The following is a 109,601-nucleotide window of genomic DNA, read 5'->3' on the forward strand; positions in this document are numbered from 1 at the left end:
CGCAGGACGAGCGCGCAACCACCCTGCACAACCGAGAAGAGCCCGCACGCGCCGAGCCGAGGAGACACCCCGCCCCGTCCCCACGCACCGACCCCTGCCGACAAGCCCGCACCACCCAAGCCCCGCCGGCGATTGAGGCGCGAGGTCCGGGCAGCACCCGGCACACCGGGATCGGCCGAGCAGCCCGCAGGGCAACCGCCGAGGAGACACCCCGCCCCGTCCCCACGCACCGACCCCCACCGACGCACCCGCACCACCCCAGCCCCGCCGGCGATTGAGGCGCGGGATCCGGGCAGCGCCCGGCACACCGGCCCCGGCCAAGCAGCCCGCAGGGCGCCCGCACCGGGTCAGTACGACTTGGGGAGGCCGAGGGTTTGGTGGGAGATGAAGTTGAGGATCATCTCGCGGCTGACCGGGGCGATGCGGGCCACGCGAGAGGCGGTGATCAGGGAGGCGAGGCCGTACTCGCGGGTGAGGCCGTTGCCGCCGAGGGTGTGGACGGCCTGGTCCACCGCCCGCACGCACGCCTCGCCCGCCGCGTACTTCGCCATGTTCGCCGCCTCGCCCGCCCCCATGTCGTCGCCCGCGTCGTACAGGCGGGCAGCCTTCTGCATCATCAGGCGGGCGAGCTCCAGCTCGATGTGCGCCTGGGCCAGCGGGTGGGCCACCGCCTGGTGCGCGCCGATGGGCTGCTTCCACACCTGGCGGGTCTTCGCATAGTCCACGGCCTTGGCCAGGGCGTGACGGCCCATTCCGATGGCGAAGGCGGCCGTCATGATCCGCTCGGGGTTGAGTCCGGCGAACAGCTGGAGCAGGCCCGCGTCCTCGTCGCCGACCAGGGAGGAGGACGGCAGCCGTACGTCGTCCAGGACGAGCTCGAACTGCTTCTCCGCCGCCTGGAGTTCCATGTCTATGACGGTGCGGCCGAAGCCGGGGGCGTCCCGCGGCACGATGAACAGGCAGGGCTTGAGGCTGCCGGTACGGGCGTCCTCGGTGCGGCCGACGATGAGGGTGGCGTCGGCGATGTCGACGCCGGAGATGAAGACCTTGCGGCCGGTGAGGATCCAGTCGTCGCCGTCGCGGCGGGCCGTGGTGGTGATCCGGTGGGAGTTGGATCCGGCGTCGGGTTCGGTGATGCCGAAGGCCATGGTGCGGCTGCCGTCGGCGAGGCCGGGGAGCCAGGCCTGCTTCTGGTCTTCGGTGCCGAAGCGGGCGATGACCGTGCCGCAGATGGCGGGCGAGACGACCATCATGAGGAGGGGGCAGCCCGCGGCGCCGAGTTCCTCCAGGACGATGGAGAGTTCGGCGATGCCGCCGCCTCCGCCGCCGTACTCCTCGGGGAGGTTGACCCCGAGGTAGCCGAGCTTCGCAGCGTCGGCCCACAGCTCGTCGGGGTGGCCGCCCTCGCGGGCGACGCGGGCGAGGTACGCGCGGCCGTAGCGCTGTCCGAGGGCGGTGACGGCGGCGCGCAGGGCCTGGTGTTCTTCGGTTTCGATGACGGGGCTCATGCTGGCGTTTCCTCCTGGACTACGGCGAGCAGGGCGCCGAACTCGACCTGTTGGCCGGTGGCGACGTGGAGCGCGGTGAGCGTGCCGGAGGCGGGAGCGAGGATGCGGTGCTCCATCTTCATGGCCTCCAGCCAGAGCAGGGGCTGGCCGGCGGTGACGGGGCTGCCGGGGGCCAGGCCCTCGGCGATGCGGACGACGGTGCCGGGCATGGGGGCGAGCAGCGAGCCCGGTTCGGTGCGGTCCTGGGGTTCGGGGAATCGGGGGACGGGGGTGAAGGTGTGGGCGCCGAGCGCGGAGTCCACGTAGATCTCGGTCTTGTTCGAATTGTGTTTCACGTGGAACATCCGCCGGATTCCCTCGACTTCGAGGGTGACGAGGTCGGGAGTGGCGGCCAGGACCCGGATGCCGGGGTGGTCGACCGGGTGGTACTGGACCTCGTACTCGGTGCCGGCGCACTGGTACCGGCGGATCTGGGGCTGCGAGCGGACGTTGCGCCAGCCGCCCAGGCGGGCGGCGAGCGGAGCGTCCGGGCGGGGGGCCGCTTCGGCGAGGGCGGCGGCGAGGGCGGCCGCGGTGGCGTCCGGGGCGCCGCCGGTGAGGGTGCCGAGGTGGCGTTCGTAGAAGCCGGTGTCGAGCTGCCCGGCGGCGAACTCCGGGTGCCGCAGGGACCGTACGAGGAGCTCGCGGTTCGTGGTGAGCCCGTGGATGCGGGCCCCGACGAGGGCGTGGGCGAGGGCCCGCACGGCCTCGGCGCGGGTGGGGGCGTGGGCGACGACCTTGGCGAGCATGGGGTCGTAGTGGATGCCGACGGTGTCGCCGTCGGTGAAGCCGGTGTCGACGCGGACCTCGCCGGGGATGGCGAGGGTGTGCAGGGCGCCGGCCTGCGGGCGCCAGTCCCGGGCGGGGTCCTCGGCGTAGAGGCGGGCCTCGACGGCGTGGCCGGTGGGCTGCGGAGGCGCCGGGGGCAGGGCCGCGCCCTCGGCGACGCGCAGCTGGAGGGCGACGAGGTCGAGGCCGAAGACGGCTTCGGTGACGGGGTGTTCGACCTGGAGGCGGGTGTTCATTTCCAGGAAGTACGGGCGTCCGTCGGCGGTGACGAGGAACTCGACCGTGCCCGCGCCCCGGTAGGAGACGGCGCGGGCGGCAGCGACGGCGGCCTCATGGAGGGTCGTGCGCAGTGCCTCGGGCAGGCCCGGTGCGGGGGCTTCCTCGATGACCTTCTGGTGGCGCCGCTGGAGGGAGCAGTCGCGGGTGCCCAGCGCCCACACGGTGCCGTGGGCGTCGGCGAGGACCTGCACCTCGACGTGGCGGCCGCGCTCCACGAAGGGCTCGCCGAAGACCTCTCCGTCGCCGAAGGCCGAGCGGGCCTCGGCGACGGCCGCGTCGAGGGCCTCCTTGAGCTGGTCGAGGTAACGGACCACGCGCATTCCGCGGCCGCCGCCGCCGGCCGCGGCCTTGAGGAGCAGGGGCAGGTCGGCGGGGGTGGCGGCGGCCAGGTCGACGGGGTCGAGGAGCGGCACCCCGGCGGCGCGCATCAGTTCCTTGGCCCGGGTCTTGGAGGCCATGGCCTCGATGGCCTCGGGGGGCGGGCCGATCCAGGTCAGTCCGGCGGCCAGGACCTCGCGGGCGAACTCGGCGTTCTCGGAGAGGAAGCCGTAGCCGGGGTGGACGGCGTCGGCGCCGGCGGCGAGGGCGGCCTTGATGATCAGGTCGCCGCGCAGGTAGGTGTCGGCCGGGGCCGCGCCGGGCAGGCGTACGGCGGCGTCGGCGGCGCGGACGTGCAGGGCGTCGGCGTCCGGGTCGGAGTGGACGGCCACGGTGGCCAGGCCCAGGGCGCGGGCGGTGCGGAAGATCCGGACGGCGATCTCGCCGCGGTTGGCGACCAGGAGGGAGGTCAGGTTCGTCATGTGCGGGCTCACATCCGGAAGACGCCGAAGCCGCCACGGGCGCCCTCGACGGGTGCGTTGTGGACGGCCGACAGGCACAGGCCGAGGACGGTACGGGTGTCGCGCGGGTCGATGACCCCGTCGTCGTACAGCCGCCCGGACAGGAACGTCGGCAGGGACTCGGACTCGATCTGCGCCTCCACGAAGGCGCGCATTCCGGCGTCCTGCTCCTCGTCGTACGGGAGCCCCTTCGCGGCGGCGGACTGGCGGGACACGATGGAGAGCACGCCGGCGAGCTGCTGGGGTCCCATGACGGCGGACTTGGCGCTGGGCCAGGCGAAGAGGAAGCGGGGCTCGTAGGCGCGGCCGCACATGCCGTAGTGGCCGGCGCCGTAGCTCGCGCCGATGAGTACGGAGAGGTGGGGGACGCGGGAGTTGGAGACCGCGTTGATCATCATCGAGCCGTGCTTGATGATGCCGCCCTGCTCGTACTCCTTGCCGACCATGTAGCCGGTGGTGTTGTGGAGGAAGAGGAGGGGGATGTCGCGCTGGTTGGCGAGCTGGATGAACTGGGCGGCCTTCTGGGACTCGGCGCTGAAGAGCACCCCCTGCGCGTTGGCGAGGATGCCGACCGGGTAGCCGTGCAGGGTGGCCCAGCCGGTGACGAGGCTCGGGCCGTAGAGGGGCTTGAACTCGTCGAAGTCGGAGGCGTCGACGATCCGGGCGATGACCTCGCGCGGGTCGAAGGGGGTCTTGAGGTCGGGCGGGACGATGCCGAGGAGTTCCTCGGGGTCGTGGAGGGGTTCCTCCGCCCGGGGCGGGTCGGCGTACGGCTTGCGGTGGTTCAGCCGGGCGACGACGCGGCGGGCCCGGCGGATCGCGTCGTACTCGTCGAGGGCGTAGTGGTCGGCGAGTCCGGAGGTGCGGGCGTGCATGTCGGCTCCGCCGAGGGACTCGTCGTCGCTCTCCTCGCCGGTGGCCATCTTGACCAGGGGCGGGCCGCCGAGGAACACCTTGGAACGGTCCTTGATCATGATGGTGTGGTCGGACATGCCGGGGATGTACGCGCCTCCGGCGGTGGAGTTGCCGAAGACGACGGCGACGGTGGGGATGCCGTCGGCCGAGAGCCGGGTGAGGTCGCGGAAGATCGCGCCGCCCGGAATGAAGATCTCCTTCTGGGAGGGCAGATCGGCGCCGCCGGACTCCACGAGGCTGATGCAGGGGAGGCGGTTCTGCCGGGCGATCTCGTTGGCCCGCAGCGCCTTCTTCAGCGTCCACGGGTTGGAGGCGCCGCCGCGGACGGTGGGGTCGTTGGCGGTGACCAGGCACTCGACGCCCTCGACGGTGCCGATGCCGGTGACCATGGAGGCGCCGACGGGGTAGTCGCTGCCCCAGGCGGCGAGCGGGGACAGCTCCAGGAAGGGGGTGTCCGGGTCGAGGAGCAGCTCGACGCGCTCGCGCGCGAGCAGCTTGCCGCGGGACTGGTGGCGGGCCGTGTACTTCTCGCCGCCGCCCTCCAGGGCCTTGGCGTGCTCGGCGTCGAGGGCGGCGAGGCGTTCCAGGGCGGCGGTACGGGCCTGCGCGTGCTCGGGGGCGTGGCGGTCGACGGTGGTGCCGAGGCGGGTCATGGGGTGGCCTCCGGGGCCGGGAGGAGAGCGACGGGGATGTCGAGGTGTCGGGCGCGGAGCCATTCGCCGAGGGCCTTGGCCTGGGGGTCGAAGCGGTGGCCGGAGGCGACGCCGTCGCCGAGGATGCCGGTGACGGTGAAGTTCAGGGCGCGGAGGTGGGGCAGGACGTGGCGGGCCACTGCGTGGTGCGCAGTCTCGGGGAGCAGGGCCTGGAAGGCCTCCACCGTGAGGGTGCGGTGCAGCCACTCCCAGGCGGGGCCGGTCTCGACCCAGACTCCGACGTTGGCGTCGCCGCCCTTGTCCCCGCTGCGGGCGCCGGCGACGGCTCCGAGGGGGGCGCGGGTGGTCGGCCCTGTGGGGCTCTCCCCCGCTCCGCCGCCTACCGGCACGGTGGGCTCGGCCCCCGTGCCCCGGTCCCGGGGTTCCGCCCCCGGCCCCCGTGCCTCGATCGGCGGCGAGGCCGAAGTCCGGGTGCCGTCCGGGAGGACGGCCACGTGGGGGACCTCGGCCGTCGGGATCAGGGTGGAGGTGAAGACGCCGTAGGGCTGGGCCGGGCCGGGTGGGGAGGTGACGTGGAAGCCCGGGTAGCTGCCGAGGGCCAGTTCGACCGCCGTCGAGGTCAGGGCGCGGCCCACCCGGTCCGGGGACGGGTCGCGGACCACCAGTCGCAGCAGGGCGGAGGCCGTCTCCTGCGTGTCGGCGTCCTCGTGGTCGGTGCGGGCCAGGGTCCAGGTGGCGTCGGCCACCCCGTCCAACACGTCGGCGAGTTGGGTGCGGACGAGGTTCGCCTTCGCCTCGATGTCCAGGCCGGTCAGGACGAAGACGACCTCGTTGCGCCAGCCGCCGATCCGGGTGACGCCCACCTTGAGGGTGGGTGGCGGGGCCTCCCCGCGCACTCCCGAGATGCGTACGCGGTCGGCGCCCTCGTCGGTCAGCCGGACGGTGTCCAGGCGGGTGGTCACGTCCGGGCCGAGATACCGCACGCCCTGGGTCTCGTAGAGGAGTTGGGCGGTGACGGTGCCGGTGGTGACGGCTCCGCCCGTGCCGGGGTGTTTGGTGATGACCGCCGAGCCGTCCTCGGAGATCTCCGCGAGCGGGAAGCCGGGGCGGCGGACGTCGTGGCGGGCGAAGAAGGAGTAGTTGCCGCCGGTGGCCTGCGTGCCGCACTCCAGGACGTGACCTGCGGCCACCGCCCCCGCCAGCCGGTCGTGGTCGTCCGGGGCCCAGTCGAACCACCAGGCCGCCGGGCCGCTGACCAGGGCCGCGTCCGTGACGCGGCCGGTCACCACCACGTCCGCCCCGGCCCGCAGGCAGGCGGCGATCCCGCCGCCCCCGAGGTAGGCGTTGGCCGCCAGCGCCCCGTCGACCTGCGCGCAGAGATCGTCGCCCTCGACGTGGGCCACCCGCACCGGGACGCCGGCCTTCGCCGCCAAAGCCCGTACCGCGTCGGCGAGTCCGGCCGGGTTGAGGCCACCGGCGTTCGCGACGATCCGTACGCCGCGCTCGTGCGCGAGCCCGAGCCCCTCCTCCAGCTGGCGCAGGAAGGTCCTGGCGTAGCCGAGTTCGGGGTTCTTCAGGCGGTCGCGGCCCAGGATCAGCATGGTCAGCTCGGCCAGGTAGTCCCCGGTGACCACGTCCAGCGGGCCGCCGGTCAGCATCTCGCGCAGGGCGTCGAAGCGGTCCCCGTAGAAGCCCGAGGCGTTGCCGATGACGAGCGGGCGCCGGGTCACCGTGCGGCCCCCGGCTCCCGGCCCGGTCCGGCCGGGCCCGCGAAGGCCTGGGCGATGTCCAGCCAGCGGTCCGCGTCGGGTCCGTTCGCGGTCAGGCCGAGGTCGGCGCGGTGGGCCCGCTGGGTCACCAGCAGGCAGAAGTCGAGCGCCGGGCCGGTGATCCGCTGCGGGGCGTCCGGCGGGCCGTAGGTCCACAGCTGCCCGCCGTCGCCGGGGGCCGTCAGCTCCACCCGGAACTCCCCGGCGGGCGCGGGCAGTCCGCGTACGGCGTAGGCGTAGTCGCGGGCCCGTACGCCGATCCGCGCCACGTGCCGCAGCCGTGCGGTCGGGGTGCGGCGCACGCCGAGCGCGTCGGCGATGTCCTGGCCGTGCGCCCAGGTCTCCATCAGCCGGGCGCTGGCCATCGAGGCGGCCTTCATCGGCGGCCCGTACCAGGGGAAGCGGGTGTCGGGCGAGGCCTCGGCCAGTGCCGCGTCGAGGGCTGCGCGCGTGGCCCGCCAGCGGGCGAGCAGCTCGGCGGGCGCCAGCTCCGCGCCCTCCCGCGCACCTTCGTCGACGAAGGTGCCGGGGGCCTTCAGGGCCTCCTCGACCATGTGGCCGAAGGCGGTGGCGTCGGTGAGGGAGAGCAGTGAGGCCCGGTCGGTCCAGTGCAGGTGGGCGATCTGGTGGGCGACGGTCCAGCCCGGCGCCGGGGTGGGCCGGGCCCAGTCGGGTACGGGCAACTCCCCTACCAGGCCGTCCAGTTCACGGCCCTCCTCGCGCAGGTCTGCGAAGACGGCGGCGGCTGCGTCGGCGGCTGCCTCGACGGCGGACGGATCGGGCACGGTAGCGCTCCCCTCTCGGCGTGAGGGAAAGGCTGGCAGCACCCGGCAAAACAATCAAGCATGCTTGCATTATTTTCTCGCAGGTCGGCACCTTCCCGCCACCCCCGCCAAACCACTTCACGGACACGGCAGTTGTCGCGCGGCACGGTCGGCCGCAGGTCGCGGCCGCGCGGTGGGCCGCGGGACGGAGGGGGCGATTCAGGCCGTAACCCGGAAACTCGCGATACGTCACCGGATGTCCCGTCGATACTGAACGTTCCGCTCCGGGCCCGGGCGAACGCACACCACGCACCACACCCACGTTCGTGTCACTCGACGAAGACGACGCAGAGGATGGACTGACGTGATGACCCCAGTCGCCCGAACCCCCTTCTCCCTCTATCCCGAACTCGACGCGACCGCCCTCACCGCCTTCGTCGCCGCCCTGGAGAGCGGAGACGTCACCGGCCTCGCCCCCGCCCGCGCCGCCGAGGTCGCCGAGGTCCGCTCCGTCGCCGTCTTCACCCGCGGCAAGGTGACCGGCGCCGACGGGGACCTCCTCGACGCCGCGCTCTGGCGGCACACCGGAGCCCAGCCCCGCCCCGCGATCGTCATGCCCTCGCCCTGGACCAGCCTGGGCTGGCTGCCGTACGCCGTCCAGGCCTCCCTCTTCGCGGCCCGCGGCTACAACGTCATCGCCTACTCCACCCGCGGCTTCGCCGGCTCCGAGGGCCAGGTCGACGTGGCGGGCCCGCTCGACGTCACCGACGGCAGCCGCGCCCTGGACCACCTCATCGAACGCAGCACCGGCCCGGTGACGAAGATCGGCTTCCTCGGGGACTCGTACGGCTCCGGCATCAGCCAGCTCGTCGCCGCGCACGACACCCGCGTCGACGCCGTGGTCGCGCTCAGCACCTGGGGCGACCTCGGGGAGGCCTTCTACGAGAACTCCACCCGCCACATCGCGGCCGTACGGGCCCTGCTCGACGCGGCCGCGAAGGCCCGGCTGAGCCCGCAGACGCAGAGCGTCTTCGACAACGTCCTCGCCAACCGCGACGTCCAGGGCACCCTGCGCTGGGCGGAGACGCGCTCGCCCTTCACGCACATCAAGGAGCTCAACCGGCGCCAGGTGCCGGTCTTCTTCTCGCACGCCTGGCACGAGACGCTCTTCGCGCCCAACCAGACCCTGAAGATGTTCAACGAACTGACCGGCCCCAAGCGCCTCGCCGTCTCCATCGGCGACCACTCCGGGCCCGAGATGACCGGCATGCTTGGCCTGCCCAACCGGATCTGGACGGACGCCCACCGCTGGCTCGACCACCACCTCAAGGGCGCCGGCAACGGCATCGACGCCGAGGACCAGGTCCTCGGCGAGATCATGTGGAGCAAAACCCTCGAACCCCGCCCCACCTGGCCCTCCCTCACCGAACGCGTGGAACGGCTGCACCTCGCGGCCGACGGCGAACTCGGAGAGGAACCGCAGGCCGGCTGGACGTCGACCGTGCTGTGCGGGGTGGACACCCCGGCGACCGTCGCCGACAAGGTCGTCGCGTCCGGCTACGCGGAGATCGCCGGCCGCCCGAAGACCTACCGGACCCAGGACATCGACCGCACCGTCGCCGCCGTGTGGACCGCGGACCCGACCGGCGAGACCGTCCGGCTGCGCGGCATACCGAGGCTGCGCGTGACGTACCGCGCGGCGAACCCCGGATCCACCTTCGTCGCGTACCTCCTCGACACCGCACCCGACGGCACGGCCCACATCATCACGCACGCCCCGTACACCGACCTGGACTCCCCGCCCGACAGCCTGATCAGCGCGGACATCGAACTCCAGGCCACGGCCTACGACGTCCCGCGCGAGCACCGGCTGATGCTGGTGATCGACGCCCGCGACCCGTTCTACGGCGACGCCAACCTGCCCCGCGCGACCCTGGCGTTCACCTCCCCGGACGCCACCCCCTCCTACCTGGACCTCCCGCTCGGCTGACCCCCGTACGCCCGCCCGGCCGGTCCCCCGTGCCGGCCGGACGGGCCCGCTTCGGGAGGGCAGCGATCCCCGCGGCCGAACGTCTCGTCCCCGGCGGGCCGAAGCACCGGAACATCGGCATCTTCTACCGGGTACGCATCACCGGCGGCCGACTCCGGCCGGAACCGAACGGCGAGATCGCCGAGTCGGTCTGGACGCCGCTGGCCGACGTCGCCGGACTCCGCCGGTCATCGTTGGTGGACATCGGCCTCGCCCTGGCCCACGCCCTCCCGGCAACCGGCCACATCGCCACCGTCCCGGTCGGCGGCCTGATCCAGCACTGAAAGGGCCGGGCCGTCCCTTCCGGATCGTGCCGGGCCCCGGCTCCGGGGGCGCGGGGGCGCGGGGGCCGGGTCCCTCAGCAGACCTGACCCGGCCCCGCCTGGGCCGTGGCCCGGAGGAGGTCGCGGAGGAGGTCGAAGTCGACCTTGGCGGGGTTGCGGAAGCGCAGGCAGGCCTTGCCCATGTCGTGGGGGGCCAGGCGGTCCGCGAAGGCGTCCCGGATGTCCGTGCGCAGCAGGTAGAAGGAGATGTACTGCTTCTGGTTCGCCCAGGCGATCTCGCCGACCGTCTCCCCCGCCCGCATATACGCCGGCATCCCGTACGCGATGCACTCCTCGAACCCGGTCAGTTCCTCCAGGCACAGCTCCCGCAGGCGGACCAGGGCCTCCCGTCGGGCCTCCGGGACCGCGGCGAGGTAGGTGGCGACATCCATCAGGCGACGGCCTTCTTCCCGATCTGCGAGCGGACCGCGCCCATGCTGGCCGCGATCACGAGGGCGATGGCCAGGGCGTCCAGTGCGGACATGGCCTGGTTCAGGACGAGGAAGCCCGCGGTGGCGGCGATGGCCGGCTCCAGGCTCATCAGGATCGCGAAGGTGGGAGCGGGCATCCGCCGCAGGGCGAGCAGTTCCAGGGTGTAGGGGAGGACCGAGGAGAGGAGCGCCACGCCCAGGCCGAGGGCCAGGGTGCTCGGGACGAGGAGGTCGGAACCCGCCTCGACGATCCCCAGCGGCAGCGAGATGACCGCGGCCACCGCCATCGCCAGGGCCAGGCCGTCCGCCTGCGGGAAGCGGCGGCCGGTACGCGCGCTGAACACGATGTACGCCGCCCACATCGCGCCCGCTCCGAGCGCGTAGGCCGCGCCCAGCGGGTCGAGGGAGCCGAACCCGAGGCCGCCTCCGCCGTGCCCGGACAGCAGGACCACGCCACCGAGCGCGAGGCCGGCCCACAGGACGTTGACCAGGCGCCGGGAGACGACGACGGAGAGCGCGAGCGGCCCGAGGACCTCCAGGGTGACGGCCGGACCGAGCGGGATCCGGTCGATGGCCTGGTAGAAGAGGCCGTTCATACCGGCCATGGCGACGCCGAAGGCGAGCACCGTGCGCCAGTCGGAACGGGAGTGGCCGCGCACCGTGGGGCGGCACAGGATCAGCAGCACGATCGCGGCGGCCGCGAGGCGCAGGGTGACCACGCCCGCCGCGCCCGCCCTCGGCATGATCATGACCGCGAGGGCCGCGCCGAACTGCACCGAGACCCCCGCCGAGATCACCAGCGCGACCGGCCCCAGGCCGGAACGCGAACCGGAACCGGAGCCCTTGGCGGGCGACGGAGCCGGCGTGGCGTCCGTGATGGCCGTGGGCGAGGTCGCCGGGGACGAAGCCGGGGACGAAGAGGAAGGGGCGGGCATCTCTCCAGACTAAGGCTCCGTAAGGAGTGATGCCGTATGTCCTGCCTTACAGCTCCTCCGTCAGCCCTCCTCCGGCCCCTCCCCCAGCCCCTCCGCCAGGAGCTCCGCCAGGTGCCGCGCCCGGACCCCGCCCGACTCCCCGCCCGACTCCCCGCCCAGCTGCGCGATCTGCGTACGGCACGAGAATCCGTCCGCCTGGATCACCGCCCCCGCGGGGGCCGCCCGCAGGGACGGCAGCAGCTGCTCCTGCGCGCAGGCCACCGACACCTCGTGGTGCCCTGGCTCGAAGCCGAAGTTCCCCGCCAGACCGCAGCAGCCGCCGCTGAGCTCGCCCACCAGCCCCGCCCGCGCACGCAGCCGCCGGTCCGGGCCGTCCCCGAGCACCGCGTGCTGGTGGCAGTGGGTCTGGCCGGCCACCACCCGGTCCAGCCGCGGCGGCTGCCAGCGCGGGGCGTACTCCTCCAGGGTCTCGGCGAAGGTCCGCACCGCCGCCGCGAGGCGGGCCGCGCGCGGGTCGTCGGGGAGCAGGGCGGGCAGGTCGGCGCGCAGGGCCGCGGCGCAGCTCGGTTCCAGGACCACGAGCGGCGCGGGTACGTCTCCGAGCGTGTCCAGCGTCCGGCGCAGCACCCTGCGGGCGCGGTCGAGTCGGCCGGTGGAGACGTAGGTCAGGCCGCAGCACACCGGGGCGGCCGGCACCTCGACGCCCAGCCCGGCCGCCCGGAGCACCTGCACGGCCGCCCGGCCCGCCGCGGGGCTCAGGTACTCGGTGAACGTGTCCGGCCAGAGAATGACCGACGCCCCGGACTCCCCCGCCGGGCCCGGCCCCGGCCGCCCCTGCCACCCCCGCCCCTGCCGCCCCCACCACCGCGTGAACGGCTCGCGCGCCAGTTCCGGCAGGCGCCGGCCCCGCTCCCGGTCCAGCCCCGGGACGGGGACGCGCCCGGCCAGGGCGTTGACGGCGCCCGCCGCCCGCAGGCGGGCGATCAGGCGGAGCCAGCCCGGCAGGCCGCCCAGCGTGTAGTGGGACAGCGGGCGGATCCGGCCCGCCCAGTGGTGGTGCAGGAACTCCGCCTTGTACGCGGCCATGTCCACGCCGACCGGGCAGTCGCTGCGGCAGCCCTTGCACCCCAGGCACAGGTCCAGCGCCTCGGCGACCTCCACCGAACGCCAGCCGTCCCGCACGATCTCCCCGGCCAGCATCTCGTGCAGCAGCCGGGCCCGGCCGCGCGTGGAGTGCCGCTCCTCGCCCGTAACCCGGTAGGAGGGGCACATCACCGACGCGCCGCCCGGGTCCGTGGACCGGCACTTCGCGACGCCCACGCACCGGGCGACCTCGCCCGCGAACGGGGTGGGCGGCAGGACCGCGAAGCGCAGGTTCTCGTCCAGTCGCGCCGGCCTGACCAGCATCCCCGGGTTCATTCCGCCCGCCGGGTCCCAGACGTCCTTGTACGCGCCGAAGAGCCGGACCACCTCGGCCCCGTACATCCTGGGCAGCAGCTCCGCCCGCGCCTGGCCGTCCCCGTGCTCGCCCGACAGGGAGCCGCCGTGCGCGACGACCAGGTCGGCCATGTCGCCGGAGAAGTCCCGGAAGCGGGCCACGCCCGCCGACGACACCAGGTCGAAGTCGATCCGTACGTGCACGCAGCCCTCGCCGAAGTGCCCGTACGGGGATCCGCGCAGTCCGTGGGCCGCCAGCAGTGCCCGGAACTCCCGCAGGTACGCCCCCAGCCGGGCCGGCGGCACCGCGCAGTCCTCCCACCCCGGCCAGGCCATGCCGCCGTCGGGCATCCGGGTCGCCGTCCCCGCCGCGTCCTCGCGGATCCGCCACAGGGCCCGCTGCCCCGCCGGGTCGGTGACGACCATCGCGTCGAGCGGGTCGGCGGCCCGGACGAGGGAGCGGGCCGCGCCCTCGTCCGGCATCTCCACGAACAGCCAGGCCCCGCCCCGGGGCAGTCCGGCGGCCCCGCGCACCAGGTCCTGCGCCATCCCCTCGACGGTCAGGGGCCCGTACGGCAGCAGCCCCGCCGCCGCGTCCGCCGCCGCGCTCTCGTCCGCGTACCCGAGTACGGCGAGCACCGGCGTGCGCGGCGCCTCCACCAGGCGCACCACCGCCTCCGTCACCACCCCGAGCGTGCCTTCGCTCCCGCAGAACGCCCGCGCGAGCTGCACCCCGCGCTCGGGCAGCAGCGCGTCGAGGCCCCCGTAGCCGGAGATCCGCCGGGAGAAGCCGGGCGGCATCCCCGTGCGCAGCAGCCCGAGGTGTCCGGTGACCAGGTCCCGCAGGCCCTCGGGGGCTCCCGCCCAGCCCGTTGCGATCCGGTGCGCGGTGCCGCCGTACGCCGTCACCGCGAGCTCGGTCACGTTGTCCGCGGTGGTGCCCCAGGCCACCGAGTGGGCTCCGCACGCGTTGTTGCCGATCATGCCGCCGAGGGTGCAGCGGGAGTGCGTGGACGGGTCGGGCCCGAAGGTCAGCCCGTACGGGCGCACCGCGTCGCGCAGCCGGTCGAGGACCAGCCCGGGCTGGACCACGGCCGTGCGCGCCGCCGGGTCCACCGACACGAGGGCGTTCATGTGCCGGGTGAGGTCGAGCACCACGCCGGCCCCGGTGGCCTGGCCCGCGATGGAGGTCCCGCCGCCGCGCGGGACGACGGGGATCCCGGCCTCGGCGCACACCGCGAGTGCGGCGGCCACGTCCTCGGCGTCGCGCGGGCTGACGACTCCCACCGGGACGCGGCGGTAGTTCGAGGCGTCCATGGTGGTCAGGGCCCGTGCGGCGGCGCCGAAGTCGACCTCGCCGCGCAGCTTCTCCCGCAATGTCCGTTCGAGTTCACCGGGTGACGTCACGACTCCACCCTGCCACCGGCCGGACCCGTCTCATCCGGTGGACGCGCTTCCGAAGGGCGGACCAGGACCCGATACGCTCCGCTCGTGGCTGAGATCCAGATTCCCGCTGACATCAAGCCCGCCGACGGACGCTTCGGCGCGGGCCCCTCCAAGGTGCGGACCGAGGCGCTGGACGCCCTCGCCGCCACCGGTACCTCCCTGCTCGGAACCTCGCACCGCCAGGCCCCGGTCAAGAACCTGGTCGGCTCGGTGCGCCAGGGCCTCCGGGACCTCTTCTCCCTCCCCGAGGGGTACGAGGTGATCCTGGGCAACGGCGGCTCCACCGCCTTCTGGGACATCGCGACCGCCGGTCTGATCGAGCAGAAGTCCCAGCACCTCACCTTCGGCGAGTTCTCCTCGAAGTTCGCCACGGCCGCGAAGCTCGCGCCGTGGCTGGACGCGCCGACCGTGATCTCCTCGGAGCCGGGTACGCACCCGGAGCCGGTGGCCGAGGCGGGCGTGGACGTGTACGCGTACACGCACAACGAGACCTCGACGGGTGTGGCGGCGCCGATCAAGCGCGTCGCGGGCGCCGACGCCGGGTCCCTCGTTCTGGTGGACGCGACCTCGGGCGCCGGCGGTCTGCCGGTGGACATCACCGAGACGGACGTCTACTACTTCGCCCCGCAGAAGTCGTTCGCCTCGGACGGCGGCCTGTGGCTGGCCGCGTTCTCCCCGGCCGCCCTGGAGCGCGCGGCCCGCGTGCACGCCTCCGGCAGCCGGCACATCCCGGAGTTCTTCTCGCTGCCGACGGCGATCGACAACTCGCTGAAGAACCAGACGTACAACACCCCTGCCCTGTCCACCCTGTTCCTGCTGGACCAGCAGCTGGAGTGGATGAACAGCCAGGGCGGCCTGGAGTTCACCACGGGCCGTACGGCGGCCAGTGCGCGCAACCTGTACGGCTGGGCGGAGGCGTCGAAGTACGCGACCCCGTTCGTCGTGGACGCCGACAAGCGCTCCGCCGTCATCGGCACGATCGACTTCTCGGACGACATCGACGCGGCGGCGGTCGCCAAGGTGCTGCGCGCCAACGGGATCGTGGACACCGAGCCGTACCGCAAGCTCGGCCGCAACCAGCTCCGCATCGCGATGTTCCCGGCGATCGACCCGGCGGACGTGCAGGCGCTGACGGCCTGCATCGACTACGTGATCGAGAAGCTCTGACCCCCATCCGTCCGGTACGACCCGAGCCCCCGGTGACCTGATGTCGCCGGGGGCTTCGGCGTTCCCCGGGGCTTTCGGGGGCGGGGCGCACCGGGGCGGCGGCGCCGTGTTCGCCCACCTCACGGCCACGGCGTGGGGGCTCTCCCGCACGCGGTACCTTCAGGGGTCCGGCGGCAATTCTTGGAGGCAGCGGCGTGAGCGTGCGAGTGACGGCGGCCCAGAGCGGCGTGGACCCCTTCGGCACGGCCCGGCTGCGGCGCGGGGTGCTCGACGCGTGGGGTGCGGGCCCGGCCCGGTTCCGCGAGGACGCCAACGCCGAGGAGGACCTCGCGCTCGGCGGCTACCGGGACCGGCTGGTCGTGGAGCTGGCGCAGAACGCGGCCGACGCCGCGGCCCGGGCCAAGGTTCCCGGCCGGCTGCGGCTCACCCTGCACGGGAGCGAGGGCGGGCACGCGCTGCTGGCCGTCGCCAACACCGGTGCCCCGCTGGACGCGACGGGCGTGGAGTCGCTGAGCACCCTGCGCGCCTCCGCCAAGCGGGAGTCCTCCGGGGACAGCGTCGGCCGGTTCGGCGTCGGCTTCGCGGCCGTGCTGGCCGTCTCCGACGAGCCCGCGGTCCTCGGCCGCCACGGCGGCGTCCGCTGGTCCCTGGCCGAGGCCCGCGAACTGGCCCGAGGCGCCGCCGTCGGCAGCCCCGGCCTCGGCGACGAACTGCGCCGCCGCGACGGGCACGTCCCGCTGCTGCGCCTCCCGCTGCCCGCCGAGGGCACCGCCCCCGAGGGCTACGACACCGTCGTGGTGCTCGCGCTGCGCGACGCCGCCGCCGAGGGTCTGGTGGAGCGGCTGCTGGCGGGCGTCGACGACGCCCTGCTGCTCACCCTGCCCGGGCTCTGCGAGATCGTCGTGGAGACCCCGGCGGACGGCTCGCGCACCCTGCGGCGCAGCGACGAGGGCCCGTACACCGTCATCGAGGACACCACCGCCTCCGGTACGGTCACCAACCGCTGGCGCACCGTCCGCCACGGCGGCCCCATCGAGCGCGCGCTGCTCGCCGACCGGCCCGTCGAGGAACGGCTGCGGCCCGCCTGGGCGGTGTCCTGGGCCGTGCCCGTCGACTCCGACGGCGCCCCGCTGCGCCCGGCCACGGCCCCCGTCGTGCACGCGCCGACCCCCACCGACGAGCCGCTGGGCATTCCGGCGCTGCTGATCGCGACCCTGCCGCTGGACACCACGCGCCGGCACCCCGCGCCCGGGCCGCTGACCGACTTCCTCGTGGAGCGTGCGGCCGACGCGTACGCCGAACTCCTCGGCGCATGGGACCCGGTGACCACCGCCCTCGTGGACCTGGTGCCCGGCCCCCTCGGCAAGGGCGAGCTGGACGGGGCCCTGCGCGCCGCCGTGCTCCAGCGCCTGCCGCGCACCGCCTTCCTCGCGCCGGCCGCGCCTCCCGAGCACGCGGAGGAGCGCGCCGCCCTGCGCCCCTTCGAGGCCGAGGTGGTGGAGGGCGCGGGCGCCGATACCGTGCGCGTCCTCGCCGAGGTCCTGCCGACCCTGCTGCCGGCGGGCCTGGAGCGCCGCGCCGAGCTGCGCACCCTGGGCGTCGGCCGGCTCCCGCTGGGCGATGCCATCGAACGGATCGCGGGCATCGAGCGGACGCCCGACTGGTGGCACCGGCTCTACGACAGCCTCGCCGGGGTGGACCCCGACCGGCTGTCCGGGCTGCCCGTGCCGCTCGCCGACGGCCGTACCGCGATCGGCCCCCGGCACATCCTGCTGCCCGGCGCGGACACGCCCGCGAGCCTGGCCCGCCTGGGGCTGAAGGTGGCCCACCCGGACGCCGCGCACCCGCTGCTGGAGAAGCTCGGGGCGCTCCCGGCCACGGCGCGGGCGGTCCTGACGACCCCGCAGGTGCGGGCGGCCGTCGCCGCCTCCCTCGACGCCGGGGAGATCTGGGACGAGGACGCGGACACCCTGGACGCCGACGAGCTGGCCGAGGTGGTCCTCGGCCTGGTCCGCGACGCCGATCTGGCGCCGGGCGACGAGCCCTGGCTCGGCGCGCTGGCCCTGCCCGACGAGGACGGGGAACTGGTACCGGCGGGCGAACTGCTGCTGCCCGGCAGCCCGCTGGCCTCGGTGATCCGCGAGGACGAGGTCCCGTACGTGGACGCGGACCTGGCGGAGCGGTGGGGCGGGGGCCCGCTCACCGCGTGCGGGGTCCTGGCCGCCTTCCAGCTGGTCCGCGCCACCGACGTGGTCCTCGACCCGGACGAACTGGAGCCGCGCGAGGGGGACTTCGCGGAGCCCGACGACGCGGGTCTGCTGGACGCGGTCGACGTGTGGTGCGAGGACGTCCTGGACCAGCTGCCGGACACCCCGGTCCCGCCGGTGGCGACCGAGCTGATCGCCGTACGGGACCTCGACCTGGTCGACGACGACTGCTGGCCGCAGGCCCTCGCCATGCTCGCCCAGCCGCCGCTGCGCGACGCACTGACCCAGCCCGTACGGATCCTGCTGCCGGACGGCACCACGCAGTCGGTGCGCCCGTACACCGCCTGGTGGCTGCGCGACCACCCGGTGCTCGACGGCCGCCGCCCGGCGGGCCTGCGCGCGGCGGGCGGCGACCCGCTGCTGGAGGGCCTGTACACCTCGGCGGACGCCACGGGCTTCGAGGACGAGCAGGTCCTGCGCGCTCTCGGCGTACGGACCACCGCGGCGGCCCTGCTGGACGAGCCGGGCGGTGCGGCCGAGCTGCTGGCCCGCCTCGCCGAGCCGGAGCGCGAGGTGACGGGCCGCCAGCTGTACGGCCTGTACGGCGCGCTGGCCGATCTGGACCCCGAGCAGGTCACCCTGCCGGACGAGCTGCGCGCGGTGGTGGACGGCGAGGTCCTCGTGGTGGACGCGGCCGACGCGGTGATCGCCGACGCCCCGGACCTGCTTCCCCTCACGGCGGGGCTGCCGCTGCTGCCGGTCACCCCGTCGCGCGCGGCGGACCTCGCGGAACTGCTCCAGGTCCGGCGGCTCTCGGAGACGGTCCCGGCGGAGGTGACCACGCCCGGCGAGGAGCACGAGGTGCCGGAGTCGGTGCTCCTGCTGCTCGGCCCGGCGACCCCGGCGACGTACATCGAGCACGAGGAGCTGGTCGCGGGCGGCACGGAGCTCGATTGGCGCCGCACCCCCGACGGCACGCTCCACGCGTCCACGCTGGAGGGCGTGGCCGCGGGCCTGGCCTGGTCGGCGGGCCAGTGGCCGCGCCGCTTCGAGGTGGCGGCCCTCCTGGAGGACCCCTCCCGCACGGCGGAACTGGCCCGCGACCGCTGGTTCGACTAGAAACTCCGGACGGTCCGGCCTAGACGGCCGGGCCGAAGCCGGTGACCGTGGGGTGCGGCGTCGCCGTACCCGTACCCGGGAGGACGGTGACCCTGCCGGTGGCGTCCGCGGACCACAGGTCCGGCAGGCCGTCACCCGTGAGGTCGCCGTCGGAGCCGAGGCGCGGATGCGCCGCCGGCGTCAGGGCCGACAGGACCGGCCCGGCGGCCGGATTCGCGAAGGCGGAGAAGTCCGGTGCGTCCGCAGTGCCCTGGATGGAGAAGGCACGGATCGCGCCGTCGGCCCGGGAGCGGGCCCACAGAGTCGGGAAGTCCGTACCCTGCGCCCGGCCCGGCGTGAGCAGGTCATAGCCCGCCCAGTGGGTGTTGTTGCCGGAGAGGAGCGTGGCCGACCGCAGTCGGATGCCGCCCAGCTTCGCGAGCCACAGCCGCCCGTTCTCGACGAACAGCAGGGAGCTGCGGGGCAGGAGTCCGTCGACCGCGCTGTCGCCGGTGGGCGATCCGTACGCGGCGATCTGCGTGACCTTCGACCAGTCCCGACCGAACCCGTGCTGGGCGCAGTCGATGGCCGACCCGGCCGTGTCCAGGCACGTGGTGGGCTTGTCCACGGCGCTCGGGGCCTGGTCCGTGAAGCGGCCCGCCCCGTCGTTGTCGAACCGGTGGACGTAGCTCCCCCCGGGGGCATGGGCCAGCAGGTCGTCGACCATCTGCTGACCGAGGGATCCTCGGTGGGTGTACTGGACGCCGGCCCAGCTCTCGCCGTCTCCCGGAGCGGCCAGGTGGTGGGCGTTCGCGGGGTCCAGCGGGTTCGCGCCCCACCGGCGGAGGTTGCCCTCGGCGTCCGGGACGAGGACGTCCGGCTTTCCGTCGGCGTCGATGTCACCGAAGGCGGCGGGCTTGGTGGTGGGCTGCGCGTAGTAGTGCGCCTGTGCCTGGCCGAGGTTGCCCGCGTTGTCCATCGTCTGGAGGTACACCGCCTGGCTGCCCCAGGTGGCGGGCTTGACCTTGATGTCGGCCGAGCCGTCCGTCAGCCGCACCACGCGGGAGTCGGTCGCCTCGTCCGCGCAGCTCCAGCCGACGCTGAAGACCGGCGTCGACTGCCAGCGGGCGCAGGCGATTCCCGAGCCGCTGTCGGTGCCCTTCAGGGTGAAGGTGGCCTCCTCGCCGACCTTCTTGGGGGTCTCGTCCGTGGTGATTTCGGCGGTGGGCCGGGTGTGGTCCACGCGGAAGTAGCACCATGCCGTGTACGGGCCGGTCAGCTTCCCGTCGGTGGCCCGGGCCCGCCAGGCGTACTGGCCGCCGTCCTTCAGCAGGTCGCGGGATACGGTCGTGGCGACCTCGGAAGAGGTGGACCACGCGGTCGGAGTGTCGGTGCGCCTGCCCCCGTACGAGGTGTCCCAGAGCTGGAACGTCGTCTGCAGCTGGGCACCGGACGCCGAGGTGGCGGTGACCTTGGTGGTGATGGCATCGCTCAGGCCGATCCAGCCGGCTCCGGATCCGGAGTGGGGGTCGGTGTAGCAGTCGGAGTACTGGTCCTCGCCGGCGAAGCCGGGGACCGGGCTGGTGCGGGGCGCGGTGACCTTGGGTGCCGCCGGGTCGGCGGCGGCCGCGGCCGGCGTCGCGGCGGCCAGGCCGAGCGCCAGCGACAGGGCCGCCGCGGGCAGGGCGCGCAAGGGTGCCTTGGGTGTCATGTGTGCGAAATCCCCCCTGGGACTACTGCTGTTGACCGATTCGGTCAGTCGCAGTGTTCCCGAAAGGGATAGCAGATCGCACGGACATTTGATTGAGCGAGTGCTCAGGCCGGGCCGAAGGGCAGGAGAGCGGGGCGCTTGGCGGTGCGGCCGTCGCCCGAGGAGCGGCCGCGCAGGCGCCGGCCCAGCCAGGGGCCGAGGAACGCGGCCGCCCAGCGCAGTTCGGCCGCCAGGCCCGATCCGCCCGCGCCGGGCACCTGCTGCGGCAGCGGGTGTGTCCAGGTGTCGTCGCTGCCCGGCAGGCCCACGGCGTGCGCGAGGGCGGCGGCGATCCGTTCGTGCCCGACGGAGCTGGCGTGCAGCCGGTCCGTGGTCCACATCCGCGGGTCGGTCACGGCGACCGGGCGGGCTGTCTCGGCGACGCTGACCCCGTGCCGGGCCGCCGCAGCCCGGATCCGGTCGTTGAGGTCGGCTATGCGGGGCGCGACGGGCCGGGCGAGAGGCACGAGTCTGCCGAGGTCGGGGAAGGTCACGGTCGCGACGTGCGCACCGGAGGCCGTGAGCGCGGCGAACATCTCCTCCAGCTGCCCGGCGACCTCCGCGGCGTCGAACCGGGGCCGCAGGATGTCGTTGACCCCGGCGACGACGGTGGCCAGGTCGGGGCGCAGGGCCAGGGCCGGGCCCAGCTGTTCGGCGCGGACCTGCCCGGCGAGACGCCCCCGGACGGCCAGGTTGGCGTACCGGAGGCTGGGGTTGACGGCGGCGAGGTGTTCGGCGAACCGGTCGGCGAAGCCGCGCAGGCCCACGGTGTCGTCCCCGTCGCCGAGGCCTTCGGTCTGGCTGTCGCCCAGGGCGACGTAACGCAGGTACTCACCGTTCGGCACGGCTCGCCCTCCCCCTCAGGATCGCCGCGCTGCGGCGGCACCAGTCGCGGTGTCCCTGCTCGAAGGCGAGGCCGCGCAGGCCGGTCAGGTACCCGCCGATCCGCTCGCCGTGGAGCAGGAACTCCTCCTCGTCCATGTCCCCGCGCATCTTGCGCAGCACCTTGCCGAGCAGCTCGATCTTGGCGTCGGCGGCGACCGCGCGCGCCTCGAGCTGTTCGATCACCGGCCCGATGCCGATCCGGTCGGCGGTCTGGACCTTGACGAGGAGGTCGTCGCGGATGACCGAGGACTTCAGCGGGGCCGCGGCGAACTCCTCCAGTTCGGTGCGGCCGGCCTCGGTGACCTGGAAGAGGCGCTTGTTGGGCCGGGTCTCCTGGACCACCTCGCGGCCCTCGACCAGCCCTTCCTTCTCCAGCTTGGCCAGTTCGGCGTACAGCTGCTGGGGCAGGGCGTGCCAGAAGTTCGCCACGCCGATGTCGAAGGACTTCGCCAGCTCGTAGCCGCTGTACTCGCCGTCCAGCAGCGCCGCCAGTACGGCGTGTCTCAAAGCCATCGCAGCCGCCCCTTCCGCTTCCTCGCCGACGCCTGCATCATACTCATGAAAGTGACTAGTCAGATTCATGAGTATGAGCATGAGGAGGGGTCATGGAGACTGCCGAACGCTTCCGCGCCGCCGTGGAGAAGCGGGATCTCACCGCGCTGGAGGACCTGTTCACCGAGGAGGTCCAGCTCTACAGCCCGGTCAAGTTCGCCCCCTTCGAGGGGCGGCCCATGGTGCTGGGGCTCTTCGGGGTCCTGCTGCGCGTCTTCGAGGACTTCCGCTACGTGGGCCGCTTCGAGGGCGCCGCCGAGACCGGCGCCGACGGCACGCAGGCCCCGGCGGAGATCCTGCTCTTCCGCGCCACCGTGGACGGCAAGGAGATCCACGGCATCGACCTGCTCCACTTCGACGAAGCGGGCCGGATCAAGGAGTTCACCGTGATGGTCCGCCCGCACTCCGCCGTGCAGGCCCTCGGCCAGGCGGTCCTCGCCGGCCTGGTCGCCGACGGCCTCGCGTAGGACCGCCGGCCCACCCCCTACGCCGGGAACCTGCGGTCGACCCACCTGAAGGTGAACTCGATCAGGACCGCGGCTGCGGCCGCGACGCCCACCGCGATCCACGGCACGGTGCCGCCGACCAGCTTGAGCTGGAAGAAGTCCTGCAGCCACGGCACGGCGAGGACGATCAGGAAGGCCCCGCCCATGGCCCCGACCAGGGCCACCCGCCACCACGTGTACGGCCGGGCGATGATCGCCAGTACCCACATGGAGGTCAGGAACAGCGTCAGCGTGGCCGCGCTGGACTCGGCGTCGAGGGCGCCCTGGCCGGTGTAGTGGTGGCGGGCGATCAGGTACGACACGAAGGTGGCCACGGCGGCGATGACACCGCCGGGGATCGCGTACCGCATGACCCGCTTCACGAAGTGCGGTTTCGCGCGCTCCTTGTTGGGGGCCAGGGCCAGGAAGAACGCCGGGATGCCGATGGTGAGGGTGGACAGCAGGGTCAGGTGGCGCGGCAGGAAGGGGTACTCGACCTGCGAGCAGACCACCAGGATGGCCAGCAGCACCGAGTAGACGGTCTTGGTGAGGAAGAGCGTGGCCACGCGGGTGATGTTGCCGATGACCCGGCGGCCCTCGGCGACCACCGAGGGCAGGGTCGAGAAGCTGTTGTTGAGGAGGACGATCTGGGCCACCGCCCGCGTCGCCTCCGAGCCGGAGCCCATGCTCACACCGATGTCCGCGTCCTTGAGGGCGAGGACGTCGTTGACGCCGTCGCCCGTCATGGCCACGGTGTGGCCCTTGGACTGGAGGGCCCCGACCATGTCCCTCTTCTGCTGCGGGCTCACCCGCCCGAAGACGGAGTTGCCGTCGAGGACCTCCGCCAGGTCGTCCCGGTCGGTGGGCAGCTTGCGGGCGTCCACGGTGTTCTCCGCGCCCGGCAGCCCCAGCTTGCCGGCGACCGCGCCGACGGAGACCGCGTTGTCGCCGGAGATGACCTTCGCCTTGACGTCCTGGTCCTCGAAGTAGCGCAGCGTGTCGGCGGCGTCGGGGCGCAGCCGCTGCTCCAGGACGACCAGGGCGGTCGGCCGGACGCCGGTGGCGACGGCCGCGTCGTCGAGTTCGCGGGCGGAGCGGGCCAGCAGCAGGACGCGCAGTCCCCGCTCGTTGAGGTCGCTGATCTCGTCGAGGGCCGGGTCCCCGGCGGGGAGCAGCACGTCGGGGGCGCCGAGCAGCCAGGTGTTGTTCTCGCCGTCACCCTCGCTGAAGCTGGCGCCGCTGTACTTGCGGGCGGAGGAGAAGGGCAGGGACTCGGTGCAGCGCCACTCCGCGCTGGCGGGGTAGGCGTCGATGATCGCCTGGAGGCTGGCGTTGGGGCGCGGGTCGGACTCGCCGAGGGCGCCGAGCACCTTCTTGACGTACGTGGGCTCCGCGCCGCCGAGCGGGCGGAGCTCGGTGACGTCCATGCCGCCCTCGGTGAGGGTGCCGGTCTTGTCGAGGCAGACCACGTCGACACGGGCGAGGCCCTCGATGGCGGGCAGCTCCTGGACCAGGCACTGCTTGCGGCCGAGCCGGATGACGCCGATCGCGAAGGCCACGGAGGTGAGCAGGACGAGCCCTTCGGGGATCATCGGGACGATGCCGCCGACGGTCCGGGCGATGGAGTCCTTGAGGTTGTTGTCCTTGACCAGGAGCTGGCTGATGATCAGGCCGATCGAGGTCGGGATCATCATCCAGGTGACGTACTTGAGGATGGTGGAGATGCCGGAGCGCAGCTCGGAGTGGACGAGCGTGAAGCGGGAGGCCTCTTCGGCCAACTGGGCGGCGTAGGCCTCGCGGCCGACCTTGCTGGCGGTGAAGGCGCCGCCGCCGGCGACCACGAAGGAGCCGGACATGACCGGGTCCCCGGGCTTCTTCAGGACGGGGTCGGCCTCGCCGGTGAGCAGGGACTCGTCGATCTCCAGGCCGTCGGCCTCGCCGACGGAGCCGTCGACGACGACCTTGTCGCCGGGGCCGAGTTCGATGACGTCGCCGAGGACGATCTCGGAGGTGGAGATCTCGGCGGTGCGGCCGTCGCGGCGGACGCTCGGTTTGGCCTCGCCGATGACGGCGAGGCTATCGAGGGTCTTCTTGGCGCGCAGTTCCTGGATGATGCCGATGCCGGTGTTGGCGACGATCACGAAGCCGAAGAGGCTGTCCTGGATCGGCGCGACGAAGAGCATGATCACCCAGAGCACGCCGATGATCGCGTTGAACCGGGTGAAGACGTTGGCGCGGACGATGTCGGCGGTGGAGCGGCTGCTCCGGACGGGCACGTCGTTGACCTCGCCCCGCGCGACGCGTTCGGCGACCTCGGCGGTGGTCAGCCCGCCGGGCTTGAAGCGGGGCGCGGGCGGTTGCACCGGGTGTACGGGGTCCAGCTCCGCTCCCGCGTCGATGGCGGGGGCGGCCGTCCCGCCACCCGGCTCCGGTCCGTCGGATTCGGTTCCAGCCCGCTGCGTCATGCCTTCGACGTTAAGCGGGCTCCTTGCGCTTCACCCGCCGAGAAGCCCGAAGATCCGACTTCGGGATGACCCGAATCGTCCCTGGGTACCGCGTGGGGCGGGGACGCTCCGGGATGTCCCCGCAGGTCGAGCGAACCACCGCCGGGCAACGGGTCGATCGGGCCGAGGGTTCGCGAGCCGAGGAGACGTCCCGGAGGGGCACCGCCCCACCCCGAAGCCGAGCCGCCGCTAGGGGGCCGGGGCCGGGCCCGGCTCCCCGTCCTGCGTGGACTGCGTGGACTGCCCGTCCTGCCCGGCCTGCCCGTCCTGCCCGGCCTGCCCGGCCTGCTCGGACTGCCCGGCCTGCTCGGCCTGCTCGGCCTGCGCAGCAGCTTCGGCATGGCGCTTGAGGGCCGCGTCGCGGCCGCGGACGTACCAGATGCCGATCAGGCCGAGGAATCCGCCGGCCGCGCAGGTCCAGACCCACCACAGCCGGCCCCGGTCGGCGAACCACCCGTAGAAGGGCAGCTGGACGAGGAAGAGGGCGAACCACAGGATCGTGCCACCTGTGACGGTGGCGACGACGGGGCCCTCGAGGGGTTCGGGCGCCTCGTGCTTCGCAGTCCATTTGGCCATGCGGCAAGTCTAGGCGGCGCGAAACGCCATCTACGCGCGGAGATGGACGCCCTTTCGTTCATGTGTTCATACTGAAACGGTTTGGGCGCGGCCCATTTTCTTCGTATGAACCACCCAATGAGGACCGTATGAGCACCCCGGCCCCCGCCCCCGCAGCCGCCTCCCCGGAGCCTTCCCCCCGGGAACCCTCCGGCGGCCTGGACCGATACTTCAAGATCTCCGAGCGCGGCTCCACCGTCGCCCGCGAGGTCCGCGGCGGCTTGGCGACGTTCTTCGCGATGGCCTACATCATCGTGCTCAACCCGATCATCCTGGGCAGCGCGAAGGACATGTACGGGCACCAGCTCGACTCGGGTCAGCTGGTGACGGCCACCGTCCTGACGGCCGCCTTCACCACCCTCCTCATGGGTGTCATCGGCAACGTCCCGATCGCGCTCGCCGCCGGCCTCGGCGTGAACACGGTCGTCGCGCTCCAGCTCGCCCCGCGCATGAGCTGGCCCGACGCCATGGGCATGGTGGTCCTGGCCGGCTTCGTGGTGATGCTGCTGGTCGCGACCGGCCTGCGCGAGCGGGTCATGAACGCCGTCCCGCTGGGCCTGCGCAAGGGCATCGCCATCGGCATCGGCCTGTTCATCATGCTGATCGGCCTGGTCGACGCGGGCTTCGTCTCCCGCATCCCGGACGCCGCGCACACCACGGTCCCGCTCCAGCTCGGCGGCACCGGTCACCTGGACGGCTGGCCCGTCCTGATCTTCGCGATCGGCGTGCTGCTCACCCTCGCCCTGCTGATCCGCAAGACCCCGGGCGCGATCCTGATCTCCATCGTGGCCATGACCCTGGTCGCCGTCGTCGTCCAGCTGATCGCGGAGGTGCCCGACTCGGGCTGGGGCCTCACCGTCCCCGAGTGGCCCGGCAGCCCGGTGGCCGCGCCCGACTTCGGGCTCGTCGGCGAGGTCAGCCTGTTCGGCGGCTTCGGCAAGGTCGGGATGCTGACCGGCATCCTCTTCGTCTTCACCGTGCTGCTGTCCTGCTTCTTCGACGCCATGGGCACGATCCTCGGCGTCGGCGACGAGGCGAAGCTGATCGACAAGAAGACCGGCGAGTTCCCCGGGATCAACCGGGTCCTGCTGGTCGACGGTCTGGCCGTCGCCTCTGGCGGCGCCACCTCCTCCTCCGCGACCACCTGCTTCGTGGAGTCCACGGCCGGGGTCGGCGAGGGCGCCCGTACGGGTCTGGCGAACATCGTCACGGGCAGCCTCTTCGCCGTGGCGCTGTTCCTCACCCCGCTCGCCACCATGGTCCCGTCGCAGGCGGCCACCCCGGCGCTCGTGGCGGTCGGCTTCCTGATCCTGGCGGGCTCGGTCAGGGACATCGACTGGAGCGACTTCACCATCGCCGTACCGGCCTTCCTGGCCATGGTGATGATGCCCTTCACCTACTCGATCACCAACGGCATCGGCATCGGCTTCGTGAGCTTCTGCGCACTGCGCCTGGCGACCGGCCGGGGCCGCGGGGTCCCGGTGGCCATGTACGTGGTGGCGGCGGTGTTCGTCTTCTACTACGCCATGCCCGCCCTCGGCCTCGCGCAGTAGCTCACGTCAGCCCGTAGAACTTCTCTGTCTCGTCGACGGCCGCCTTGAAGCGCTCGTCGAAGTCATCGCGAATGAGCGTCCGGACCACATAGTCCTGGACGCTCATTCCGCGTTTGGCCGCATGGATCCGGAGCCTGTCGAGGAGCTCCCCGTCTATGCGCATGCTCAGCACATGTGTCCCCATGCCGAAAGAGTCGGGGCACAGGGTGCGTACGCGTGTCACTTTCAGCCGCCGACTCACCCGTATGAGTGACCCCGGCCGTGAAGCGGAAAGCGGTGTTCCTTAGGGAGGGTAATGAGTTATTCTAAGGACATGCATGACCTTTCCCATGGTGACGATGCTGCCGCCGTGAACGACCTCCGCTCCGCCGTCATGCGGCTGGGGCGACGCCTGAAGCACCAGCGCGTCGACGAGTCGCTGAGCCCGACCGAGATGTCGGTCCTCGGCACCCTCGCCCGCTGCGGCCAGGCCACACCCGGCGAGCTCGCCCGGCGGGAGCACGTCCAGCCGCCGTCGATGACACGCATCGTCGCGTTGCTGGAAGCCAAGGGACTGGTCACGCTGGAACCGCACCCCGACGACCGCCGCCAGAAGGTGGTCCGCCAGACGGAGGAGGCCGAAGCGATGCTCGAAGAGAGCCGCCGCAAGCGCAACGCCTTCCTGGCCGGGCTCGCGGCCGAGCTGACCGAGGACGAATGGGCCAAGCTCCGCGCGGCCGCCCCCGTCCTGGAGAAGCTCGCGCACCTGTAGGAACGACGCCAGGAGGCGAACGCTTTTGAGTACGGGAACCGGAGCAGACTCCGCACCCGGCCACATATCCACCCCCACTACCGCCGCGACCGCCCAGGCCGTCGCAGCACCCGCGGGCAAGGGCTCCATGTTCAGCTCGCTGAAGATCCGGAACTACCGGCTCTTCGCCACCGGCCAGGTCGTCTCCAACACGGGCACCTGGATGCAGCGCATCGCCCAGGACTGGCTGGTCCTCTCGCTGACCGGTTCCGCCTCCGCCGTCGGCATCACCATCGCCCTGCAATTCCTGCCGATGCTGATGTTCGGCCTCTACGGCGGCGTACTCGCCGACCGGCTGCCCAAGCGGCCGCTGCTCCTCGCCACCCAGAGCGCGATGGGCCTGACCGGCATCGCCCTCGCCGCCCTCACCCTGGCGGGACACGTCCAGGTCTGGCACGTCTACCTCGCCGCCTTCGCGATCGGCCTGGTCACCGTCGTCGACAACCCGGCCCGCCAGACCTTCGTCCCCGAGATGGTCGGCAAGGACCAGGTCGCGAACGCCGTCAGCCTGAACTCCGCCAACTTCCAGTCCGCGCGGCTGGTCGGCCCGGCGATCGCCGGTGTGCTGATCACCGCCGTCGGCTCCGGCTGGGCCTTCCTGCTCAACGGGCTGTCCTTCGCCGCGCCCCTCGCCGGCCTGCTGATGATGCGGACGCACGAACTGCACCCGTCCCCGCCCCGGCCCCGCGCCAAGGGCCAGCTGCGCGAAGGCCTGCGGTACGTCGCCGGCCGCCCCGAGCTGATCTGGCCGATCGTCCTCGTCGGCTTCATCGGCACCTTCGGCTTCAACTTCCCGATCTGGCTGTCGGCCTACGTGAGCGACGTCTTCCACGGGGACGCGGGCACCTACGGGCTCTTCAACACCCTGATCGCGGCCGGCTCCCTGGCGGGCGCCCTGCTCGCCGCCCGGCGCGGACAGTCCCGCCTGCGGGTGCTGGTGGCCGCCGCCGTGCTGTTCTCGGTCCTGCTCCTGGTGACCGCCTTCGCACCCGGCTTCTGGCTGTTCGCCGCCCTGCTCGTCCCCATCGGGATCTTCGGCCTGACGGTCAACGTCACCGCCAACTCCAGCGTGCAGATGGCGACCGACCCCGAGATGCGCGGCCGGGTCATGGCCCTGTTCATGATGGTGTTCACCGGCGGCACCCCGCTGGGCGCCCCGCTGCTGGGCTGGATCACGGACACCTACGGCGCGCGGATCGGCATGGCCGCGGGCGCAGTGATCTCCCTGGCCGCCTCCGTTGCGATCGCCGTGGTCCTGGCCCGGGTGGGCAACCTCCGGCTGTGCGTGAACCGCCACGGCGTGACCTTCGTCCCCGCCGTTCCGCGCCGCCGCGAACTGGTGACGGTGGCCTGACCCTGCGGCCCGGCTTCCCGGGGCGCTGCCCCCGGACCCCGCGCCTCGAACGCCGGCCCAATCCAGCCCCGCCGGCGTTTGAGGCGCGGGGGTTCGGGGGCAGCGCCCCCGACAACGGAGCCCCGCACGGCTACGCTCGCCGCATGAGACTGTTCGCAGCCGTCCTCCCGCCCGAAGCGGCCCTGGCCGAGCTGACCCGGGCCGTCGACGAGGTGCACGACGACCGGCTGACGTGGACCGCGCGGGCGGGCTGGCACTTCACCCTCGCCTTCATGGGCGAGGTACGGGACGAGGTGCTCCCCGAGCTGCACACCCGCCTGGAGCGGGCCGCCCACCGCACGGCCCCCTTCGCCCTGCGCCTGCACGGCAGCGGCCACTTCGGGGAGCGCGCCCTGTGGGCCGGGGCCGCCGGGGAGCTGCCCGCCCTGCGGATGCTCGCCGAACGCGCCGACGCCGCCGCCCGGCGGGCCGGCGTGCCGATGGACCAGCACCGCCGGTACACCCCGCACCTCACCCTGGCCCGCAGCCACAGCGCCACCACGCCGCTGCGCCCGTACCTGGAGGCCCTCGCGGACTTCGAGGGCACGCCCTGGCGGGTCGACACCCTCAGCCTGGTCCGCAGCAACCTCCCCGTCAGCGGGGTGCGCGGCGAACAACCCCGCTACGAGACGGTCGGGGCCTGGCCGCTCGGCGGCTGAGCCGGCGGCAGAGCCCCTGCGTCCATGCTGCAGGGGCTGCCGCGTTAGGCTCGACGGGTGGATCCCAAGACCAGAAACCGTGTGATGGCCGGTGTGCTCGTACTGATGTTCCTCGTCGTGGCCGTGGCGGCTGCCGTCGGCCAGTAGCCCCCGCCGCCTACCAGGCGAAGGCCTCCGGCGACGCCCCGGGACCGGGGAAGATCTCGTCCAGGCCCGCCAGGACCTCCTCCGAGAGCTCCAGCTCCACCGCGCGCAGCGCCGAGTCGAGCTGCTCCTGCGTGCGCGGCCCGACGATCGGCCCGGTGACCCCGGGACGCGTCAGCAGCCAGGCCAGCCCGACCTCGCCCGGTTCCAGGCCGTGCTTGTCCAGCAGGTCCTCGTACGCCTGCACCTGCGCCCGTACGGTGGTGCTCGCGAGCGCGTCCGCCGACCGGCCGGAGGCGCGGCGGCCGCCCTCGACCTCCTTCTTGAGGACCCCGCCCAGCAGGCCCCCGTGGAGCGGGGACCACGGGATGACGCCGAGCCCGTACGCCTCGGCGGCCGGGATGACCTCCATCTCGGCGCGGCGCTCGGCCAGGTTGTAGAGGCACTGCTCGCTGACCAGGCCGAGCCGGCCGTGGCGGGCCGCGGCCTCGTTGGCCTGGGCGATCTTCCAGCCGGGGAAGTTGGAGGAGCCCGCGTAGAGGATCTTGCCCTGCTGGACCAGGACCTCGACGGCCTGCCAGATCTCCTCGAAGGGGGTCAGCCGGTCCACGTGGTGGAACTGGTAGACGTCGATGTAGTCGGTCTGGAGCCGCTTGAGGCTGGCGTCGACGGCCCGCCGGATGTTCAGCGCCGACAGGCGGTCGTAGTTGGGCCACGTGTCGCCCTCGCGGGACATCGAACCGTAGACCTTGGTGGCGAGGACCGTCTTCTCCCGGCGGTCACCGCCCTGGGCGAACCAGGTGCCGATGATCTCCTCGGTGCGGCCCTTGTTCTCGCCCCACCCGTACACGTTGGCTGTGTCGAAGTAGTTGATGCCCGCGTCGAGGGCGGAGTCCATGATCGAGTGACTTTCGGGTTCCCCGGTCTGGGGGCCGAAGTTCATGGTGCCGAGTACAAGTCGGCTGACCTTGAGGCCGGTGCGTCCGAGCTGCGTGTACTTCATGGGGCACTAGCCAACTGCTTCGAGTGCGCTCGAAGCAAGACCCCTTCATGACGGGCGTGTTACAGCCCCCGCGCGGGCCGGTAGGGGCCGCCGATCCCCCACGCCTGGTGCAGGACGGCCGCGAACTCCCCCGCCAGCCGGTGCTCGCCGGAGGCGTTCGGGTGGGTGCCGTCGTAGGTGTCGCGGTGGATGTCGTACGCCTCCGGGCGCGCGGCCAGCAGGATGGGCGAGGCGTCGGTCGTCAGGTCGGCGACCGCCTTCGCGAGCAGCTCGTTGAAGCGGGCGACCTCGGCCGCGAAGGGCGCGTCCTCCTCGGCCCGGCTGTTCGGGATGACCGGCAGCAGGACCATGCGGACGGCAGGGCGGGCGGCGCGGGCCCCGGCGACGAACCGGCGGGCGTTGGCGGCGGTCTGCTCGGCGTCGGTGTAGAAGCCGAGGTCGATCAGCCCGAGGGAGACCAGCAGCACGTCGGCGCCGGTGTCGGCGACCGCGGGTCCGATGAGGGGGGCCATGTGCTGCCAGCCCTCGCCCCAGCCGGCCAGATGGCGGCGGGCGGGCTCGGGAAAGTCCGGGTCGGCGTACGCGTGGCTGGTGGCCGTGTCGGCGGCGGTGTCGTACAACTCGCAGCGCGGACCGACGATCCGGTGGGGGCCGCCGAAGGTCGAGCCGAGGTGCTGCCACATCCGGTAGCGCCAGGTGTAGTCGCCGGCGCGTCCGATGGTCATGGAGTCGCCGACGAACATGAAACGCATCCGGTCATCATCGCGGATCGCGCGACAGAAACCCCTGTGACGCCGGACACGCCGAACGTACTGGCAGGCTGGGGGAATGCGCCTGCCCCTCCCGTCCGCCGCCGTGTCCGCCGCCGTCGCCGTGTCGGCCGCCGTCGCCGCCGCCCTCGCCGTGCTGCCGGGCCCGGCCCTGGCGGCGGAGACCCCCGCCGCGTCCTCCTTCACCATCTCCGATCCGCGGATCAAGGAGTCGAGCGGCCTGGCCGCCAGCCGGATCCACCCCGGCGTGTACTGGACGCACAACGACAGCGACGACGGCCCGTACATCTACGCCGTGGACGCGGCCACGGGCCGGACGGTGGCCCGCGTGACGCTGACGGGCATCGGCACGCCGCGCGACGTCGAGGCGATCTCGCTGGGCCCGGACGGGCAGCTCTACGTCGGGGACATCGGCGACAACCGCAACGGCACCTGGGAACACGTGTGGATCTACCGATTCCCGGAGCCGAAGCAACTGGGTGATGTCACGGTCAAGGCCACCCAGTTCACGGTGAAGTACGCGGACGGGGCGCGCAACGCTGAGGCGCTGATGGTGCATCCGGTGACGGGACGCGTCTACATCGCGAGCAAGGACGAGAACAAGGGCGGCCTGTACGAGGGCCCCGCGGAGCTGTCGGCGGGCGGCACGAACGTGTTCCGGCGGGTGGCCGACGTGCCGTGGGTGACGGACGGGGCGTTCTCCCCGGACGGCACGCGGCTGACGCTGCGCGGCTACTTCACGGCCCGTACGTACCCGTGGAAGGACGGCCTTCCGGTGGGCGAGGGCGAGCGGGTGGACGCGCCCTGGCAGGGCCAGGCGGAGTCGGTGACGTACACGGCGGACGGCTCCACGCTGATGTTCGGCGCGGAGGGCGAGGGCAGCCGGGTCATCGCGATCCCGGTCGCCCCCGCCGCCTCTGCCTCGCCGCAGCCCGGCGCCCCTCCGGAGGCCTCCCTCTCGCCGAAGCCGACGGGCACCTTCGGCAAGGGAGCCCTCGTCCTGGCGGGAGGCCTGGTGCTGGTCTTCGGGACGAAGCGGGTGCTCCGCCGCCGTTCGCGGGACTGACCCCTCGCCTTGCCTGCCGCCGGGCCCAACCCAGCCCCGCCGGCGTGTGAGGCGCCTCTTTCAGCCCCGCCGGCGTGTGAGGCGCGGGGGTCCGGTTACTCCTCGCGGATCGGGATGTGGCCGTTCACCGGCGGGGACGGCGGCGCCGGGGGCTGGCCCATCGAGGCCAGGAGCTGGCGGGCCACGCCCAGACCGGTGCCGCCCATCGTGAGGGCCTTGGCGAACATCTCCGACATGCCCTCGGCCCCGTTCAGCAGGACCATGTGCTCCACGTTCCCGAAGGCCCCCGCGCCCGCCTCCACGATCGCCGGCCAGTTCTCGGCCAGCTGCTGGGCGACCACCGCCTCCTGGTTCTCCGCCAGCGCGGCGGCCCGCGCCTTGATGGCCTCCGCCTCGGCGAGACCGCGGGCCTTCGCCGACTCCGCCTCCGCGAGGCCCCGCGCCTGCGTGGCCGCGGCCTCCGCCTCGCCCGTCGCCCGCGTGGCCTTCGCGGACGCGACACCCCGCGCCTCCACGGCCTGCGCGTCGGCGGTCGCCGCCGTCGTCACCCGCGTCGCCTCGGCGGCCGCCGCGAGCTCCGTCTCCCGCGCCTTCGCCTGCGCCGCCGAGATCCGGGCGTCGCGCTCGGCCTCCGCCCGGGTGCGGGTCTCGTACGCCGCCGCATCCGCGGGCTTGCGTACGTCCGCCTGCAGCTGCTGCTCGCGCCGGTGGGCCTCCAGCTCCGCGACCCGGGTCTCCTGGACGACGACCTCCTGGCGGGCGGCCGCCTCCGACAGCGGGCCCGCCTGACGGGCCGTCGCCGCTGCCTTGTCCCGCTCGGCCTGGTAGCCGGCCTGCAGGATCTCGCTGTCCCGGGTCGCCTCGGCCATCCGGGCGAAGGCGGCCTGTTCGGCCTCCGTGGCCAGCCGGTTCGCCTCGGCCTGCGCGATGCGCGCGTCCCGCTGCACGGCCGCCGCGTGCGGCATCGCCAGGTTCTTGATGTAGCCGGTCGGGTCCTCGATCTCGTGGATCTGCAGCGAGTCGACGATCAGGCCGAGCTTCTCCATCTCGGTACCGCAGGCCATCCGGGTCTGCCCCGTCAGCTTCTCCCGGTCACGGATCATGTCCTCGACGGTCAACCCGCCGACGATGGACCGCAGATGACCCGCGAAGACGATGTGCACGCGCTCGGGCATCATCTTCTGCTGGTCCAGGAAGCGGCGGGCCGCGTTGGCGATCGACACGAGGTCGTCGCCGACCTTGAAGATGACGACGCCCTTCACCCGCAGCGGGATGCCCTGGTGGGTGACGCAGTCCACCGACAGCTGCGTCTCGTTGAGGTCCAGGGACAGCTTCCGTACGGCTTGCACACCCGGAAGCACGAGCGTCCCCCGCCCGGTGACGATCCGGAACCCCATGCCCTGACCGAGGCCCTCGGTCTTGTGCGTGGAACCGGAGATGACGAGTGCCTCGTTCGGTTCGGCCACCCGCCACATGAGCTTGAACAGGCCGATCAGAGCCACGATTGCGGCGGATGCGATTCCCGCCACGACGCCGATAGCCATCGGCAACGCCCCCTTAGCGCGGTGCCGTTCGGCACCGACGAGGGCGAGTCTGCGCCCGCCGCGGCCCGGCCGGAAGATGCGGGCCGCGTCTTGTCGCCATCCTGATACGTACAGGTGGGACGGGGCGTCAGTTGTCGTAGGCGGCCATCACGTACACCGTGCGCGGCGGCAGGTACTCGAGCACCGTCACCACCGTCCCGACGGCCAGGCGGCCGGTCCCCGCGACCGGGTGGGCGAGGAAGTGCTCCGCCCCGCCCCGGATCCGTACGATGACCTCGCCCACCAGCCCGGGTCCGACCGTCCCGGTCACCCGGCCGGTCAGTCCCACCATGTCCGCGTCCGTGTCCCCCATGGGGCGAGGGTACGCCGCACGGCGCCGGAGGCAGGGCCGAACGGGCGGTCTACGAGTGGCCGAGGTCGGCGGCCGGGAGGTCGGCGGCCGAGACCGGGACCGAGCCCGTGCCGGGGGCCGTGCGCAGGGTGAACTCGTCCGAGGCCATCGAGTCGAGCACCGGCGGGGCCGGCCGCAGCGGCGCCGGCATGACCGCGGCCTCCGAGTGGCCGCCGCAGCCGTAGGACAGCGACACCAGGCGGCCGTCGGCCGGGCTGAACTCGTTCGCGCACACGCCGAAGGCCTGGCCGAGCGAGCCGCCGATGGCGACCAGGAAGCCGCAGGAGACGCAGGACGCGGGCGCGGCCTGCGCCATCGGGGTCTTGGCGCCGAAGGACTCGTCCCAGCGGTCGGCGGCGCTGTGCAGCCCGTACCGGGACAGCACGCGCGCCCGGCGCATGCCCAGTTCCTCGGCGACCGAGGTGATGGAGCCCCGTACGGGGACCACGGCGCGGTCGGTGACGTCGGCGTCCTCGGCCTCGACCAGTTCGGCCATTTCGGTGGAGACGACGGAGTTCGGCGGCGGGGTGTCCTCGCCCGACCAGCCCGGCTCCAGCCGCAGGTCCTCGGCGTCGGTGGGCAGCAGGTCGCCCGGGCCCATGTCGCCGGGGCGCAGCCGCTCGCTCCACGGCACCCACTCGGGGGCCAGCAGCGCGTCGTCGCCGGGCAGGAGCACCGTTTCGTCGAGGGTGACGTTCTTGGCGCGGGAGGCACGGGTGACGGTGACGGCCCAGCGCCAGCCGCGGTAGCCCGGTTCCTTGGACTCGAAGAAGTGGGTGACGACGCGGTCGCCCTCCGCCACGGCGGAGACGTGCGCGCCCACCACTCCGGGGAAGGCGGCCTCCTCGGCCGCCGCGCGGGCGAGTTCTACCGCCTCGACGCACAGGCGGTCGGGGGTACGCGGGGTACGGCTTCGCGTCGTCGCAGCACTCACTGGTCTCGTTCTCTCCTACGCCGTCTCACGTGTGCGCCGTCCGTACTGTCGTCCACAACGACCCGTCGGTGCTGTCCGTCCGTGGCGCGGGCGGAGCGGACCAGAGGGCCGCGTCGACGTCCGCACCCGATCGGACTCCGGGCGCACCTCACTGCGACCCATTCTGCGGGATCACGAAGAGGCGCGCGGCCAGGAGCAACCGCCGGTGGCGCGCTACGCACGCTACCTCCTCTTAAGCCTCGGGCACACATGCAAGGTCCGATTCGCGGACAAGCCACCGCCTCCGCGACGCGCCGAGGGGCGTCCGTGAGGGCCGGGTGGGGCACTATGTCGAGTGTGGCACCCGTACGGTCGTCCGACGACGGCTCGGGACCGGCCAGGCGGGCCGGCCGGGCTGTCGGGCGTGCGCTGCACCTTCCGGCGCGCGGGATCCGGCGGGCCACGCACGCGCACGGGGCCGGCGAATCGGGTCTCGGCAAGCTGATCGAACTGCACGCCATCAACGGCGCCGGCGACATGATGATCACGGTGGCGCTGGCCACGACGGTGTTCTTCTCCGTGCCCACGGACGAGGCGCGCGGCCGGGTGGCCCTGTACCTGGCGATCACGATGGCCCCCTTCATCCTGCTGGCCCCCGTGATCGGGCCGCTCCTGGACCGGCTGCCGCACGGCCGCCGGGCGTCGATGGCGACCGCGATGCTGGCCCGGGCGCTGCTGGCGCTGATCATGTCGGGCGCGGTGGCCACCGGCGGGATCCAGCTGTATCCCGCCGCGCTGGGCGTGCTGGTCGCGTCCAAGTCGTACGGGGTGGTGCGCAGTGCGGTGGTGCCGAGACTGCTGCCGCCGAAATTCTCACTCGTCAAGGCGAACTCGCGGGTCACCCTGGCCGGCCTGCTGGCCACGGGCGTGGCGGCGCCGGTGGGCGCGGCACTGAACGCGATCGGGCCGCAGTGGCCGCTGTACGGGGCCTGCGTCATCTTCGTGTGGGGGGCCTTCGCGGCGTTCACGCTGCCGCACCGGGTGGACGAGGCGAAGGGCGAGCGACGTGCGCGGTTGTCCACGCACGAGGCGCACTCGAAGCGGCCGGGTCTGCGGACCATCAGCCGTTCGGTGCTGTGCGGGCTGCTGGCGAACGCCTCGATGCGCGCGCTGTCCGGGTTCCTGATCTTCTTCCTGGCGTTCCTGCTGCGCGAGCATCCGCTGGCGGGGCAGAGCGCGGCGGTGTCGCTGGGGATCGTGGGCGTTTCGGCGGGCGTGGGCAACGCCTGCGGCACGGCGGTGGGCGCGTGGCTGCGGGCGCGGGCGCCGGAGGCCATCATCGCGGCGGTGCTGTGTCTGACCCTTGGCGTGGCGGTGCTGGCGGCGGTGTTCTTCAGCGGGCTGTTCATGGCCGTGCTGGGCGCGACGGCGGGCTTCTGCCAGGCGCTGGCGAAGTTGTCGCTGGACGCGATGATCCAGCGGGACGTGCCGGAGGCGGTGCGGACCTCGGCCTTCGCCCGTTCGGAGACGTTGCTCCAAGTGGCGTGGGTACTGGGCGGCGCGATCGGCATCGCCCTGCCGCTGAACGGCGTACTGGGCATGTCGGTGGCCGCGGCGATCGTCGCCCTGGGCACGACGATGGCCCTGCGCGGCGTCGCCTCCGCCCCCCGCCACCCAAGCGCCTCCCGCCCCCGTGTCGCCTGACCGCCCACCCCGCCGCACGTGTCCCACCCAGCCCCGCCGGCGTGTGAGGCGCACCCATCCAGCCCCGCCGGCGTGTGAGGCGCGGGGGTCCGGGGGCGGCGCCCCAGGCAGCGGCGCCGCGGCCGGACATGCGCCGCGCCGCAGGCCAGTGGTACCCCATGCAGCGGCGCAGCCCAGGGGCCCGATAGCCTTCGGCTCATGACCGCACCGCTTTTCTCGGGTAGGGCCCGCCGCAGCGTCGCGGCCCTCGGAGCCGTGTCCGCCGGCCTCCTCCTCCTCTCCGCCTGCGGCGAGAAGCCGACACCGCTGGCGACCGTGACGGTCGGCACCTCGTCGGTGTCCGCCGAAGCCTCCTGCCAGAACGACGGCAAGGAGCTCTCCATGGACCAGGTCCAGGAGTGCCTCACCAACCTCAAGAACCCCAAGACCGTCGAGTACGCGCGGGGTGACACGCTGCGCCTCGGCGTCGAGCCCGAGGTCGTCGAGGACGGCAAGCGCTGGTCCGCGGTCCTGGACGGGCAGCCGATCACCGAGCCCTCCTCGAACACCTACCGCAGCTTCCCCGGCGCCGACGTCTTCGCCACCGGTGGCCAGGGCGAGGCCCCCACCTCCAAGAAGCTCGCGTTCATGCAGATCGGCGAGGACGGCAAGCCGCTCGCCGTCTGGTCCTTCAACCTCAAGCTCAAGTAACCGGGCGGCACCGGTGCGCGCGCTCGTCGTGACCGCGGTGGCGGCGGAGGCAGACTCCGTCACCACCGGGCTGACCCCTCATCCGTACACTCCCGGTCCTGAGCCGCGCACCCTTCCCGGTGGTTACCTCATCAACCGCCGGGACCTTCCGGGCATCGCCTTCGACGTGCTCGTCGGGGGCGTCGGGCCGGCGGCCGCCGCCGCCGCTGCCGCCACCGCCCTGGCCCTCGCCGACTACTCTCTCGTCGTCTCCGCCGGCATCGGCGGCGGGTTCGTGCCCGCCGCCCCGCTCGGTTCCCTCGTGGTCGCCGACGCGATCGTCGCCGCCGACCTGGGCGCGGAGACCCCCGACGGCTTCCTCGACGTGAGCGAGCTCGGGTTCGGGCACAGCGTGCACCTGCCGCCCGCCGAGCTCGCCGCCCGCGCCGCCGAGGCCACCGGGGCGCTCCTCGCGCCCGTGCTGACCGTCTCCACCGTCACCGGGACCGCCGCCCGGGCCGCCGTGCTCGCCGCCCGGCATCCGATGGCGGGGGCCGAGGCCATGGAGGGGTTCGGGGTCGCGGAGGCGGCCGCCGCGCACGGGCTGCCCGTACTGGAGATCCGCGCCGTGTCCAACGCCGTGGGCCCCCGCGACCGTGCCGCCTGGCGGATCGGGGACGCGCTCACCGCGCTCACCGGCGGCTTCCGCGTGCTGGGGCCCGTATTCGCGAACTGGGGAGAACGCCATGAGCACCGGTGAACCGCTGAAGATCGCCTATTCGCCCTGCCCGAACGACACCTTCGTCTTCGACGCGTGGGCGCACGGCCGGGTCCCGGGCGCGCCCGCCCTCGACGTCACCTTCGCGGACATCGACCTCACCAACGGCATGGCCGAGCGCGGCGAGCTGGACGTGCTGAAGGTGTCGTACGCCGTGCTGCCGTGGGTGCTGGAGGAGTACGCGCTGCTGCCCTGCGGCGGTGCGCTGGGGCGCGGCTGCGGCCCGCTGGTGCTGACCCGGGAGCCGGGGCTCGACCTGGCCGGGCGGACGGTCGCCGTGCCGAGCGAGCGCTCCACCGCCTACCTGCTGTTCCGGCTGTGGGCGGCGGACGTGCTGCCGGACGGCGTCGGCAAGGTCGTCGTCCTGCCGTTCCACGAGATCATGCCGGCGGTCCGCGACGGCCGGGTGGACGCCGGACTGGTGATCCACGAGGCCCGGTTCACCTATCAGGACTACGGACTGCACTGCCTGGCCGACATGGGTGAGCACTGGGAGTCCACGACCGGCCTGCCGATCCCGCTCGGTGCGATCATCGCCAAGCGTTCGCTGGGCGGCGAGCGGCTGCGCGCGCTGGCCGAGTCGGCCCGTACGTCGGTCCGGATGGCCTGGGACGACCCGGAGGCCTCGCGCCCGTACGTCCGGGCGCACGCCCAGGAGCTGGACCCGGCCGTCGCCGACCAGCACATCGGTCTCTACGTCAACGAGTTCACAGCCGACCTCGGCGAATCCGGCTACGCGGCGGTGCGCGGGCTGCTGACCCGGGCGGCGGCCGAGGGACTGGTACCGGCCATCGCGCCCGGCTCGCTGGACTTCCCGCAGGACTGACCCCGCGCACACGGCTGCGCCCCGCCGCTCTTCCGAGTGGCGGGGCGCGGCCGTGCGCAGGGCGGCGAGGGGGTCAGACGTCGAGCTGGTCGGCGACCGCGCGCAGCAGGCCGGCGATCTTCGCGCCGTGCACCTTGTCGGGGTAGCGGCCGCGCTCCAGCATCGGGGTGATGTTCTCCAGCAGGGTCGTGAGGTCCTGCACGATCGAGGCGAGTTCGTCGGGCTTGCGCCGCTGCGCCGCCGCGACGGAGGGCGCCGGGTCCAGTACCGTCACCGAAAGTGCCTGGTCACCGCGCTGACCCGCGACGACACCGAATTCGACGCGCTGGCCGGGCTTGAGAGCGTCCACCCCGGCGGGGAGCACCGACGAGTGGACGAAGACGTCGCCGCCGTCGTCACGGGAGAGAAAGCCGAAGCCCTTCTCACTGTTGAACCACTTGACCTTGCCGGTAGGCACGTCCGTCCTCTGTCCTTGTGCTCGTCGGGGTCCGAAGGGCCGTGAACGGCTCCGGACAACAGCGCAGCGGGCCATGTGTGACCCGCCACCTCAAGGCTAATGGTCAGGGGCCGGGTGACAAGACGTTCCCCGGTCCTTCGCCGTCGGCTGCCTTCGGCCAGGAACTACCCTGGTGAGGTGACTGTTACTCCTCATTCCGACGAAGCGCGGCCCGGCGACGGACTCGTCAAGGCCGGCGGCATCGTGTTCATCGCCGGGGCCGTGGCCACGCTGGCGACCATGGCTCCGCTCTTCCTCGACATCGACCCGTTCCCGTCGTACGCGTGGGCCGTGTGCATGCTCATGGGCGTCGGCTTCGCCATCTCGGCGGCGGGCGTGCTCCGTTCGGCCGCGGCGCAGCGCAGGGCGGCCCGGGCCTCGCAGGCCTGAGGCGGGACGCCGTCCCTTCCGGATCTTGCCGGACGCCCCCTACACGGGCTGCGCGGCGACGTACTGCGCGAGCCACTGCGGCAGCGCGGTGAGGTCGGGCAGCACCACGTCCGCGCCCGCCTCGCGCAGCTCGTCCTCCGGGCACGGGCCGGTCGGCACCACCACGGACAGCGCGCCGGCCGTTCGGGCCCCGCGTACGTCGCCGACGTGGTCGCCGACGTAGACCTGCGCCCCGTACTCGCGCAGCGCACCGGCCTTGGCCTCCGCCCAGAGCCAGCCGATGACCGCGTCCGCCTCGATGCCGAGGTGCGCCAGGTGCAGGCGGGCGTTGGGCTCGTGCTTGGCCGTGACGACGATCGCGCGGCCGCCGAGCGCCTGGACGGCCTCGATCGCCTCGCGGGCGCCCGGCATCGCCGGGGTCGGCGCGATGGCGTAGGTGGGGTAGATCTCCCGGTAGCGGTCGGCCATGGCCGGGATCTCGGCCTCCGGGAACCAGTACGCGAGCTCCTCGTCCAGCGGCGGGCCCAATCGGGTGACCGCCTCGTCGGCGTCGATGAACGTTCCCGTCTCGGCCGAGAGGGCCTGGTAGGCGGCCTTGATTCCCGGACGCGAGTCGATGAGGGTCATGTCGAGGTCAAAGCCGACGGTGAGGTTCATACCTCCATTGTGCCGAGGCCGCCCGTACGGGCGGCCGACCCCGGGGCCACCAGCAGGAGAACGCCCCCTGATGATCGCCCTAGGCGAACGGAGGCGGACGCCGGTCCCCAGCCGGCCCCGCACCCTCCGCGCCCGGCCCCGGCTACCGCCGCCGCGCCCGCCACACCAGGTACACCACGGAGGCCAGCGCCGCCCCCCTCAGCAGCCACGGCCACATCCCGTGCAGCGCGCCGCTCAGTTGCTCGTCGGGCAGGGTCTCGCCCCACTTGCCCTTCGTCCGGCCCCACAGCCACACCACCGCCCCCGCGAGCACCGCGCCCGGCGGGCCGAAGACGGCCCACTTGCGCTCGGCCGGCCCCAGTGCGCGCGAGGCGTACGGCAGGAGCCATCCGACGACGAGGAGCAGCCAGTACCCGGTGACCATGCCGACGACGAGGACGGCCGCGGCCAGCAACAGGAAGGCGTTCGGCCGCGGCCGGCCGGCGGGGGCCGCGGCGGCCTCCGCCCCGGGGGCGGCCGCCGCCTCCCTCTTCGCGCGCCGCCGCTCGCGCAGGAACCGTACGAGGCTCCGCGCGCGCCCCTCGTCCTCCCCCACCGCGGCCGGCGCCGCCTTCCGCGGTTCCTCCTCCGGACCCTCGTCGAACAGGTCCGGGATCTCGATGCCGCCCGCGAAGCCCTCGACCTGCGGGCCCTTCCCGTACGCCCCCGGGCTCACCCGCCACCAGTCGGGCTCGGCCCCGCCGGAGGGGCCGAGGTCGTCCAGCCCGGCCAGGTGCGGCGGCACGTTCTCCGGCTCCGCCGGGCGCGCCGCGGGCACGTTCCGGCGGCCCAGGCGGCCCGGTTCCCGCTGGACGGGAACCGACAGCCCCGCATCGGCAGGCTCGGCGGGCGCGGACGCGTACGCGGAGGTGGCGCCGGAAGCGGGGGCGGAACCGAGCGTGTCCAGCACCTCCTCGGGCGTGCCGATCCGCTCCAGGATGCGCCGTACGGCGGCCGGGGTGTCCGGGTCGTACTTGGCGCGCCGACGGTCGATCTCGTCCCGCAGCCCCGACACCAGCCGCATCCGGTCGCCGGAGGACAGCTGCCGTCGTTGCGCCAAGTCCCCGACGCGGCTCAGATATTCGTAGACCAGATGATCGCTTTCGATCCCCACGCCCAGGCTCCTCCCTTACCCCCTGACCCGAAGGTAGCGCGTGCGCCCGTGGAGCTGCCGCGGGCGCAGCGGATACCGTTGACCGGATGGGGACCGGCCGACTGACCGGCCGACGCGACCAGGAGGCGACTGTGCCCGAGGCAAGCACTGCGGCGGGATCCGCTGACGGGAGCCCGGCGGGGAGCACCCCGCGCTCTCTCGCCGAGGCGCTGCGCGGCCGTGACGACGCGGGCCTCGCCGCCCTGTTGCGCGCCCGCCCGGACCTGCTCGGCCCGGTGCCCGGCGATGTGACCCAGCTGGCCACCCGCGCCGGGACCCGGGCCTCGGTGGTGCGCGCCCTGGACCGGCTGGACCGGTTCGCCCTGCAGACCGCCGAGGCCCTCGCGGTGGCTCCGGACCCGTGCCCGTACCCGGTGCTGGAGGGGCTGCTGACCGGCGGCGAGGACGAGCGGGCCCGCGCCGCGCTCCCCGGCGCCCTGGCCACCCTGCGCGACCAGGCCCTGGTGTGGGGCGACGAGGACCGGCTGCGGCTGGTCCGCACCGCACGCGAGCTGCTCGCCCCGTCCCCCTCCCGCCCCTCTCCCACCGGTCTCGGCCCGACCGTCGCGGAGGCCACCGCCGGGATGTCGCCGACCCGGGTGCAGGAGATCGTGGCGTCCGTCGGGCTGCCCGCCACCCACGACCCGGTGTCCGCGGTGATCGCGCTGACCGGGCTGTTCACCGACCCGGAGCGGATGTCCGCGCTGCTGGACGAGGCTCCGGCGGAGGCACATCAGGTGCTGGGGCGGCTCGTGTGGGGGCCGCCGTACGGGGAGGTGACCCCGAATCCGACGCCGCCGGTGCGCTGGCTGCGCGACCGGGGGCTGCTGCTGCCCGCGACGGCGCGGACCGTCGTACTGCCCCGCGAGGTGGCGCTGCACCTGCGCGGCGGGCTCGCGCACCGGGACACGGCGCCGGTGGCTCCGCCGGTGCCCGCGCACCGCGAGCACCGTCCACAGCTTGTGGACGCGAACGCCGCCGGGCAGGCGCTGGCCGCACTGGGCACCGTCGAGGAGCTGGTCAAATCCTGGGAGCACGCCGGTCCGCCGGTGCTGCGGGCGGGCGGCCTCTCCGTACGGGACCTGAAGCGGACCGCGGCCTTGCTGGACACGACCGAGCCGCAGACGGCCTTCTGGATCGAACTCGCCTACGCGGCCGGGCTGCTGGCCAGCGACGGCGAGGCGGACGAGCGGTACGCGCCGACCCCGGCCTTCGACGACTGGGTCGAACTGCCGCCCGCCGAGCGCTGGTCGCACCTCGCGGCGGCCTGGCTGCCGGCCACCCGCACGGCCCCGCTGGTCGGCGAGCAGGACACCAAGGGGCGCACGCTCTCCGCGCTCGGCCCCGAGCTCGACCGCTCCGCCGCGCCCGAGGTGCGCCGGCGCGTGCTGGAGCTCCTCGGCGACCTGCCCGAGGGCGGGGCGCCCGACCCGGAGACCCTGTTGGCGCGGCTCGCCTGGGAGAGACCCGTACGCGGTGCGAGCGACCTGCGGGCCCGCCTCGCCCACTGGGCGCTGGCCGAGGCGGAGGTCCTCGGCGTGACCGGCCGGGGCGCCCTGTCCGGGCCGGGCCGGGCCCTGCTGGAACACCGCGACCCGGCACCGCTGCTGGCCCCGCTGCTGCCGGAGCCGGTGGACCACGTGCTGCTCCAGGCCGACCTGACGGCGGTGGCCCCCGGCCCGCTGCGCCGCCCGCTGGGCGACACCCTTGCCGTGCTCGCGGACGTCGAGTCCAAGGGCGGGGCGACGGTGTACCGGTTCACGCCCGGCTCGGTGCGCCGGGCGCTGGACGCCGGGCACGCCGCGGCCGACCTGCACGCCTTCCTCAAGGAGCACAGCCGGACCCCGGTCCCGCAGCCGCTGGCGTACCTGATCGACGACGTGGCCCGGCGGCACGGGCACCTGCGGGTCGGCGCTGCCTCCTCGTACGTGCGCTGCGACGACGACGCGATGCTGGGCGAGATCCTGGCCGACAAGCGCTCGGCCGGGCTGGGGCTGCGGCGCCTCGCGCCGACGGTGCTGGCCGCGCAGGCCGAACCGACCGCCCTGCTGGAGGGGTTGCGGGCCATGGGGTACGCGCCGGCCGCGGAGTCCCGTACCGGTGACGTGCTGGTGGCGCGGGCCGACGCCCACCGCACCCCGGCCCGGTCGGCGCCCGTACCGGTGCCGGAGGGCCCGCCGGTGCCGGACGCGACGCTGCTGGCGGCGGCCGTACGGGCGATCCGCGCGGGCGACGCAGCGGCGACGGCGGTGCGCAAGGAGCCCGCGACGGCCTCCGCCGGGGTGCCGGGCGAACTCCCGCGCACGAGCGCGGCGGAGACCCTGGCGACGGTGCAGGCGGCCGCGCTGACCGGGTCGGCGGTGTGGATCGGCTACGTGAACGCGGAGGGCGCGGCGAGCCAGCGGGTCATCGCGCCGGTCCGGGTGGAGGGCGGCTTCGTCACCGGGTACGACCACACGGCGGACGAGGTACGGACGTACGCGCTGCACCGGATCACCGGTGTCGCGGAGCTGGCGGACGACCAGGTGTAGACGACTGGGTGTGGACGATCGGGTGGGGAGGACCGGGTGGGGAGGACCGGGTGGGGAGGACCGGGTGGGGACGATCGGGCCGAAATCCGCTGGTCACCGGGGTGACGAGCCGTCATCCTGAGCCCATGTCCGAGGACGAACCGAACCGCCGGATCCGCGCGGCGCACACCGGCACCACGATCACCGTGTACCAGGCGTACGCTCCCTCGCTGGGGTTGCCGGCCGCCCGCGACGGCCGCTTCCCGCCCGCCTGGAAGCGGGAGCGGATGACGTGGATCAAGCCGTCGTTCCTGTGGATGATGTACCGCTGCGGCTGGGGCACCAAGGCCGACCAGGAGACGGTACTGGCGGTCGAGATCAGCCGCGAGGGCTTCGACCGGGCGCTGCGCGATGCCTGCCTGTCCCACTACGAGCCGGGCGTGCACGCGGACCGGGCGGCCTGGAAGCAGGCCCTGCGCGGGGCGCCCGCCCGGGTCCAGTGGGACCCGGAGCGGGATCTGCGCCTCAACCCGCTGCCGTACCGCTCGCTCCAGCTGGGCCTGTCCGGTCCGGCCTCACGGGCGTACGCCGACGAGTGGACGGTCGCCATCCGTGATGTGACGCCGCTGGCCCGGGAGATCCGCGGCCTGCTCGGGGCCGGGGACGAGGCGGCCGCGCGGGCCCTGCTGCCCGCGGAGACCCCGTACCCTTCGGGGCCGCTGGAGCACCTGGGCGCGTAGGCCTCTGTCCGGCCGGTCGCGGGGGAAGCGGGGAAAGCGGGGGAGTCAGCCCCGGATGATCAGGACGATGAATCCCACGACGACGCCCAGCAGCAGGGCGAGCAGGGAGTAGCGGGGCCGGGACTCGCGCAGCACCGGGAGGTAGTGGTCGACGGCGAAGCGGCCCGGCCCGGTGAGGGTGAGGGCGACGACCGCGGCGAACAGCACCACTTCGAGCTCCACGCCCTTGGGCGGGAAGTACGCGCTCAGGCCCCGGAGGTCGAGGACGTTGATGAAGATGCCGGTCAGGGCCGCTCCGGCGAGCGGGGTGAGCAGGCCGAGGGCGAGACCGAGGCCGCCCAGGGTCTCGGAGAGGCCGGCGATGACGGCCATGGCGTCCCCGGCGGGGTAGCCGGCCATCGTGAAGCCCTTGCCGGTCGCGGTGAGGCCCGGGCCGCCGTACCAGCCGAAGAGCTTCATCGTGCCGTGGCCGACCATGCTGAGGCCGACGACGAGCCGGAGCAGAAGCAGGCCGGTGTCGTGGGTGATGGTGGTGGCGGGAGCCAAGGAGGGGCTGAAGAGCGTGCGGTCCCAGCTTGTCTGCGTCATGAGGGTCCGTTCCGAGATCGCCTGGCAGCGACGGCCACCGTACGACGCCCGCCCACGCCGACCCCGCCGCAACATCGGCGTCCGCCCCATGGACTTGTGCCGTCTACCCGTTCGGCCGTAGAACACCTGCCCGCTCCGCCAGGGCCAGCAGCTTGTCCACCGGCCACTGGTCGTCCGCGTGGGCCCCGTACCCGGCGGCCAGCACGCGTCCGTCCGGTGCGATCAGGAAGTCCGCGGGCAGCCCCAGGCGCCCGCCGTCCTGGACGAGCGTCGGAGGCTTCGCCCGGCCGCGGAATATGTCGAGCGTGCCGAGGGCGATCGCCCGCCAGGCGCGCGCGGCCAGCAGGGCGCGGTAGGACGACTCGACGCCGAACTCCGCGTACAGCCGCTTGCGCGGGTCCGCGATCACCGCGAAGGGCAGGCCGGCCACGTGCTCGCGCAGTTCGTCGGCGCCGGAGTGGAAGACCACGACCTCCCGGATCCCGGCGGCCGCTATCTCGTCGTGCCGCCGCACCACCGAGCGCAGGTGCAGATGGCAGATGGGACAGCCGGCGAAGCGGCGGAACTGGAGGTGGACGAGGTGCTCGGGGTCCGGGACGGAGACGGGCTCACCGTCCGCGACGGCGGTGAGGGTGCGGGTACGGACGGCGGAACCGGTATGCAGCTGCACTGAGATCTCCTCCGTAAGCGTATGTCGTACACCTACAGCGTAAGCGTATGTCGTACGCTGTCAATCACCATGCCGCGCCCCCGCTCACTCACCCCGGACCAGCTGGCCGCCGCCGCCCTCGCCGTGATCGACCGTGAGGGCCTCCCCGGCCTGTCCATGCGCGCCGTCGCCGTCGAACTCGGCATCAGCACCATGGCCCTGTACCGGTACGTCCAGGACCGCGGGGAGCTTGAGGCCCTCGTCGTCGAACTCGTCCTCGGCTCCGTCGACAGCACCCCGCCGCCGCTCACGGCCGGACCGTGGCGGGCCCGCGTCACGCTCCTCGTCGACCGGATGCGGGACACCGTCGGCGCGCACCCCGCCGTGCTGCCGCTCACCATGACCCACCGGCACCGCTCCCCCGGCGTGATGCGCTGGGGCGAGACCGTCCTCGGGGTGCTCACGGAGGCCGGACTCGGGCCCGAGGAGCGGATCATCGCCCTGCGGGCCCTGCTCGCCTACGTGATCGGCGCGATCCAGCAGGAACACCTCGGCGCCCTCTCCGGCGCGGGCACCGCCGCGATCGCCGAGCTCCCCGCGGAGGAGTACCCGTACCTGACGGAGGCCGCCCTCGGCGCGCGCTCCCTCACCCAGGACCGCGAGTTCCACGGCGGCCTCGCCCTGCTCCTGGACGGCATGGCCCGCTGACCCGCCGGGCACCCGGACCGGCACCCCGCCGGGCACCGCGCCGAAGCGCCGTGTTCCCAGCCTCCGCGCCGTACGGCACACTGGAGGTTTGACCTGAATGAAACGGGGCGCCGCGCGTGAATGGTCCACTCATCGTCCAGAGCGACAAGACCCTCCTTCTCGAAGTCGACCACGAGCTCGCCGGAGCCGCCCGGCGTGCCATCGCCCCCTTCGCCGAGCTGGAGCGGGCCCCCGAGCACATCCACACCTACCGGATCACCCCGCTCGGCCTGTGGAACGCCCGGGCCGCCGGTCATGACGCCGAGCAGGTCGTCGACGCGCTCGTCGAGTACTCCCGCTATCCCGTCCCGCACGCGCTCCTCGTCGATGTCGCCGAGACCATGGCGCGCTACGGCCGCCTCACCCTCTCCAAGCACCCCGTGCACGGGCTGGTGCTGACCAGCACCGACCGGCCGGTGCTGGAGGAGATCCTGCGGTCCAAGAAGGTCGCCCCGCTGGTCGGTGCGCGGCTCGACCCCGACACGGTGGCCGTGCACCCCTCCGAGCGCGGGCAGATCAAGCAGACCCTGCTCAAGCTGGGCTGGCCGGCCGAGGACCTCGCCGGTTACGTGGACGGCGAGGCGCACCCGATCGAACTGGCCGAGGACGGCTGGGCGCTGCGGCCCTACCAGCAGCAGGCCGTCGAGGGCTTCTGGCACGGCGGGTCCGGTGTGGTCGTGCTGCCCTGCGGCGCCGGCAAGACGCTGGTCGGCGCCGGGGCCATGGCGATGGCCAAGGCGACGACGCTGATCCTGGTGACGAACACCGTCTCGGCCCGCCAGTGGAAGCACGAGCTGGTCAAGCGGACCTCGCTGACGGAGGAAGAGATCGGTGAGTACTCCGGCACCCGCAAGGAGATCCGGCCCGTCACCATCGCCACGTACCAGGTCCTGACGACGAAGCGGAAGGGCGTCTACCCGCACCTGGAGCTCTTCGACTCCCGGGACTGGGGCCTGATCGTCTACGACGAGGTGCACCTGCTGCCCGCACCGGTCTTCAAGTTCACCGCCGACCTGCAGGCGCGGCGCCGGCTCGGCCTGACCGCGACGCTGGTGCGCGAGGACGGGCGGGAGTCGGACGTCTTCTCGCTCATCGGGCCGAAGCGGTTCGACGCCCCGTGGAAGGAGATCGAGGCGCAGGGCTACATCGCGCCCGCCGACTGCGTGGAGGTCCGGGTCAACCTGACGGAGGCGGAGCGGCTCGCGTACGCGACCGCCGAGACGGAGGAGAAGTACCGCTTCTGCGCGACGACGGCGACGAAGCGGAAGGTCACCGAAGCGCTCGTCGCCAAGCACCGTGGTGAGCAGACCCTCGTCATCGGGCAGTACATCGACCAGCTCGACGAGCTGGGCGAGCACCTGAACGCCCCCGTCATCAAGGGCGAGACCTCCAACGCGCAGCGCGAGAAGCTCTTCAACGCCTTCCGCGAGGGCGAGATCAGCGTGCTGGTCGTCTCGAAGGTCGCGAACTTCTCCATCGACCTGCCGGAAGCCACCGTCGCCATCCAGGTGTCGGGCACCTTCGGCTCGCGCCAGGAGGAGGCCCAGCGCCTGGGCCGCGTGCTGCGGCCGAAGGCGGACGGCCACGAGGCGCGGTTCTACTCGGTCGTCGCGCGCGACACGATCGACCAGGATTTCGCGGCACACCGCCAGCGGTTCCTCGCCGAGCAGGGGTACGCCTACCGGATCATGGACGCCGACGAGCTGCTGGCGAGCGACTGACGCCGGCAGGCCCGGGCCGCCAGAACGGCCAGTAAGGGCGCGCCCCAGACCCACAGGGGCGGCCAGTCCAGTACGAGGGCCCGGGCCGCGGCGGGCAGGTGGCTGGTCCAGAACTCGGCGGAGGCCTCCGGCAGGACCAGCAGCCCGAGCAGGGCGGTACCTGCCGAGGCCGCCAGTGCCGTGAGCCCGGTGCGGACGCGGCGGGTCAGCAGGAGGTACGCGGCGATGGCCGCCGGGGCGAGGGTGATCCCGGCGGCGATGCCCAGCGCGAAGCCCTTGCCGAGCGCGGAGCGGGGCCGGCCGAGGTCCCACAGGACCAGGCAAGCGAGCGCCAGGTTGATCTGGCCGGCCAGCGGCGCCTGGAACAGCGGCTGCAGCCACAGCCCCGCGATGGTGGCGGCCAGCACGGGCCCGGGCCGGGACCGCAGGCCCGCGAGGCGGCAGGACAGCGTGATCAGCAGGGCGAGCAGGCCGGCGTTGCCGAGGACGAGGACGGCCTTCAGCGCGCCGGTCGGCAGCCACGCGGCCGGCGTGAACAGGATCGCCGCGAACGGCGGATACGCGGCGGGCGGCCCCCACTCGGCGGCGGAGAAACCCTGGACGAGCGCGTCGGCCACCGGCATGCGCAGGGCGATGCAGAGCACGCCCAGCACCAGCAGCGAGCCGGTCAGCAGCACACCGGCCAGAGACGACGGAGACGTCGGCGAGCAGCTGGGAACGGGGCTCCGGGTCACCCGCGTGACCCTAGTGGATCAGTGGACGGGCTGCGCGGGCCCGGCAGTTCAGCGGCGTATGACCCCCGCGTCCTCGGCGTACTCACCGAGCACGACGACGCTCACGGCGGTCGCCGCGAAGATCTTGACGGCGCGCACCATGCCGCCGAGGCCGGGGCGCGGAAGGGAGTCGGAGGTGGCGGCGCCGCTAGGGCGGCCGCCCTGGATCGGGGTGAAGGTTGCGGTGCTCATGAATCCATGGTCCGGTTTCGGGCCGTCCCGCACATCGCTCCCGGGAGGGAATCTCACGGCCTCCCGAGTCCTCCTCCCGTCGCATGCCATCCCCTAGTGGACCTACCGAGGTCTGACACCCCCGGGTATGACACCCGTCCGGATGCACGGCTGCCGGGCAGGACGGACGCTGGGAAAGTCCGCGGCGCCGGCCACCGAGCCAGGGAGTGATCCGCATGACCCACCGTTCCCGGACGCAGCGCCTGGTGCTGCTCTCCGCCTCGACAGCCCTGGTCACTACGGGTCTGCTGCCGTCCACCGGCGCCTTCGCCACCCCGGCGCCGGCGCACGTCGCCGTCACCGCCGCCACAGTCACGCCCACCGCCACGCCCACCCCCATACCCACGCCCGCACCCACCGCCACGAAGGCCACCGAGGACTGGGTGAGGGCCACCGACGCCCCCACCGGCATCACGGCCGAGCTGCCCGGAAAGGCCGAGCTCCGCAAGGGCTCCGTCCCCATCGAGGGCAAGGACGTCGCTGCCCGGGCGTACGGGGTGGACGTCCCGGACGCAGGCATCGGTTTCTCCGTCCACGACATGCCCGGTGACCAGTTTCCGCTGCAGGACAGCCTCGAAGGCTTCCTCGCCGCGTACAACCTGGCCAACGGCGACACTCTGACCAGCAGCGACGTCCGCAAGACGACGGTCGACGGCCGCCCGGCCCTCGACGCGCGCCTCGCCGACAAGGACGACGCCGACCGCACGGTCGGCTCCATCCGGCTCATCTCCGATGACGACCACCTCGTCATGGCCATCACCCTCGGCTCCGAGGCGCAGGAGAAGGAGCTGAAGCGGATGCACGAGCGGCTCCTCTCCTCCCTCCGCATCCCGTGATCGCCGGCCCGTAATCCGTTGGCGCCGCCCCGCCCCGGTGGCTAGAATCTCCGCTCTTGCCGCCTCCCGCCGCCTCATCGGGGAGAGCCGCCCTCCGGCCGGAAACCGGCGGGCCATCTGTCCGCACCCAGCAGCTGGAGGCAGTTCCGTGCCCGCGCACGCCCCCGAGACCACGCACGACGACCCGCTGGGTCGCGAACGCGCCCACCTCACCGCCTCGCGCTCCGCCCTGCGCGCCATGCGCGAGGACGTCGAGGCCCTCGACATCCGCGACGTCACCGCGAACTGGGTCAACGCGATCGTCCTCCAGGCCCAGATCGACGACCGCATCAAGGCCCTCGCCGACCTCGCGCACACCCCGCTCTTCTTCGGCCGCCTGAACTACCTGCACGCACCCGGCGCGGAGCTCGCCGAGGGCGCGGAGGGCGAGCAGTTCTACATCGGCCGCCGCCACGTCCACGACGCCGACGGCGACCCGATGGTCATCGACTGGCGCGCGCCCGTCTCCCAGCCGTTCTACCGGGCCTCCAAGACCGACCCGCAGGACATCTCGCTGCGCAGGCGCTTCGGGTACACCGGCGGCGAGCTGACGGCGTACGAGGACGAGCACCTGTCCGACCCCGCCGAGACGGCCGCGGTCAGCAAGCTGCTCCAGCAGGAGATCGAGCGTCCGCGCGTCGGCCCGATGCGGGACATCGTCGCGACGATCCAGCCCGAGCAGGACGAGATCGTCCGCTCCGGCCTGTCCGGTTCGGTCTGCGTACAGGGCGGCCCCGGCACCGGGAAGACCGCGGTCGGCCTGCACCGGGTCGCGTACCTGCTCTACGCGCACCGCGACCGCCTCGCCCGTACGGGCACGCTCGTCATCGGGCCGAACCGTTCCTTCCTGCACTACATCGAGCAGGTGCTGCCGGCCCTGGGCGAGCTGGAGGTCAAGCAGGCCACCGTCGACGACCTGGTCGCCCGCCCCGGCATGGAGGTACGCGGCACGGACCCCGCCGAAACCGCCGTGGTCAAGGGCGACGCCCGCATGGCGGAGGTGCTCGGCCGCGCGCTCCGCTCGCACGTGTCCCGCCCCACGGAGCCGCTGATGGTGGTCCGCGGCTCGCGCCGCTGGCGGGTACCGGCGTACGAACTGGAGGAGATGGCCGGCGAACTGCAGAAGCGCGACATCCGCTACGGCGCCGCCCGCGAGGCCCTGCCGCAGCGCATCGCGCACGCGGTGCTCGTACGGATGGAACAGGCGGGCGAGGCGCCGGACGACCGGGTGCAGGACGCGGTGGCCCGCAACGCGGCGGTGAAGGCGGCGGTGAAGGAGATCTGGCCGCCCGTCGAACCGGCGAAGCTGGTCCTGCGCCTGCTGTCCGACGCCGAGTTCCTGGCCGAGCACGCGGAAGGCGTCCTGACGCCCGACGAACAGAAGCTCCTGCTCTGGCAGAAGCCCTTCCGGAGCGTGAAGTCGGCGAAGTGGTCGGCGGCGGACCTGGTCCTGATCGACGAGGCGGCCGACCTGGTGGAACGGACGCATTCGCTGGGTCACGTGGTCCTCGACGAGGCGCAGGACCTGTCGCCGATGCAGTACCGGGCGGTGGGCCGACGCTGCACCACGGGCTCGGCGACGGTCCTCGGCGACCTCGCGCAGGGCACCACGCCGTGGGCCACGCGCAGCTGGGACGAGGCGCTGACGCACCTGGGCAAGCCGCAGGCGGTGCTGGAGGAGCTGACGGCGGGCTTCCGCGTGCCGCGCGAGGTGATCGCCTACGCCTCCCGGCTGCTGCCGTCGATCTCCCCCGGCCTGGCCCCGGTCTCCTCAGTCCGCGAGACGCCGGGCTCCTTGCGGATCGAGGAGGTCGCGCAGGTGGCGGACCTGACGGCGGCGGTGGTCGCCGCATGCCGCGACTTCCTTGCGTACGAGGGTTCGATCGGCCTGATCGCGGCGGACGCGCGGATCCCGGTGCTGGCCGAGGCCCTGCCGGCGGCGGGGCTTCCGTACCTGTCTCCCGGTGAGGAGACGACCTCGGAGTCCCGGCTGACGCTGGTGCCGGCGTCGCTGGCGAAGGGTCTGGAGTACGACTACGTGGTCCTGGACGAACCCGCGGCGATCGTGGACGGCGAGCCGGACGAGCGCACCGGCCTGCGCCGCCTGTACGTCTGCCTCACCCGCGCGGTCTCGGGCCTGGCGGCCCTCCACTCGGCCCCGCTGCCCTCCGCCCTGTCCTGACCCGCGGACCGCGTCCTGGGGCTCCGGCCCCGGACCCCGCGCCTCAAACGCCGGCGGGGCTGAATGTGCCGGCCCCGCCGCCCACACCCAGCCCGCCGGCGTTTGGGGCGCGGGGGCCCGGGGGCAGCGTCCCCGGCAGCGGCGGCGCGCCCCGACAGCCGGGCGCCGTCAGGACAGGGCGGCTCGCCAGTCCGCGACGGCCGCCGCCGAGACCGGCCGCCCCCACCCGGAGGGACGCGCCGCGCCGCCGATGTGGAAGGCGTCGATCCCGCCCGCCCTCAGCACCGGCAGGTGCGCGAGCGTCAGGCCGCCGCCCACCAGGATCCGCGCCCCGTACCCCGGCTCACCGCCCCGCCCCGCCTCCGCGAGCAGCACCGGCAGCCCGGCCTCCACCCCGGCCGCCGAGCCCGCCGTCAGGTACGTGTCCAGCCCCGGCACATCGGCCAGCGCCTTCCGCAGCTGGTCCCGGTCCGCCGCGCGGTCGATCGCCCGGTGGAAGGTCCAGCGGCAGCCGTCCAGCTCCGCCACGACCGCCTCGACCGCGGCCAGGTCGGGCCCCCCGTCCGCGTCCAGGAAGCCCAGGACGAACTCCTGCGCACCCTCCGCCCGCAGCTCCCGCGCCGTCCGGACCAGGCCGGACACGTCACCGGCCGCGAAGCCGTCCGTCCTGCGGAGCATCACGCGCAGCGGGATGTCGACCGCCGCCCTGATCGCCGCGAAGGTCTCGCGCGGCGGGGTGAGCCCGTCGGCGGCCATGTCGGTGACCAGTTCGAGTCGGTCCGCCCCACCGGCCTGGGCCGCGACCGCGTCCTCCACGTCGAGGGCGATCACCTCCAGGAGCGCACGGTTGCTCATTCGATCCCATCCTTAGGAAGCAGCTCGGGAAAACCCGGGGAAACTCAGCACAATAGGTCTAGTCCAATATTCAGGGTACGGGGCTCCACCCACCCTTCACCAGCACAATCGCGCCACCCCACAATGTGCCCATGGACACAGGCACCCACCGCAGCGACACCGCCGACCTCCGGGCCCGCTGGCAGGCGACCGTCACCGCCGCCGGCGCCCCCGCCGACCGCGATCCCGCCCCCTACGCCGACCGCCTCCTCGCCGCCTGGGCGGAGCCGCAGCGCCGGTACCACACCACCGCGCACCTGGCCGACGTACTCGCGCGGATCGACGTACTGGCCGCGCATGCCGCCGATCCGGCCGCCGTACAGCTCGCCGCCTGGTTCCACGACGCCGTCTACCGCCCCGACCGCTCCGAGAACGAGGAGCGCAGCGCCGTCCTCGCCGAGCGCGCCCTCCACGAGCTCGGCATCGACGCCTCCCGCACCGCCGAGGTGGCCCGGCTGGTCCGGCTCACCGTCACCCACGACCCCGCTCCCGGCGACACCGACGGCGAGGCCCTCTGCGACGCGGACCTGGCGGTCCTCGCCGGGCAGCCGGACGCATACGCCGCCTACGCCGCCGCCGTCCGCGCCGAGTACGGCTTCGTCCCGGACGACGCCTTCCGCACCGGCCGCGCCGCCGTACTGCGCCAGCTGCTCGACCTGCCGGCCCTCTTCCGCACGCCCCACGGAGCCGCGCACTGGGAGGCCCCGGCCCGCGCCAACCTCGCCGCCGAGCTCGCCGCCCTCACGGCGCAAGGGACCGCGATGGGAATTTGATCGCGTTCGCCATGGTTGGTGACAGTCATGCCCGCAGCAGCCGCACGCCCCCGCATGCCCGTCGCCGTCTACGTCCTCGGACTCTCCGTCTTCGCGCTCGGCACCAGCGAATTCATGCTCTCCGGGCTTCTGCCACCCATCGCGGAGGACATGGGCGTCACCATCCCGCAGGCGGGCCTGCTCATATCCGCCTTCGCGATCGGCATGGTCGTCGGGGCACCGCTGCTGGCCGTGGCCACCCTGCGCCTCCCGCGCCGCACCACGCTCGTCTCCCTCATCAGTCTCTTCGGCCTCGGGCAGGTCGCGGGCGCGCTGGCCCCCTCGTACGAGCTCCTCTTCGCCTCCCGGGTGGTCTCCGCCCTCGCCTGCGCCGGCTTCTGGGCCGTGGGCGCGGCCGTCGCCATCGCCATGGTCGACAAGGACCAGCGGGCCCGCGCGATGGCCGTCATGATCGGCGGTCTGTCGATCGCGAACGTCCTCGGCGTCCCCGCCGGCGCCTTCCTCGGCGAGCACCTGGGCTGGCGCTCCGCCTTCTGGTCGGTCGGCGCGGCCTCCGCGATCGCGCTCGCCGGCATCCTGGCGCTGATCCCCAAGATCCCGCTGCCCGCCGAGAGGCCCTCGCTCGGGCGCGAGCTGCGCATCTACCGCGACCGCCAGGTGTGGCTCTCCATCGGCATCACGGCGCTGGCCGCGGGCGGCGTCTTCTGCGCCTTCAGCTATCTGTCACCGCTGCTCACGGACGTGGCCGGGCTGGACTCGCAATGGGTCCCGTGGATCCTCGGCCTCTTCGGCATCGGCGCGCTGGCCGGCACCACCGTCGGCGGCCGCGTCGCCGACGCGCACCTGTTCGGCGTGATGATCTGGGGCATCACCGCCTCCACCGTCTTCCTCGCCGCACTCGCCCTGCTGGCCTCCACCGCCGCCGCGGCGGTCGCCCTCGCCTTCCTGCTCGGCTTCTCGGCCTTCTTCACCGCCCCGGCGCTGAACGCCCGCATGTTCAACGTGGCCGGCGCCGCTCCGACCCTGGCCGGTGCCACCACCACGGCGGCCTTCAACCTCGGCAACACCGGTGGCCCCTGGCTCGGCGGCACCGTCATCGACGCCGGCCTGGGCTTCGCCTCCACCGCCTGGGCGGGCGCCGCCATGACGGTCACCGCGATCGCCCTCACCCTGATCGCCCTCCGCCTGGACCGCCGCACCCGTCCCCACACCACACGCGTGATCACCGGAGGCGCCGCCGCCGCGACCAACCCGGCCGAGGAGCCCGCCCGCGCCTGACCGCGCCCGCCCGGCCCTGCCCGCGGTCCCGGTCGCCGCCCCGGACCCGGCTTCCTACGATGGGAGGGTCCGCTCGGGGACCGGTGACCGCTCGGGGACGTGCGTCATCAGAGGAGATCCTCCATGGGCCGGTACCGGACGCCAACCGTCCTCGCAGCCGCCTCCCTGCTGCTGACCGCGCTCTGCGCGGGCCAGGCCCCCGCGGCCGCCCCGCCGGGCCGGGTCGACCTCGACCCCGTCATCGCCGAGCAGCTCGACGACGCGATCACCGCGGCCATGCGCAAGGCCGCCATACCCGGTGTGGGCGTCGGCCTGTGGATCGACGGCAACGACTCCTACGTGCGCGGCTTCGGCACCTCCGACAAGGCCACCGGCGTCCCCGTCAAGACCGACATGTACACCCGCATCGGCAGCGTCACCAAGACCTTCGCCATCACCGCCGCCCTCCAGCTCGTCGACGACGGGAAGGTACGGCTCGACGCGCCGATCTCGACGTACCTCGACGGCGTGCCCGGCGGCGAGAAGATCACCGTCCGGCAGCTCGCCGACATGCGCAGCGGCCTCTACAACTACACCGAGGACCCCCGCTGGCTGGCCACCTTCAAGGCCGACCCGCACCGCGCCTGGACACCGCAGGAGCTGCTGGACTTCGCCTTCGCGCACCCCGCCGACTTCGCGCCCGGCGCGAAGTGGGAGTACTCCAACACCAACACCGTCCTGCTCGGCCTGCTCGTCGAGAAGGTCGGCGGCCAGCCCCTGCACACCTACCTGGCACAGCACGTCTTCGAACCGGCCGGCCTGGACTCGACCTCGCTGCCGACCGGCGCGGAGATCTCGTCCCCGTACGTGCACGGCTACACCAACTTCACCCCGGACGGCTCGATCGTCGACGCCTCCACCTGGAACCCGTCCTGGGGCTGGGCGGCCGGCGCGATGATCTCCACCATGGACGACCTGCGCTCCTGGGTCCCGACCCTGGTCACCGGCCGGCTGCCCGACGGCGACCGCCTGCTGGAGCCGGGCACCCAGGCCCAGCGGCTGCGCATGCTGCCCACCGGGCACGCCGGCGTGGGCTACGGGCTCGGCATCGCCGAGCTCGACGGCTGGATCGGCCACAACGGCGAGCTCCCCGGCTACGAGACCATCGCCGTCCGGCTCCCGCAGGCCCGCGCCACCATGGTGATCGTGGTGAACTCCGACGTCGACGGGAAGTTCGGCAGCCTGAGCTCCCTCATCGCCAACACGGTCACCAAGATCGTGACCCCGAAGCACGTCTGGTCGCTCCCGTCGGCGGCCCAGCCCAACACCGTCCCCGAGCCCACCGCGACGTCGCCGTCGGCCCCGGCCCCGGCCCCCACCCCGGCCCCGAGCTCCTAGGCCGCGGGCCTGCCCTTCGGGCGGCGCAGGCCCGCCGCCGTGAGGCGCCGGACCAGTTCCTTGCTGCCGATCTCCACCGCCCCCGCGCCGACCGCGTCCGCGTACCGGTACGAGGGCACGTCGTAGTGGTCCCGTTCGAAGGCGCGCGGCGGACAGCCGATGCCCGCCGCGAAGGCGTGCAGCTCCTCGTACGAGACGTCGCTGACCAGGTGCGACCACATGCGGCCGTGGCCCGGCCAGGTCGGCGGGTCGATGTAGACGGTCACCGGCGGCTCACCGCAGGCCGAAGACCGGGCCCAGGCCGCCGACCGCGGCCACTTTCACGCCCGCTTCCGAGCACACCCAGTGCGGGTGGGGTCCCAACTCCGGCTCCACGTCCAGCGCGTGCGGCTCGCCGTGGTTGCAGACCGGGCACAGCGGCCAGCGTCCGTACTTCTCCAGCAGCGCGTCCTGTACGTCCTGGGCGACGAGTCCGGCAAGGTAGTCGACCCCCTCCGGCCACTGCTCCACCCACCACCGGCGGTGCGTGACCGAGTCCTCGACGAGGGAGACGACATCGGCATCGGCGACCTCGCCGGCAGCGAGATCGGCGAGTACGAGGGCACGGGCGACGTGCAGCGCCTGTTCCAGGGGGGTCGCGTGGTCCATGCGCCCATTGTGGACCCGGGAGGGCCCGCTGACGAAGGCCCTCTTTCCGAGGGCCCAATGGCGTATTGACCGGCGCCCGGGCTGAAAATAAGTTTCAGGTGTGAGCGAGAACACGAAGGAAAACTTCAGCCGCGCCACGCCGGCTCCCCCACCGCACGCCCTCCGGGCCCGGATCCGCAGCCTCGGCCCCTCCCTGCCCCACTCCGTGCGGGCCGTCGCCGAAGCCGTCGCCGCCGACCCCGCCGCCTGCGCCCGGCTCACCGTCTCCGCCCTCGCCGCGCACACCGGCACCAGCGAGGCCACCGTCGTCCGCGCCGCCCGCCTCCTCGGCTACCCCGGCTACCGCGACCTGCGCCTCGCCCTCGCCGCCCTCGCCGCCCAGCAGGAGTCCGGCACCGCCCCCGCCGTCACCGTCGACATAGCCGTCGACGACCCCCTCGCGGACGTCGTCGCCAAGCTGGCCCACGAGGAGGCGCAGACCCTCACCGACACCGCCGCCGCACTCGACCTGAACCAGCTCGCCGCCGCCGTCACCGCCCTCGCCACGGCCCGCCGCATCGACATCTACGGCGTCGGCGCCTCCGCCCTCGTCGGCCAGGACCTCGCCCAGAAGCTGCTGCGCATCGGCCTCCTCGCCCACGCCCACAGCGACCCGCACCTGGCCGTCACGGGCGCCGTCCAGCTGCGCCCCGGCGACGTCGCCGTCGCCGTCACCCACTCCGGCAGCACGGGCGACGTGATCGAACCGCTGCGCGTCGCCTTCGAGCACGGCGCCACCACCCTCGCCCTCACCGGCCGCCCGAACAGCCCCGTCACCCGCCACGCCGACCTCGTACTGGCCACCTCCGCCGCCCGCGAGACCCGGTTGCGGCCGGCCGCCATGTCCAGCCGCACCAGCCAGCTGCTCGTCGTCGACTGCCTCTTCGTCGGCATCGCGCAGCAGACGTACGAGACCGCCGCACCCGCCCTCGCCGCCTCGTACGAGGCCCTCGCCCACCGCCACAAATCCAGCCCCGCCACATCCAGCCCCTCCGGCGTTTGAGGAGCGGGGTCCGGGGCGGAGCCCCGATCTCGAAGCCCGGCCCGCAGACCACCCGCCACCCGCCAAGGAGTCCGCCCACCGATGACCGCGTACGCAGAACTCCGCGCCCAGCTGGACACGCTCACCACCGAGGCCTTCCGCCAGGACCTCGCCGAGATCGACCGGCTGTCCACCCTCGACATCGCCCGCACCATGAACGCCGAGGACGCCACCGTCCCGGCCGCCGTCGCCGCACAGCTGCCGCGGATCGCCGCCGCCGTCGACGCGATCGCGGAGCGGATGGCCCGCGGCGGCCGCCTGGTCTACGCGGGCGCCGGCACCGCCGGCCGGATGGGCGTCCTGGACGCCAGCGAGTGCCCGCCCACCTTCAACACCGACCCCGCCGACGTGGTCGGCCTGATCGCGGGCGGCCCCTCCGCCATGGTCAAGGCCGTCGAAGGCGCCGAGGACTCGAAGGAACTGGCCGCCGAGGACCTCACCGCGCTGCGGATCGGACCGGACGACACGGTCGTCGGCATCTCCGCCTCCGGCCGCACCCCGTACGCGATCGGCGCCGTCGAGTTCGCCCGGACCCGCGGCGCGCTCACCGTCGGGCTCTCCTGCAACGCCGGCTCCGCCCTCGCCGCGGCCGCCGACCACGGCATCGAGGTCGTCGTCGGACCCGAACTCCTCACCGGCTCCACCCGCCTGAAGGCCGGCACCGCACAGAAGCTCGTCCTCAACCTCATCTCGACCATCACGATGATCCGGCTCGGGAAGACGTACGGGAACCTCATGGTCGACATGCGCTCCTCGAACGAGAAGCTGCGCGCCCGCGCCCGCCGCATCGTCGCCCTGGCCACCGGCGCGCCCGACGAGGAGATCGAGGCCGCGCTGACCGCCACCGGCGGCGAGGTGAAGAACGCCGTCCTCGTCGTCCTCGGCGGAGTCGACGGCCCCACGGCCGCCGAGCTGCTCGCCGCCTCGCAGGGCCACCTGCGCGCCGCCCTCGCCCACACCCGCTGACCCCGACCCCGCCCCCCGAGCCAAGGCGATCCCCACATGTCCACTGACAAGAACCGCGCCACCGCCGCCGCGATCCTTCCGCTGGTCGGCGGCCCGGACAACATCACCTCGATCGCGCACTGCATGACGCGCCTGCGCATCTCGCTGCGCGACCGCTCGCTCGTCCAGGACGAGGCCCTGCGGGCGCTGCCTGCGGTCCTCGGCGTGGTCGAGGACGACACCTACCAGATCGTGCTGGGCCCGGGCGCCGTCGCCCGCGTGACCCCGGAGTTCGAGGCGCTCGTCGAGGAGGGCCGCTCGGCGGCGCCACCCGCCCCCCACACGATCACCGCGGACGACCTCGCCGACCGGGGCGCGGCCCTGAAGGAGGCTCAGAAGGCCAGGAACGCCACCCCCTTCAAACTGTTGCTGCGCCGCATCGCGAACATCTTCGTCCCGCTGATCCCGGCCCTGATCGGCTGCGGCATCATCGCCGGCCTGAACGGCCTGCTCACGAACCTCGGCTGGGTGCCCGCCGTCGTCCCCGCCCTCGCCGCCATCGCCTCCGGCTTCATGTCGTTGATCGCGGTCTTCGTCGGCTACAACACGGCCAAGGAGTTCGGCGCTACGCCCGTCCTGGGCGGCGCGGTCGCCGCGATCATCGTCTTCCCGGGCGTCGCGAAGATCGACGCCTTCGGGCTGGAGCTCAAGCCCGGTCAGGGCGGCGTCCTCGGCGCGCTCGCCGCCGCCCTGCTCGCCGTCCACGTGGAGAAGTGGTGCCGCAGGTGGGTCCCCGAGGCCCTGGACGTCCTGGTCACCCCCACCCTCACCGTGCTGATCTCGGGCCTGGTCACCCTCTTCGGCCTGATGTTCCTCGCCGGTGAGGCCTCCGCCGCCATCGGCACCTTCGCCAACTGGCTCCTCGCGGGCGGCGGGGCCTTCGCGGGCCTGGTCCTGGGCGGCCTCTTCCTCCCCCTCGTGATGCTCGGCCTGCACCAGGCCCTCATCCCCATCCACACCACCCTCATCGAGCAGGACGGCTACACCGTCCTGCTGCCCATCCTCGCCATGGCAGGCGCGGGCCAGGTCGGCGCGGCCATCGCCGTCTACTACCGCCTCCCGCGCAACGGCTCGCTCCGCGCCACCATCAAGTCCGCGCTCCCGGCCGGCTTCCTCGGCATCGGCGAACCGCTGATCTACGGCGTCTCCCTGCCGCTGGGCCGCCCCTTCGTCACCGCCTGCATCGGCGGCGCCGCCGGCGGCGCCTTCGTCGGCCTCTTCCACCAACTGGGCGTCGCCTTCGGCTCCACCGCCATCGGCCCCTCCGGCTGGGCCCTGTTCCCGCTGCTCGACGGCCGGTCGAGCGCGGGCGCCACCCTCGCGATCTACGCGGGCGGCCTGCTCGTCGGCTACCTGGTGGGCTTCGCCGCCACCTACTTCTTCGGCTTCACCCGCCAGATGCTGACCGACCTCAACACCGACCCGGGCCCGGACACCACCACCGCCGAAACGCCCCCGCAGGAACGAGTCCCGGCGTAGCCGCCGTGCTGTCCGGGACCTGCGCATGCGCCTGCGCGCCGCGGGGCGGCATGATGCGGAGATGATCAACTCCATACCCCCCGTGGTCCCGGCCGGCCGGATGAGCGCCGCGCAGCAGCCCGAACTCCCGCTCCCCGACGGCATGCTGCTGCGCCCCTGGGCCTCCTACGACGTCCCCGCGCTGGTCGAGTCCTGCCGCGACCCGGAGATCCGGCACTGGAACCGGCCCGCCCTCCTGACCCCCGCCGGGGCCGAAGAGCGGATCACCCGCTGGCACGGCCGCTGGCAGGCCGAGCAGGCCGCGATCTGGGCCGTCGCCCCCGCCGCCGGAGGCCCGGCCGTCGGCCTCATCGGCGTCGGCGATCTCGACCTCGCGGGCGGCAGCGGCGAGATCCTGTACTGGCTGCTGCCCGCCGGGCGAGGCCGCGGGATCATGGCGCCCGCCACGGACCGCGTCAGCCGCTGGGCCTTCGAGGAGGTCGGCCTGCACCGGCTGCGGATCACCCACTCCGTGGCGAACCCGGCCTCGTGCGCCATCGCCGTGAAGGCCGGATTCCCCCTGGAGGGCACCATGCGCGGCGCCCTCCTGCACGCCGACGGCTGGCACGACGAGCACCTGCACGCCCGGCTGCGCACCGACTGAGCCGTCAGCGGCCGTCGAGCACCGGCCCGTGCGCTGCCCCGGCCGCCTCCGTCAGGAAACCGGCCAGGTCGTCCACGCCGTAGCCGAGCTTCGGACCGCGCTCGGCGGCCATCAGCAACAGCTGCCCGACGATCTCGGCTCCCCAGCCGTCCGTACCGTCCGCGGACCACTCCCACAGCTTGTCGATGCCGAGCCCGGTCATGAGCAGCCCGTACCGGCTACGGATCTCCGCGCACAGCTCCGCCACCGCGTCGAGCAGCCGCCCACCCGGCCGCTCGCACCGCAGACCCAGGCACCCGCCGAAGTCCTCCACCGCGCACCCCTGCGGCGGGCTCGCCCGCAGCCCCTCGTAGCGCGGATCGTCGAACCCCGGATACCCCTCCACCGGGCAGTGCACCAGCGTGAACCGCTGCCATCCGGGCGGCGGAGGCGGCTTCGGCTCGCCCGCCTCCGGCCCGCAGACCCCCCGCGGCGCGAGCGCCGTCTCCAGGCCGCGCAGCTTCCAGCCGAGCTCGAAGGCGAACTCCGCGGCCTCCACCGCCCCGCTCACGAGCCGCCCGCCCGCTCGTGCAGGACGGCGGCCAGCCGCAGCGCGGTGTCGAGGTTGCAGCGGCCCAGGTCCACCAGCGGCAGCCCGTACGTACCGGCGGCCGAGACCCGTTCCACGTCCAGCGAGGGGAACAGCACCCCGACCCCGGCGAGGGATTCCCGCAGCTGCTGGACGGCCTCCTCGGCCGCCTGCATGCGCTCCTGTGGGGAGAGCACCATGACATGTCACCTTTCTACTCTGAGTATCCGACTTCTTCACACAGAGTGGCGACGCGCTCACTAGCCTTTCAAGGGCGGACCCCGCAACAACCGCACATGTTGCTCAGGGAGTTGCCATGCCCCGAAAGAACCTCGATCCCTCCTCCTCACCCCGCGCCCTTCTGGGCGCGGAACTGCGCGTCGCGCGCGAACGCGCGAGCATGAGCCAGGCCGAACTCGGCGAACGCCTCTTCGTCAGCGGCTCGTTCATCGGCCAGCTCGAAGCGGGCACCCGACGGATGCACCTCGAATTCGCCCGCCAGATCGACGAGATCCTCGGAACGGACGGCTTCTTCGTCCGCAACTGCGGGGCGGCGGCCGAGTCCAAATACCCGGACCACTTCGCGGAGGCAGCCGAAGCGGAGGCTCGGGCGAACGCCATCCGGGAGTACGCACCACTGACCATCCCCGGATTGCTCCAGACGGAGGCGTACGCGCGCGCTGTCTGCCGCGCATACCAGCCGACGGCACCGGAGCAGGTGATCAACGAGCTGGTCACGAACCGACTGGACCGTGCCACACTGCTCGCCGAGCCAACAACCCCATTGTTGTGGTGCGTGTTCGGCGAGGCTGTGCTGCGCTGCGAGGTGGGAGGTCCAGGGGTGATGACAGAGGCCTTGAAGCACATCACCGCACTGATCAGGTCCCACCGGATCATCGTCCAGGTCATTCCGTTCCGAGCGGGAGCCCACGCCGCCATGGGCGGCTCACTTCAGCTGCTGGCATCCGACGATGGCCCGACACTCGCCTACGTTCAAGGCAACGGAACGGGCCAGCTGTTCGACGATCCAGCCACGGTCTCTCGGCACTCCCTGACCTACGATCTCCTCACGGCCAGTGCGCTGTCGCCCGCGCAATCCCTGGCCTTGATCGAGTCCGTAGTGGAGGGGTACGAACGTGAAGCAGCAGCCTGACTACGACCTGTCGATGGCCATCTGGCACAAGTCCAGCTACAGCGACGGCAGTGGGGGCAGCTGCGTGGAGATGGCCACCTGGCGGAAGTCCACCCACAGCGGCGGCGACGGCGCAGAGTGCCTCGAAGTCGCCGACGGCCACCCCAACCTCGTCCCTGTCAGGGACTCCAAGCAGCCCGAAGGCCCGCACGTGGTGTTCCACGCGCAGGCCTGGGCCCAGTTCGTCGATTCGGTCAGAGCGCGTTGGTGAACAGCAGCCGGTTCGGGCTGTTGTCGCTGAGGTTCTGGACGACGTCCTTCGTGGACTTGTCCTCCAGGAAGTCCTGGACCTCGGCCGGCGTCGCGTTGGGGTGCTCGGCCTTGTAGAGGGCCGCCACACCGGCGACGTGCGGCGCAGCCATCGACGTGCCGTCCAGGGCCACGTTGCCGCCACCCAGGCGGGCGGAGACGATCTCCTTGCCGGGGGCGTAGATCTCCAGGCACTCGCCCCAGTTGGAGAAGTCGGTCTCCTCGTCCCAGCGGTTGGTCGCGCCGACCGTGAACGCACGGTTGGCGGACGCCGGCGAGACGCGGCAGGCGTCACGGTTCGCGTTGCCCGCCGCGACGATCGGGAGCACGCCGCGGTCGTACAGCGCGTTCGTGGCGCTGTTGACCGAGGCGAAGCGGTCGCCGCCCAGCGAGGCGTTCAGGACGGCGGGCTGCCGGGCGTTGTTGGCGACCCAGTCCAGGCCCGCGATGATCCCCGACCAGGGGCCCGTGCCGTCACAGCCGAGGACGCGGACGCTGACCAGGGAGACCTTCCGGGCCACGCCGTACGTCTCGCCGCCGACCGTGCCCGCGACGTGCGTGCCGTGGCCGTTGCAGTCCGATCCGTTGCCTCCGAACGCGTCGAAGCCGAGCCGCGCCCGGCCGCCGAACTCCGTGTGCGCGTAGTCGATGCCGCTGTCGAGGATGTACGCGGTCACGCCCTGGCCGCTGCCGTAGGCGCTGAAGTTGTTGTCCAACGGCAGGTACCTCTGGTCGATCCGGTCCAGGCCCCAGGACGCGGCCGGCGAGCGGGTCCCGCCCAGCGTGACCGGCGTGGGCGGGGTGGACACCTTCGCGTCCTCCTCCACCGAGTTCACGCCGGCCGTCACTCTGGCGATGCGCAGCTGCTCCGCCGTGAGGGACGCGGCGAACCCGTGCAGGGCCGAGGTGTAGGTGAACTTCGGCTTCACGCCGAGCGCCGCAGCGATGCCCGCCGGCGAGGCGGACTTGTCCAGGGTGATGACGTACTGGCCGGGGATCGCGTTGGACGACGTGAGCAGCGGCGCCGGGGTCGGCTCCGGGACCGCGGCAGAGGCGGTGCCGACCGCGACCGGGGTGACGGTGAGGAGGACGGCCGTGGCCAGACGTGCGAGCAGACGCATGAAAGGAGCTCCCTGACGTGCTTGGAAGATCGGCGTGGGGGAGCCGCCCCCGCGACCTGGAGTCCTCCGCGGGTGCGGCCCCCCTCTACATCGGATGTGGTCCGGAGGGGACTTGAGCTGCCGCCCCCGCCTGGCCCAGCGGCGGGTACCTCCCGGGAACGCCCTTTCCGCACCCTGCAGAAAGGGTCATTCCCAGGCGTCCGCGCGGATGCCGGCCTCCGGGACGGGCCCGGGAAAGTTCACCCGTACGGGCGAGACGATCCCGCGCTCGGATACCCGTACGAGGGAAGCGTCGTAGAGGACGGCGGCGCCGGTCACGTGCGGCGCGACCAGGGACGTCCCGTCGAGGGCCACGCTCCCGCCGCCGAGCCTCGCGGAGACGGCGGCCTCGCCGGGGGCGTAGAGGGGGACGCACGTGCCGTGGTCGGAGAAGTCGCTCTCCTCGTCGTACTGGTTGGACGCCGCCACCGTCAGCACCTTGCCCGCGGCGGCAGAAGGGTGGTCCTGCTGTGCCGTACCGGTCGTGCTCCGGCCCGCGCGGTCGGCGGCCGGCCCGGCAAGATCACTCGTACGGTCCGCCCCCAGCCCGGGGAGCGCACGGCCGTGCGCCGCCCGTACCCCCGCCACACCCGCCGGCGTCGTTGACCGGCCCCGCCGCGCGTGATGGCCTCCCCCCCATGCGCATCCCTGTGAGCCGAGCCCTGCCCGTGGCCGCCACCGTACTGGCCGCCGTCGCCGCCCTGCCCGTGTCCACGGCCACCGCCGCCGTGCGGGAGCCCGTGCACCGCACGGCCCCCGCCGCCGACCGCGCCACCTACATCGTCACCGTGCGGGAGGACAGCGACCCGGCCGAGGTGGCGGGGCGGGTCGGTGCCACCCCGGTCTACGTCTACCGCACCGTCCTGCACGGCTTCTCCGCCCGGCTCAGCCCCGAGCAGGCCGGGGCGCTGCGGGCGATGCCCGACGTCGAGTCCGTCGAGGAGGACGGCCGGGGCACCGGATTCGGAGCCGGGTGACAACCATGACGGCCTCCGTCACCAGCCGGAAACCGGGTCGATGTCGAAGGTCGGCGGCAGGGCGCCGTCCCGGTCGAGGTTGACGAAGACGTACGAGCCGGGCGGGCCGGGGTAGAAGGCGAAGTTCCGGCCCAGCGGCAGGTCGCGCAGGACCGTGGGCTCCGCCCGGCGCCTGCCGTCGGCCAGGCCGCGGCGGGAGAGGTACGTCCACCAGCGGTCGGAGGTCACCACGCCGACCTCGCCCCGGCGGGTCGGGGCCAGCCCGCGGATCTCCTCGTCGCCGGTGCCCGCGTGCCAGACGCGACGGCCGTCGGTGAGGGAGTACGCGGACACCCCGCCTGCCTCCCCCTGCTTCACCGGGGTGACCAGCAGGCCGCCGCTCACGACCGGGGACGGCTCGCTCAGCAGGTCCCCGTCCGGACCCGAGGCGGGTACGGAGCCCCGCACGCGGCCCGCGTCGTCGAGCAGCAACACCGCGTCCATGCCGCTCTCCGCCGTCTCCGTGACGCGCAGGGCGGGCGGGGTGGCGGACAGCACCCGCACCTCGCGCAGCCGGCTCGCCGTCGGCAGCGCGCTCTGCCAGGCGCGGGTTCCCGTACGGGCGTCGACGGCCGTGATCCGGGCCAGGTCGCCGCACTCCTCCACGTACAGGGCGCGCTCCCCCGACCCGTCGACCGCCTTGACCGTGCAGTCGGCCGGGACCGGGACCCGCCACTGTGCGTGGCCGGTGCGCAGGTCGAGGCCCCACACGTCCCGGTCCGCCACGACCGCGGTCGGGCCCGCCCCGGCGGCCAGTGCCCGGCCGGCGTCGCGGGTCCACAGGGCCCGGCCGTCCGCCAGGTCCACGGCGATGACCTGCGAGCCGCAACTGCCGGGGCTCTCCCCGTACATGGCGAGGCCTATGCCGGACGGGGTGGTCCGGCTCAGCGCGCAGAGCGGCGTGCGCTCCGGTGCCGGCAGCCGCCAGCCCTTGCGGCCCTCGCCGTCGTAGGCCACGAGGCCGTCCTCGCGGGCCCGTACGACCGTTGCGGACCCGGTCTTCCACACGCCGACCGGCGTCGCCGCCGGATGCACGGGCGCCTGCCAGCCGGACAGGTCCAGCTGAGGGCCGCGCGCCGCGTCGTAGCCCAGCCAGCCGGGCCACAGCGCGGCCAGCGCCACGCAGACGGCCAGCACCCGGGCGGGCACGGGGGCGCGGCCGTAACCGCGGCTGCGCAGCCGGCGCCACAGCAGCCACGCGGCGGCGGCGCACAGCGGGGCGAGGAGCGCCGGCGTGCCCGTACCGCGCGGGCAGCTGTCGATGCCGCACATGCGGCCGGGGGCGTCGACGAACACCAGCTTCGCCAGGAGCGCCAGGTACAGGGCCGTCACCGCCGCGAGGCCGGCGATGGCGGCGAACCCGAGGTGTCCCAAGAGCTGCGCGGGCTGCGGTCGTTTCATGTTCATGATCCCCCCGAGGGGGACCCTATCGACCGGCCGACACCGCCCGCCGGGGCCCCTCCGGATCGTGCGAACCCCTCCGCCACGGCGGTGGCATGGCGCGGAGCGGCGCGGGACGATTCGTCGATCAGAGCGCGGCGCCGCCGGTGGCGTCGACCACACGCCCCGTCACCCAGCGGGCGGCGCCGGAGGCGAGGAAGCCGACGACGTCCGCGATGTCCTCGGGGCGGCCGATGCCCCTGCTGCCGCCCGTGACCAGCGCCTCACACGGTGCGCCGGTCCGTCAAGCCCCGAATGTCCGCGCCCTGACGCGGGCGCCCGCGCCGGGCGTAATGGAGGTCAGCCCGCTCCCCCGAACCCGCTAAGGACCGCCCTCATGGCCCTCGCCAGGACCCGCCGCATGGCCTTCGTGATCGTCGCCCTGTTCACCGGCGGACGGATAGCCGCGTACGCCGACGGCCCGCCGTCGACCGACCCGGCCAGGGGCTAGCTCCTGGCCGCCTCGATGAAGGCGCGGATCAGCTCCGGCGACTTCACGCCGCGCTCCCGCTCCACCCCGCTGGACACGTCCACGCCCCACGCCCCGGTGGCCGCGAGCGCCTTCCGTACGTTGCCCGGGGTCAGCCCGCCCGCGAGCAGCCAGCGCCCGTCCGGCGCGGTGAAGTCGGCCGAGCCCCAGTTCCACGGCTTGCCGGAGCCCGGGTCGGGCGCGTCCAGCAGCAGCAGGTCCTCACCGTACTCACCGCAGCGCTTCACGTGCTCGGCGGTGGCCCGCAGCAGGGTCCGGCCCTCGGCGCGCAGCGCCGCGAAGTCCTCGGGGCCCTCCTCGCCGTGCAGCTGCACGCCGCGCACCCCGCTCTCCTCGGCGAACCGGCGCACCTCCGCCACCGACTGCCCCCGGAACACCCCGACGGTGAGCACGCCGTCCGGCACCCGCGCGGCGAGCTCCCGCGCGGTGGCGGCATCGACCGTACGCGGGCTGCCGGGCGCGAACACGAACCCCACGGCATCCGCCCCGGCCGCCACGGCGGCATCGACGTCCCGCACGGTCTTGAGCCCGCAGATCTTGACGAAGAGGTCGGTCATGCCTCCAGTCAACCAAAGCCCCCCGATCGGTGGTGCTCCGTCTCGGCACCCGGGCGCGACCGCCCACGCGCCGCTAGCCTGGAACGGGGCTCACGCCCAGTGCACGGCACGCCACTGGGAGGACAACGGTGACGATCATGAGCGAACGGGCCACACCGATAGAGCAGGCGGCACCGCCGACTTTCGAGACGCTCCTGCGCACCGTCGAGGAGATGGACACGCCAGACGGCTTCAAGGCCGAGCTCATCCGGGGGAAGATCATCGTGTCGCCGTTTTCCACGCTGCGCTATCTGCGTCGCATGCGTGCGCTGCGCGAACAGTTCCAGGCCCACGCACCCGAGGGGCACATCGCGGAGATCGCGCCCTTCTTCTTCCGGTTCTCGGCAGCGGAGCGCGCGTACGGGCCCGACCTCTTCGTGGCGGACGAATCAGCCTTCGAGAGCGAGGGCCGGCACGCGGACGGCGCGGCCCTGTCGCTCGTCGGCGAGTTCACGTGTACGGCCGGCTCGTACCGGTCTATGTGGTCGTCGACATGCAGGACTCGGAGATCACCTGCTTCTGGGAGCCTTCCCCGCACGGATACCGCTCCCGTACGACAGTGTCCTTCGGCAAGGCCCTGCACGTCCCCGAGCCGTTCGGCTTCGCGATCGACACCACTGGCTTCTGAGCCCGCCGCGAACGCCCGAGGGCGGCACCCCCGTCGGGGTGCCGCCCTCGTTCGAGAACAGCCGATCAACCAGTGGCCGGAGCCGGGGTCGATCAGAAGTCCATGTCACCACCCGGCATGCCGCCGCCCGCGGGGGCACCGGCCTTCTCGGGCTTGTCGGCGATGACGGCCTCGGTCGTCAGGAACAGCGCGGCGATCGACGCGGCGTTCTGCAGCGCGGAGCGCGTGACCTTCGCCGGGTCGATGATGCCCTCGGCGATCATGTCGACGTACTCGCCGGTCGCGGCGTTGAGGCCGTGACCGATCGGCAGGTTGCGCACCTTCTCGACGACGACGCCACCCTCGAGACCACCGTTGACGGCGATCTGCTTGAGCGGGGCCTCCAGCGCGAGCTTCACGGCGTTGGCGCCGGTCGCCTCGTCACCCTCGAGCTCCAGCTTCTCGAAGACCGCGGAGGCCTGCAGCAGGGCCACGCCACCACCGGCGACGATGCCCTCCTCGACGGCCGCCTTCGCGTTGCGAACGGCGTCCTCGATGCGGTGCTTGCGCTCCTTGAGCTCGACCTCGGTCGCGGCGCCGGCCTTGATGACGGCCACGCCGCCGGCCAGCTTCGCGAGGCGCTCCTGGAGCTTCTCGCGGTCGTAGTCCGAGTCGGAGTTCTCGATCTCGGCGCGGATCTGGTTGACGCGGCCCTGGACCTGGTCGCTCTCACCGGCACCGTCGACGATGGTCGTCTCGTCCTTGGTGATGACGACCTTGCGGGCGCGGCCGAGCAGGTCGAGACCGGCGTTCTCCAGCTTGAGGCCGACCTCCTCGGAGATGACCGTGCCGCCCGTGAGGATGGCGATGTCACCGAGCATGGCCTTGCGGCGGTCACCGAAGCCCGGGGCCTTGACGGCGACGGACTTGAAGGTGCCGCGGATCTTGTTGACGACGAGGGTGGAGAGCGCCTCGCCCTCGACGTCCTCGGCGATGATCAGCAGCGGCTTGCCGGACTGCATGACCTTCTCCAGGAGCGGCAGCAGGTCCTTGACCGAGCCGATCTTGGAGTTGACGATCAGGATGTACGGGTCGTCGAGGGACGACTCCATGCGCTCCATGTCGGTGGCGAAGTACGCCGAGATGTAGCCCTTGTCGAAGCGCATGCCCTCGGTGAGCTCCAGCTCCAGACCGAAGGTCTGGGACTCCTCGACGGTGATGACGCCTTCCTTGCCGACCTTGTCCATGGCCTCGGCGATGAGCTCGCCGATCTGGGTGTCGGCGGCGGAGATGGAGGCCGTCGAAGCGATCTGCTCCTTGGTCTCGACATCCTTGGCCTGGGCGAGCAGGGCGGCGGAGACGGCCTCGACGGCCTTCTCGATACCACGCTTGAGGGCCATCGGGTTGGCACCGGCGGCCACGTTGCGCAGGCCCTCGCGGACGAGCGCCTGGGCCAGGACGGTGGCCGTGGTCGTACCGTCGCCGGCGACGTCGTCCGTCTTCTTGGCGACTTCCTTGACCAGCTCGGCGCCGATCTTCTCGTACGGGTCCTCGAGCTCGATCTCCTTGGCGATGGAGACACCATCGTTGGTGATCGTGGGGGCGCCCCACTTCTTCTCAAGGACGACGTTGCGACCCTTGGGGCCAAGGGTGACCTTGACGGCGTCGGCGAGCTGGTTCATCCCACGCTCGAGGCCGCGGCGGGCCTCCTCGTCGAACGCAATGATCTTGGCCATCTGAAGTGGTCCTCCCGGACAGCGGTGGATTGCTCCCAGGACCGCGCCCGCGCCCGCGACGGACGGCCTGCGAGTCCGGCGGTTCCTTCCCACCGAACCCTGCGGGCCTCACCGACCCGGTCCTCGTTTCAGTAGCACTCTCACCAGGAGAGTGCTAACGCCAATGATTAGCACTCGACCCCCGAGAGTGCAAGCGGCTTCGAAGAAGCGCCGCCACTACCGGGGCGTACGCACGAGGGGCCCACATCCCGTGTCCGGGATGTGGGCCCCTCGTGGTGTTCAAGGTCTTCGATGAACACGTCGCGTCGGCGGTCGATCGCGCCAGGACTAGCCGAGTGCGAGCTTGACCATGTCCGCCTGCGGACCCTTCTGGCCCTGCGAGATCTCGAACTCGACCCGCTGACCCTCTTCAAGGGTGCGGTACCCGTCCATCTGGATGGCGCTGTAGTGGACGAACACATCCGCACCACCGTCGACCGCGATGAAGCCGTAGCCCTTCTCCGCGTTGAACCACTTGACGGTGCCCTGAGCCATGCCTAACTCCCCTATTACTGGCCCTTGCGCAGGAACGCACTTCGCGATCCCGGGTCAGAACTTGCGTCGGAACGCGTCGACCGAGGCTGAATGTATCTGCGCGGATGCTGTCTGCAACAGGTCAATCCGATGAGAATTCTGGACACCGAGAAACATTGAAATAGAGTGAAAATTTGCCATACTCCCGGGCAACTCGGGCCGGGCATATCTCGCCAAAGCCCCATACCGCACTCGCATGTTGGCCCGATGTCGACCCTTGCGCGGCCCGTTCATATGCAGGGGGCAAGAACAGCGGAGGGGACTTCCCCAACCCTACCGCGCCCAATCAAGCAGAATTGCCCCCTCCGCTTTTAGCGGAGGGGGCAATTTCGGTTTGCGCGTGTCACCTGGGCGGTGACCCCGGAGATCCGGGGAGTCAGCAGCCGCCCGCGACGGCCGGAATGATCGAAACGCCGGCGCCGTCCGGCGTCGCCGCCTGCAGCCCGCCCTCGAAGCGCACGTCGTCGTCGTTGACGTACACGTTCACGAAGCGGCGCAGCTTGCCCTGGTCGTCCAGGACGCGCGCGGCGATGCCCGGGTGGCTCTTCTCCAGGGACTCGATGACCTCGGCGAGGGTCGCGCCCTCGGCCGGGACCTCGGCGGCGCCGCCGGTGTAGGTGCGCAGGATGGTGGGGATGCGGACGTTGACGCTCATGGCGCTACTGCCTTTCCGGGTGCAGAGGGAGGAAGATCAGGCCAGGCCGGCGGCGCGGAACGCGTCCAGGCTCGGGCGGATGGTGGCGGTCTGCCCGCTCTCCGCGGCCACCGCCTCCAGGGTCTTGAGTCCGTCACCGGTGTTGAGGACGACGGTGGTCAGCGTCGGGTCGAGCTGCCCGTTCTCGATGAGCTTCTTCGTCACACCGACGGTCACCCCGCCCGCGGTCTCCGCGAAGATGCCCTCCGTCTGCGCCAGGATCTTGATGGCCTCGACGACCTGCTCGTCCGTCACGTCCTCGACGAAACCACCGGTGCGGCGGGCGATGTCCAGGACGTACGGGCCGTCCGCCGGGTTGCCGATGGCCAGCGACTTGGCGATGGTGTTCGGCTTCTGCGGACGGACCACGTCGTGACCGGCCTTGAAGGCGGTCGACACCGGGGAACAGCCCTCGGCCTGGGCACCGAAGATCTTGTACGGCTTGTCCTCGACGAGGCCGAGCTTGATCAGCTCCTGCAGGCCCTTGTCGATCTTCGTCAGCTGCGAACCGGACGCGATCGGGATCACGATCTGGTCGGGCAGCTGCCAGCCGAGCTGCTCGCAGATCTCGTACGCCAGGGTCTTGGAGCCCTCGCCGTAGTACGGGCGCAGGTTGACGTTGACGAAGCCCCAGCCCTCGCCCAGCGGGTCGCCGATGAGCTCGGAGCAGAAGCGGTTGACGTCGTCGTAGTTGCCCTCGATGCCGACCAGGTCGCCGCCGTACACACCGGCCATGACGACCTTGCCCTGCTCCAGGTCGTGCGGGATGAACACGCAGGAACGGAAGCCGGCCCGGGCGGCCGCGGCGCCGACGGCGCCGGCCAGGTTGCCGGTCGAGGAGCAGGACAGGGTGGTGAAGCCGAAGGCGCGGGCGGCCTCGACGGCGATGGCCACGACGCGGTCCTTGAAGGAGTGCGTCGGGTTGCCGGAGTCGTCCTTGACGTAGAGCTTGCCGGTGACGCCGAGCTCCTTGGCCAGGTTGGCCGCGTCCACGAGCTTGGTGAAGCCGGGGTTCAGGCTGGGCTTGGAGGCCACGTCCGCGGGGACGGGCAGCAGCGGGGCGTACCGCCAGATGTTGTTGGGGCCGGCCTCGATCGCGGCGCGCAGGGCTTCGGGGTCACCGGTCGGGAGGTCGTAGGCGACTTCCAGCGGTCCGAAACACTCGGCGCACGCGAAGATGGGGCCGAGCTCGAAGCGGGTACTGCACTCACGACAGGAAAGGCCGGTGGCAGGTCCGAGATCAACAGAGGTGGCGACAGTCTGTGCAGCCATGATGGCGAGGCCCTTTCTCCTCATCTTCCCCATGGCGCACTTCGCCATGAGACGGAATTGGCACCTTCCCTAGCCGGGGACCTCGCTGATGTCGCTGACGAGCGATCGCGAGAACCGACTGGAGGGTTGCCGGGGCTTCAACGGGCCGTGTCCCTCTGCCCCTCTGGATGAGCGGTATGGCACCGGCACACGCGCTCTGTGGCGCGCCGGTGCGTTTGTTCGCGGGGACCCCCGGCATGCGGTGGTCCTTCGCGTTGTTCAAGACTGTAACCGAAGGCCCGGGCGGTTGAGACAGCCGTCCGAACCGCGAGATGGATCACATACCGGCGAATATCGCCGACGAGCAGGGAGTACTGAGGGTGCTGGAAGAGGTGGAGCGATGGCTGGCCGACCGCTCCTGGTCCGCCGCCGACCGACCGCTCGACCAGCTGCTCGAACGGAAACGGGCGGCCGGGACCACGGTCAGCGTGGTGCTGCCCGCGCTGGACGAGGAGGCGACGGTCGGCGCGATCGTCGAGGTCATCCGGCGTGAGCTGATCGAGGGACTGCCCGTCCCCCTGGTCGACGAGCTGGTCGTCGTCGACTCGGGCTCCACCGACCGCACCGCGGAGGTCGCGGCGAAGGCCGGGGCCCGGGTGGTGCACCGTGACGACGTGCTGCCGCGCATCCCGCCACTGCCCGGCAAGGGCGAGGTGCTGTGGCGCTCGCTGCTGGTCACCGGCGGGGACGTCGTCTGCTTCGTCGACGCCGACCTGCGGGACTTCAACGCCGCCTTCGTCTCCGGGATCCTGGGCCCGCTGCTGACCGACCCGGGCGTGCAGTTCGTCAAGGCGATGTACGACCGCCCGCTCGGGGACACCCCGGGCCAGGGCGGCCGGGTCACCGAGCTGGTCGCCCGCCCGCTCCTCAACCTCCACTGGCCGCAGCTGGCCGGCTTCGTCCAGCCGCTGGGCGGCGAGTACGCCGTACGCCGCTCCCTGCTGGAACGGCTGCCGTTCCCCGTCGGGTACGGGGTCGAGCTGGGCCTGCTGGTCGACGCGCTGCACACGGTCGGGCTGGACGCGCTGGCCCAGGTGGACGTGGGCGTGCGGGTCCACCGCCATCAGGACGGGCAGGCGCTGGGCCGGATGGCCGCGGCGATCTACCGCACCGCCCAGGTGCGGCTCTCGCGCGGGCACCTCGTACGGCCGGAGCTGACCCAGTTCGAGCGCGGGCCGGAGGGCTTCGCGCCGCGGACGTACCCGGTGGACACGGAGGAGCGGCCGCCGATGGCGGGCATCAAGGAGTACGCGCTGCGTCGCGTGGCTTGAGCGATCATACGGTTTGAGCAGGGCCAAGCCGGGCTAGGTTGGCCGCATGGCTTACCAGGTACTCGTAGCAGCGAACCGCGGCCCCCTCTCCTACGCCCTCGCCGAGGACGGGACGCTCAGCACCCGGCGCGGCGGGGGCGGTCTCGTCTCCGGGCTCTCCGCCGCCCTCGCGGAGCAGCCGCAGACGCTGTGGATCTGCGCGGCCCTGTCGGACGCGGACCGGGAGGCGGTCCGCCGGGGCGAGGCCGAGCCGGGCGTCCGGATGCTGGACATCGATCCCACGATGTACGACGACGCGTACAACGGCATCGCCAACTCCGTGTTGTGGTTCACCCACCACCACCTGTACGACATCCCGCGCGAGCCGGTCTTCGACGCCGCGTTCCGCCGCCAGTGGGAGTCGTACGAGCGCTACAACCAGGCCTTCGCCGAGGCGCTGGCCGAGGAGGCGGCGCAGGGCGCGCGGGTCCTGGTCCAGGACTACCACCTGGCCCTGGTGCCCGGACTGCTGCGGGCGCTCCGACCCGACCTGCGGATCGCGCACTTCACGCACACCCCGTGGGCCTCGCCCGCTTACCTCGCCATGCTGCCGGACGTGGTGCGCGAGACGCTGCTCTGGGGCATGCTCGGCGCGGACGTGCTGGGCTTCCACACCGAGGCCTGGGCGGCCGAGTTCCTGGCGTCGGCGGAGCTGGACGACGCGTGGGGCCGGGCCGAGGTGCAGGAAGACTCGGTGGTGGAGCACCGCCGGTACTCGGTGTGGCCGGCCCGCACGACCCGGGTACGGGCGTACCCGCTGGGCGTGGACGGGGACGAGCTGCGGGCGCTGGCGGACCGGCCGGAGGTGGACGCCAAGCTGGCGGAGCTGCGGGCGGAGGTCGACGGCCTGAAGACCATCGTCCGCGTGGACCGCACGGAGCTGTCGAAGAACATCCTGCGCGGCCTGCTGGCCTACCGGGAGCTGCTGACGGAACACCCCCGGTGGCGGGGCCGGGTGGTGCACCTGGCCTCGGCGTACCCGTCACGGCAGGACCTGAGGGTGTACCGGGACTACACGGACGCGGTGGCGGGCCTGGCGGCGGAGATCAACGCGGAGTTCGGCACGCAGGACTGGCAGCCGGTGCTGGTGTCGGTGAAGGACGACTTCGCGCGCTCGCTGGCGGCGTACCGGCTGGCGGACGTGGCGCTGGTGAATCCGGTGCGGGACGGGATGAACCTGGTGGCGAAGGAGATCCCGGTGGTGTCGGAGGCGGGGTGCGTGCTGGTGCTGTCCACCGGGGCGGGGGCGTACGAGGAGCTCCGCCAGGACGCGCTGACGGTGAACCCGTACGACGTGACGCAGACGGCCGAGGCGTTGCACGCGGCGCTGTCGATGCCGGCCGCCGAACGTGCGGAGCGCACGAAGCGTCTGGCTGCCGCCGCCACGGCCCTCCCGCCCGCCGCCTGGTTCACGGCCCAGCTGTCGGCCCTGACCTGAGCGAGTTCAGCCCAGCCGGCATTTGAGGCGCGCGGGGGCCCGGGCACCGGCCCCCGGCGCCGTTGCCGGGGCTCCGCCCGGGGGTTCGGGGGTGGCGCCCCCGCAGCGGACGGTCAGTTTTGTAGGGCCTTGGCGAGATCGGCCAGGAAGGCAGCCACCGAGGCCGGGCCCGGCACCACCAGGTCCGCCCGCGCGGCGAGCTCCGGGACCTCGGCGGAGCCGCTGCACACCAACAGCCCGGGCAGGCCGTCGGCCCTCCGCTTCTCGACCGCCGAGTACGCGGCCAGGTCACCGAGGTCGTCGCCCGCGTACAGCACCGCCTCCGCGTCCCGCTCCGCCAGGAACTCGGTCAGGGCGACGCCCTTGTCCATGCCCGGCGGCCGCAGCTCCAGCACCGCCCGCCCCGGCTCGACCATCAGCCCGTGCCGTGCCGCCAGCTCGGCCAAAGGCTCCCTCAGCGCCGCGAAGGCCGCCGCCGGGTCCTCCGCCCGCCGGGTGTGGACGGCCAGCGCCCGGCCCTTCTCCTCGATCCAGGTGCCGCGCCAGGCCCCGATGGACTCCAGGAACCCCGGCAGCTCGGCCCGTACCGCCGCCACCCCGGGGTGCTCGGCGGGCGCGTGGACGATGCCGCTGACGGCGTCCCACCGTTCGGCTCCGTAGTGGCCGAGGACGACCAGGTGTTCCAGCCCGTCGACCCCGGCGAAGCCCCCGTAGCGGACGGCGACGCCCGCCGGCCGGCCGGTGATCACCGCCACCGAGTCGACCTCGGGGGCGAGCGCCGAGAGGGCCGGGACGGCTCCGGAGTGGGCTCGGGCCTGGTCCGGGTCCGGGACGATGTCGGCGAGAGTGCCGTCGAAGTCCAGGGCGACCACGGACCGGCGAGGCGCGCGGAGCAGGGCTTCGAGCCCCTCGCGCCCGGCTGCGGTGACGGGCATCGGCAGGTCGTGCGGATGGCTCCCCATACGCACGACCCTAACGGCCCAACCCGGCGACGGCTACGGCTATCGCCGGGCTCGCTGCGCCTCGCGGATCCTGCGCAGCCGGTTCACCGTGCCCGGGGCGTGGGCCAGCGCGCGCGGATCGTCCATCAGCGCGTTGAGCAGCTGGTAGTAGCGGACGGGGGTCATCCCCAGTCCTTCCCGGATGGCCCGTTCCTTGGCTCCGGGCCCGGGCCAGGTGCGTCCCTCGTACGCGAGCACCGCGGCCTCCGTGGCCGTCAGCTGCCCCTCGTCCGTCATACCGCCAGATTAACGCCGCGCTCTGACACCCGGCCCGCCGGCACCCGGCCCACCGGCGCCGGCCCGCCGACTCCGGTCAGCGCGGGTCCGCCGCCCGGGCCGCCGTGGCGATGTCCTCCAGTACCTTCGCCGGCTGGCCGCCCGGCTGGACGGTCTTGCCGATGTTCTGCTTGATGTCCTCGCTGACGCCCGCCCAGGACTTCTTGCCGACCGGGTAGAGCCGCGAGCCGGGCAGGGCGGTCAGGAAGGGCTTCAGCTGCGGCGCCGAGCCGCCCGTCGCCGCCTGCTTGGCCTGGTAGCCGCTGGTGGTGGCGGGCAGCAGGTCGTACTTGTCGGTGAAGGCCGTCACGTTCTTCGGCTGGTACAGGAAGTCCAGGAACTTGCCGGACTGCTCGCGGTGGCCGTTCTTGAAGGCCATGACCCAGTCCGCGACGCCCATCGCGGGCTGCTCGCTGCCGTCGGAGGTGGGCAGCGTGACCATGCCGTACTTCACGCCCTTGGCCTCGGCCTGCTTGAGCAGCGTCGGGTGGCCGTTGAGCATGCCGACCTCGCCCTTGGTGAAGCCGTCGAAGGCGGCCTGGCGGTCCAGCTTGCCGGGCTCCACCGGTCCGGTCAGCCCCTGGCCGACCATCTTGTCGCGCAGGAACTCCAGCGCCTTGACGTTGTCGGCGGAGTCGATCGAGTAGGACTCCTCGTTGTCGGTGTAGCCGCCACCGCCCGCGAGCATCCACATCATCGTCTCGGCCTGGGCCTCCTCGCGGCCCAGCGGCACCGCGAAGGGGGTGGGCACGCCGGCCGTCTTGAGCTTCTTGGCGGCCGCCTCCAGGTCCGCCCAGCTCTTCGGCTGCCAGCCCTTGGCGTCCTTGCCGATCACACCGGCGTCGGCCAGCAGCTTCTCGTTGTAGAAGAGCAGCCGGGTGCTGGCCACGAAGGGCATCCCGTACTGGACCTGCTTGACCTTGCCGGCGTCCGCGAGCGGCCCCAGGAAGTCCGCCTCGGTCTTCACGGAGAGCAGCTCCCCCGCCGAGTACAGCTTGTCGGCGGCCGCGTAGTCGGCGTAGGCGCCGATCTGGGCGATGTCCGGGGCCTTGCCGGCCTTGACCATCTCGGCGACCTTGGCGTCGACCTCGGACCAGGAGTAGACGCTGACCTCGACCTTGGTGCCGGGGTTGGCCTTCTCGAAGCCCGCGGCGAGGTCCTTCCAGTAGGCCTCGGAGGAGTTCTGCGGATTGTCCCCGTAGTCGGCCGCCACGACCCGCAGGGTCACCTCGTTGTCTCCGGTGAGTCCGCCGAGGGCTCCGCAGCCCGTCAGCGTCACGGCAGTCAGGCACAGTGCGGCGCCGGACGCGGCCAGGCTCAGGTAACGACCCTTCACGGTTCTCGATCCACCCCTTGTTGTACGTACGATCCACGTAAGGTCTACACCACTTTGGCGGCTCGTCCACATCGGGCTCCCCACCAGGGTCCCGAATTTGTATGGCCACTCAACAATCCCCCTCAATGGACTAGACCTTTCCCCGCCGAGCACGCGAGACTGTCTCTGTGAAACCCGTGAAACACGTCATCGCCCTCGATGTGGGCGGCACCGGGATGAAGGCCGCCCTCGTCGCCGGCGACGGCACCCTGCTCCACGAAGCGCGCCGGGCCACCGGCCGCGAGCGGGGCCCCGAGGCCGTCGTCGAGACGATCCAGGACTTCGCCGCCGAGCTGCTCGCCACCGGCCGGGAACGCTTCGGACGGCCCGCCTCGGCCGCCGGGGTCGCCGTCCCGGGCATCGTCGACGCCGAGAACGGGATCGCCGTCTACGCGGCGAACCTGGGCTGGCGCGACGTACCGATGCGCGCCCTGCTCAGCAGCCGCCTCGGCGGCATCCCGGTGGCCCTCGGCCACGACGTGCGCACGGGCGGACTGGCCGAGGGACGCATCGGCGCCGGCCGGGGCGCCGACCGCTTCCTCTTCGTCCCGCTCGGCACCGGCATCGCCGGCGCCATCGGCATCGCCGGCCGCATCGAGGCCGGCGCCCACGGCTACGCGGGCGAGATCGGGCACATCGTGGTGCGCCCGGGCGGCCCCGCCTGCGGCTGCGGCCAGCACGGCTGCCTGGAGACCCTCGCCTCGGCCGCGGCCGTCAGCCGCGCCTGGGCGGCCGCCTCCGGCGACCCCGAGGCCGACGCCGCGGACTGCGCCAAGGCCGTCGAGTCCGGTGACGCGCGCGCCCGGGAGGTCTGGCTGGCCGCCGTCGGCGCCCTCGCCGACGGCCTGGTCACCGCGATCACCCTGCTGGACCCGCGCACGCTGATCATCGGTGGCGGGCTGGCCGAGGCGGGGGAAACCTTGTTCACACCACTACGGACGGCCGTGGAGGAGCGCGTGACGTTCCAGCGGCTCCCCCACATCGTGCCGGCGGCCCTCGGGGACACCGCCGGATGCCTGGGCGCAGGGCTGCTCGCCTGGGACCTACTCGCCACGGAGGTACCTGCCTGATGTCCGGAAGCGCGCACAGCACTGTTCTTTCCGGCGCCAGGGTGGTGCTGCCGACCGGAACGGTGGCGGGCGGCAGGGTCATCGTCGACGGCGACCGCATCGCCGGCAGCGCCCACGAGGGCTCGACGACCGTCGACCTGACCGGGCACTGGATCGTCCCCGGCTTCGTCGACATGCACAACCACGGCGGCGGCGGCGCCTCGTTCACCTCCGGCACCGCCGAGGACGTCCTCAAGGGCGTGCGCACCCACCGCGAACACGGCACCACCACCCTGATCGCCTCCACCGTCACCGGGGACCTGGACGAACTGGCCCGCCGCGCAGCCCTGCTCGCCGAGCTGACCCAGCAGGGCGAGATCGCCGGCATCCACTTCGAGGGGCCGTTCATCAACCCCTGCCGCAAGGGCGCGCACAAGGAGGACCTGCTCCGCGACCCCGACCCGGCCGAGGTCCGCAAGCTCATCGACGCCGCGCACGGCGCCGCCCGCATGTTCACCCTCGCCACCGAACTGCCGGGCGGCCTGGACTCCGTACGGCTGCTGGCCGAGCACGGGGTCATCGCCGCGATCGGCCACACGGACGCCACGTACGAGCAGACGCGCGCCGCCATCGAGGCGGGCGCGACCGTGGCCACCCACCTCTTCAACGCGATGCCGCCCCTCGCGCACCGCGAACCCGGCCCGATCGCCGCGCTGCTGGAGGACGAGCGGATCACCGTCGAGCTCATCAACGACGGCACCCACCTGCACCCGGCGGCCCTGGAACTGGCCTTCCACCACGCGGGCGCGCACCGCGTGGCGCTGATCACCGACGCGATGGACGCGGCCGGCTTCGGCGACGGGACCTACCACCTCGGCCCGCTGGAGGTCGAGGTCAAGCACGGTGTGGCACGGCTGGTGGAGGGCGGCTCCATCGCCGGCTCGACCCTGACCCTGGACACCGCCTTCAAGCGCTCGGTGACCCTCGACAAGCTGCCGGTGGAGTCCGTGGTCCAGGCGATCTCCGCCAACCCGGCCAAGCTGATCGGCCTCTACGACGAGATCGGCTCGCTGGAGCCCGGCAAGTACGCGGACCTCGTCGTCCTGGACGCCGGGTTCGACGTCACGGGCGTCATGCGGCGCGGCGAATGGATCGTCAGCCCGCCCTCCCGACCGGCGATCTGACGGCCAAGCGGCCGTACGCAGGGAAAACGGTCGGCCCCGGGGCTGGGCCGACCGCCCTGCGTTTGGCATGATCCCGGCAGCAACAGACCCGGGAGTGCCGATGATCCTGACCGTGACGCTCAACACCGCACTCGACGTCACGTACCGAGTGCCGCGGCTGCTTCCGCACGCCTCGCACCGGGTCTCCGGCGTCGCCGAACGCGCCGGCGGCAAGGGGATCAACGTCGCGCACGTCCTGGCCGCGCTCGGCCACGAGGTGACCGCGACGGGCTTCGCGGGCGGCCCGGTGGGCTCCGTCGTACGCGGGCTGCTGGCACGGTCCCCGGGCGTGGCCGACTCCCTGGTGTCCTGCGCCGGCAACACCCGCCGCACGGTGGCCGTGTCCGACGCCGCCTCCGGCGACACCACGCAGTTCAACGAGCCGGGCCCGGTGATCACCGGCACGGAGTGGTCGCGGTTCCTGGCGCACTACGAGGACCTCGTGCGCGGCGCCCGCGCCGTGGCCCTGTGCGGCAGCCTCCCGCCGGGCGTGCCGGTGGGCGCGTACGCGCTGCTCGTCCGGTCGGCCCGCGCGGCCGGGGTCCCGGTCCTCCTGGACACCAGCGGCGAGGCCCTGCGCCGCGGGGTCGCGGCCCGCCCCGAGATCATCAAGCCGAACGCCGCCGAACTGGCCGAGCTCACCGGATCCCGCGACCCGCTGCCCGCCACCCGCGACGCCCGCCGCCGGGGCGCCCACGCGGTGGTCACCTCGCTCGGCCCGGCCGGCCTGCTGGCCGCCACCGCCGAGGGCACCTGGCAGGCGGCCCCACCGCGCCCGCTGTCCGGCAACCCCACCGGAGCCGGTGACTCCGCGGTCGCCGGCCTGCTGTCCGCCCTGGCGGAGGGCTTGGACTGGCCGGCCCGCCTCACCCGCGCGGTCGCCCTCTCGGCGGCCACGGTGCGCGCCCCGGTGGCGGGAGAATTCGACCCCCGCACCTACGAGGAGGTACGGGGGTCGGTGAAGGTCACGACGGCCGGCTAGGTCCTAGAAGTTTTCGAGCCACAGCTGGTCGATGTTGACGTTGCAGCTGTTGCCGGCCTCACAGGACAGCTTGATCGTGTTGGCGCCCTTTTCGAGGTTCACCTGGCCCCAGGTGGTCTGCCAGCCCTTCTCCCAGTCGCCCTTCGGCGACTTGGCGAAGTTGCGCATGCTGATCGGCGCCTCGTTGGCCTTGCCGTTGACGGTCAGCGTGCCGTTGGCGTCCTCACCCGGGATGCCGAACCGGACGTAGAACTTGTACTTCCCGGCCTTGGGGACGTCCAGGGTCCAGGTCACGGCCGCGCCGGGCCGGTTGAACCCGCCGACGTACTGGCCGCCCGAGCTCTTCGCGCCCGGCACCGTGGTCTCCAGGGCCGCGCCGCCCGTGATGGACATGCCCGCGCCGGCCGCCTCGCCCTTGGGCAGCGGGACCTCCGAGGGCTTCGTGCTCGGGGTCGGGCTGCCCGGGTTCTGCGGGGCGGCCGACTGCTGGCCGCCGTTCGCGGTGTCGTCGTTCTTGCCCTTGCCCTTGTCCTTGTCGCCGAACTGCAGGGCCGCGACGATGCCGATCACGACCACGGCGACCACCGCGACCGCCGCGATCAGCAGGCCGCGACGGCTGGAGCCGCCGCCCCCGCCGTGACCGCCGGGCTGGGCGACCGCCTGGGTCTGGTGCTGCGGGGGCTGCGCCTGCTGCGGAACGCCGTAGCCGCCCGCATGGAGGGCTTCCGGGGCCTGGTACTGGGCCTGGTAGGGCGGCTGCTGCGCAGGCACCTGACCGCGCTGGCCGCCGTTCCGGCGTTCGCCGACCGTCCGCACCTGGTGGTGGGAGGTCCGGGGAACCCCGGGCTGCGCGCCGGAAGGACCGCCTGCCGCGGGCCCCGGGTAGCCGTATGCGCCGCCCTGCCCGGGCGGTGTGGCTCCGGCCGCCCGGCCGTCCTCGTAGAGGTAGCCGAACGGATCGTCGTCCTCGGGCTTGTTCGCCCCACCGTGCGGGCCGTTGTTCGCGGGCGTCGTCATCGCAGGTCACTCCTTTCGACCCCCGGGAGCCTACCCCGAACACGTGCACCCACGGGCGGCCGACCGGCTCAGCCTGCCCTGCGATGGGCCTTTGACCGGGACCTTTTCTCGATATACATCCGCTGGTCGGCGGAGCGCAACACCTCGTCGGCGGACATCCCGCAGCTGGCCCAGCCGATGCCGAAACTGGCCCCGACCCGCACCGCACGGCCGTCGACCCTGATCGGCGGGATGATCGCGTTGCGCAGCCGGACGGCCAGGTCGGCGGCGTCCGCCGCACCGAGCCCGTCGGCCAGGACGACGAATTCGTCACCACCCAGCCGAGCGACGGTGTCACCGTCCCTGACGCCCGTCGTCAGCCGCCGGGCGACCTCGATCAGGACCGCGTCGCCGGTGTGGTGCCCGAACCGGTCGTTGATCGACTTGAAGCCGTCGAGGTCGCAGAAGAGGACCGCGAGCCCCTTCGTACCGTCGTCGATGTCGGTCGCGGGGGCCACCGTGTGCACGTGGTGGTCGTACGGGCCGTCCGCCGGGGCCGACGGCGCGCCGGGGAACTCGAAGGGATCGGCCCCCTGGAACCGGTCGGGGCCGTCGGCGTGAAACCCGTGCTCACCGGCACCACCCGCCTCCGCCGCCACCGGATGCCCGTCGTGCCCCGCGTGCCCGGGGGCGTGTCCCGCGGCGGGCCCCGGGTGCCCGTCGTACGCGTCGCGCCCCTCGAAGGCCGCGTCCAGCGCCTCGACCGCGGTGGCCCGTACGGACTGTGGCCTGCGGCACAGCCGCGCGCCGAGCCGGGCCCGCAGCTCGGCGCTGTTGGGCAGGCCGGTCAGCGAGTCGTGGCTGGCGCGGTGGGCGAGCTGCAGCTCGTGCCGCTTGCGCTCCTCGATGTCCTCGACGTGCGTGAGCAGGAACCGGGGACCGTCGGCGGCGTCGGCGACGACGGAGTTGCGCAGCGAGACCCATACATACGTGCCGTCGCGGCGGCCCAGGCGCAGCTCGGCGCGGCCGCCCTCGGCGGAGGTGCGCAGCAGAGTGCCGATGTCCTCGGGGTGGACCAGGTCGGAGAAGGAGTAGCGGCGCAGTACGGAGGCGGGCCGGCCGAGCAGCCGGCACAGCGCGTCGTTGGTCCGCAGCAGCCGGCCGTGCTGGTCGCCGCCCATCTCGGCGATGGCCATGCCGCTGGGCGCGTACTCGAAGGCCTGGCGGAACGACTCTTCGCTGGCCCGCAGCGCCTGCTGCTCGCGCTCCAGCCGGACGAGGGCGCGCTGCATGTTCGCACGGAGCCTGGCATTGCTGATCGCAATCGCCGCCTGGAAGGCGTACATCTGGAGCGCTTCGCGGCCCCAGGCGCCGGGCCGGCGCCCGTTGCGCGGTCTGTCCACCGAAATGACACCCAGAAGTTCCCCGCCGGACGCGTACATGGGCGCATAGAGCCGGTCCTCGGGGTGCCACTCGTCCTCGAACCGCGGATCGGGTCCGTCGGTGTGCCACTGGGGGACGTCGTCCTCCATGAGGACCCAGCCCTCGGTGTGCGGGATGAACCTGAGTCCGTCCCAGTTCTCACCCATCGTCAGGCGGCGCTCCCAGGAGGCGCGGGAGCCGACGCGGCCGGTGATGAGAGCCTCCGCGGCGGGGTCGCCCGCGAAGGCGGCGACGACGAGATCACCGTCCGGGCGAACGAGGTTGACACAGGCGAGTTCGTAGCCGAGGCCCACGACGATGCCGTCCACGACGGTCTGCAGAGTGTCCGCCAGGCTCCTGGCCGTATTGAGCTCGGCCACCACCCGGTGCAGCTGCCGCAGGGTCGCAAGACGGACGTACGGCTCCGACTCGGTCTCCATTGCTCGCTCTCCCCGAGACCTCGACAGCAACTCCAGGTTTGTCATCGGCGTTTCGTTGCGGTGTCCCGTCCACTGAATCACAGTGAGCTGTGCGGCAGGTACACAGGGTCAACAAATCTTGCCCTCTGTGAGTCAAGTCACATCAGGTGAATATCGGTGCGCAGTGGGCTGCTGTATGCCTGGGAGCGCTCCCTCACATTCCCGAGAGCAAACGATACGCCCGGGCCTAGGCCAAGGGGCGGGGACGCGACTCGGACCAGCGCCCGATGTGCGTCGCGGAAGGGCGAGATTAGCGTTTCAGCGTGCTGAAGACGACCCCCGTACCCGCCGCACCCCACGGAACCCCCCATGCTGAGGGGGTGAGCAATGACGAGTTCCGGGCCGCGATGTCCCGGCTGGCGGCGGGCGTGTGCCTGATCACCGCACACGAGCCCCCGCTGACGGCGGACGGCCCGCGCGGCGAGGACGCCGGCATGACGGCGACCGCGTTCCTGTCCGTGTCCCTGGACCCGCCGCTGGTCCTGGTGAGCCTGCGCGAGGGCTCCCGGATGGACGACCTGCTGGCGGAACAGCCGTTGTGGGCGGTGTCGGTGCTCGCCGACCACCAGCTCCAGGTGGCGGGCCGCTTCGCCATGAAGGGCCGCATCAGCGACCGGCTGCTCTTCGCCGACCTGCCGTACGTACGCGGCGAGGCCTCCGGCGCGCCCCTGCTGACCGGCGCCCTGGCCACCCTGGAGTGCCGTACGGAGAACCGCGTCGAGGCGGGCGACCACACCCTGGTCCTCGGCCGGGTCCTGACGGCCGGCCTGCCGGCCCCGGACTCGGCGCCGCTGACGTACTTCCGCGGGCGCTACCGGCACCTGGGCGCGTAGCGCCTGCTCGCAGGGCCCGCGCAGGAGCTACCAGTCCCGGGCCGTGCGGCCGCGCTTGGTCTCGGCCCGTGCCTTCTTCTCGCGCAGCCGGCGCTCGTTGATCCCGCGCGGGATCTTCGTCGCCCGGCGCTGCTTCGGCGGCGGCGCCGTCGCCTCGGCCAGCAGCGAGGCCAGCCGGACCAGTGCCATCTCCCGGTTGCGCAGCTGCGAGCGGTGCTCGGAGGCCCGGACGGTCACCACCCCGTCCACCAGCTTCGCCGCGAGCCGCTCCAGGGCCCGCTCCTTCCACACCTCGGGCAACGACCGGGTGGCCGCCAGGTCGAACAGCAGCTCCACGCGCGAGTCCGAGGTGTTCACGTGCTGACCGCCGGGTCCCGAGGAACGCGAGAACCGCCAGGCGAGCTCTCCCTCGGGGAGCACGACCGAACCGCGGATGACATAGGGACCAGGCATGCCCCTATGATCCGCCCCCGCCCCCGCCGCCGTCACCCGCATTTACCGGCCCGGTTTCCGGCCCGGCGTCCGGCTCGGTTTCCGGCCCGGCGTCCGTCCCGGTTTCCGGCTCGGTTTCCGGCTCGGGGAGATTCGCCGTCACGGACAATTCACGACGGGAACCCGACCGGCCTCTCGTCGCGTTATAGGGGGCAGCGGTAGTTTGACCGCCTGTACGTGCATGTTGGATGAGGAAAGGGACATTCCCATGGCTGTCAGCCTGTCCAAGGGCGGCAACGTCTCGCTCACGAAGGAGGCCCCCGGCCTCGCTGCCGTCACGGTCGGCCTCGGCTGGGACGTCCGTACGACGACCGGTGTCGACTTCGACCTCGACGCTTCGGCAATCGCGGTGAACCCGACGGGCAAGGTCGTCTCCGACGGCCACTTCGTCTTCTTCAACAACAAGTCCACCCCGGACCAGACCATCGTCCACACCGGTGACAACCGCACCGGCGAGGGCCAGGGCGACGACGAGGCCATCAACGTCAACCTGGCGGGCCTGCCCGCCGACGTGGACAAGATCGTCTTCCCGGTCTCCATCTACGACGCCGAGGCCCGCAGCCAGAACTTCGGCCAGGTCCGCAACGCGTACATCCGCGTCGTGAACCAGGCCGGCGGCGCCGAGATCGCCCGCTACGACCTCTCCGAGGACGCGGCCACCGAGACCGCCATGGTCTTCGGCGAGCTCTACCGCAACGGCGCCGAGTGGAAGTTCCGCGCGGTCGGCCAGGGTTACGCCTCCGGCCTCACCGGCATCGCGCAGGACTTCGGCGTCAACGTCTGAGTCCGCGACCGGGTCCGCGTCGGGGTCTGTATCTGAGACCCCGACAGGACACCAGCGCTGGTGAAGCCCCCTCCCGGCCGTCCGGGGAGGGGGCTTCGCTACCGTTCGACGGGTGATCCTGCAACCGCTCGTCCCCGTCGACGGCGCCCTTCCCGGTCCGGTCCTCACCGAGATCGCCGCCCTCTATTCGACGAACCACGCGTTCTTCGAACTCAGCGGGGACTTCCCCGACCCGGACCGCATCACGGTCGAACAGGTCGCCGCCGCGCTCGCCGGTGAACTCGCCCACGACGGCGCCGAGGTGCTCCTCGCCCGCTCCGCCGGCCGCCTCGTCGGCCTGGCCGCCACGCTCACCCGGGCGCTCGGCGCCGACGACCCGGACCCGTGGATCGGCCTGCTGCTCATCGACGCCACCGCGCACCGCGAGGGATACGGCCGCGCCGTCGCCACCCTCGTCGAGGACCGCTTCCGCGCCGCCGGACGCGCGGGCGTACGGATCGCCGTACTGGACAACAACCCCAAGGCCCTCGCCTTCTGGGAGTCCCAGGGGTACCGCACCCTGCGCAAGGCCGAGGACCGCGAGCTGGGCCGCGACTGCACCGTGCTGCGCAAGCCGCTCGAAGCCCCGTAAGACGAGCCGTGACGAGTCGTGACGAGTCGTGACGAGTCGTGCGGACGACCGGCCTACTCGGGCCGGTCCTTCCCGTACAGCCACACGTCCCAGACCTTCTTCAGGTCGTGCCCCGTCTTCTCCTCGGCGTAGGCGGTGAAATCGGCCGTACTCGCGTTCCCGTGCCGGTGATCGGCGGCCCAGCCGCGCACCAGCGCGAAGAACGTGGCGTCGCCCACCTCCTGACGGATCCGGTGCAGGACCATCGCGCCGCGGTAGTACACCGGCTGCGCGGAAATCTCCTCGGGCCCGGGCGGGGCGGCCGGCGGAAAGGCGTCCCAGTCGGAGTCGGCCTCCGCGTCGACGTCCGTGTCACCGGCCAGGAAGGCCTCGAAGTGCTCCTGCGCCGTGGGCCCGTCGTGGTCCTCGGCCCACAGCCACTCCGCGTAGGTCGCGAAGCCCTCGTTGAGCCACATGTCCTTCCAGGACTTCGGCGACACCGAGTTGCCGAACCACTGGTGCGCGAGCTCGTGCACGACGAGCTCCTGGGACGTGGGCGCACCGGGGAAGACCGGCCGGCCCTGCGTCTCCAGCGCGTAGCCGAGGGTCCCGGCGGGCAGCACGATCGCACCCGCCGAGGCGAAGGGGTACGGACCGAACCGCCCGCTGCCCCACTCCACCATCTCCGGCAGCCGCGCGAGCGGCCCCGTACTCGCGGCGGCCTCCCCGGGCGCCACGGCGCTGTAGAGGCCGACCCCCGACGGCGTCCGCCCGGTCGTCACCTTGTACGGCCCGATCACGGCGGTCGCCAGATAGCTCGCCATCGGCTCCGGGCTGTGCCACGCGAACACGGTGCGCCCGTCCCCGTCCTCGGTACGGGAGCGCAGTTCGCCGTTCGACACGGCCTCGTAGCCGCGCGGGACGGTGAGCGTGATGTCGTACGCGGCCTTGTCGCTGGGGTGGTGGTTGCCGGGGAACCAGGTCATCGAACCGACCGGCTCGCCGACGGCGACTGCGCCGTCCCCGGTGGTGATCCAGCCCTCCTTGGAACCGTCCGGATCCGCGAGGGGCTTCGGCTTCCCGCTGTAATCGACCTCCGTCCGGAAGACCTCGCCCTTCTTCAGGTCCTCGGCCGGGCGCACGGTCAGCTCGTTGCCGGTCCGGTTGTACCGGGCCGCCGCTCCCTGCACCGTCACCGCTTCGACGCTCAGACCGCTGAAGTCGAGGTTGAAGGAGCTGAGTCCCTGCTCGGCGCGGGCGGTGATCACGGCCGTACCGTGCAGCTGCCCGTCGGCGGGGTCGTAGTCCAGGTCCAGCGCGTAGTGGTCGACCTGGTAGCCGCCGTTGCCGGCCCGGGGGAAGTACGGATCGCGCAGCCCCGACGCACCCGGCCGCCCCTGCACCGTGTCCCCCGTACACCCCGTGGTGAGGGCGAGCAGGGCGGCAACGGCAGGGGCGGCGAGGCGGGAGAGAGCACGGTGTTCCACGCACTCGATCCTAGGGCCCGTCCTGCCGATGAGGCCGGGCCCGGCTTGCCCGGCACGGCACCTCGCCGCGTTGTCGAAACGCGCGAGTACAGCGCGGATTACCTGCCCAGCGCGTCGACGCCCGCCTTGGCGAACTTCTCGTCCAGGTCACCGCTCGGGGCGCCGGCCACACCGATGCCCGCAACGGGCGCGCCGTCGGCCTGGACCGGGGTGCCGCCACCGAGGAAGAGGGTGCCGGGGATGTCCTTCAGGTTCGGGGTCTGGGCGAGGCGGCCCGCGAGCACCGAGGTCGGGGCGTTCCAGGACACGGCGGTGAAGGCCTTGCGCTCCGCCGACTCGTAGGACTGCGGGCCGGCGCCGTCGCCGCGCAGGGTGACGATGGTGTTGCCGTTGCGGTCGACGACGGCGACCGTCACCTTCTGGTTCTCGGCCTGGGCGGCCTTGAGCGCGGCCTGGGCGGCGCGGGTCGCGGCGTCCACGGTGAGGTGCGTCGTCGTGGTGAAGTTCTTGTCGCTCGGTCCGTCCTTCTTCGACGAGGCCGCGGCGACGGAGGCCGAAGCGGTGTCGGTGGCGGGGGTCGCGCTGGCGCTCACGGCACCGAGGGCTCCGGCGCCCAGGGCGACGGCGAGGGCGGTACCGGTGAGAACGCGGGTGCGGGTGTTCATCTCTGCTCCTGAGAACGGTGGCACACGGCACGGTGGCACGTGACGGCATCGGGTCGGTCCGGGCCGGTCGGACCGGCTCCTTCACTGCTCCAAGCCTGTCCCCGAACCCCCCGCCACCCCGTCCCCGTACCGGCTCGCCCCGCCCACCGCACCGGCGGACCCCCGGGTCATCCGATCGGTCGATGCGCACCGCCCCCGGCGAGGTATTTCCTGGCCAAGGCCGCCGGCCCCTCCGGCCCTTCCAGCCCCGCCGGCGATTGAGGCGCGGGGGCCCGGGGGCAGCGCCCCCGCAACGGCGCCGCAGCCGACAATGGACGCATGCCCCGGACCGAGGAGCACCCCGTGCACCCCGTGCAACCCGCCCCGCCGCGCGACGACACCCGAACGCTGGCCACCGTCGCGCACACCGCGTTCTTCCTGCTCCTCGGCGCCTCCGTGGTCCGCTTCCTGCTGCGTCACCCCGGCGAACCCCGCACCCCGTGGATCATCGCCCTCAGCATCACCCTGGCCCTGCTCTACGTACTCGGCCCCGCGCTCGGCGCCGCCCCCACCGCCCGGCGGCTCCTGTGGCTCGGCCTGGTCGTCACCACCTGGGTGGTCCTGGTCGTCCTCGCGCCGAGCTTCGCCTGGTGCGCCGTACCGCTGTTCTTCACCGCCCTGCGCACCCTCCCGCCGCGCGCCGCGATCGTGCTGGTGGCCCTCCTCACCGGCTTCGTGGTGATCGCCCAGCTCCAGCTGGCCAAGTCCTTCGACCCCAACCTGCTGCTGGCCCCGCCCGCCGTCGCCGCCCTCGCCACCGCCGTCTTCGTCCACATGGAACGCCAGGCCCAGGCCCAGCGGACCCTGATCGACGACCTGATCCGCACCCGCCGGGAACTCGCCGCCACCGAACGCCGTGAAGGCACCCTCGCCGAACGGCAGCGGCTGTCGATGGAGATCCACGACACCCTCGCCCAGAACCTCTCCAGCCAGCAGATGCTGCTCCAGGCCGCCGACCGCACCTGGGACACCGACCCGGCCACCGCCCGCGCGCACGTGCGTACCGCCACCGGCATCGCCGCACGCGGCCTCGCCGAGGCCCGCCGGCTCGTCCACGACCTGGCCCCGGCCGAGCTCGCGGACGGCGCCGGGCTCGCCGACGCCCTGCGCTCCCTGGACGCCGGCCCGGACATCGAGGTCCGCTTCCACCTCGAAGGCACGGCGGCCCCGCTCCCGGACCGCGTCCAGTCCGCCCTGCTGCGCATAGCCCAGGGCGCACTGGCCAACGTCCGCGAGCACTCCGGCGCCCGTACGGCCGCACTCACCCTGAGCTTCCTGGGCGACCAGGTCGTCCTGGACATTGCCGACGACGGCCACGGCTTCGCCGAGCCCCGCACCGACACCGCCGAACGCGGGCACGGCCTCCCGGCCATGCGGGCCCGCGTCCGCCAGCTCGGCGGCACCCTGACGCTCGAATCCACGCCGGGCGAGGGCACCGTCCTCTCCGCGGCCATCCCCCTGGAGCCGGCCCCATGACGACGATCCTCCTCTGCGACGACCACGTCGTGGTCCGCGCCGGACTCCTGGCCCTGCTCGGCAGCGAGCCGGACATCGAGGTCGTGGGCGAGGCGGGCAGCGGTGAGGAGGCCGTCGCCCTCGCCGCCAAGCTCCACCCCGACGTGGTCCTGATGGACCTCCAGCTGGGCGAGGGCATCGACGGCGTCGAGACCACCCGGCGCATCACGGCGCTCCCCCGGCCCCCGCACGTCCTGGTCCTCACCACCTACGACACCGACGCGGACATCACCCGGGCGATCGGCGCGGGCGCCACCGGCTACCTCCTCAAGGCCGAACGCCCCGAGGAGCTCTTCGCCGCCATCCACTCCGCGGCCCAAGGGCGCACCACCCTGTCCGCCCCGGTCGCCAGCCGGGTGATGGCCCACATGCGCGGCGCCCGCCCCACCCTGACCGACCGCGAACTGGACATCCTCGGCCAGCTGGCCCGCGGCCTCGGCAACCGCGACATCGCCCGCGCCCTGTTCATCAGCGAAGCCACGGTCAAGACCCACCTGGGCCGCATCTACGACAAGCTCGGCGTCGACACCCGCGCGGGCGCGGTCTCGGTGGCCAAGGAACAGCGCCTCCTCCCCTGACACCGGAGGTGAGCGGCCCCGGGCACCCGTGACACCATCGGCTACGTGCTCGACATCGGCTACTCCCTCTCCCGGCGTTTCCCGGACCCCCCGCAGACCGACTACCGCTCCGCGGACGTCCACACCCTGCGGCACGACCTGTTCTGCGGGGACGTGTACCTCGCCGACACCAACGCGGACCGGGAAGTGTCCACAGCCTGGGGATGGGTGCCCGTACTGGACTTCGCCTGGGCGCTGTGCGACATCGTCGAGCAGCTCGACAAGGACCCCCGCGGCAACCGCTCCGCCAACCGGCAGTACGCCGAGCTCGACTTCACCGAGTCCACGGACCGGATGCTCTTCGAGCGCCGCTTCGGCTGGGTCGACGTCGAGGCCGACTGGATGCCCGCCGAGGAGGCCCCGCTGACCTTCAGCCACCGCCTGCTGCGCCGCGAGGCCCGCGACTTCCTGCACGACCTCATCGCGGACCTGATCGACATGCACGACGGCCTCGCCGACAACCCCGCCATCTGGACCCTCCAGGCCCGCTTCCCCCGCGTCCCGGCGTAGGCCGTCTCTTTCTTTCAGGGGCGGCGCGGGTCACCGGGCCGGATCGGGGGCGGTGCTGTCCGAGGAGGCGCCGTCCGAGGCGGACAGGAACTCCCGGAACACCTGTGTGGAACGCGGGTTCTGCCCGCACTGCCACACGCCGTGCGGGCAGTAGTCGGTGATGCTGTGGTAGAGCGGCTCGTGCTCGGCGAACCACGCCAGCATGCGCCGCACGTACTCGGGATTGTCGCCGTGCCGGAACAGCCCCCATTCGGGGTACGAGATCCGCTTGCCGTGCGCCTTCGCGAAGTCGACCTGCTGCTGGAGTCCGTAGGGCTGGGTGACCTGCTCGTCGAAGGTACGGCCGGGCTCCTGGTCGTAGGAGTCCATACCGAGGACGTCGACCACGTCGTCGCCGGGATAGCAGCTGGTCCAGGCGATCGCGTCACCCCCGCGGTTGGGGGCGTAGTCGAAACGGAACCGCTGCCCCTCCACCGAACGCATGGCGGCCACGATGCGCCGCCAGTACGTCTTCCAGTTCTCGGGGTCGGGACGGCAACGGTGGGTGTAGTTGAAGCCGTTCATCTCCCAGCCGAGCACGATCACCGTGTCCGGCACCCCGAGATCGACCAGTCGCCTGGCCAGCCGCTGGAAGTGGTGGTCGTTCGCACCCTGGGCGCCGGAGCGGATCAGCTCCGCGACCCGGCCGTCGGGGACACCGGCCTCGTTGCGCTCCTGCATGGGCACGTTCAGGACGAACAGCCGATCGGCCCTCTCGTTGCGCCACCGTGCCCAGCTGCGCAGGGAGTCGGGAGCCCCCTCGATGTTCGCCCAGGTGTCGCCGGGCAGATAGGTGTGCCCGGCGCGCAGCTCGGTACCGCCGAGCCAGCGCGAGAGTTCCCGCATCCGCTCGACGCCGGGCGAGCCGTAGTGGAGGTAGGCGCCCACGGCGACCCCGGCGGCCTCCGGCCCCGCGCCGCCCCCGGACCCTTCCCGCGGCGGCGGTGTGCCGAGCACGCCCCCCATGACAAGCAGGCCGACGGCGACCGTACTGGCGCAGGCGCCCGCCAGCCAGCGGCGGCGACGGCGATGGGACATGACACCTCCACAGGCCTCGTGTACCGATGTGCTGCCTGCGAGGTTAGGCACCTCCTCGGATGACCGCCCGTCCGGATATCCGGGTGCTCAGCCATTCGCCGCAGCCGCCCGTCTCCACCTGGCCCGACCGGGTGAAGACCCACCACCCGCCATACCCGCCTGGCCATCGGCGCACCCGGCTCCCGGCGCGGCCGCTCCAGCCCGCCGTCATTTGAGACGCGGGGTGCCGGGAGACGCCCCGGCCCCCGGCCCCGCCACTCCAGGCCCGCCGGCATTTGAGACGCGGGGTGCCGGGAGACGCCCCGGCCCCCGGCCCCGCCACTCCAGCCCCGCCGTCATTTGAGACGCGGGGTGCCGGGAGACGCCCCGGCCCCCGGCCCCGCCACTCCAGCCCCGCCGGCATTTGAGACGCGGGGTGCCGGGAGACGCCCCGGCCCCCGGCCCCGCCACTCCAGCCCCGCCGTCATTTGAGACGCGGGGTGCCGGGAGACGCCCCGGCCCCCGGCCCCGCCACTCCAGCCCCGCCGTCATTTGAGACGCGGGGTGCGGGGCAGCGCCCCGGCAACGGCGCCGCAGGCTACGAGACCACCCGCACCCCCAGCTGCGCAGCCATCGCCGGAGCCAGCTCGAACAGCTGCCCAGGACTGATCACGGCCCCGGCCAGCGCATCCACCCCCCGCGCGATCTCCAGCACGGAGACCCCGCGCAGATCCACATCCGCCATCCGGACCCCGCTGAAGTCCACCCCCCGCAGCCCGCAGTCCCGGAATTCCACCCGTTCCAGCACCGCCCCCGCGAAGTCCGGCTCCACCAGCACGCACCCCTCGAAGACCACGTCCTTGAGCCGCGCCTTCCGCAGGTTCAGGTAGTCGATCTTGCCCGCACGCACCACCACCCGCTCCAGCACGGCCCCGTGCATCTGCACGCCGCCCAGCCGCGCGTCCACCAGCTCCACGTCCCGCAGCGACGCCCCCGACAAATCAGTCCCCACCCCCCGGACCCCCTCCAGCACCGAGTCCAGGATCCGCGCCTTCGCCAGCCCCGCCTCGTCCAGCGCACACCGCCGCACCGCGCAGTCCATGAACCGGGCCCCGATCCCCTCCTGCCCCGCCAGGTCCAGGTCCGCGAACTCCAGCCCGTCGTAGTCCCCGTCCGGCTCCAGCCCGTCCCCCGCCCACGCCGTCAGCTCCGGCAGCCGCAGCTCCGGCCGCCGCGCCGCCTTCACCGTCACCTGCTGCTGCGCCTGCTGCCCTTTTCGCACCATCCCCCCATCGTGAACCAGCCCACTGACAACAGCCGACAACGGCCGCCCTTGACCTCAACCCCGCTTGAGGTCGCACCGTGGTCGCCATGACCACCATGCGCGCCATCCGCCTGCACGCCTTCGGCCCCGCCGAGAACCTCTCCTACGAGCGCACGGACATCCCCGTCCCCGCCCCCGGCCAGGTCCGCATCGCCGTGGCCGCCGCCGGCGTGCACCTCCTCGACACCAGCCTCCGCCAGGGCGTCCAGGGCCCGCCCGCCCCGCTCCCCGAGCTCCCCACCGTCCCCGGCCGCGAGGTCGCCGGCACCGTCGACGCCCTCGGCCCGGGCACCGACCCCACCTGGCTCGGCCGCTCCGTCGTCGTCCACCTGGGCTTCGTCCCCGGCGGCTACGCCGAGTACGCCGTCGCCGACGCCGACCGCCTGCACGCCGTACCGCCCGGCCTCGACCCCGCCGAAGCCGTCGCCATGATCGGCACCGGCCGCACCACCCTCAGGATCCTCCAGTTCGCCGACCTCGGCCCGGACTCCGTCGCCCTGGTGCCCGCCGCCGCGGGCGGCATCGGCACCCTGCTCGTCCAGTACGCGGTGAACGCCGGCGCCACCGTCATCGCCCTCGCCGGCGGCCCCGCCAAGACCGCCCGCGCCGCCGCCAACGGCGCCCACCTCGCCCTCGACTACACCGCCCCCGGCTGGCCCGACGCCGTACGCGCCCAGTACCCCGGCGGAGCCACCCTCCTCTTCGACCCGGTCGGCGGCGAAATCGCCCGCACCGCCCTCGGCCTGCTCGCCCCCGGCGCCCGGCACCTCGTCTTCGGCTGGTCCGGCGGCCCCCTCGACCTCACCGGCCCCGAGCGCGCCGACCTCACCGCCCGCGGCATCACCACCCAGGGCGTCCTCGGCCCGGCCATGCTCCAGCGGGTCGGCGCCCCCGACCCGCTGCGCGTCCTGGAGACCCGCGCCCTCGCCGAGGCCGCCGCCGGCCGCCTGCGCCCGGCCCTGACCCGCTACCCGCTCGCCGAGGCCGCCGCCGCCCACCACGCCCTGGAAACCCGCGCCACCACCGGCAAGGTCGTCCTGGAACCCTGACCCGCCCCCGCTACGAGCCCAGCTCCGCCAGCGCCCCGTCGGTCAGCCGGTACACCGACCACTCCTCCTGCGGCCGCGCGCCCAAGGCCTCGTAGAAGGCGATCGTCGGCGCGTTCCACTTCAGCACCGCCCACTCCAGCCGCTCGTAGCCCCGCTCCACGCACGTCCGCGCCAGCTCCCGCAGCAGTGCCTTGCCGTGGCCGCCACCGCGCACGCCCGGCCGTACGTACAGGTCCTCCAGGTAGATCCCGTGCACCCCGCGCCACGTCGAGAAGGAGAGGAACCACATCGCGAAGCCGACGACCTCCCCGTCCTCCGTCTCCGCGACGTGCGCGAACACCGCCGGGCGCGCCCCGAACAGCGCCTCCCGCAACTGCTCCTCGGTGGCCCGGGCCTCGTGCGGCACCTTCTCGTACTCCGCGAGCTCGCGGATCATCGCGCGGATGGCGGGGACGTCGGTGACTTCAGCGCTACGGATCATGCCCGCAGCCTAGAACGAGGGCGCAGCACCTCGACGACCGTCAACTGGTCCTCGTCCAGGCGCTCTTCCCCGTCCTCCACGTCCCACAGGCAGTTCTGGAGCACCCGCCCCAGCGTCCAGGCCCGCGCCCGCTCCCGGTCCAGCCCCGCCGCCTCGGTCAGCAGGTCGAACCGCCACCGCACGTCCTCGGCCCGGAAGTTGTGGATGATCGCCGGCATCAGCTCGAATCCCGGATCGCCCGCCAGCGGCTTCGGGTCGATCGCCAGCCACGGCTCCCGGGCGCGCCCGTCCGGAACCTCGATCTCACCCATCCCCCGACGGTAGCCACTGCGGCTTCCCTCCAGGGTGGGCCGGCGGTGTGCGGCGACCTCCCCCTCCCCAGACGGGCCGCCTCAAACGCCGGCGGGGCTCAAAGGGTGGGGCCGGGCTTCGACGGCGTGAGGGGAGTGGGGACGGGGCGGGGTGTCCCCGCAGGACGAGCGCGCAACCACCCTGCACAACCGAGAAGAGCCCGCACGCGCCGAGCCGAGGAGACACCCCGCCCCGTCCCCACGCACCGACCCCCACCAACGGGCCCGCACCACCCCCAGCCCCGCCGGCGATTGAGGCGCGGGTCCGGGCAGAGCCCGGCACACCGGCCCCGGCCAAGCAGCCCGCAGGGCAACCGGCCCCGCCGGCGATTGAGGCGCGCGGTCCGGCCAGCACCCGGCACACCGGGCCCCGCACCAGTCATCCCGTCTGCCGCACGGCCCACACGCACGACATCCCGTCCGTGGACAGCCTTCCCGACCGGGGTGTACCAACTCCCCCATGACGATCAACGGCGGCATTTCCTTCTGGTACGCGACCACGCGAAACGCGCGAAACACCCCGGACGCCCCACCCCGCGCACCCCTCACCACCGACACCACGGCCGACGTCGTCATCGTCGGCGGCGGCTACACCGGCCTGTGGACGGCCTATTACCTGAAGCGCGCCGCCCCCGACCTCCGCATCACCGTCCTGGAACAGAAGTTCTGCGGCTACGGCGCCTCCGGCCGCAACGGCGGCTGGCTCTACAACGGCATCGCCGGCCGCGACCGCTACGCCGCCCTCCACGGCCACCAGGCCGCCCGCCGCCTCCAGCACGCCATGAACGAGACCGTCACCGAGGTCATCGACGTCGCCGCCAAGGAGCGCATCGACGCCGACATCCACCGCGGCGGCGTCCTCGAAGTCGCCCGCACCCCCGCCCAGCTCGGCCGCCTGAAGGCCTTCCACGCCCACGAGCTCGCCTTCGGCGAGACCGACCGCGAACTCCACGACGCCGCCGCCACCCGCGCCCGCATCGACATCGCCGACGCCGTCGGCTCCAGCTGGAGCCCGCACGGCGCCCGCATCCACCCCCTGAAGCTGGTCAAGGGCCTGGCCGCCGCCGTCGAGGCCCTCGGGGTGGTCATCCACGAGTCCACGCCCGTCACCGAGATCGCCCCGCGCCGGGCCGTCACCCCGTACGGCACGGTCCGCGCCCCCTACGTGCTGCGCTGCACCGAGGGCTTCACCGCCTCCCTCAAGGGCCAGCGGCGCTCCTGGCTCCCGATGAACTCCTCGATGATCGTGACCGCCCCCCTCCCGCCCTCGACCTGGGACCGGCTGGGCTGGTCGGACAGCACGCTCCTGGGCGACATGGCCCACGCGTACATGTACGCCCAGCGCACCGCCGACGACCGCATCGCGATCGGCGGCCGCGGGGTCCCGTACCGCTTCGGCTCCCGCACCGACAACGACGGCCGCACCCAGCCGGCCACCGTCTCCGCCCTGACCACCCTCCTGACCGCCTTCTTCCCGCAGCTCACGGGTACGGAGATCACCCACGCCTGGTCGGGCGTCCTCGGCGTACCCCGCGACTGGTGCGCCACCGTCACCCTGGACCGCACCTCGGGCCTGGGCTGGGCCGGCGGCTACGTCGGCTCGGGCGTCGCCACCGCCAACCTCGCGGCCCGCACCCTGCGCGACCTGGTCCTCGGCGAGTCCACCGAGCTGACCGCCCTCCCGTGGGTGAACCACCGCGTCCGCCGCTGGGAGCCGGAGCCCTTCCGCTGGCTCGGCGTCCAGGCCCTCTACGCCGCCTACCGCGAGGCGGACCGCCGCGAGACCGCCACCCACCGCCCGACGACCACCCCGCTGGCCCGCCTGGCCGACCGCATCTCGGGCCGCCACTGACCGCGGGGCCCACCGGCCACGAGAACGCGAAAACCCCGGCTCAGGTACCTGAGCCGGGGTTCCGGTGGGGCCCCCTGTCGGATTCGAACCGACGACCTACGCATTACAAGTTGTCAGATCCTTGTCCATGAGCATCCGCCGCCCCTCGACAGAAGCACTCATTGCTGCTCAGGCTGGGGTATCAAATCTTGACGGACAGTTATGGACTACTACAGGTTGGCCATCAATTGAGACCGCCTCTGAGACCGCACTCGAAGAGCACCCACAGCTTCACCGAAGCATCTCGCGCCGCGCGGCCCGGACCGCGCTCGTGGCTCTCTGCCACCACGAGCGCGATCGGCCTCCCGCCGGAGCGGCCAATGCAGCCCGAATGAAATCCCTGTCGCGGCTCGCAGACTCTTCCGATGCGATGAGGATCACTAGGGCAGAGGCGCGCAGGGCCAACGCTGCTGTCTCCCGGTTCACTTCGTCTAGGAAGCCGTGCGCCGCCAGATTTCTGATGTTTTCACCATCGTTCAGCAGAAACGCCCTGAGAAACCGCTCCCAATCTGGATCAAATCCGTTATCCAGTAGGGGCTCTAGCAATGTACCGAGCCCGGGGAATACCCCAGAAGCATCTCCAACCGAAGCCCTGTACATTGGCTCGTTCAACTCCAACAGGAGGGCGCGTGCAGCGGCTTCAACTTTCGGAACCGAAAGATAAACGACTGCTTCGAATTCGCCAACCCAATAGAGTTGCAACGCCTTCGCCAGGGCGCGAGACAATGCAGGATGCCCCCCAGCCCCAGCCAGGAATTTCTCTATTTCACCGCAGGACGGAACGCCGAATCGCTTTTTGAGCAGGTCGAGCGCATTTGCCAACATGATTCCATTGAGACGGAAGCTCATGGTTTCTTGGCGAACCAATTCATGCTGGAATACGTCATCATCCCCTGCCAGCACACGCTTCGGAAGGTCGCCACTACCGAAGACGATAGTAGTGGCTAGCCTCGAAATAGGCGACAGGTTCAACGTGTCGCGAGCTGCCGCCTCATTTCTCTTACGGGCGCCACTGGGACAGTCGGAATCGAACCAGACGGCGAGGCCCTCCTCCCAGGTATCGACACGCCGATATGGGCGAAGAAACTCCCGAAATAGGATACTTGGAATTCTATGTTCCGTTACAATGCTTTTCCATTCGACTGGCGGAGCCGCCTGGAGCCGGGAGACAGCAAGAGCCTCCAATGCTGGCAGTCGAAGTCGACGCGCTTTCGACGCCGCATCGTTTAGATGAGTTCTGATAATCATTGCGTCAACAGCCTTATCGGCATCATTCAGAGAGGCCCTCACCTCTACCTCGCTGGCATGTTGAACGCGCATCTCATCAGAGCCGGCCCGCCGCCGTACAAGGGCGGCCAACTCGCTAATGCTGTTCGTATCGGGGTACGTCAGCAATGCCCTGTCCAGCAAGTCATCCAGTCGCGAATCCTTCGATTGCCCTTTCTTCTTCCGCTCAGCCATAACCAAGACGTCGAGCAGATAAGTTACGACGTAAGAGTCCTCGCAGCGCGACAAGGCGCCTTCCACCATACCCAACATGGCTGTCGAAATCTGGCTAGCCAGAGAGTCGAGACTGAAGGACCGTGAAAGCCCCCACGCCCGGATCAAGCCGTCACCCTGCTCAGAAAGCACAAAACTTCCACCCACTGAGTCCAGATAGCCCCGCACTGCCATTTCGGCAGCTTCGCGTTCTTTAATCAAACGAAGCGTAACCAAAATATCAGCAAACCGCGCCCTAGCCGCTGGATGGGTAACCGAAGAAGCGAGCGCACCCCACAGCATCCGAACATTTTCGTCGGCATCACGGAGGGCCCTCGGATAAGATGGGCCATCCAGTGGAACGAGATCAGCGCCAGGTTTGCCGGAACCAAGGGCTCGAGGCGTTATGCAATGCATGAAGGCTATAGCCAGTTCGCGCACTGCGCATGATTCGGCGAGGACGTCTCGTTCTCTTGCAGCTCTTCCCAGACGAGTACTTACCTCATGAACGTCCCGCGCGCCCTCACAGGCACTGTCAGCGAGCTGAGCCAATTCGGGGACCATGGAGGAATCATGCATATAGACTGCACGACTCTGCCCGACCGATTCAGCAGCCTCGACGGAGTTGACAGTTTCACCCACGGGGTCGACGTCGGGCATTCACCCTCCTAAAGTGGGGGCTATTTGCCGCTACTCAACTATCAGACGGAGGGCAAAGAGCTCCTGCTGTTGAGCCTTCTCAAGCCACCCGCTCGCATCGGAGTGGGCGCGTGCCGAAGCGCTCGGAGGTGAAGTCTATGTCGCTAGCCTGGCCTGGACACCAGCTTTTTGCGAGGTAGGCGGTGAACTCGGCAGTAGGTCCAGAGCACTTCGGCCCGAGTCGTCATGGCGTGGACATGAGGCGGCTCGTGAAGCCGGCGACGCATAGGCGCTCGAACGCCGCAGAAACACCCAGCGGAACGTCTTGATGGATCATGAAATCCTGACCCGGGTAGATGAGCAAACGCTGTTGGGCGCCAACGAGCATGTCGAGGACCAGCCGGGGATCTTGGATCGAATCCACGTACTCCGCGAGCGTCATCGGCGCGGACGCGCTGACGATCTCTACTTCCGGCCACAGCTTGCGGGCCGTCGCATACGCTCGCCGCTCCTCATAGGGCTTGCTGATCAGCAACACCGAATCGACGAGAACGCCCTGGCCCGCAAGCAGCGATCGAGAGAAGCGAATGTTCTCCCCCGTGTTTCGTGCCTGCGGCTCTACGAGGATGGCGTGGTCGGGCACGCCCAGCTTCACGGCACGCTCGCGGTAGTGCTCTGCTTCACCACGGGGCATCCGCTCGCGGGTCGTTCGACTTGTGGCGCCGGTGAAGACGATTAGCGGCATCATGCCGCGCCGGTACAGGTCGGCAGTGACTTCAGCAACTCCGAGGTCATGGCTACCCAACCCGATGGACACAGAGCAAGGCCGCGGCTCGTGATGCATCTGCTGGAAGTCCCAGAGCTGTTCAGCATCGGCCCAGTTCTGCACCGAGATCACGGCGCTACCTCCCGTGCCGAGTCGGGGACCGGGAAGTCGTAGGCCCACGCGAACCGAGTGGCCGCATGCAGGCCAATAGCGAACTCGACAACGGTCCCATCCGCCGTGTACGTGGTCCGGTGCAGTTCAACGACCCACTCACCAGGCGTCAGCTGGAGCAGGGCCGCCTCCTCCTGTGTGGCAACCCTCGCAAACAGCTCCTCACGCATGTGGTCGATCTCGTAGCCGGCGTCGTACAGAACTCGGAAGCCGCCACCCCGGCCGGCCGGACCCGGGCTCGGGTCAACGATGCGCGTTCCCTCAACGTGTTCGGGCCGGTAGTAACTGGTCAGCGTGTGGGTCGGCTGGTCGCCTTCCATCACGAGCCGGGCTCGCGCGTACACCTCAGCCCCCTCGGGAAGACCGTGTGCTGCAGCCACCAACGGGGTCGCCGGCACACGGCTGACGCTCTGCGTCTGCTCGCCGCGCTTGTAGGCCCGGCCCGACGCAACGCGGTCGGCGATAAACGCGACCTCATCGCCATCCCGCCACTTCGCCTTGTCGTACCGGGCGATGCCGAGTCGCTTCAGCGGCGCTTGCTCCCGTACGACTGTCCCGTGGCCCCGCGAAGAGGTCACCAGCCCCTCGGCTTCGAGGGCCTTGTACGCCGCGTGGACCGTGGACTTGGAACCCTCGCCCTCCTCCACCAGGTCCCGGATGTGCGGTAGCCGCTGGCCAGGGGCGTAGTCGCCTCGCCTGATCTGTTCAGCCAGCTTGTCAGCCAGCTCTCGCCACTTGGGTGCCACGCGAACTCCTCTCGATGGGTCCAGTCAAACACAGTCCCAGGACTGTTGACAGTCCTGGGACTGTGAGTCCATAGTCATCCACAGCGGTTCGCAGTCCCAGGACAGCGAACCAGGGAGGGCCTTCTTTGGGCTGCTCTCGGCGCCCGGAGAGCCCCGAAAGGACCAGCTCGAAGGAAGCGGCGGTTCCTTGAGAACTCAACAGTGGACACCAAATCGATCTTCAACTTTCCGGCTCAGCCGGACCGGTTGCCTCCTCCGCCCGTCCGGCCCCCTGGCCGTACGGGCGGGGTTTGAGGGGAGCCGGAGTTCTTCCTGTTCCACAACGACGTGCAGCCCCGGTGCGGGAACACCGGGGCTGCTGTTCGGGCCCGTTCCTCTACCGAAGGAGCTAGACCCAATGAAGTCCATCGTTGCACTTCAGGACACTGTTACGCCGTGGTCCGACGGTTTGGAGCCGTCGGACACGGAGCTGGACGCGATCGAGTGGGAGATGCCGCTGATCCTGGCGGACGTCGACCTCCTCGACGCGCAGATCGCCGTCCTGGACCGGGCGCCGTCCGAGCTTGACGAGCGGCGTATCCGCCGGGCCCGCCGCAGGAAGCTGGCCGCCCGCCGGACCCTGCTGAACCAGGCCGCCGCCGCGGTGAACATGCCGGGCGGTGCCGCATGAACACGCCGACGATGCCCCTCTCGGCCATGGCCGCGCCGCTGATGGCGCTGCGCATCTTCGAGAACGAGTACCGGCATCTGCCGGCGCCGTGCGTGTCGATCTCCACGGTCTACCCCGACCTGCTGGAACTGTCCTTCCACGACGACGCCGACGGGTTCGAGACCTGGTGCCAGGCACTCGGAATCCGCCCCCGAGCGGTGCAGCACAGCGTTCACAGTGACGGCCGCACCAGCGTCATGAAGGCAGTGACCGACTACTCCGGCGGCCCCGTGAAGCTGATCTGCTTCACCACGATCCCCACCCCGGACGAGGCGCGTTCACGGGCGGGGGCCGTCTCGTGAACCGTGTTCAGATCCGTTCATCCGAGCGTGCCCTGTCGGTCGGCACCTGGCTGATCGTCGGCGGCGCGATGCTCTACTCCGTCCTCACCGTCACCCCGCTCATGGCCGCCCACACACCGGGCGCCTGGCGGTGGACCGCCCCGATCCTGCCCCTCGTCGTCGACGCCGCGGTGGTCATCGTCGTCCGTCTCGACTCCGTCCTCGCCCGCCTCGGCGGGCACGGCGGGGCCTGGCCGGTCGCTTTGCGGTGGATGACCGGCACCATGACCCTCGCCCTGAACATCGGCGTATCCGCCCTGGCCGGAGACCTGGTCGGGGTCGCCGTGCACGCCGTCGCACCCCTCCTCCTCATTGTCACCGCGGAAGCCGGCCTCGCCTACCGGCGGGCCCTGACCGCCGCAGTCCTGGCCGTGGAGGCCCGCAAGCGCGCCGAGCAGGACGGGCGGGATCGGGCGGCGGCGGTGCGGGAGGAGAACCGGCTCCGTGCCGCTCGTGAACAGCGTGAACACGAGGCGGCGATCGCCCGTGAACAGCGTGAACACGAGGAGCGTCTGGCCCGTGAGGAGGCTGACCGGCGGGACCGGATCCGGCGTGAGGCAGCTGAGCGGGTGGAGGCTGCTGAGCGGGCGGAGCGGGAAGCGGCTGAACGCCGTGAACAGATCCGTGAACAGCAGCAGGCCGAGCGTGAACGTCTTGAACGCCAGGCCGGGCAACAGCGCGAGTTGGAGGCCCAGGAGCGGGCCGAGCGTGAGCGCCGTGAACAGGTTCGTGAACAGGAGCGGCTGGAGCGTGAACGCGCCGCGCTCCTTGCGGCGGGCCCGCCGCCGGTGAAGCTGCCGGAGGAGCAGGCGCGTGCCACCGTGGCCGCCGCGTTCGCGGCCGGGGTGCCGGTCCGGGTCGCCGCGGAGCTGTCGGGCTGGTCGGTGGGCTGGGCCTCCGCCCGCTACCAGGAGCACCGCGACGGCAACGCCGCCGCCGCTCCGGCCCTCGGCCGATGAGCACCCTTCCCGTCTACCGCTGGCGCCTGGCCCCCGACGGTCTGGCCACCCGCCGTCAGCTCCGTGCCGCCGGGCTGCGGCCCGGCGGCCAGGACGTCGCCGCCCAGCTGGAGCGACCGCGTCGCCGGCGGGGCCCGCTGGTCGCCTACCTCTATCGGATCGACCTCGCGAAGCCGGTGCGGCCGATGACCCCGAACCGGTGGGCGGCCCTGGCCAAGGCGGATGCCGCCCGCCGGCGGTGTCCGGTCTGCCGCGATCACCTCCCGTACGTGATCCCGACCTCGCTCGGCATGTGCGTGGCCTGCCACGACTTCCCTGAACAGCGCGCCGCCCGAACCCTTACTGCTGCCTGAAGGAGTTCTGCTGTGTCTCGCCGTACCCGCACACACACCACCAAGGGCGCCGCGCCCGCCGTTCACATCCCCCGCCAGCGCGGCCACCGCCGGGGGCCGCAGGTCATCGTGGTCGTCTCCGAGGAGCCGACCTTGACCGCCCGTGCCACGGCTGCGACGGGCCGCTGGGTGTGGAAGCACCGCCGCACCTGGGCCCCGACCGGCCTCGCGCTCCTGCTGCTGCCCGTCGCGGGCGTCGTTCACCTGATCACGCAGTGGGCCGCGCTCGTCGCGGCCCCGGCCGCCGTGGTCCCGTTGGCGGTCCTGGGGTGGAAGGCCAAGGGCCGCCCCGTCCGGACCCGCGCTGAGGCCTCGTGGTTGACCATCCTGGCCGCCCTCGCCACGGCCGGACTCACCTGGTTCTCGCTGGCCCTGTGGTCCGGGCCGTTCGTGCCCGTGCTGATGGGCCTGTGGTCGCTGACCACGCTCGCTGCCCAGGTCATCTGGTTGATCAGCCGCCGCTCCACCAAGCCCGCCACCACTCTTGAGGGGACCCGCTGATGTCGAACAACACCTGGATGCCCGACAACGGCAGCACTCCCGGACCCCGCCGTCCGCAGAACGCCACCGGCGGCCAGCAGCAGGGTCCGTGGCAGCAGCCGGGCCCGGCCGGCACCCCCGGCGGGACGAGCCGGTCGCGGACGACGAACCGCAGCAAGTCGCGGGAGTACCACTTCCACATCAGCGACCCAGGCGTCCAGAGCGGCGGCGGGGGCCCGCGCAACGGCCGCGGCCAGCAGGGCGGACAGGGCCAGGGTCAGCGGGGCGGCCGGATGCACTCCCCGCTGGGTGACCCGGAGTTCTTCTCCAACGTGGACATCCGCAACTACTGCGAGGGCGGCCGCGGGTTGTTCCTGCAGATGTCCTTCGAGCTGGCCAACGCCGCCGAGATGCTCAACGCCGTCCTCAAAGAGATCCCCGACCCCGAGGGCCGCCCCTTCGGCTCCCGGGCGCGAGCCCGCAGGGTGTCGCGGCGGATGAAGAAGGCCGCCGAGGACGCCCTCGGCACCGCGAAGAACCTCGCCGCCACCTACGCGGCGTTCCAGCGGGAGTTCGATCCCCAGCTGGCGCCGAACCGCCGGCCCCGTCAGGGCCGCCGTTTCGACTTCAACGGCTAACCGACACCTGATCGCAGGGAGGTCAGACCATGCCCCGAACCACCACGACCGACGAAACCCGGCAGCAGTACGACGCCCACGGCGAGGGCGGCGGGATCGGCGAGTACCTGCTCCACCGCGCCAAGCCCCACCTGCCGCCGTGGCTCGCCGGAGCCGGTACGGGCCTGGCCTCCCTGCCCGCCCACTACTTCTGGTCGGGTGAGGCAGGCGTCACCGCGGGCCTCACCCTCGCCTCCGTTGCCCTGACCGGCCTGACCTGGTGGGCGGGCAAGTCGACCACCCAGCAGCGCCGCCTGCACTCCGCCGTCACCGTCGCCACCGCATCGACCTGGTTCACCGCGGCCGCGATCGCCGGCCCCGGGGCGGGGCCGCTGGGGGAGCTGTACTTCATCGGTGCCCCCGCGCTCGCCCTGTCGTGGAACATTCGCCAGATCCTCCGCAAGAACGTCGAAGGCTCGGGTCAGTCGGCGGATGGTGGGTTCCTGGAGAAGGTCGGCCTGGCCAAGACCCAGGTCCTCCGCACGGAAGTCGGACCGAACAAAGCCTCCTTCGACCTCCAGCTCCCCCGCGGCGAGCTCACCCCGGACGACGTGTCGAAGAACCTGACCCGCATCGCCGGCGCCCTGGACGTGCCCAAGACGGCAATCCGGATCCAGGAGAACCCCGACTCCGCGTCCCGAGTCCTGCTGACCGTGGTCCCGCTCGACCTGCTGAAGAACACCGTCCCCTGCCCCGGCCCCAGCGCCCCCGGGGAGTCGATCAGCTCCCCCGTGGTCGTCGGGATCTACGAGGACGGCACCCCGGCGGTCATGTGGTTCCCCGGAGACCCGGACGAAGCCCGCAACGCCATGATGCTCCTGCTCATGGGCATGACCGGCTCCGGCAAGTCCGAGGGCGGCCTGACCGCCCTCGCGGAAATCCTCACCCGGCGAGACGTCATCGTGTGGGCGTCGGACCCGGCGAAGAAGGAGCAGACCCTCGGCCCGCTCCTGCCCGCGATCGACTGGGCCGCCCTCGACATGCCCTCCACCAAAGCCATGATCAAAGCCCTCACCGCCGTCATCCCGGCCCGGACGGCGTGGCTGGCGAAGTACGGCTACAAGCAGTGGGTCCCCGCCTGCGCCGAGACCCAGGCCGACGGCGCCCCGGGCATGCCCTACCTGGTGGCCTGGTTCGAAGAGGCCGCGAAGACGATCCGTGAGATCGACGACGACGTGTTCACCGGCCTCGCCCAGGAAGCCCGCTCCGCCGGCGTCTCCCTCGTCCTGTCGATGCAGCGGGCCTCCGGCAACCAGGTCTCCACCGACACCCGCGCCTCCCTCGGCTCCTCCTGGTGCCACGGAGTCCGCACCGAGCAGGACGCCCGCTTCGCCCTCGACGACGAAGTCCTCGACGCCGGGGCAGCCCCGCACGTGTGGAAGGACAAGAAGCCCGGCTACTCCTACCTCGTCGCCAACGGCGTCCCCGACGACCAGTGGGCCACCCCCATGCGGGACTACCTCTCCAGCGTCGACTACCTCCACTGGATCGTCGTCACCTTCGCCGACACCCGGGCTGCGATCGACCCCGTCACCGCTGGGGCGGCCGCCCGCTCCGCGGACCGGGCGTTCACCGGCCGCACCCGCTACCCGATGCCCGGCACCACCGACCAGCCGGAGACCACCATGCCCAACGGCTACGGCCCGAACGAGGACGAGGAGAACGGCTACTACGCCGGCGAGGACGACTACGACGAGCACTCGTCCAACGGAGCCGACGGGGACGAGGACTACGGAGAAGGAGAGTTCATCGACGCGGAGCAGGAACTGCCCGCAGTCGAGCAGGTCGTCCAGTTCGCCGCCCGCCCGGCGGCCAACGAGCCGCGTCCGAAGATCAGCACCGCCGAAGCCCGCGCGGCGATGGAGGAAGTCCTCGAAGAGTTCGAGGACGAGGGCCGGGACGTGGTCGGCCCGGCGGACTTCATGGAGTACTGCGACCGCTACGGCCGGGGCCGTTCCTGGGTCTCCGGACAGGTCGCCCAGTTCGTCATGGCCGGACGTCTCGCCGAGACCAGCGAGGTCGGCCGCTACCGGATCGTCCCCTACGACGTAGCGGCCTGACGCGTCAGACGCGTCTGACACCCCTGCCAGGCCAACAGCCCCAATCCACAGGTCATACGTGCGCGCGAAGGGTGTCAGACGGGTGTCTGACGCGACAGACACCCCCACCAGACACCCACCCTGACACCCCAGACACCCCGCCCAGACAGGGCCCAAGCCACCCCGGCTCGGGCCCTGTCCGTCTTCCCCGGAGTCCGCCATGCCCTACGAACCCGCCCACCCGACCACCCCGGCGCCGCTCCAGTACAGGGACGCGATCCTCTACCCGCCGGCCGTTCGCGAGCCGCGGATGCTGCCCGCCGAGATACCGCCCGGCGTCCAGTACGTCACCCTCCCCAACGGCACCCGGACCCTCGCCTATGCCCACCAGGTCATGCCCACGGTGACTCCGCCGGCCGCGCAGCCGATCCCGCGGTGGGCCAAGACCACCGCGCTCCTCGCCCCGACCGTCGGCGGCGGCATCGCCGCGGCCGGGTTCGGAATCTCCTACGCCGCCCCCGGAGTCCTCGCCATGGCCGAAGCCCTCTGGGCCGCCGTCGCCCTCATCGCTGCCGGCACCTTCGCACCGCTCCTCCTCCGCACCGGACGCACGGCAGGCCGAGGCAGGGGACCGATCCACGTCACGCAGAACATCAGCGCCGCCGGGATGTTCGGCCGCGCCACCGGAACCACCAACCACCGCTGACCAAGGAGCTCCATGGACCAGAAGCCCGAGTCTCTGTCCGGCCGCATCTCCGACGCCGTA

General features: G+C 72.5%; 106 protein-coding genes, 3 pseudogenes and 1 riboswitch (1 of these 110 running past the window's edge). Of the genes and pseudogenes, 54 read left to right on the top strand and 55 right to left on the bottom strand.

What is annotated here, in order from left to right; translation table 11 throughout:
- Window positions 1-347: 347 nt before the first annotated feature.
- From ACGFZK_RS25835 to ACGFZK_RS25855, 5 genes are all read right to left on the bottom strand, one after another.
- The gene (locus tag ACGFZK_RS25835) at window positions 348-1,508 is read right to left on the bottom strand and encodes an acyl-CoA dehydrogenase family protein (RefSeq protein ID WP_393851240.1); all 1,161 of its coding nucleotides are present in this window, start codon (window positions 1,506-1,508) and stop codon (window positions 348-350) included.
- Window positions 1,505-3,415 carry a biotin carboxylase N-terminal domain-containing protein gene (locus tag ACGFZK_RS25840; protein ID WP_393851241.1) on the bottom strand — a complete coding sequence of 637 codons (1,911 nt, stop codon included), beginning with the start codon at window positions 3,413-3,415 and terminating at the stop codon, window positions 1,505-1,507. Before ACGFZK_RS25840 ends, ACGFZK_RS25835 begins: the two co-directional genes overlap by 4 nt.
- A gap of 8 nt (window positions 3,416-3,423) precedes the next feature.
- Window positions 3,424-5,022 carry an acyl-CoA carboxylase subunit beta gene (locus ACGFZK_RS25845; RefSeq protein WP_393851242.1) on the bottom strand — a complete coding sequence of 533 codons (1,599 nt, stop codon included), beginning with the start codon at window positions 5,020-5,022 and terminating at the stop codon, window positions 3,424-3,426.
- On the bottom strand, window positions 5,019-6,680 hold the full coding sequence (locus tag ACGFZK_RS25850; RefSeq protein ID WP_393851378.1) for an acyclic terpene utilization AtuA family protein: 1,662 nt from the start codon (window positions 6,678-6,680) through the stop codon (window positions 5,019-5,021). The genes ACGFZK_RS25845 and ACGFZK_RS25850 overlap by 4 nt, the downstream gene beginning before the upstream one ends.
- Before the next feature lie 68 nt (window positions 6,681-6,748).
- Entirely contained in the window at window positions 6,749-7,576 is an 828-nt protein-coding gene (locus ACGFZK_RS25855; RefSeq protein ID WP_393851243.1) for a TIGR03084 family metal-binding protein, read from the bottom strand.
- Window positions 7,577-7,922: 346 nt separating this feature from the next.
- Here ACGFZK_RS25855 and ACGFZK_RS25860 point away from each other — a divergent pair, with 346 nt between their 5' ends.
- Window positions 7,923-9,545 (top strand): alpha/beta fold hydrolase, encoded by a 1,623-nt coding sequence (locus ACGFZK_RS25860; protein ID WP_393851244.1) that lies wholly within the window; start codon window positions 7,923-7,925, stop codon window positions 9,543-9,545.
- A gap of 65 nt (window positions 9,546-9,610) precedes the next feature.
- A pseudogene (locus ACGFZK_RS25865) lies at window positions 9,611-9,868 on the top strand (NUDIX hydrolase); the annotation flags it as partial.
- 74 nt (window positions 9,869-9,942) lie between these two features.
- On the opposite strand, the gene ACGFZK_RS25870 reads toward ACGFZK_RS25865, so the two are convergent.
- From ACGFZK_RS25870 to ACGFZK_RS25880, 3 genes are read right to left on the bottom strand one after another with little or no spacing between them, the layout of a single operon-like run.
- Window positions 9,943-10,299, bottom strand: a complete 357-nt coding sequence (locus ACGFZK_RS25870) for an iron chaperone (RefSeq protein WP_393851245.1) — start codon at window positions 10,297-10,299, stop codon at window positions 9,943-9,945.
- Window positions 10,299-11,273 carry a DMT family transporter gene (locus ACGFZK_RS25875; protein WP_393851246.1) on the bottom strand — a complete coding sequence of 325 codons (975 nt, stop codon included), beginning with the start codon at window positions 11,271-11,273 and terminating at the stop codon, window positions 10,299-10,301. The genes ACGFZK_RS25870 and ACGFZK_RS25875 overlap by 1 nt, the downstream gene beginning before the upstream one ends.
- 60 nt (window positions 11,274-11,333) lie before the next feature.
- Entirely contained in the window at window positions 11,334-14,117 is a 2,784-nt protein-coding gene (locus tag ACGFZK_RS25880; RefSeq protein ID WP_393851247.1) for an FAD-binding and (Fe-S)-binding domain-containing protein, read from the bottom strand.
- A gap of 84 nt (window positions 14,118-14,201) precedes the next feature.
- On the opposite strand from ACGFZK_RS25880, the gene serC reads away from it, so the two are divergent.
- Together serC and ACGFZK_RS25890 are read left to right on the top strand one after the other, a co-directional pair.
- Window positions 14,202-15,323 carry a phosphoserine transaminase gene (serC, locus tag ACGFZK_RS25885; protein WP_393851248.1) on the top strand — a complete coding sequence of 374 codons (1,122 nt, stop codon included), beginning with the start codon at window positions 14,202-14,204 and terminating at the stop codon, window positions 15,321-15,323.
- A gap of 194 nt (window positions 15,324-15,517) precedes the next feature.
- Complete coding sequence (locus ACGFZK_RS25890; RefSeq protein WP_393851249.1) at window positions 15,518-18,649, top strand: sacsin N-terminal ATP-binding-like domain-containing protein; 3,132 nt, start codon at window positions 15,518-15,520, stop codon at window positions 18,647-18,649.
- Window positions 18,650-18,668: 19 nt separating this feature from the next.
- Here the strand turns inward: ACGFZK_RS25890 and ACGFZK_RS25895 are convergent, their stop codons facing one another.
- The 3 genes from ACGFZK_RS25895 to ACGFZK_RS25905 all read right to left on the bottom strand — a co-directional run bounded on the left by ACGFZK_RS25895 (window position 18,669) and on the right by ACGFZK_RS25905 (window position 21,776).
- Window positions 18,669-20,339 (bottom strand): FG-GAP repeat domain-containing protein, encoded by a 1,671-nt coding sequence (locus tag ACGFZK_RS25895; RefSeq protein ID WP_393851250.1) that lies wholly within the window; start codon window positions 20,337-20,339, stop codon window positions 18,669-18,671.
- Window positions 20,340-20,443: 104 nt separating this feature from the next.
- Window positions 20,444-21,223 (bottom strand): SGNH/GDSL hydrolase family protein, encoded by a 780-nt coding sequence (locus ACGFZK_RS25900; RefSeq protein ID WP_393851251.1) that lies wholly within the window; start codon window positions 21,221-21,223, stop codon window positions 20,444-20,446.
- Entirely contained in the window at window positions 21,210-21,776 is a 567-nt protein-coding gene (locus tag ACGFZK_RS25905) for a PadR family transcriptional regulator (RefSeq protein WP_393851252.1), read from the bottom strand. The genes ACGFZK_RS25900 and ACGFZK_RS25905 overlap by 14 nt, the downstream gene beginning before the upstream one ends.
- 92 nt (window positions 21,777-21,868) lie before the next feature.
- On the opposite strand from ACGFZK_RS25905, the gene ACGFZK_RS25910 reads away from it, so the two are divergent.
- Entirely contained in the window at window positions 21,869-22,282 is a 414-nt protein-coding gene (locus ACGFZK_RS25910; RefSeq protein ID WP_393851253.1) for a nuclear transport factor 2 family protein, read from the top strand.
- A gap of 17 nt (window positions 22,283-22,299) precedes the next feature.
- Here the strand turns inward: ACGFZK_RS25910 and ACGFZK_RS25915 are convergent, their stop codons facing one another.
- A complete protein-coding gene (locus ACGFZK_RS25915; RefSeq protein WP_393851254.1) occupies window positions 22,300-24,765 on the bottom strand; it encodes an HAD-IC family P-type ATPase in 2,466 nt (821 codons plus the stop codon).
- Between the two features lie 228 nt (window positions 24,766-24,993).
- Window positions 24,994-25,380: a DUF2530 domain-containing protein gene (locus tag ACGFZK_RS25920; protein ID WP_393851255.1), complete on the bottom strand. Its 387-nt coding sequence runs from the start codon at window positions 25,378-25,380 to the stop codon at window positions 24,994-24,996.
- 128 nt (window positions 25,381-25,508) lie between these two features.
- Between ACGFZK_RS25920 and ACGFZK_RS25925 the strand changes: the two genes are divergently transcribed.
- Entirely contained in the window at window positions 25,509-26,972 is a 1,464-nt protein-coding gene (locus ACGFZK_RS25925; RefSeq protein ID WP_393851256.1) for an NCS2 family permease, read from the top strand.
- A 1-nt stretch (window position 26,973) separates the two neighbouring features.
- On the opposite strand, the gene ACGFZK_RS25930 is transcribed toward ACGFZK_RS25925, so the two are convergent.
- Window positions 26,974-27,156, bottom strand: coding sequence for a hypothetical protein (locus ACGFZK_RS25930; protein WP_030010567.1), 183 nt, complete (start codon window positions 27,154-27,156; stop codon window positions 26,974-26,976).
- Window positions 27,157-27,285: 129 nt separating this feature from the next.
- Here ACGFZK_RS25930 and ACGFZK_RS25935 point away from each other — a divergent pair, with 129 nt between their 5' ends.
- The 3 genes from ACGFZK_RS25935 to thpR all read left to right on the top strand — a co-directional run bounded on the left by ACGFZK_RS25935 (window position 27,286) and on the right by thpR (window position 29,814).
- Window positions 27,286-27,723 (top strand): MarR family winged helix-turn-helix transcriptional regulator, encoded by a 438-nt coding sequence (locus tag ACGFZK_RS25935; protein WP_030010566.1) that lies wholly within the window; start codon window positions 27,286-27,288, stop codon window positions 27,721-27,723.
- Window positions 27,724-27,748: 25 nt separating this feature from the next.
- Window positions 27,749-29,116 carry an MFS transporter gene (locus ACGFZK_RS25940; protein WP_393851257.1) on the top strand — a complete coding sequence of 456 codons (1,368 nt, stop codon included), beginning with the start codon at window positions 27,749-27,751 and terminating at the stop codon, window positions 29,114-29,116.
- 143 nt (window positions 29,117-29,259) lie between these two features.
- Window positions 29,260-29,814 carry an RNA 2',3'-cyclic phosphodiesterase gene (thpR, locus tag ACGFZK_RS25945; RefSeq protein WP_393851258.1) on the top strand — a complete coding sequence of 185 codons (555 nt, stop codon included), beginning with the start codon at window positions 29,260-29,262 and terminating at the stop codon, window positions 29,812-29,814.
- Window positions 29,815-29,971: 157 nt separating this feature from the next.
- Here the strand turns inward: thpR and ACGFZK_RS25950 are convergent, their stop codons facing one another.
- Both ACGFZK_RS25950 and ACGFZK_RS25955 read right to left on the bottom strand, forming a co-directional pair.
- Window positions 29,972-30,961: an aldo/keto reductase gene (locus ACGFZK_RS25950; RefSeq protein WP_393851259.1), complete on the bottom strand. Its 990-nt coding sequence runs from the start codon at window positions 30,959-30,961 to the stop codon at window positions 29,972-29,974.
- A gap of 59 nt (window positions 30,962-31,020) precedes the next feature.
- Window positions 31,021-31,713: a GDSL-type esterase/lipase family protein gene (locus ACGFZK_RS25955; protein WP_393851260.1), complete on the bottom strand. Its 693-nt coding sequence runs from the start codon at window positions 31,711-31,713 to the stop codon at window positions 31,021-31,023.
- Between the two features lie 76 nt (window positions 31,714-31,789).
- On the opposite strand from ACGFZK_RS25955, the gene ACGFZK_RS25960 reads away from it, so the two are divergent.
- Window positions 31,790-32,797, top strand: coding sequence for a WD40 repeat domain-containing protein (locus ACGFZK_RS25960; RefSeq protein WP_393851261.1), 1,008 nt, complete (start codon window positions 31,790-31,792; stop codon window positions 32,795-32,797).
- 95 nt (window positions 32,798-32,892) lie between these two features.
- Here ACGFZK_RS25960 and ACGFZK_RS25965 read toward each other — a convergent pair whose 3' ends face one another.
- The 3 genes from ACGFZK_RS25965 to ACGFZK_RS25975 all read right to left on the bottom strand — a co-directional run bounded on the left by ACGFZK_RS25965 (window position 32,893) and on the right by ACGFZK_RS25975 (window position 35,666).
- Window positions 32,893-34,341, bottom strand: coding sequence for an SPFH domain-containing protein (locus ACGFZK_RS25965; RefSeq protein ID WP_393851262.1), 1,449 nt, complete (start codon window positions 34,339-34,341; stop codon window positions 32,893-32,895).
- Window positions 34,342-34,468: 127 nt separating this feature from the next.
- Complete coding sequence (locus tag ACGFZK_RS25970) at window positions 34,469-34,693, bottom strand: hypothetical protein (protein WP_393851263.1); 225 nt, start codon at window positions 34,691-34,693, stop codon at window positions 34,469-34,471.
- Between the two features lie 49 nt (window positions 34,694-34,742).
- Window positions 34,743-35,666: a DUF3027 domain-containing protein gene (locus ACGFZK_RS25975; RefSeq protein WP_393851264.1), complete on the bottom strand. Its 924-nt coding sequence runs from the start codon at window positions 35,664-35,666 to the stop codon at window positions 34,743-34,745.
- Between the two features lie 327 nt (window positions 35,667-35,993).
- On the opposite strand from ACGFZK_RS25975, the gene ACGFZK_RS25980 reads away from it, so the two are divergent.
- From ACGFZK_RS25980 to ACGFZK_RS25995, 4 genes are all read left to right on the top strand, one after another.
- Window positions 35,994-37,349, top strand: coding sequence for an MFS transporter (locus ACGFZK_RS25980; protein WP_393851265.1), 1,356 nt, complete (start codon window positions 35,994-35,996; stop codon window positions 37,347-37,349).
- A 198-nt stretch (window positions 37,350-37,547) separates the two neighbouring features.
- Window positions 37,548-38,039 (top strand): DUF2771 domain-containing protein, encoded by a 492-nt coding sequence (locus ACGFZK_RS25985; protein WP_393851266.1) that lies wholly within the window; start codon window positions 37,548-37,550, stop codon window positions 38,037-38,039.
- Window positions 38,040-38,052: 13 nt separating this feature from the next.
- A complete protein-coding gene (locus ACGFZK_RS25990; RefSeq protein ID WP_393851267.1) occupies window positions 38,053-38,778 on the top strand; it encodes a futalosine hydrolase in 726 nt (241 codons plus the stop codon).
- Complete coding sequence (locus tag ACGFZK_RS25995; RefSeq protein WP_393851268.1) at window positions 38,765-39,622, top strand: 1,4-dihydroxy-6-naphthoate synthase; 858 nt, start codon at window positions 38,765-38,767, stop codon at window positions 39,620-39,622. Before ACGFZK_RS25990 ends, ACGFZK_RS25995 begins: the two co-directional genes overlap by 14 nt.
- 73 nt (window positions 39,623-39,695) lie before the next feature.
- Here ACGFZK_RS25995 and ACGFZK_RS26000 read toward each other — a convergent pair whose 3' ends face one another.
- Complete coding sequence (locus ACGFZK_RS26000; RefSeq protein WP_108149430.1) at window positions 39,696-40,079, bottom strand: cold-shock protein; 384 nt, start codon at window positions 40,077-40,079, stop codon at window positions 39,696-39,698.
- A 177-nt stretch (window positions 40,080-40,256) separates the two neighbouring features.
- Between ACGFZK_RS26000 and ACGFZK_RS26005 the strand changes: the two genes are divergently transcribed.
- Window positions 40,257-40,508 (top strand): hypothetical protein, encoded by a 252-nt coding sequence (locus ACGFZK_RS26005; RefSeq protein WP_393851269.1) that lies wholly within the window; start codon window positions 40,257-40,259, stop codon window positions 40,506-40,508.
- A gap of 39 nt (window positions 40,509-40,547) precedes the next feature.
- Here ACGFZK_RS26005 and ACGFZK_RS26010 read toward each other — a convergent pair whose 3' ends face one another.
- Window positions 40,548-41,165, bottom strand: a complete 618-nt coding sequence (locus ACGFZK_RS26010) for an HAD family hydrolase (RefSeq protein ID WP_393851270.1) — start codon at window positions 41,163-41,165, stop codon at window positions 40,548-40,550.
- 142 nt (window positions 41,166-41,307) lie between these two features.
- The gene (locus ACGFZK_RS26015; protein WP_393851271.1) at window positions 41,308-42,318 is read right to left on the bottom strand and encodes a hypothetical protein; all 1,011 of its coding nucleotides are present in this window, start codon (window positions 42,316-42,318) and stop codon (window positions 41,308-41,310) included.
- Window positions 42,319-42,404: 86 nt separating this feature from the next.
- Here ACGFZK_RS26015 and ACGFZK_RS26020 point away from each other — a divergent pair, with 86 nt between their 5' ends.
- Both ACGFZK_RS26020 and ACGFZK_RS26025 read left to right on the top strand, forming a co-directional pair.
- Window positions 42,405-44,888 carry a helicase-associated domain-containing protein gene (locus tag ACGFZK_RS26020; RefSeq protein WP_393851272.1) on the top strand — a complete coding sequence of 828 codons (2,484 nt, stop codon included), beginning with the start codon at window positions 42,405-42,407 and terminating at the stop codon, window positions 44,886-44,888.
- Window positions 44,889-45,013: 125 nt separating this feature from the next.
- Window positions 45,014-45,607, top strand: a complete 594-nt coding sequence (locus tag ACGFZK_RS26025; RefSeq protein ID WP_393851273.1) for a DUF4291 domain-containing protein — start codon at window positions 45,014-45,016, stop codon at window positions 45,605-45,607.
- A 45-nt stretch (window positions 45,608-45,652) separates the two neighbouring features.
- On the opposite strand, the gene ACGFZK_RS26030 is transcribed toward ACGFZK_RS26025, so the two are convergent.
- Together ACGFZK_RS26030 and ACGFZK_RS26035 are read right to left on the bottom strand one after the other, a co-directional pair.
- Window positions 45,653-46,195 carry a DoxX family protein gene (locus ACGFZK_RS26030; protein ID WP_393851274.1) on the bottom strand — a complete coding sequence of 181 codons (543 nt, stop codon included), beginning with the start codon at window positions 46,193-46,195 and terminating at the stop codon, window positions 45,653-45,655.
- Between the two features lie 103 nt (window positions 46,196-46,298).
- The gene (locus ACGFZK_RS26035; protein ID WP_393851275.1) at window positions 46,299-46,865 is read right to left on the bottom strand and encodes a peroxiredoxin-like family protein; all 567 of its coding nucleotides are present in this window, start codon (window positions 46,863-46,865) and stop codon (window positions 46,299-46,301) included.
- A 69-nt stretch (window positions 46,866-46,934) separates the two neighbouring features.
- Here ACGFZK_RS26035 and ACGFZK_RS26040 point away from each other — a divergent pair, with 69 nt between their 5' ends.
- Window positions 46,935-47,552, top strand: coding sequence for a TetR/AcrR family transcriptional regulator (locus ACGFZK_RS26040; protein ID WP_393851276.1), 618 nt, complete (start codon window positions 46,935-46,937; stop codon window positions 47,550-47,552).
- Window positions 47,553-47,668: 116 nt separating this feature from the next.
- Window positions 47,669-49,312, top strand: coding sequence for a DNA repair helicase XPB (locus tag ACGFZK_RS26045; RefSeq protein ID WP_393851277.1), 1,644 nt, complete (start codon window positions 47,669-47,671; stop codon window positions 49,310-49,312).
- On the opposite strand, the gene ACGFZK_RS26050 is transcribed toward ACGFZK_RS26045, so the two are convergent.
- Entirely contained in the window at window positions 49,270-50,046 is a 777-nt protein-coding gene (locus ACGFZK_RS26050; protein WP_393851278.1) for a glycosyltransferase 87 family protein, read from the bottom strand. The genes ACGFZK_RS26045 and ACGFZK_RS26050 overlap by 43 nt on opposite strands.
- A gap of 48 nt (window positions 50,047-50,094) precedes the next feature.
- Window positions 50,095-50,277 (bottom strand): hypothetical protein, encoded by a 183-nt coding sequence (locus ACGFZK_RS26055; RefSeq protein WP_393851279.1) that lies wholly within the window; start codon window positions 50,275-50,277, stop codon window positions 50,095-50,097.
- 215 nt (window positions 50,278-50,492) lie between these two features.
- On the opposite strand from ACGFZK_RS26055, the gene ACGFZK_RS26060 reads away from it, so the two are divergent.
- Together ACGFZK_RS26060 and ACGFZK_RS26065 are read left to right on the top strand one after the other, a co-directional pair.
- Window positions 50,493-51,152, top strand: coding sequence for a hypothetical protein (locus ACGFZK_RS26060; RefSeq protein ID WP_393851280.1), 660 nt, complete (start codon window positions 50,493-50,495; stop codon window positions 51,150-51,152).
- Between the two features lie 148 nt (window positions 51,153-51,300).
- Entirely contained in the window at window positions 51,301-53,373 is a 2,073-nt protein-coding gene (locus ACGFZK_RS26065) for a HelD family protein (protein ID WP_393851281.1), read from the top strand.
- Window positions 53,374-53,541: 168 nt separating this feature from the next.
- Here the strand turns inward: ACGFZK_RS26065 and ACGFZK_RS26070 are convergent, their stop codons facing one another.
- Window positions 53,542-54,228, bottom strand: coding sequence for a copper homeostasis protein CutC (locus ACGFZK_RS26070; RefSeq protein ID WP_393851282.1), 687 nt, complete (start codon window positions 54,226-54,228; stop codon window positions 53,542-53,544).
- A 131-nt stretch (window positions 54,229-54,359) separates the two neighbouring features.
- Between ACGFZK_RS26070 and ACGFZK_RS26075 the strand changes: the two genes are divergently transcribed.
- From ACGFZK_RS26075 to ACGFZK_RS26085, 3 genes are all read left to right on the top strand, one after another.
- Window positions 54,360-55,040, top strand: a complete 681-nt coding sequence (locus ACGFZK_RS26075) for a hypothetical protein (protein WP_393851283.1) — start codon at window positions 54,360-54,362, stop codon at window positions 55,038-55,040.
- 54 nt (window positions 55,041-55,094) lie between these two features.
- Window positions 55,095-56,318: a Cmx/CmrA family chloramphenicol efflux MFS transporter gene (locus ACGFZK_RS26080; protein ID WP_393851379.1), complete on the top strand. Its 1,224-nt coding sequence runs from the start codon at window positions 55,095-55,097 to the stop codon at window positions 56,316-56,318.
- A gap of 123 nt (window positions 56,319-56,441) precedes the next feature.
- Window positions 56,442-57,695, top strand: coding sequence for a serine hydrolase domain-containing protein (locus ACGFZK_RS26085; RefSeq protein WP_393851284.1), 1,254 nt, complete (start codon window positions 56,442-56,444; stop codon window positions 57,693-57,695).
- On the opposite strand, the gene ACGFZK_RS26090 is transcribed toward ACGFZK_RS26085, so the two are convergent.
- Together ACGFZK_RS26090 and ACGFZK_RS26095 are read right to left on the bottom strand one after the other, a co-directional pair.
- Window positions 57,692-57,961 (bottom strand): DUF4031 domain-containing protein, encoded by a 270-nt coding sequence (locus ACGFZK_RS26090; RefSeq protein ID WP_030387344.1) that lies wholly within the window; start codon window positions 57,959-57,961, stop codon window positions 57,692-57,694. The two genes, ACGFZK_RS26085 and ACGFZK_RS26090, sit on opposite strands and share 4 nt — an antisense overlap.
- A 7-nt stretch (window positions 57,962-57,968) precedes the next feature.
- Window positions 57,969-58,343: a hypothetical protein gene (locus tag ACGFZK_RS26095; protein ID WP_393851285.1), complete on the bottom strand. Its 375-nt coding sequence runs from the start codon at window positions 58,341-58,343 to the stop codon at window positions 57,969-57,971.
- A 100-nt stretch (window positions 58,344-58,443) separates the two neighbouring features.
- On the opposite strand from ACGFZK_RS26095, the gene ACGFZK_RS26100 reads away from it, so the two are divergent.
- The 4 genes from ACGFZK_RS26100 (at window position 58,444) to ACGFZK_RS26115 (ending at window position 62,551) form a co-directional block, all read left to right on the top strand.
- Complete coding sequence (locus ACGFZK_RS26100) at window positions 58,444-59,385, top strand: MurR/RpiR family transcriptional regulator (RefSeq protein WP_393851286.1); 942 nt, start codon at window positions 58,444-58,446, stop codon at window positions 59,383-59,385.
- 81 nt (window positions 59,386-59,466) lie between these two features.
- Window positions 59,467-60,390 carry an N-acetylmuramic acid 6-phosphate etherase gene (gene murQ / locus ACGFZK_RS26105; RefSeq protein ID WP_393851287.1) on the top strand — a complete coding sequence of 308 codons (924 nt, stop codon included), beginning with the start codon at window positions 59,467-59,469 and terminating at the stop codon, window positions 60,388-60,390.
- A gap of 36 nt (window positions 60,391-60,426) precedes the next feature.
- A complete protein-coding gene (locus ACGFZK_RS26110) occupies window positions 60,427-61,908 on the top strand; it encodes a PTS transporter subunit EIIC (RefSeq protein ID WP_393851288.1) in 1,482 nt (493 codons plus the stop codon).
- A 61-nt stretch (window positions 61,909-61,969) separates the two neighbouring features.
- On the top strand, window positions 61,970-62,551 hold the full coding sequence (locus ACGFZK_RS26115) for a GNAT family N-acetyltransferase (protein ID WP_393851289.1): 582 nt from the start codon (window positions 61,970-61,972) through the stop codon (window positions 62,549-62,551).
- Between the two features lie 4 nt (window positions 62,552-62,555).
- Here ACGFZK_RS26115 and ACGFZK_RS26120 read toward each other — a convergent pair whose 3' ends face one another.
- A complete protein-coding gene (locus tag ACGFZK_RS26120; protein WP_393851290.1) occupies window positions 62,556-63,101 on the bottom strand; it encodes an amidase in 546 nt (181 codons plus the stop codon).
- Entirely contained in the window at window positions 63,098-63,319 is a 222-nt protein-coding gene (locus tag ACGFZK_RS26125; RefSeq protein WP_033223642.1) for a hypothetical protein, read from the bottom strand. Before ACGFZK_RS26125 ends, ACGFZK_RS26120 begins: the two co-directional genes overlap by 4 nt.
- A gap of 116 nt (window positions 63,320-63,435) precedes the next feature.
- Between ACGFZK_RS26125 and ACGFZK_RS26130 the strand changes: the two genes are divergently transcribed.
- Together ACGFZK_RS26130 and ACGFZK_RS26135 are read left to right on the top strand one after the other, a co-directional pair.
- A complete protein-coding gene (locus ACGFZK_RS26130; RefSeq protein WP_393851291.1) occupies window positions 63,436-64,272 on the top strand; it encodes a Scr1 family TA system antitoxin-like transcriptional regulator in 837 nt (278 codons plus the stop codon).
- Window positions 64,256-64,522, top strand: coding sequence for a DUF397 domain-containing protein (locus tag ACGFZK_RS26135; protein WP_393851292.1), 267 nt, complete (start codon window positions 64,256-64,258; stop codon window positions 64,520-64,522). Before ACGFZK_RS26130 ends, ACGFZK_RS26135 begins: the two co-directional genes overlap by 17 nt.
- Here the strand turns inward: ACGFZK_RS26135 and ACGFZK_RS26140 are convergent.
- Together ACGFZK_RS26140 and ACGFZK_RS26145 are read right to left on the bottom strand one after the other, a co-directional pair.
- A complete protein-coding gene (locus ACGFZK_RS26140) occupies window positions 64,506-65,681 on the bottom strand; it encodes a S8 family peptidase (protein WP_393851293.1) in 1,176 nt (391 codons plus the stop codon). The two genes, ACGFZK_RS26135 and ACGFZK_RS26140, sit on opposite strands and share 17 nt — an antisense overlap.
- Before the next feature lie 186 nt (window positions 65,682-65,867).
- Entirely contained in the window at window positions 65,868-66,308 is a 441-nt protein-coding gene (locus tag ACGFZK_RS26145; protein WP_393851294.1) for a S8 family serine peptidase, read from the bottom strand.
- A gap of 50 nt (window positions 66,309-66,358) precedes the next feature.
- Between ACGFZK_RS26145 and ACGFZK_RS26150 the strand changes: the two genes are divergently transcribed.
- Window positions 66,359-66,697 (top strand): protease inhibitor I9 family protein, encoded by a 339-nt coding sequence (locus ACGFZK_RS26150; RefSeq protein WP_393851295.1) that lies wholly within the window; start codon window positions 66,359-66,361, stop codon window positions 66,695-66,697.
- Between the two features lie 18 nt (window positions 66,698-66,715).
- Here ACGFZK_RS26150 and ACGFZK_RS26155 read toward each other — a convergent pair whose 3' ends face one another.
- The 3 genes and pseudogenes from ACGFZK_RS26155 to ACGFZK_RS26165 form a co-directional block, all read right to left on the bottom strand.
- Window positions 66,716-68,137: a PQQ-binding-like beta-propeller repeat protein gene (locus tag ACGFZK_RS26155; RefSeq protein WP_393851296.1), complete on the bottom strand. Its 1,422-nt coding sequence runs from the start codon at window positions 68,135-68,137 to the stop codon at window positions 66,716-66,718.
- 127 nt (window positions 68,138-68,264) lie between these two features.
- A pseudogene (locus tag ACGFZK_RS26160) lies at window positions 68,265-68,372 on the bottom strand (3-oxoacyl-ACP reductase); the annotation flags it as partial.
- 251 nt (window positions 68,373-68,623) lie between these two features.
- Complete coding sequence (locus ACGFZK_RS26165) at window positions 68,624-69,223, bottom strand: phosphoribosylanthranilate isomerase (RefSeq protein WP_393851297.1); 600 nt, start codon at window positions 69,221-69,223, stop codon at window positions 68,624-68,626.
- 493 nt (window positions 69,224-69,716) lie between these two features.
- On the opposite strand from ACGFZK_RS26165, the gene ACGFZK_RS26170 reads away from it, so the two are divergent.
- Window positions 69,717-69,890, top strand: coding sequence for a hypothetical protein (locus tag ACGFZK_RS26170; RefSeq protein ID WP_393851298.1), 174 nt, complete (start codon window positions 69,717-69,719; stop codon window positions 69,888-69,890).
- A gap of 92 nt (window positions 69,891-69,982) precedes the next feature.
- Here ACGFZK_RS26170 and groL read toward each other — a convergent pair whose 3' ends face one another.
- The 4 genes from groL to thrC form a co-directional block, all read right to left on the bottom strand.
- The gene (gene groL, locus ACGFZK_RS26175; RefSeq protein WP_393851299.1) at window positions 69,983-71,605 is read right to left on the bottom strand and encodes a chaperonin GroEL; all 1,623 of its coding nucleotides are present in this window, start codon (window positions 71,603-71,605) and stop codon (window positions 69,983-69,985) included.
- Window positions 71,606-71,932: 327 nt separating this feature from the next.
- Window positions 71,933-72,139: a cold-shock protein gene (locus ACGFZK_RS26180; protein ID WP_030009783.1), complete on the bottom strand. Its 207-nt coding sequence runs from the start codon at window positions 72,137-72,139 to the stop codon at window positions 71,933-71,935.
- Between the two features lie 415 nt (window positions 72,140-72,554).
- Window positions 72,555-72,833 (bottom strand): MoaD/ThiS family protein, encoded by a 279-nt coding sequence (locus ACGFZK_RS26185; RefSeq protein WP_030387325.1) that lies wholly within the window; start codon window positions 72,831-72,833, stop codon window positions 72,555-72,557.
- A gap of 36 nt (window positions 72,834-72,869) precedes the next feature.
- The gene (gene thrC / locus ACGFZK_RS26190) at window positions 72,870-74,144 is read right to left on the bottom strand and encodes a threonine synthase (RefSeq protein ID WP_393851300.1); all 1,275 of its coding nucleotides are present in this window, start codon (window positions 74,142-74,144) and stop codon (window positions 72,870-72,872) included.
- 17 nt (window positions 74,145-74,161) lie between these two features.
- Window positions 74,162-74,318: riboswitch (SAM riboswitch) on the bottom strand.
- Window positions 74,319-74,503: 185 nt separating this feature from the next.
- On the opposite strand from thrC, the gene ACGFZK_RS26195 reads away from it, so the two are divergent.
- Window positions 74,504-75,454, top strand: coding sequence for a glucosyl-3-phosphoglycerate synthase (locus tag ACGFZK_RS26195; RefSeq protein ID WP_393851380.1), 951 nt, complete (start codon window positions 74,504-74,506; stop codon window positions 75,452-75,454).
- 46 nt (window positions 75,455-75,500) lie between these two features.
- A complete protein-coding gene (locus ACGFZK_RS26200; protein ID WP_393851301.1) occupies window positions 75,501-76,931 on the top strand; it encodes a trehalose-6-phosphate synthase in 1,431 nt (476 codons plus the stop codon).
- A 113-nt stretch (window positions 76,932-77,044) separates the two neighbouring features.
- On the opposite strand, the gene otsB is transcribed toward ACGFZK_RS26200, so the two are convergent.
- From otsB to ACGFZK_RS26215, 3 genes are all read right to left on the bottom strand, one after another.
- Window positions 77,045-77,893, bottom strand: a complete 849-nt coding sequence (gene otsB / locus ACGFZK_RS26205; RefSeq protein ID WP_393851302.1) for a trehalose-phosphatase — start codon at window positions 77,891-77,893, stop codon at window positions 77,045-77,047.
- A gap of 39 nt (window positions 77,894-77,932) precedes the next feature.
- Entirely contained in the window at window positions 77,933-78,169 is a 237-nt protein-coding gene (locus tag ACGFZK_RS26210; RefSeq protein ID WP_030031449.1) for a DUF3263 domain-containing protein, read from the bottom strand.
- Window positions 78,170-78,245: 76 nt separating this feature from the next.
- Window positions 78,246-79,544, bottom strand: a complete 1,299-nt coding sequence (locus tag ACGFZK_RS26215) for an ABC transporter substrate-binding protein (RefSeq protein ID WP_393851303.1) — start codon at window positions 79,542-79,544, stop codon at window positions 78,246-78,248.
- Between the two features lie 176 nt (window positions 79,545-79,720).
- On the opposite strand from ACGFZK_RS26215, the gene ACGFZK_RS26220 reads away from it, so the two are divergent.
- From ACGFZK_RS26220 to ACGFZK_RS26230, 3 genes are all read left to right on the top strand, one after another.
- On the top strand, window positions 79,721-80,653 hold the full coding sequence (locus ACGFZK_RS26220; RefSeq protein ID WP_393851381.1) for an ROK family protein: 933 nt from the start codon (window positions 79,721-79,723) through the stop codon (window positions 80,651-80,653).
- On the top strand, window positions 80,653-81,816 hold the full coding sequence (gene nagA, locus ACGFZK_RS26225) for an N-acetylglucosamine-6-phosphate deacetylase (protein WP_393851304.1): 1,164 nt from the start codon (window positions 80,653-80,655) through the stop codon (window positions 81,814-81,816). The genes ACGFZK_RS26220 and nagA overlap by 1 nt, the downstream gene beginning before the upstream one ends.
- Window positions 81,817-81,916: 100 nt before the next feature.
- Window positions 81,917-82,837, top strand: a complete 921-nt coding sequence (locus ACGFZK_RS26230; RefSeq protein WP_393851305.1) for a 1-phosphofructokinase family hexose kinase — start codon at window positions 81,917-81,919, stop codon at window positions 82,835-82,837.
- A 3-nt stretch (window positions 82,838-82,840) separates the two neighbouring features.
- On the opposite strand, the gene ACGFZK_RS26235 is transcribed toward ACGFZK_RS26230, so the two are convergent.
- The gene (locus ACGFZK_RS26235; RefSeq protein ID WP_393851306.1) at window positions 82,841-83,854 is read right to left on the bottom strand and encodes a CBM35 domain-containing protein; all 1,014 of its coding nucleotides are present in this window, start codon (window positions 83,852-83,854) and stop codon (window positions 82,841-82,843) included.
- 68 nt (window positions 83,855-83,922) lie between these two features.
- The gene (gene cdgB / locus ACGFZK_RS26240; RefSeq protein ID WP_393851307.1) at window positions 83,923-85,695 is read right to left on the bottom strand and encodes a diguanylate cyclase CdgB; all 1,773 of its coding nucleotides are present in this window, start codon (window positions 85,693-85,695) and stop codon (window positions 83,923-83,925) included.
- Window positions 85,696-85,997: 302 nt separating this feature from the next.
- On the opposite strand from cdgB, the gene ACGFZK_RS26245 reads away from it, so the two are divergent.
- Window positions 85,998-86,567 carry a flavin reductase family protein gene (locus ACGFZK_RS26245; RefSeq protein WP_393851308.1) on the top strand — a complete coding sequence of 190 codons (570 nt, stop codon included), beginning with the start codon at window positions 85,998-86,000 and terminating at the stop codon, window positions 86,565-86,567.
- A gap of 27 nt (window positions 86,568-86,594) precedes the next feature.
- Here ACGFZK_RS26245 and arfB read toward each other — a convergent pair whose 3' ends face one another.
- Window positions 86,595-87,020, bottom strand: coding sequence for an alternative ribosome rescue aminoacyl-tRNA hydrolase ArfB (gene arfB, locus ACGFZK_RS26250; protein ID WP_393851309.1), 426 nt, complete (start codon window positions 87,018-87,020; stop codon window positions 86,595-86,597).
- Between the two features lie 247 nt (window positions 87,021-87,267).
- On the opposite strand from arfB, the gene ACGFZK_RS26255 reads away from it, so the two are divergent.
- Window positions 87,268-87,843 (top strand): TerD family protein, encoded by a 576-nt coding sequence (locus ACGFZK_RS26255; RefSeq protein WP_393851310.1) that lies wholly within the window; start codon window positions 87,268-87,270, stop codon window positions 87,841-87,843.
- A 112-nt stretch (window positions 87,844-87,955) separates the two neighbouring features.
- Window positions 87,956-88,474, top strand: coding sequence for a GNAT family N-acetyltransferase (locus tag ACGFZK_RS26260; RefSeq protein WP_393851311.1), 519 nt, complete (start codon window positions 87,956-87,958; stop codon window positions 88,472-88,474).
- Between the two features lie 53 nt (window positions 88,475-88,527).
- Here the strand turns inward: ACGFZK_RS26260 and ACGFZK_RS26265 are convergent, their stop codons facing one another.
- Window positions 88,528-89,940, bottom strand: a complete 1,413-nt coding sequence (locus tag ACGFZK_RS26265) for a M1 family metallopeptidase (RefSeq protein WP_393851312.1) — start codon at window positions 89,938-89,940, stop codon at window positions 88,528-88,530.
- Window positions 89,941-90,038: 98 nt separating this feature from the next.
- Window positions 90,039-90,605 (bottom strand): heme-binding protein, encoded by a 567-nt coding sequence (locus ACGFZK_RS26270; protein WP_393851313.1) that lies wholly within the window; start codon window positions 90,603-90,605, stop codon window positions 90,039-90,041.
- A 318-nt stretch (window positions 90,606-90,923) separates the two neighbouring features.
- On the opposite strand from ACGFZK_RS26270, the gene ACGFZK_RS26275 reads away from it, so the two are divergent.
- From ACGFZK_RS26275 to ACGFZK_RS26285, 3 genes are read left to right on the top strand one after another with little or no spacing between them, the layout of a single operon-like run.
- Window positions 90,924-92,120, top strand: a complete 1,197-nt coding sequence (locus tag ACGFZK_RS26275; protein WP_393851314.1) for a sensor histidine kinase — start codon at window positions 90,924-90,926, stop codon at window positions 92,118-92,120.
- On the top strand, window positions 92,117-92,737 hold the full coding sequence (locus tag ACGFZK_RS26280) for a response regulator (RefSeq protein ID WP_393851315.1): 621 nt from the start codon (window positions 92,117-92,119) through the stop codon (window positions 92,735-92,737). The genes ACGFZK_RS26275 and ACGFZK_RS26280 overlap by 4 nt, the downstream gene beginning before the upstream one ends.
- A gap of 45 nt (window positions 92,738-92,782) precedes the next feature.
- Window positions 92,783-93,286: a hypothetical protein gene (locus tag ACGFZK_RS26285; RefSeq protein WP_079405330.1), complete on the top strand. Its 504-nt coding sequence runs from the start codon at window positions 92,783-92,785 to the stop codon at window positions 93,284-93,286.
- Between the two features lie 30 nt (window positions 93,287-93,316).
- Here ACGFZK_RS26285 and ACGFZK_RS26290 read toward each other — a convergent pair whose 3' ends face one another.
- Both ACGFZK_RS26290 and ACGFZK_RS26295 read right to left on the bottom strand, forming a co-directional pair.
- Window positions 93,317-94,363 carry a glycoside hydrolase family 26 protein gene (locus ACGFZK_RS26290; RefSeq protein ID WP_393851316.1) on the bottom strand — a complete coding sequence of 349 codons (1,047 nt, stop codon included), beginning with the start codon at window positions 94,361-94,363 and terminating at the stop codon, window positions 93,317-93,319.
- 577 nt (window positions 94,364-94,940) lie between these two features.
- Window positions 94,941-95,588: a pentapeptide repeat-containing protein gene (locus ACGFZK_RS26295; protein WP_393851382.1), complete on the bottom strand. Its 648-nt coding sequence runs from the start codon at window positions 95,586-95,588 to the stop codon at window positions 94,941-94,943.
- 134 nt (window positions 95,589-95,722) lie between these two features.
- On the opposite strand from ACGFZK_RS26295, the gene ACGFZK_RS26300 reads away from it, so the two are divergent.
- Entirely contained in the window at window positions 95,723-96,715 is a 993-nt protein-coding gene (locus ACGFZK_RS26300; RefSeq protein WP_393851383.1) for a zinc-binding dehydrogenase, read from the top strand.
- 10 nt (window positions 96,716-96,725) lie between these two features.
- Here the strand turns inward: ACGFZK_RS26300 and ACGFZK_RS26305 are convergent, their stop codons facing one another.
- Together ACGFZK_RS26305 and ACGFZK_RS26310 are read right to left on the bottom strand one after the other, a co-directional pair.
- On the bottom strand, window positions 96,726-97,196 hold the full coding sequence (locus ACGFZK_RS26305) for a GNAT family N-acetyltransferase (RefSeq protein ID WP_393851317.1): 471 nt from the start codon (window positions 97,194-97,196) through the stop codon (window positions 96,726-96,728).
- A pseudogene (locus ACGFZK_RS26310) lies at window positions 97,193-97,474 on the bottom strand (aminoglycoside phosphotransferase family protein); the annotation flags it as partial. The gene ACGFZK_RS26305 and the pseudogene ACGFZK_RS26310, both read right to left, overlap by 4 nt.
- A gap of 532 nt (window positions 97,475-98,006) precedes the next feature.
- Here ACGFZK_RS26310 and ACGFZK_RS26315 point away from each other — a divergent pair.
- Window positions 98,007-99,398: an NAD(P)/FAD-dependent oxidoreductase gene (locus tag ACGFZK_RS26315; RefSeq protein WP_393851318.1), complete on the top strand. Its 1,392-nt coding sequence runs from the start codon at window positions 98,007-98,009 to the stop codon at window positions 99,396-99,398.
- A gap of 270 nt (window positions 99,399-99,668) precedes the next feature.
- On the opposite strand, the gene ACGFZK_RS26320 is transcribed toward ACGFZK_RS26315, so the two are convergent.
- The 3 genes from ACGFZK_RS26320 to ACGFZK_RS26330 form a co-directional block, all read right to left on the bottom strand.
- Window positions 99,669-101,576: a hypothetical protein gene (locus tag ACGFZK_RS26320; RefSeq protein ID WP_393851319.1), complete on the bottom strand. Its 1,908-nt coding sequence runs from the start codon at window positions 101,574-101,576 to the stop codon at window positions 99,669-99,671.
- Window positions 101,577-101,799: 223 nt separating this feature from the next.
- Window positions 101,800-102,453, bottom strand: coding sequence for a YdcF family protein (locus ACGFZK_RS26325; protein WP_393851320.1), 654 nt, complete (start codon window positions 102,451-102,453; stop codon window positions 101,800-101,802).
- The gene (locus tag ACGFZK_RS26330; protein WP_393851321.1) at window positions 102,450-103,238 is read right to left on the bottom strand and encodes a GntR family transcriptional regulator; all 789 of its coding nucleotides are present in this window, start codon (window positions 103,236-103,238) and stop codon (window positions 102,450-102,452) included. Before ACGFZK_RS26330 ends, ACGFZK_RS26325 begins: the two co-directional genes overlap by 4 nt.
- Before the next feature lie 397 nt (window positions 103,239-103,635).
- On the opposite strand from ACGFZK_RS26330, the gene ACGFZK_RS26335 reads away from it, so the two are divergent.
- The 9 genes from ACGFZK_RS26335 to ACGFZK_RS26375 all read left to right on the top strand — a co-directional run.
- Entirely contained in the window at window positions 103,636-103,908 is a 273-nt protein-coding gene (locus tag ACGFZK_RS26335) for a DUF6284 family protein (RefSeq protein ID WP_393851322.1), read from the top strand.
- Window positions 103,905-104,249, top strand: a complete 345-nt coding sequence (locus tag ACGFZK_RS26340; protein ID WP_393851323.1) for a hypothetical protein — start codon at window positions 103,905-103,907, stop codon at window positions 104,247-104,249. The genes ACGFZK_RS26335 and ACGFZK_RS26340 overlap by 4 nt, the downstream gene beginning before the upstream one ends.
- Complete coding sequence (locus ACGFZK_RS26345; RefSeq protein ID WP_393851324.1) at window positions 104,246-105,247, top strand: DUF2637 domain-containing protein; 1,002 nt, start codon at window positions 104,246-104,248, stop codon at window positions 105,245-105,247. The genes ACGFZK_RS26340 and ACGFZK_RS26345 overlap by 4 nt, the downstream gene beginning before the upstream one ends.
- Window positions 105,244-105,600 carry an RRQRL motif-containing zinc-binding protein gene (locus ACGFZK_RS26350; protein WP_393851325.1) on the top strand — a complete coding sequence of 119 codons (357 nt, stop codon included), beginning with the start codon at window positions 105,244-105,246 and terminating at the stop codon, window positions 105,598-105,600. Before ACGFZK_RS26345 ends, ACGFZK_RS26350 begins: the two co-directional genes overlap by 4 nt.
- A gap of 12 nt (window positions 105,601-105,612) precedes the next feature.
- A complete protein-coding gene (locus ACGFZK_RS26355) occupies window positions 105,613-106,140 on the top strand; it encodes a hypothetical protein (RefSeq protein WP_393851326.1) in 528 nt (175 codons plus the stop codon).
- Window positions 106,140-106,757: a plasmid transfer protein TraA gene (traA, locus tag ACGFZK_RS26360; protein ID WP_393851327.1), complete on the top strand. Its 618-nt coding sequence runs from the start codon at window positions 106,140-106,142 to the stop codon at window positions 106,755-106,757. Before ACGFZK_RS26355 ends, traA begins: the two co-directional genes overlap by 1 nt.
- Before the next feature lie 29 nt (window positions 106,758-106,786).
- Window positions 106,787-108,856 carry a plasmid transfer protein TraB gene (traB, locus tag ACGFZK_RS26365; protein ID WP_393851328.1) on the top strand — a complete coding sequence of 690 codons (2,070 nt, stop codon included), beginning with the start codon at window positions 106,787-106,789 and terminating at the stop codon, window positions 108,854-108,856.
- A gap of 199 nt (window positions 108,857-109,055) precedes the next feature.
- Window positions 109,056-109,541 carry a hypothetical protein gene (locus tag ACGFZK_RS26370; protein WP_393851329.1) on the top strand — a complete coding sequence of 162 codons (486 nt, stop codon included), beginning with the start codon at window positions 109,056-109,058 and terminating at the stop codon, window positions 109,539-109,541.
- Between the two features lie 12 nt (window positions 109,542-109,553).
- Window positions 109,554-109,601: the 5' portion of a hypothetical protein gene (locus tag ACGFZK_RS26375; protein ID WP_393851330.1), read on the top strand. 132 nt of this gene lie beyond the right edge of the window; 48 of the gene's 180 nt are visible here — the first part of the coding sequence; its start codon is at window positions 109,554-109,556; the stop codon falls past the right edge of the window.

The organism is Streptomyces sp. NPDC048257 (assembly GCF_043201855.1).
GTDB lineage: Bacteria > Actinomycetota > Actinomycetes > Streptomycetales > Streptomycetaceae > Streptomyces.

What these genes read in the sequence shown, in the direction of transcription:
- ACGFZK_RS26020 (WP_393851272.1), top strand. Translation starts at nt 42,405, where the DNA reads ATGGGGACCGGCCGACTGACCGGCCGACGCGACCAGGAGGCGACTGTG.
- ACGFZK_RS26200 (WP_393851301.1), top strand. Translation starts at nt 75,501, where the DNA reads ATGGCTTACCAGGTACTCGTAGCAGCGAACCGCGGCCCCCTCTCCTAC.
- ACGFZK_RS26235 (WP_393851306.1), bottom strand. Translation starts at nt 83,854, where the DNA reads ATGACGACGCCCGCGAACAACGGCCCGCACGGTGGGGCGAACAAGCCC.
- ACGFZK_RS26320 (WP_393851319.1), bottom strand. Translation starts at nt 101,576, where the DNA reads ATGCCCGACGTCGACCCCGTGGGTGAAACTGTCAACTCCGTCGAGGCT.
- ACGFZK_RS25835 (WP_393851240.1), bottom strand. Translation starts at nt 1,508, where the DNA reads ATGAGCCCCGTCATCGAAACCGAAGAACACCAGGCCCTGCGCGCCGCC.
- ACGFZK_RS25840 (WP_393851241.1), bottom strand. Translation starts at nt 3,415, where the DNA reads ATGACGAACCTGACCTCCCTCCTGGTCGCCAACCGCGGCGAGATCGCC.
- ACGFZK_RS26180 (WP_030009783.1), bottom strand. Translation starts at nt 72,139, where the DNA reads ATGGCTCAGGGCACCGTCAAGTGGTTCAACGCGGAGAAGGGCTACGGC.
- ACGFZK_RS25965 (WP_393851262.1), bottom strand. Translation starts at nt 34,341, where the DNA reads ATGGCTATCGGCGTCGTGGCGGGAATCGCATCCGCCGCAATCGTGGCT.
- ACGFZK_RS25875 (WP_393851246.1), bottom strand. Translation starts at nt 11,273, where the DNA reads ATGCCCGCCCCTTCCTCTTCGTCCCCGGCTTCGTCCCCGGCGACCTCG.
- ACGFZK_RS25905 (WP_393851252.1), bottom strand. Translation starts at nt 21,776, where the DNA reads ATGGCTTTGAGACACGCCGTACTGGCGGCGCTGCTGGACGGCGAGTAC.
- ACGFZK_RS26255 (WP_393851310.1), top strand. Translation starts at nt 87,268, where the DNA reads ATGGCTGTCAGCCTGTCCAAGGGCGGCAACGTCTCGCTCACGAAGGAG.
- ACGFZK_RS25960 (WP_393851261.1), top strand. Translation starts at nt 31,790, where the DNA reads ATGCGCCTGCCCCTCCCGTCCGCCGCCGTGTCCGCCGCCGTCGCCGTG.
- ACGFZK_RS25950 (WP_393851259.1), bottom strand. Translation starts at nt 30,961, where the DNA reads ATGAAGTACACGCAGCTCGGACGCACCGGCCTCAAGGTCAGCCGACTT.
- ACGFZK_RS26075 (WP_393851283.1), top strand. Translation starts at nt 54,360, where the DNA reads ATGGACACAGGCACCCACCGCAGCGACACCGCCGACCTCCGGGCCCGC.
- ACGFZK_RS25915 (WP_393851254.1), bottom strand. Translation starts at nt 24,765, where the DNA reads ATGACGCAGCGGGCTGGAACCGAATCCGACGGACCGGAGCCGGGTGGC.
- ACGFZK_RS26080 (WP_393851379.1), top strand. Translation starts at nt 55,095, where the DNA reads ATGCCCGTCGCCGTCTACGTCCTCGGACTCTCCGTCTTCGCGCTCGGC.
- ACGFZK_RS25870 (WP_393851245.1), bottom strand. Translation starts at nt 10,299, where the DNA reads ATGGATGTCGCCACCTACCTCGCCGCGGTCCCGGAGGCCCGACGGGAG.
- ACGFZK_RS25970 (WP_393851263.1), bottom strand. Translation starts at nt 34,693, where the DNA reads ATGGGGGACACGGACGCGGACATGGTGGGACTGACCGGCCGGGTGACC.
- ACGFZK_RS26040 (WP_393851276.1), top strand. Translation starts at nt 46,935, where the DNA reads ATGCCGCGCCCCCGCTCACTCACCCCGGACCAGCTGGCCGCCGCCGCC.
- ACGFZK_RS25895 (WP_393851250.1), bottom strand. Translation starts at nt 20,339, where the DNA reads ATGACACCCAAGGCACCCTTGCGCGCCCTGCCCGCGGCGGCCCTGTCG.
- thrC (WP_393851300.1), bottom strand. Translation starts at nt 74,144, where the DNA reads ATGGCTGCACAGACTGTCGCCACCTCTGTTGATCTCGGACCTGCCACC.
- ACGFZK_RS25845 (WP_393851242.1), bottom strand. Translation starts at nt 5,022, where the DNA reads ATGACCCGCCTCGGCACCACCGTCGACCGCCACGCCCCCGAGCACGCG.
- ACGFZK_RS26140 (WP_393851293.1), bottom strand. Translation starts at nt 65,681, where the DNA reads ATGCGTCTGCTCGCACGTCTGGCCACGGCCGTCCTCCTCACCGTCACC.
- ACGFZK_RS25920 (WP_393851255.1), bottom strand. Translation starts at nt 25,380, where the DNA reads ATGGCCAAATGGACTGCGAAGCACGAGGCGCCCGAACCCCTCGAGGGC.
- arfB (WP_393851309.1), bottom strand. Translation starts at nt 87,020, where the DNA reads ATGCCTGGTCCCTATGTCATCCGCGGTTCGGTCGTGCTCCCCGAGGGA.
- ACGFZK_RS26155 (WP_393851296.1), bottom strand. Translation starts at nt 68,137, where the DNA reads ATGAAACGACCGCAGCCCGCGCAGCTCTTGGGACACCTCGGGTTCGCC.
- ACGFZK_RS26315 (WP_393851318.1), top strand. Translation starts at nt 98,007, where the DNA reads ATGACGATCAACGGCGGCATTTCCTTCTGGTACGCGACCACGCGAAAC.
- ACGFZK_RS25910 (WP_393851253.1), top strand. Translation starts at nt 21,869, where the DNA reads ATGGAGACTGCCGAACGCTTCCGCGCCGCCGTGGAGAAGCGGGATCTC.
- ACGFZK_RS25955 (WP_393851260.1), bottom strand. Translation starts at nt 31,713, where the DNA reads ATGCGTTTCATGTTCGTCGGCGACTCCATGACCATCGGACGCGCCGGC.
- ACGFZK_RS26110 (WP_393851288.1), top strand. Translation starts at nt 60,427, where the DNA reads ATGTCCACTGACAAGAACCGCGCCACCGCCGCCGCGATCCTTCCGCTG.
- ACGFZK_RS26280 (WP_393851315.1), top strand. Translation starts at nt 92,117, where the DNA reads ATGACGACGATCCTCCTCTGCGACGACCACGTCGTGGTCCGCGCCGGA.
- groL (WP_393851299.1), bottom strand. Translation starts at nt 71,605, where the DNA reads ATGGCCAAGATCATTGCGTTCGACGAGGAGGCCCGCCGCGGCCTCGAG.
- ACGFZK_RS26370 (WP_393851329.1), top strand. Translation starts at nt 109,056, where the DNA reads ATGCCCTACGAACCCGCCCACCCGACCACCCCGGCGCCGCTCCAGTAC.
- ACGFZK_RS26185 (WP_030387325.1), bottom strand. Translation starts at nt 72,833, where the DNA reads ATGAGCGTCAACGTCCGCATCCCCACCATCCTGCGCACCTACACCGGC.
- ACGFZK_RS26350 (WP_393851325.1), top strand. Translation starts at nt 105,244, where the DNA reads ATGAGCACCCTTCCCGTCTACCGCTGGCGCCTGGCCCCCGACGGTCTG.
- ACGFZK_RS25930 (WP_030010567.1), bottom strand. Translation starts at nt 27,156, where the DNA reads ATGGGGACACATGTGCTGAGCATGCGCATAGACGGGGAGCTCCTCGAC.
- nagA (WP_393851304.1), top strand. Translation starts at nt 80,653, where the DNA reads ATGTCCGGAAGCGCGCACAGCACTGTTCTTTCCGGCGCCAGGGTGGTG.
- ACGFZK_RS26210 (WP_030031449.1), bottom strand. Translation starts at nt 78,169, where the DNA reads ATGACGGACGAGGGGCAGCTGACGGCCACGGAGGCCGCGGTGCTCGCG.
- ACGFZK_RS26270 (WP_393851313.1), bottom strand. Translation starts at nt 90,605, where the DNA reads ATGAACACCCGCACCCGCGTTCTCACCGGTACCGCCCTCGCCGTCGCC.
- ACGFZK_RS25995 (WP_393851268.1), top strand. Translation starts at nt 38,765, where the DNA reads ATGAGCACCGGTGAACCGCTGAAGATCGCCTATTCGCCCTGCCCGAAC.
- ACGFZK_RS26025 (WP_393851273.1), top strand. Translation starts at nt 45,014, where the DNA reads ATGTCCGAGGACGAACCGAACCGCCGGATCCGCGCGGCGCACACCGGC.
- ACGFZK_RS26150 (WP_393851295.1), top strand. Translation starts at nt 66,359, where the DNA reads ATGCGCATCCCTGTGAGCCGAGCCCTGCCCGTGGCCGCCACCGTACTG.
- traB (WP_393851328.1), top strand. Translation starts at nt 106,787, where the DNA reads ATGCCCCGAACCACCACGACCGACGAAACCCGGCAGCAGTACGACGCC.
- ACGFZK_RS26335 (WP_393851322.1), top strand. Translation starts at nt 103,636, where the DNA reads ATGAAGTCCATCGTTGCACTTCAGGACACTGTTACGCCGTGGTCCGAC.
- otsB (WP_393851302.1), bottom strand. Translation starts at nt 77,893, where the DNA reads ATGGGGAGCCATCCGCACGACCTGCCGATGCCCGTCACCGCAGCCGGG.
- ACGFZK_RS26165 (WP_393851297.1), bottom strand. Translation starts at nt 69,223, where the DNA reads ATGACCGACCTCTTCGTCAAGATCTGCGGGCTCAAGACCGTGCGGGAC.
- murQ (WP_393851287.1), top strand. Translation starts at nt 59,467, where the DNA reads ATGACCGCGTACGCAGAACTCCGCGCCCAGCTGGACACGCTCACCACC.
- ACGFZK_RS26010 (WP_393851270.1), bottom strand. Translation starts at nt 41,165, where the DNA reads ATGAACCTCACCGTCGGCTTTGACCTCGACATGACCCTCATCGACTCG.
- ACGFZK_RS26115 (WP_393851289.1), top strand. Translation starts at nt 61,970, where the DNA reads ATGATCAACTCCATACCCCCCGTGGTCCCGGCCGGCCGGATGAGCGCC.
- ACGFZK_RS25980 (WP_393851265.1), top strand. Translation starts at nt 35,994, where the DNA reads ATGTCGAGTGTGGCACCCGTACGGTCGTCCGACGACGGCTCGGGACCG.
- ACGFZK_RS26290 (WP_393851316.1), bottom strand. Translation starts at nt 94,363, where the DNA reads ATGTCCCATCGCCGTCGCCGCCGCTGGCTGGCGGGCGCCTGCGCCAGT.
- ACGFZK_RS26300 (WP_393851383.1), top strand. Translation starts at nt 95,723, where the DNA reads ATGCGCGCCATCCGCCTGCACGCCTTCGGCCCCGCCGAGAACCTCTCC.
- ACGFZK_RS25860 (WP_393851244.1), top strand. Translation starts at nt 7,923, where the DNA reads ATGACCCCAGTCGCCCGAACCCCCTTCTCCCTCTATCCCGAACTCGAC.
- traA (WP_393851327.1), top strand. Translation starts at nt 106,140, where the DNA reads ATGTCGAACAACACCTGGATGCCCGACAACGGCAGCACTCCCGGACCC.
- cdgB (WP_393851307.1), bottom strand. Translation starts at nt 85,695, where the DNA reads ATGGAGACCGAGTCGGAGCCGTACGTCCGTCTTGCGACCCTGCGGCAG.
- ACGFZK_RS25935 (WP_030010566.1), top strand. Translation starts at nt 27,286, where the DNA reads ATGCATGACCTTTCCCATGGTGACGATGCTGCCGCCGTGAACGACCTC.
- ACGFZK_RS26060 (WP_393851280.1), top strand. Translation starts at nt 50,493, where the DNA reads ATGACCCACCGTTCCCGGACGCAGCGCCTGGTGCTGCTCTCCGCCTCG.
- ACGFZK_RS26055 (WP_393851279.1), bottom strand. Translation starts at nt 50,277, where the DNA reads ATGAGCACCGCAACCTTCACCCCGATCCAGGGCGGCCGCCCTAGCGGC.
- ACGFZK_RS25850 (WP_393851378.1), bottom strand. Translation starts at nt 6,680, where the DNA reads ATGCTGACCGGCGGCCCGCTGGACGTGGTCACCGGGGACTACCTGGCC.
- ACGFZK_RS26085 (WP_393851284.1), top strand. Translation starts at nt 56,442, where the DNA reads ATGGGCCGGTACCGGACGCCAACCGTCCTCGCAGCCGCCTCCCTGCTG.
- thpR (WP_393851258.1), top strand. Translation starts at nt 29,260, where the DNA reads ATGAGACTGTTCGCAGCCGTCCTCCCGCCCGAAGCGGCCCTGGCCGAG.
- ACGFZK_RS26030 (WP_393851274.1), bottom strand. Translation starts at nt 46,195, where the DNA reads ATGACGCAGACAAGCTGGGACCGCACGCTCTTCAGCCCCTCCTTGGCT.
- ACGFZK_RS25985 (WP_393851266.1), top strand. Translation starts at nt 37,548, where the DNA reads ATGACCGCACCGCTTTTCTCGGGTAGGGCCCGCCGCAGCGTCGCGGCC.
- ACGFZK_RS26340 (WP_393851323.1), top strand. Translation starts at nt 103,905, where the DNA reads ATGAACACGCCGACGATGCCCCTCTCGGCCATGGCCGCGCCGCTGATG.
- ACGFZK_RS26130 (WP_393851291.1), top strand. Translation starts at nt 63,436, where the DNA reads ATGCCCCGAAAGAACCTCGATCCCTCCTCCTCACCCCGCGCCCTTCTG.
- ACGFZK_RS26070 (WP_393851282.1), bottom strand. Translation starts at nt 54,228, where the DNA reads ATGAGCAACCGTGCGCTCCTGGAGGTGATCGCCCTCGACGTGGAGGAC.
- ACGFZK_RS26095 (WP_393851285.1), bottom strand. Translation starts at nt 58,343, where the DNA reads ATGGACCACGCGACCCCCCTGGAACAGGCGCTGCACGTCGCCCGTGCC.
- ACGFZK_RS26275 (WP_393851314.1), top strand. Translation starts at nt 90,924, where the DNA reads ATGCCCCGGACCGAGGAGCACCCCGTGCACCCCGTGCAACCCGCCCCG.
- ACGFZK_RS26230 (WP_393851305.1), top strand. Translation starts at nt 81,917, where the DNA reads ATGATCCTGACCGTGACGCTCAACACCGCACTCGACGTCACGTACCGA.
- ACGFZK_RS25925 (WP_393851256.1), top strand. Translation starts at nt 25,509, where the DNA reads ATGAGCACCCCGGCCCCCGCCCCCGCAGCCGCCTCCCCGGAGCCTTCC.
- ACGFZK_RS26305 (WP_393851317.1), bottom strand. Translation starts at nt 97,196, where the DNA reads ATGATCCGTAGCGCTGAAGTCACCGACGTCCCCGCCATCCGCGCGATG.
- ACGFZK_RS26125 (WP_033223642.1), bottom strand. Translation starts at nt 63,319, where the DNA reads ATGGTGCTCTCCCCACAGGAGCGCATGCAGGCGGCCGAGGAGGCCGTC.